93 protein-coding genes are annotated in these 90,171 nt (G+C 52.8%); 88 read left to right on the forward strand and 5 right to left on the reverse strand.

The window, feature by feature from the left end; genetic code table 11:
• Together PKO01S_RS13325 and PKO01S_RS13330 are read right to left on the reverse strand one after the other, a co-directional pair.
• Positions 1-400: arginase family protein (locus PKO01S_RS13325; RefSeq protein WP_174818571.1), on the reverse strand; the 400-nt coding region annotated here is incomplete at its 3' end.
• Between the two features lie 88 nt (positions 401-488).
• The gene (locus tag PKO01S_RS13330) at positions 489-1,421 is read right to left on the reverse strand and encodes a proline dehydrogenase family protein (protein ID WP_127531844.1); all 933 of its coding nucleotides are present in this window, start codon (positions 1,419-1,421) and stop codon (positions 489-491) included.
• A 165-nt stretch (positions 1,422-1,586) separates the two neighbouring features.
• Between PKO01S_RS13330 and pruA the strand changes: the two genes are divergently transcribed.
• From pruA to coaD, 3 genes are all read left to right on the forward strand, one after another.
• A complete protein-coding gene (gene pruA / locus PKO01S_RS13335) occupies positions 1,587-3,134 on the forward strand; it encodes an L-glutamate gamma-semialdehyde dehydrogenase (protein ID WP_127531845.1) in 1,548 nt (515 codons plus the stop codon).
• 194 nt (positions 3,135-3,328) lie between these two features.
• On the forward strand, positions 3,329-3,931 hold the full coding sequence (gene rsmD, locus PKO01S_RS13340) for a 16S rRNA (guanine(966)-N(2))-methyltransferase RsmD (RefSeq protein WP_127531846.1): 603 nt from the start codon (positions 3,329-3,331) through the stop codon (positions 3,929-3,931).
• On the forward strand, positions 3,924-4,430 hold the full coding sequence (gene coaD, locus PKO01S_RS13345) for a pantetheine-phosphate adenylyltransferase (protein ID WP_127531847.1): 507 nt from the start codon (positions 3,924-3,926) through the stop codon (positions 4,428-4,430). The genes rsmD and coaD overlap by 8 nt, the downstream gene beginning before the upstream one ends.
• Before the next feature lie 38 nt (positions 4,431-4,468).
• Here the strand turns inward: coaD and PKO01S_RS13350 are convergent, their stop codons facing one another.
• Complete coding sequence (locus PKO01S_RS13350; protein ID WP_127531848.1) at positions 4,469-5,749, reverse strand: nucleoside recognition domain-containing protein; 1,281 nt, start codon at positions 5,747-5,749, stop codon at positions 4,469-4,471.
• Between the two features lie 169 nt (positions 5,750-5,918).
• Entirely contained in the window at positions 5,919-7,172 is a 1,254-nt protein-coding gene (locus PKO01S_RS13355; protein ID WP_127531849.1) for a nucleotidyltransferase, read from the reverse strand.
• A 116-nt stretch (positions 7,173-7,288) separates the two neighbouring features.
• On the opposite strand from PKO01S_RS13355, the gene PKO01S_RS13360 reads away from it, so the two are divergent.
• From PKO01S_RS13360 to PKO01S_RS13480, 25 genes are all read left to right on the forward strand, one after another.
• Entirely contained in the window at positions 7,289-7,810 is a 522-nt protein-coding gene (locus PKO01S_RS13360; protein WP_127531850.1) for a YceD family protein, read from the forward strand.
• Between the two features lie 45 nt (positions 7,811-7,855).
• Positions 7,856-8,029 carry a 50S ribosomal protein L32 gene (gene rpmF, locus PKO01S_RS13365; protein WP_006036546.1) on the forward strand — a complete coding sequence of 58 codons (174 nt, stop codon included), beginning with the start codon at positions 7,856-7,858 and terminating at the stop codon, positions 8,027-8,029.
• Positions 8,030-8,368: 339 nt separating this feature from the next.
• The gene (fapR, locus tag PKO01S_RS13370) at positions 8,369-8,965 is read left to right on the forward strand and encodes a transcription factor FapR (RefSeq protein WP_174818573.1); all 597 of its coding nucleotides are present in this window, start codon (positions 8,369-8,371) and stop codon (positions 8,963-8,965) included.
• Complete coding sequence (gene plsX / locus PKO01S_RS13375) at positions 8,949-9,938, forward strand: phosphate acyltransferase PlsX (RefSeq protein ID WP_127531852.1); 990 nt, start codon at positions 8,949-8,951, stop codon at positions 9,936-9,938. The genes fapR and plsX overlap by 17 nt, the downstream gene beginning before the upstream one ends.
• Before the next feature lie 11 nt (positions 9,939-9,949).
• Complete coding sequence (locus tag PKO01S_RS13380) at positions 9,950-10,936, forward strand: beta-ketoacyl-ACP synthase III (protein ID WP_127531930.1); 987 nt, start codon at positions 9,950-9,952, stop codon at positions 10,934-10,936.
• Positions 10,937-11,032: 96 nt separating this feature from the next.
• Positions 11,033-11,971 carry an ACP S-malonyltransferase gene (gene fabD / locus PKO01S_RS13385; protein ID WP_281278854.1) on the forward strand — a complete coding sequence of 313 codons (939 nt, stop codon included), beginning with the start codon at positions 11,033-11,035 and terminating at the stop codon, positions 11,969-11,971.
• A 46-nt stretch (positions 11,972-12,017) separates the two neighbouring features.
• Entirely contained in the window at positions 12,018-12,767 is a 750-nt protein-coding gene (gene fabG, locus PKO01S_RS13390; protein WP_127531854.1) for a 3-oxoacyl-[acyl-carrier-protein] reductase, read from the forward strand.
• Positions 12,768-12,861: 94 nt separating this feature from the next.
• Positions 12,862-13,095 (forward strand): acyl carrier protein, encoded by a 234-nt coding sequence (gene acpP / locus PKO01S_RS13395; protein WP_127531855.1) that lies wholly within the window; start codon positions 12,862-12,864, stop codon positions 13,093-13,095.
• Positions 13,096-13,251: 156 nt separating this feature from the next.
• On the forward strand, positions 13,252-14,490 hold the full coding sequence (gene fabF / locus PKO01S_RS13400) for a beta-ketoacyl-ACP synthase II (RefSeq protein ID WP_127531856.1): 1,239 nt from the start codon (positions 13,252-13,254) through the stop codon (positions 14,488-14,490).
• Positions 14,480-15,178 (forward strand): ribonuclease III, encoded by a 699-nt coding sequence (rnc, locus tag PKO01S_RS13405; RefSeq protein ID WP_127531857.1) that lies wholly within the window; start codon positions 14,480-14,482, stop codon positions 15,176-15,178. The genes fabF and rnc overlap by 11 nt, the downstream gene beginning before the upstream one ends.
• 168 nt (positions 15,179-15,346) lie before the next feature.
• Complete coding sequence (smc, locus tag PKO01S_RS13410; protein WP_127531858.1) at positions 15,347-18,940, forward strand: chromosome segregation protein SMC; 3,594 nt, start codon at positions 15,347-15,349, stop codon at positions 18,938-18,940.
• 37 nt (positions 18,941-18,977) lie between these two features.
• Positions 18,978-19,979: a signal recognition particle-docking protein FtsY gene (gene ftsY / locus PKO01S_RS13415; RefSeq protein WP_218031479.1), complete on the forward strand. Its 1,002-nt coding sequence runs from the start codon at positions 18,978-18,980 to the stop codon at positions 19,977-19,979.
• Positions 19,980-20,107: 128 nt separating this feature from the next.
• Entirely contained in the window at positions 20,108-20,485 is a 378-nt protein-coding gene (gene ylxM / locus PKO01S_RS13420; protein ID WP_127531859.1) for a YlxM family DNA-binding protein, read from the forward strand.
• 19 nt (positions 20,486-20,504) lie between these two features.
• The gene (gene ffh, locus PKO01S_RS13425) at positions 20,505-21,884 is read left to right on the forward strand and encodes a signal recognition particle protein (protein ID WP_127531860.1); all 1,380 of its coding nucleotides are present in this window, start codon (positions 20,505-20,507) and stop codon (positions 21,882-21,884) included.
• 51 nt (positions 21,885-21,935) lie between these two features.
• Positions 21,936-22,208, forward strand: a complete 273-nt coding sequence (rpsP, locus tag PKO01S_RS13430) for a 30S ribosomal protein S16 (RefSeq protein WP_127531861.1) — start codon at positions 21,936-21,938, stop codon at positions 22,206-22,208.
• Positions 22,209-22,233: 25 nt separating this feature from the next.
• Positions 22,234-22,467 carry a KH domain-containing protein gene (locus tag PKO01S_RS13435; protein ID WP_127531862.1) on the forward strand — a complete coding sequence of 78 codons (234 nt, stop codon included), beginning with the start codon at positions 22,234-22,236 and terminating at the stop codon, positions 22,465-22,467.
• 177 nt (positions 22,468-22,644) lie between these two features.
• The gene (gene rimM, locus PKO01S_RS13440) at positions 22,645-23,175 is read left to right on the forward strand and encodes a ribosome maturation factor RimM (protein ID WP_127531863.1); all 531 of its coding nucleotides are present in this window, start codon (positions 22,645-22,647) and stop codon (positions 23,173-23,175) included.
• Positions 23,176-23,179: 4 nt separating this feature from the next.
• Entirely contained in the window at positions 23,180-23,941 is a 762-nt protein-coding gene (gene trmD / locus PKO01S_RS13445) for a tRNA (guanosine(37)-N1)-methyltransferase TrmD (protein ID WP_127531864.1), read from the forward strand.
• A 157-nt stretch (positions 23,942-24,098) separates the two neighbouring features.
• Positions 24,099-24,440 (forward strand): 50S ribosomal protein L19, encoded by a 342-nt coding sequence (gene rplS, locus PKO01S_RS13450; protein ID WP_127531865.1) that lies wholly within the window; start codon positions 24,099-24,101, stop codon positions 24,438-24,440.
• 114 nt (positions 24,441-24,554) lie between these two features.
• Positions 24,555-25,226 carry a signal peptidase I gene (lepB, locus tag PKO01S_RS13455; RefSeq protein WP_127531932.1) on the forward strand — a complete coding sequence of 224 codons (672 nt, stop codon included), beginning with the start codon at positions 24,555-24,557 and terminating at the stop codon, positions 25,224-25,226.
• An 84-nt stretch (positions 25,227-25,310) separates the two neighbouring features.
• Positions 25,311-26,183, forward strand: coding sequence for a ribosome biogenesis GTPase YlqF (gene ylqF, locus PKO01S_RS13460; protein ID WP_127531866.1), 873 nt, complete (start codon positions 25,311-25,313; stop codon positions 26,181-26,183).
• A gap of 20 nt (positions 26,184-26,203) precedes the next feature.
• Positions 26,204-26,821: a ribonuclease HII gene (locus PKO01S_RS13465; protein WP_127531867.1), complete on the forward strand. Its 618-nt coding sequence runs from the start codon at positions 26,204-26,206 to the stop codon at positions 26,819-26,821.
• 197 nt (positions 26,822-27,018) lie between these two features.
• Complete coding sequence (locus PKO01S_RS13470; protein WP_127531868.1) at positions 27,019-29,091, forward strand: hypothetical protein; 2,073 nt, start codon at positions 27,019-27,021, stop codon at positions 29,089-29,091.
• A complete protein-coding gene (locus PKO01S_RS13475; RefSeq protein ID WP_127531869.1) occupies positions 29,088-29,423 on the forward strand; it encodes an EscU/YscU/HrcU family type III secretion system export apparatus switch protein in 336 nt (111 codons plus the stop codon). Before PKO01S_RS13470 ends, PKO01S_RS13475 begins: the two co-directional genes overlap by 4 nt.
• On the forward strand, positions 29,416-29,865 hold the full coding sequence (locus PKO01S_RS13480; RefSeq protein WP_127531870.1) for a YraN family protein: 450 nt from the start codon (positions 29,416-29,418) through the stop codon (positions 29,863-29,865). The genes PKO01S_RS13475 and PKO01S_RS13480 overlap by 8 nt, the downstream gene beginning before the upstream one ends.
• A gap of 88 nt (positions 29,866-29,953) precedes the next feature.
• Here PKO01S_RS13480 and PKO01S_RS13485 read toward each other — a convergent pair whose 3' ends face one another.
• Entirely contained in the window at positions 29,954-31,510 is a 1,557-nt protein-coding gene (locus PKO01S_RS13485) for a YifB family Mg chelatase-like AAA ATPase (protein ID WP_127531871.1), read from the reverse strand.
• 347 nt (positions 31,511-31,857) lie between these two features.
• Between PKO01S_RS13485 and sucC the strand changes: the two genes are divergently transcribed.
• From sucC to PKO01S_RS13785, 60 genes are all read left to right on the forward strand, one after another.
• Positions 31,858-33,018 carry an ADP-forming succinate--CoA ligase subunit beta gene (sucC, locus tag PKO01S_RS13490; protein WP_127531872.1) on the forward strand — a complete coding sequence of 387 codons (1,161 nt, stop codon included), beginning with the start codon at positions 31,858-31,860 and terminating at the stop codon, positions 33,016-33,018.
• A gap of 49 nt (positions 33,019-33,067) precedes the next feature.
• Positions 33,068-34,000: a succinate--CoA ligase subunit alpha gene (gene sucD, locus PKO01S_RS13495; RefSeq protein WP_127531873.1), complete on the forward strand. Its 933-nt coding sequence runs from the start codon at positions 33,068-33,070 to the stop codon at positions 33,998-34,000.
• Positions 34,001-34,200: 200 nt separating this feature from the next.
• The gene (gene dprA / locus PKO01S_RS13500) at positions 34,201-35,310 is read left to right on the forward strand and encodes a DNA-processing protein DprA (protein WP_164779597.1); all 1,110 of its coding nucleotides are present in this window, start codon (positions 34,201-34,203) and stop codon (positions 35,308-35,310) included.
• 25 nt (positions 35,311-35,335) lie between these two features.
• Entirely contained in the window at positions 35,336-37,453 is a 2,118-nt protein-coding gene (gene topA / locus PKO01S_RS13505; RefSeq protein WP_127531875.1) for a type I DNA topoisomerase, read from the forward strand.
• An 86-nt stretch (positions 37,454-37,539) separates the two neighbouring features.
• Positions 37,540-38,859 (forward strand): FADH(2)-oxidizing methylenetetrahydrofolate--tRNA-(uracil(54)-C(5))-methyltransferase TrmFO, encoded by a 1,320-nt coding sequence (trmFO, locus tag PKO01S_RS13510; protein ID WP_127531876.1) that lies wholly within the window; start codon positions 37,540-37,542, stop codon positions 38,857-38,859.
• A gap of 99 nt (positions 38,860-38,958) precedes the next feature.
• The gene (hslV, locus tag PKO01S_RS13515; protein ID WP_127531877.1) at positions 38,959-39,501 is read left to right on the forward strand and encodes an ATP-dependent protease subunit HslV; all 543 of its coding nucleotides are present in this window, start codon (positions 38,959-38,961) and stop codon (positions 39,499-39,501) included.
• Positions 39,502-39,584: 83 nt separating this feature from the next.
• A complete protein-coding gene (gene hslU / locus PKO01S_RS13520) occupies positions 39,585-40,988 on the forward strand; it encodes an ATP-dependent protease ATPase subunit HslU (protein WP_127531878.1) in 1,404 nt (467 codons plus the stop codon).
• 26 nt (positions 40,989-41,014) lie between these two features.
• Positions 41,015-41,785 (forward strand): GTP-sensing pleiotropic transcriptional regulator CodY, encoded by a 771-nt coding sequence (codY, locus tag PKO01S_RS13525; RefSeq protein ID WP_127531879.1) that lies wholly within the window; start codon positions 41,015-41,017, stop codon positions 41,783-41,785.
• Between the two features lie 231 nt (positions 41,786-42,016).
• Entirely contained in the window at positions 42,017-42,430 is a 414-nt protein-coding gene (gene flgB / locus PKO01S_RS13530; protein WP_127531880.1) for a flagellar basal body rod protein FlgB, read from the forward strand.
• Between the two features lie 2 nt (positions 42,431-42,432).
• A complete protein-coding gene (gene flgC, locus PKO01S_RS13535) occupies positions 42,433-42,885 on the forward strand; it encodes a flagellar basal body rod protein FlgC (protein ID WP_127531881.1) in 453 nt (150 codons plus the stop codon).
• Positions 42,886-42,906: 21 nt separating this feature from the next.
• Entirely contained in the window at positions 42,907-43,212 is a 306-nt protein-coding gene (gene fliE, locus PKO01S_RS13540; protein ID WP_127531882.1) for a flagellar hook-basal body complex protein FliE, read from the forward strand.
• Between the two features lie 42 nt (positions 43,213-43,254).
• The gene (fliF, locus tag PKO01S_RS13545; protein ID WP_127531883.1) at positions 43,255-44,829 is read left to right on the forward strand and encodes a flagellar basal-body MS-ring/collar protein FliF; all 1,575 of its coding nucleotides are present in this window, start codon (positions 43,255-43,257) and stop codon (positions 44,827-44,829) included.
• Positions 44,830-44,840: 11 nt separating this feature from the next.
• Positions 44,841-45,854, forward strand: a complete 1,014-nt coding sequence (gene fliG / locus PKO01S_RS13550; protein ID WP_127531884.1) for a flagellar motor switch protein FliG — start codon at positions 44,841-44,843, stop codon at positions 45,852-45,854.
• Positions 45,847-46,686: a FliH/SctL family protein gene (locus PKO01S_RS13555; protein WP_127531885.1), complete on the forward strand. Its 840-nt coding sequence runs from the start codon at positions 45,847-45,849 to the stop codon at positions 46,684-46,686. The genes fliG and PKO01S_RS13555 overlap by 8 nt, the downstream gene beginning before the upstream one ends.
• Positions 46,667-47,992 (forward strand): flagellar protein export ATPase FliI, encoded by a 1,326-nt coding sequence (gene fliI / locus PKO01S_RS13560; RefSeq protein ID WP_127531886.1) that lies wholly within the window; start codon positions 46,667-46,669, stop codon positions 47,990-47,992. The genes PKO01S_RS13555 and fliI overlap by 20 nt, the downstream gene beginning before the upstream one ends.
• Before the next feature lie 7 nt (positions 47,993-47,999).
• Positions 48,000-48,446 (forward strand): flagellar export protein FliJ, encoded by a 447-nt coding sequence (gene fliJ, locus PKO01S_RS13565; RefSeq protein WP_127531887.1) that lies wholly within the window; start codon positions 48,000-48,002, stop codon positions 48,444-48,446.
• A 40-nt stretch (positions 48,447-48,486) separates the two neighbouring features.
• The gene (locus tag PKO01S_RS13570) at positions 48,487-49,404 is read left to right on the forward strand and encodes a MotE family protein (protein ID WP_246070570.1); all 918 of its coding nucleotides are present in this window, start codon (positions 48,487-48,489) and stop codon (positions 49,402-49,404) included.
• Positions 49,405-49,438: 34 nt separating this feature from the next.
• Complete coding sequence (locus tag PKO01S_RS13575; protein WP_127531889.1) at positions 49,439-50,821, forward strand: flagellar hook-length control protein FliK; 1,383 nt, start codon at positions 49,439-49,441, stop codon at positions 50,819-50,821.
• A 36-nt stretch (positions 50,822-50,857) separates the two neighbouring features.
• On the forward strand, positions 50,858-51,346 hold the full coding sequence (locus PKO01S_RS13580) for a flagellar hook capping FlgD N-terminal domain-containing protein (protein ID WP_127531890.1): 489 nt from the start codon (positions 50,858-50,860) through the stop codon (positions 51,344-51,346).
• The gene (locus tag PKO01S_RS13585) at positions 51,339-51,731 is read left to right on the forward strand and encodes a TIGR02530 family flagellar biosynthesis protein (protein WP_127531891.1); all 393 of its coding nucleotides are present in this window, start codon (positions 51,339-51,341) and stop codon (positions 51,729-51,731) included. Before PKO01S_RS13580 ends, PKO01S_RS13585 begins: the two co-directional genes overlap by 8 nt.
• Positions 51,732-51,832: 101 nt before the next feature.
• Positions 51,833-52,654 (forward strand): flagellar basal body rod protein FlgG, encoded by an 822-nt coding sequence (gene flgG, locus PKO01S_RS13590; protein ID WP_127531892.1) that lies wholly within the window; start codon positions 51,833-51,835, stop codon positions 52,652-52,654.
• A gap of 108 nt (positions 52,655-52,762) precedes the next feature.
• Positions 52,763-52,990, forward strand: coding sequence for a flagellar FlbD family protein (locus PKO01S_RS13595; RefSeq protein WP_127531893.1), 228 nt, complete (start codon positions 52,763-52,765; stop codon positions 52,988-52,990).
• Positions 52,987-53,454: a flagellar basal body-associated FliL family protein gene (locus PKO01S_RS13600; protein WP_127531894.1), complete on the forward strand. Its 468-nt coding sequence runs from the start codon at positions 52,987-52,989 to the stop codon at positions 53,452-53,454. Before PKO01S_RS13595 ends, PKO01S_RS13600 begins: the two co-directional genes overlap by 4 nt.
• 35 nt (positions 53,455-53,489) lie before the next feature.
• A complete protein-coding gene (fliM, locus tag PKO01S_RS13605) occupies positions 53,490-54,491 on the forward strand; it encodes a flagellar motor switch protein FliM (RefSeq protein ID WP_127531895.1) in 1,002 nt (333 codons plus the stop codon).
• A complete protein-coding gene (gene fliY / locus PKO01S_RS13610) occupies positions 54,481-55,752 on the forward strand; it encodes a flagellar motor switch phosphatase FliY (RefSeq protein WP_127531896.1) in 1,272 nt (423 codons plus the stop codon). The genes fliM and fliY overlap by 11 nt, the downstream gene beginning before the upstream one ends.
• A 23-nt stretch (positions 55,753-55,775) precedes the next feature.
• Complete coding sequence (locus PKO01S_RS13615; protein WP_127531897.1) at positions 55,776-56,138, forward strand: response regulator; 363 nt, start codon at positions 55,776-55,778, stop codon at positions 56,136-56,138.
• Between the two features lie 12 nt (positions 56,139-56,150).
• A complete protein-coding gene (locus PKO01S_RS13620; protein WP_127531898.1) occupies positions 56,151-56,771 on the forward strand; it encodes a FliO/MopB family protein in 621 nt (206 codons plus the stop codon).
• Entirely contained in the window at positions 56,764-57,528 is a 765-nt protein-coding gene (gene fliP, locus PKO01S_RS13625; protein ID WP_127531933.1) for a flagellar type III secretion system pore protein FliP, read from the forward strand. The genes PKO01S_RS13620 and fliP overlap by 8 nt, the downstream gene beginning before the upstream one ends.
• 20 nt (positions 57,529-57,548) lie before the next feature.
• On the forward strand, positions 57,549-57,818 hold the full coding sequence (fliQ, locus tag PKO01S_RS13630) for a flagellar biosynthesis protein FliQ (protein WP_127531899.1): 270 nt from the start codon (positions 57,549-57,551) through the stop codon (positions 57,816-57,818).
• 13 nt (positions 57,819-57,831) lie between these two features.
• On the forward strand, positions 57,832-58,623 hold the full coding sequence (fliR, locus tag PKO01S_RS13635) for a flagellar biosynthetic protein FliR (protein WP_127531900.1): 792 nt from the start codon (positions 57,832-57,834) through the stop codon (positions 58,621-58,623).
• Positions 58,624-58,670: 47 nt separating this feature from the next.
• Positions 58,671-59,780, forward strand: a complete 1,110-nt coding sequence (flhB, locus tag PKO01S_RS13640; protein WP_127531901.1) for a flagellar biosynthesis protein FlhB — start codon at positions 58,671-58,673, stop codon at positions 59,778-59,780.
• Between the two features lie 16 nt (positions 59,781-59,796).
• On the forward strand, positions 59,797-61,830 hold the full coding sequence (gene flhA / locus PKO01S_RS13645; protein WP_127531902.1) for a flagellar biosynthesis protein FlhA: 2,034 nt from the start codon (positions 59,797-59,799) through the stop codon (positions 61,828-61,830).
• The gene (gene flhF, locus PKO01S_RS13650; RefSeq protein WP_127531903.1) at positions 61,827-63,185 is read left to right on the forward strand and encodes a flagellar biosynthesis protein FlhF; all 1,359 of its coding nucleotides are present in this window, start codon (positions 61,827-61,829) and stop codon (positions 63,183-63,185) included. The genes flhA and flhF overlap by 4 nt, the downstream gene beginning before the upstream one ends.
• Positions 63,178-64,050 carry a MinD/ParA family protein gene (locus tag PKO01S_RS13655; RefSeq protein WP_127531904.1) on the forward strand — a complete coding sequence of 291 codons (873 nt, stop codon included), beginning with the start codon at positions 63,178-63,180 and terminating at the stop codon, positions 64,048-64,050. Before flhF ends, PKO01S_RS13655 begins: the two co-directional genes overlap by 8 nt.
• A 25-nt stretch (positions 64,051-64,075) precedes the next feature.
• The gene (locus PKO01S_RS13660) at positions 64,076-65,392 is read left to right on the forward strand and encodes a protein-glutamate methylesterase/protein-glutamine glutaminase (protein ID WP_127531905.1); all 1,317 of its coding nucleotides are present in this window, start codon (positions 64,076-64,078) and stop codon (positions 65,390-65,392) included.
• Positions 65,393-65,452: 60 nt separating this feature from the next.
• Positions 65,453-67,516, forward strand: a complete 2,064-nt coding sequence (locus PKO01S_RS13665; RefSeq protein WP_127531906.1) for a chemotaxis protein CheA — start codon at positions 65,453-65,455, stop codon at positions 67,514-67,516.
• 14 nt (positions 67,517-67,530) lie between these two features.
• Complete coding sequence (locus PKO01S_RS13670) at positions 67,531-67,992, forward strand: chemotaxis protein CheW (RefSeq protein ID WP_127531907.1); 462 nt, start codon at positions 67,531-67,533, stop codon at positions 67,990-67,992.
• A 3-nt stretch (positions 67,993-67,995) separates the two neighbouring features.
• On the forward strand, positions 67,996-68,616 hold the full coding sequence (locus PKO01S_RS13675) for a chemotaxis protein CheC (RefSeq protein WP_127531908.1): 621 nt from the start codon (positions 67,996-67,998) through the stop codon (positions 68,614-68,616).
• A complete protein-coding gene (locus PKO01S_RS13680; protein WP_127531909.1) occupies positions 68,613-69,107 on the forward strand; it encodes a chemotaxis protein CheD in 495 nt (164 codons plus the stop codon). Before PKO01S_RS13675 ends, PKO01S_RS13680 begins: the two co-directional genes overlap by 4 nt.
• 1 nt (position 69,108) lies before the next feature.
• Entirely contained in the window at positions 69,109-69,546 is a 438-nt protein-coding gene (locus PKO01S_RS13685) for a hypothetical protein (RefSeq protein WP_127531910.1), read from the forward strand.
• A gap of 4 nt (positions 69,547-69,550) precedes the next feature.
• Positions 69,551-70,339, forward strand: coding sequence for a FliA/WhiG family RNA polymerase sigma factor (locus tag PKO01S_RS13690; protein ID WP_127531911.1), 789 nt, complete (start codon positions 69,551-69,553; stop codon positions 70,337-70,339).
• Between the two features lie 17 nt (positions 70,340-70,356).
• Positions 70,357-71,763: a DUF342 domain-containing protein gene (locus PKO01S_RS13695; RefSeq protein ID WP_127531912.1), complete on the forward strand. Its 1,407-nt coding sequence runs from the start codon at positions 70,357-70,359 to the stop codon at positions 71,761-71,763.
• A 42-nt stretch (positions 71,764-71,805) separates the two neighbouring features.
• Positions 71,806-72,135: a hypothetical protein gene (locus PKO01S_RS13700; protein ID WP_127531913.1), complete on the forward strand. Its 330-nt coding sequence runs from the start codon at positions 71,806-71,808 to the stop codon at positions 72,133-72,135.
• Between the two features lie 53 nt (positions 72,136-72,188).
• Positions 72,189-72,737 (forward strand): DUF6115 domain-containing protein, encoded by a 549-nt coding sequence (locus PKO01S_RS13705; protein WP_127531914.1) that lies wholly within the window; start codon positions 72,189-72,191, stop codon positions 72,735-72,737.
• Positions 72,730-73,401: a hypothetical protein gene (locus PKO01S_RS13710; protein ID WP_127531915.1), complete on the forward strand. Its 672-nt coding sequence runs from the start codon at positions 72,730-72,732 to the stop codon at positions 73,399-73,401. Before PKO01S_RS13705 ends, PKO01S_RS13710 begins: the two co-directional genes overlap by 8 nt.
• Before the next feature lie 176 nt (positions 73,402-73,577).
• Positions 73,578-74,276 carry a 30S ribosomal protein S2 gene (gene rpsB / locus PKO01S_RS13715; protein ID WP_127531916.1) on the forward strand — a complete coding sequence of 233 codons (699 nt, stop codon included), beginning with the start codon at positions 73,578-73,580 and terminating at the stop codon, positions 74,274-74,276.
• Between the two features lie 106 nt (positions 74,277-74,382).
• Complete coding sequence (tsf, locus tag PKO01S_RS13720; protein ID WP_127531917.1) at positions 74,383-75,033, forward strand: translation elongation factor Ts; 651 nt, start codon at positions 74,383-74,385, stop codon at positions 75,031-75,033.
• 111 nt (positions 75,034-75,144) lie between these two features.
• A complete protein-coding gene (pyrH, locus tag PKO01S_RS13725; RefSeq protein WP_218031480.1) occupies positions 75,145-75,873 on the forward strand; it encodes a UMP kinase in 729 nt (242 codons plus the stop codon).
• Positions 75,873-76,427: a ribosome recycling factor gene (gene frr, locus PKO01S_RS13730; protein WP_127531919.1), complete on the forward strand. Its 555-nt coding sequence runs from the start codon at positions 75,873-75,875 to the stop codon at positions 76,425-76,427. The genes pyrH and frr overlap by 1 nt, the downstream gene beginning before the upstream one ends.
• Before the next feature lie 58 nt (positions 76,428-76,485).
• Positions 76,486-77,250, forward strand: coding sequence for an isoprenyl transferase (locus PKO01S_RS13735; protein WP_127531920.1), 765 nt, complete (start codon positions 76,486-76,488; stop codon positions 77,248-77,250).
• Positions 77,251-77,270: 20 nt separating this feature from the next.
• Positions 77,271-78,065, forward strand: a complete 795-nt coding sequence (locus tag PKO01S_RS13740; protein WP_127531921.1) for a phosphatidate cytidylyltransferase — start codon at positions 77,271-77,273, stop codon at positions 78,063-78,065.
• A gap of 69 nt (positions 78,066-78,134) precedes the next feature.
• On the forward strand, positions 78,135-79,277 hold the full coding sequence (locus PKO01S_RS13745) for a 1-deoxy-D-xylulose-5-phosphate reductoisomerase (protein WP_127531922.1): 1,143 nt from the start codon (positions 78,135-78,137) through the stop codon (positions 79,275-79,277).
• A 108-nt stretch (positions 79,278-79,385) separates the two neighbouring features.
• A complete protein-coding gene (rseP, locus tag PKO01S_RS13750; RefSeq protein ID WP_127531923.1) occupies positions 79,386-80,678 on the forward strand; it encodes an RIP metalloprotease RseP in 1,293 nt (430 codons plus the stop codon).
• Between the two features lie 8 nt (positions 80,679-80,686).
• Positions 80,687-82,135: a proline--tRNA ligase gene (gene proS, locus PKO01S_RS13755; protein WP_127531924.1), complete on the forward strand. Its 1,449-nt coding sequence runs from the start codon at positions 80,687-80,689 to the stop codon at positions 82,133-82,135.
• A 744-nt stretch (positions 82,136-82,879) separates the two neighbouring features.
• Positions 82,880-87,196 (forward strand): PolC-type DNA polymerase III, encoded by a 4,317-nt coding sequence (locus tag PKO01S_RS13760; protein WP_127531925.1) that lies wholly within the window; start codon positions 82,880-82,882, stop codon positions 87,194-87,196.
• Positions 87,197-87,368: 172 nt separating this feature from the next.
• A complete protein-coding gene (rimP, locus tag PKO01S_RS13765; RefSeq protein ID WP_127531926.1) occupies positions 87,369-87,830 on the forward strand; it encodes a ribosome maturation factor RimP in 462 nt (153 codons plus the stop codon).
• Between the two features lie 37 nt (positions 87,831-87,867).
• On the forward strand, positions 87,868-88,968 hold the full coding sequence (gene nusA / locus PKO01S_RS13770; RefSeq protein ID WP_127531927.1) for a transcription termination factor NusA: 1,101 nt from the start codon (positions 87,868-87,870) through the stop codon (positions 88,966-88,968).
• A gap of 44 nt (positions 88,969-89,012) precedes the next feature.
• Positions 89,013-89,324, forward strand: coding sequence for an RNase P modulator RnpM (gene rnpM / locus PKO01S_RS13775; protein ID WP_127531928.1), 312 nt, complete (start codon positions 89,013-89,015; stop codon positions 89,322-89,324).
• Positions 89,317-89,640, forward strand: a complete 324-nt coding sequence (locus PKO01S_RS13780) for a L7Ae/L30e/S12e/Gadd45 family ribosomal protein (protein ID WP_127531929.1) — start codon at positions 89,317-89,319, stop codon at positions 89,638-89,640. The genes rnpM and PKO01S_RS13780 overlap by 8 nt, the downstream gene beginning before the upstream one ends.
• On the forward strand, positions 89,633-90,171 hold a 539-nt coding region (locus PKO01S_RS13785), incomplete at its 3' end, for a translation initiation factor IF-2 N-terminal domain-containing protein (RefSeq protein ID WP_174818572.1). The genes PKO01S_RS13780 and PKO01S_RS13785, both read left to right, overlap by 8 nt.

Below are 90,171 nucleotides of genomic sequence, written 5' to 3' on the forward strand. Positions count from 1 at the left end.
CGCCGTGGGCGTCGATCCACAATACGCCGAGCCGCTTGCGGCGCTGCGCGGCGCCGGCGATGGAGCCGATCGCGACGCTGTGGTCGCCGCCGAGCAGCAGCGGGAACTGGCCTGCCACGGCAGCCTCGGCTGTTTTGCGCGCGATCGCTTCGGAAACGGACAATACTTTGCCCCAATGGCGGAGGTTGGACGAGCTGCGGGTGTCCGACTGCACATCGGGCAAATAGGCTGCCGGCTCGACCGAATAGTGGAAGCCAAGCTGCTGAAGCTTTCGTTCCATTCCGGCTAACAGAATCGCTTGCGGGCCCTGCGCCGCACCGCGGCGGCTTGCTCCCCAATCGAACGGCGCAGGGATGACCGCAATGTGCGGCTTGCGGCTTAAGTTTGTAAGAAGGTTCATCCGAGCGGCACCTCCACAGTAGAAGTGTTGTTATCCGTACCGGCCGACTTCACCCTCTAAGCTTCGATCTTCTTAATTTCTCTACTTCTTAATTTCTCTTCAGCATGCTGCGAACGACGAACCCGACATTCGCTGGCCGCTCGGCCAGTCTCCTGACGAAATACGGATACCACATTGTCCCGTACGGCACATAGCTTCTTACGGTATAACCTTGTTCTGCGAGCCTAAGCTGAAGCGGTGTCCGGATGCCGTATAGCATTTGGAATTCAAAAGCGGAATTCGGAATGCTTCGCCTTGCAACAAACGTGCGGACCCAGTCAATAATCGTTTCGTCGTGCGTAGCGACGGCCGTATAGACGCCGCTGTCGAGCCGGGAGCGGATGAGCCGTTTGAAATTCGAATCGACGTCCCCGCGTTTCGGATACGCGATGCGGGCAGGCTCTTTGTAGGCGCCTTTCACAAGGCGGACGTTCATATTGCAGGAGGTAAGGGAGCGCAAGTCGTGATCGCTTCGTCTTAGATACGCCTGAATTACGGGGCCGGCATTCGTTAAACCGTCTGCATGAAGCTTTTTGACGATGCGGAGCGTCCGCTCCGTATAGAGGCTGTCTTCCATGTCCAATCTTACGAACATCGATCGGTCAGCGGCGGCCGCTGCAATGTGCCGAATGCGCTCGTAGGCGCGCTGATCGCTAAGCGCAAGACCCATCTGGGTCGGCTTCAGCGATACGTTCCCTCGGACGCCTTTAACGGCCATTGCATCGATTAGCGCAATGTATTCATTTCGGTAACCGTCCGCTTCCTGATCAGTTCTTACCCCTTCGCCGAGGTGGTCCATCGTGACAAGCAGCTTTCGTTCGTTCAATTCCAACGCTTTCGCAAGCGCTTCGTCGCGAGTCTGTCCGGCTACGAAACGGGAAGCGCCAAGCTTCATGCCGTACTTGCGCGATAAAGCGGCCGCAGCCGGATTGCCGGCCAATCCGAGGATGACCGAACGAAACAGACGTATGCCCATATCCATCCTCGTTCTCTCCTTTCCTGCCGCGTCGCCGGATGGGATGGCAAGCATCCTTTTCCGTAAGCAAGCTGTCATGTTTTAGAATCTGTTTGCTTATATATAGACAGGAACAGGTGCCGTCATACCTTAGGGACAGGCGGATATTCGGGAAATAGGAGGGGCTTTGCGATGATGGGGGCATTCAGCAACGAGCCGATGACGGATTTCAGCCTTGCGGACAACCGCCGCGTGTTCGAGGCTGCGCTGACGGATATCAAGCGGCTGTATGGCAACTCGTATCCGCTGCAGATTGGAGGAAGAACGGTTCAATCCGAGTCCATGAGGCCGTCTGTCAATCCAGCTCGTCACGGCGAGACAGTCGGCCTCGTCGCGCAGGCGGACCGCAAACGTGCAACCGAAGCAGTCGATATAGCGGCGGCCGCTTTCGAACGGTGGAAGAGAGTTGCGCCGGCCGCCCGTGCGCGCACGTTGTATAAAGCGGCAGCGCTTCTGCGCCGCCGCAAGCACGAGTTCTCGGCATGGCTTGTCGCGGAGGCAGGAAAAACGTGGGTGGAGGCCGATGTCGACACGGCGGAAGCGATCGATTTTCTCGAATATTACGGTCGTGAGGCGGAGAGGCTGTGCGCGCCTCAGCCGCTTGTCCGCCTAGCGGGTGAAGATAATGAATGGAGCTATGTGCCGCTAGGCGTCGGAATCATCATCCCGCCTTGGAATTTCCCGCTCGCCATTATGGCTGGTATGACCGCATCGGCCGTCGTTGCGGGCAACACCGTCGTGCTGAAGCCGGCATCGGCAACGCCTGTCATCGCAGCGCGGTTCGTTCAATTGATGCATGAAGCGGGACTGCCCGAAGATGTTATCCAGTTCGTGCCGGGCTCCGGGGGCGAGATCGGCGACGTGTTGATTGACCATCCGCTGACGCGGTTCGTCAGCTTCACCGGGTCGATGGAAGTCGGGCTGCGAATTGTCGAAAGGGCGGCTAGGCTGCAGCCGGGGCAGCGTTGGATTAAGAGGGTCATTGCGGAGCTCGGCGGCAAGGACGCTATTGTCGTCGACCGGGACGCTGATCTTACGGCGGCATCGCAGGGGATCGTTCAATCGGCGTTCGGCTATGCCGGACAGAAATGCTCCGCATGCTCGAGGGCGATCATCCATGCCGATGTGTATGACGAGGTGACGGAACGCGTAGCGGCGCTTACGAGACGGCTGTCGATCGGCGATCCCGTGCTGCAAGGGACGGACGTCGGGCCTGTCATCGACCGGGCAGCGTACAATAAGATCAGACAGTATGTAGCGGCCGGGAAAAAAGAAGGACGGCTGCTCGCAGGAGGCGGCATGGATGACGGGGCCGGATATTTCGTAGAGCCGACCATCTTCGCAGACGTCGACAGCCAAGCGACGCTCGCTCAAGATGAGATATTCGGTCCAGTGCTTGCCTGCATTCGGGCGGACGACTTCGGACATGCGCTCGCCATAGCGAACGATACGCCATACGGCTTGACTGGCTCCGTCTATTCGAACCGGAGGGAAAGGCTCGAGCTTGCGCGTGAATTGTTCCATGTCGGCAATCTGTACTTCAACCGCAAATGTACAGGGGCGCTCGTCGGTGTCCATCCGTTCGGCGGCTTCAATTTGTCGGGGACCGATTCGAAGGCGGGCGGTCCGGATTATTTGATTCAATTCATGCAAGGCAAGGTTGTATCGGAAAAAATGTAAAGGCCATTACTTAACAGCCGACCGGCTAGATGCCGTTCGGCTGTTGCTATGTACGTCAGAGCTTTATAACAAGCGGAAAAGTGTGGTACGATAACGAATGGTGCATTAGAAGCATTTATTATTTGGCAGTAGTCTAATCGTTCCATTATATGGACTTATATGCGATTGGGTTTTATTTTAAGGGGGCAGCGGGAGTGAGAGTAATTGCGGGATCGGCCAAAGGGCGACCGCTCAAAGCGGTGCCTGGCATGAATACCCGGCCGACGACCGATAAAGTGAAAGAAGCGATCTTCAGCATGATCGGACCGTATTTCGACGGGGGACTCGTGCTTGATTTATTTGCGGGAACCGGAGGGCTTGGCATCGAAGCGCTTAGCCGCGGTGCGGATAAGGCGATTTTCGTCGATAAGGAGAAGCAGAGCGTAGATGTCGTCCGGCACAATACGGCGGCTGCAGGCGTAAGCGGCCGATCGGAAATATACCGCAACGATGCGGAACGTGCCGTTAAGGCGCTTGCCAAACGGGAAGAAAGCTTTCGTCTAGTGTTTCTCGATCCGCCTTACCGGATGACCAATATGGATGAATTGCTGGGTGAGCTTGCGGCAAACGGATTGCTCGAGCAAGAAGCGACAATCGTCGTCGAACACGACGCCGCGCATGTCTACCCGGAGCAATTCGGCGGATTCGAGCAGCGAAGAAGTGTCAAATACGGCGATACTGCCGTTACGATCTATACGTTCCGGCAACTGACGACAGAGCCGGCAAGCGGTGAAGATGGAGGAGAAAAGCATGACTAATCATGAAGGCGTCAACAATCGTATCGCCGTGTATCCGGGCAGTTTCGATCCCGTGACTTATGGGCATCTGGACATCATTCAGCGCGCATCCAAGCAGTTCGATACGCTGATCGTAGCGGTACTGAACAACACGAGCAAAAATCCGATGTTCACGATCGAAGAGCGGAAAGCGCTTCTGGAAGAAGTGACCCGCGATATTCCGAACGTCAAAGTTGACAGCTTTCGCGATCTTCTCGTCCGGTTCATGAAATCGAAGCAAGCCGGTACGATCGTACGCGGCATCCGTTCGGTATCCGATTTCGAATATGAGCTGCAGATGGCTTCGACGAATCATTTGCTCGCTGACGATATTGAAACGGTGTTCATGATGACAAATCCCAAATATTCGTATTTGAGCTCTAGTATCGTGAAAGAAATCGCACGGTTCAACGGTGATGTATCCGAATTGGTGCCGCCTTACGTTAGAGAGCGTCTTATCGAGAAGGGCAGCGTCAAGTAGCAACTGCTCATTTGTCGTTTCTTATTCTCTCGGCCGTCTTACCTTTTGCTTACGATAGTGCGTATCGTCAGAGACAGAGCGGCTAACGCGGCGATAAGCAGCAGGAAGGCGCATAAGGCGGCAGGGACGAATGGCCACAGCGACGGTATATCCGAAGCTCGATAGAATGATGGCAACGTTACACGGTCCGTCATCATGGCAGGCAGTACGCCAACTTCTCCGGCAGCGGCCAGCATTGAAGAGACCGGCCGCCAGATCAGTACCGCGGCTGCCGCTGCAAGCAAGGCATGAACCGCACGGTTCATAATGAACGGGAGCAGCTTCAGATCGGTGCCGGCGATAGCCGCACTTGCTTGTGCGATTGCGCCTAAGCCGCTCCAGGCAAGGGCTGCCGCTGCTGCGGCGGCAGGCCAAGCAGCGGATGAGGAATGGATCGGCGATGTGGATGCGGCATAGGCGCCCAGATGGCTTTCGAGCAGCGCTGGCAGCAGCCAATTCGGCAAGTGAAGCAGGCCGTCAATCGTATCCCAGAGCGGTTCGACCATCCGGACAAGTACGGCGCTTATGATAATAATGCCGCCAGCTACAAGCAGCTTCTGTACGGCGGCAATCGTCGAATCTCCCAGCGCCTGGCCGAAAGACCGTCCGTCGGCTTCGTATTTGCTTCGTCTTGCTGACTCTGCCCGGACGAATAGATTTTTGTGGTTAGGGTTTGATCCGGTCTGTTCAGTCTTCGCAATAAAGCTGGTCGGATGTGACAATCGTTCGGATGGTTCGGAGGAATTCCTGTGAGTGTGTTGTGCGGACTGCCGGTTCAACCGTTCGATCAGCGAGGAGAAGAATGCGGCTAGCAAGCCGCTGATCCATACCGCTATAGCAATGGAGATGCCGGCAGAGGGCTGCTTCATGAAGCCGGCTCCGACGACGATCAGCATAAAGAGCGGGTTCGGCATATGGGCTAAGGCGAGCAGCCGTTGACCTTGCGGACGGGTAAGTTTGCCGGAGCGGTGAAGCTCTGCGGCTGCTTCGGAGCCGGCGGCGTAACCGCCTGTCCAACCGGCTGCAACCGCTATTCCGGCATCGCCGGGAAGACGGAACAGCCGCTCCATTGCGGGCTCCAGCAATCGGCCTGCAAGTGCGGTTACACCGAATATCGTCATGAGCTCGGACAGCACAATGAACGGCATCAGCCCAGGGAATATGATCGTCCACCATAACGTCAGCCCTTGCAGCGAGGCTTGAAAGGTTGCGTCAGGCTGGCGGATGACAGCGGCAACGAGCAGAATGGAGACGCAAGCAAGCGCAATAGTACGCGCCATCGGCACAGCCCCTTTCCAGAATGCGTACATTGTCCGGTAAGGACGGGCATTCCTTACATTGTACGCATGGGACGGAAGAGGTAGACCATAGCATCGGTTGCTTTAGACAAACCTAAGAAGCCGTCTGCAATCCAGAACGGTGCAGGCGGCAACAGAGTGAAGCAGGCCGTTATGATGGTTGGTCGAATCCGATCTGGAGCGGCTTCTCATAATAATCCCTGAACAGCTGGCGGGAATCGGCTTGGGGTTGACGGGCGAGCGTGTAGACGGATGTAGCCCGAATATCCAGCGCCAGCATAGGCAGCGGTTGCGTTGCTCCGGCGGCGCTCATTAGCACGGGCCATCTGGAGCTGGCGCGCATTCGCTTCAGGAGCGATTGACCCGCAGGTGTAAAGCCTAGCACACGGATATAGCCTGGGCCTTCTGCCAGATTGGCCGGAGAGAGCTCTTCCTTCGAATGCCCGAGTAAGGAGGCAAGCAAAGCGCGCTGCAGCTTTGTGCGAGTGTACCGTTTGGTCTTCAATGCTTCTATTAATAGGTCGAAACGGAACGCGTCCAAGCCGCGAATCGTTTTGAGCAGCCGATGCTCAAGGCCTTCCGTCATTTCGTGTATGCCGGCGAGCTGCTCGGTTGACTTGGTCAGAATCGAGTGGAACAGCAATTTATCGAACGAGCGCCAATCGACTGCGGGTCTGCCTGCGGCAAGCTCCCGTTCCATTAGTTGTAAAGTCGAATGGGGAACGTAGGCTTGCGCTGCGTTCAGATCGCCCGCTTCGAACAGCAGCTTGCGAATGGCCGTTGCGCTGGCGATAGCCTCATCGGTAGGAGACGTATCGTTGTAGCCGGATTTCTCCCGCCGGATCGTGTAGGGCTCCATAGCGCTTCCAATCCGCTCGAGCGACAGAGTATAATGCAGCCCAAGCGAGTTATTCGGCTGCGCGACGGCGAGGGATGGGGCGCCGGTCTGCTCCATATAAGCGGCAAGGGCAGCTTCATATGCCGCTGGAAAAGGCACGCCTTCGGCAAGCTTGCTGCTAAGCATTTGCTTGAATGCCGTTGGCTCCTCGCAAAGCGCTCTTGCGGCGGCGCGGAACGGGGCGATATCGCCAGATTCACTGCCGAAGCATATAGCATCGACGATGCCGCACGCATCGAGTGTTGCGATTGCGCCGCGGGCGAACCATTCGGCCGACTGGGTCGAATAGGCGACCGGGAGTTCGAGCACCAGATCGCAGCCGCCGCGCAGAGCCATCTCGGCCCGTGTCCATTTGTCGAGCAGAGCAGGCTCCCCGCGCTGAAGGAAGTGGCCGCTCATGACGGCGACGACGGCGTCTGCTCCCGTTATTTTGCGCGACTGCTGTACATGATATAAATGTCCGTTATGAAAAGGGTTATACTCAACGACGATGCCAACCGTGCGCATTGCGATCCTCCGATAAGGTTCGTATTGATTTCTTCATCATCATAACATGCGCTGAAAATGTTGACAAAACCATCATTCAATCGATATAATAATCTTTGTTTGTTTGGGGTGATCTCATGCAATTTCGTATTCAAGAAGCATTGATCAAAGGAACGCTGCCTCCAATCCGCGAGACATTCGAAGTTGCACCGCTGCTGAAAGGGCGCAAAGACGTGTTATCGGCTAGTCCGGTACATGCCGAGCTGAACATTCACGCAGCCGAAGGCATCGTTCATGTCGACGGAAGATTGACTTCCGAGCTAGAGATGGCTTGCTCCCGCTGTTTGAACCCGGCTGCCGTTAAGGTGGACGTGCCGTTTCATGAGCAGTTCAAACCAGTCGATGCGTTATCGCCGGAAGATGAGGAATTGGACGAAGATACGATTGAGGTCGTAGGCGATACGCTCGACTTGAAGCCATACATCGAAGATATGTGGCTGCTTGAGCTTCCGTTCGTACCAATGTGCAGCAGCGACTGCAAAGGACTTTGCTCCGAATGCGGACAGAACTTGAATGATCGAGAATGCGGCTGTCAGCGCGGGGCTATTGATCCACGCCTGGCTGCACTTAAAGATTTGTTCAAAGACGACAATCAATAACTAGCTGTTCATACGGCTTGTAATTCTGTGAAGGAGGTGGGAAAGATGGCAGTACCACAACGTAGAACTTCCAAAACTCGCCGCGACAAACGTCGCACGCACTTCAAACTGGCGGTGCCAGGTATGGTGAAATGCGAGCAATGCGGAGAGTTGAAGCTTGCTCACCACGTATGCAAAGTGTGCGGGTATTACAAAACGAAAGAGATCATTTCGCAATAAGCCGGTTTCCCACTCGTAGTGCTTCATCTCACGATGAAGTGCTATTTTTTTCAAAGGCGGAACAGGCTCCGTGCACCATGCTGCGGATGCAATGACGGCGCATGCAAAGGCCGGCGGTCGATTATCGACCGATTCGGACGTTGCTTAGCGCCGTCATTTTTTATATAATTAATTAGTACCAGGTTATAATAGCTGCTTTTATTTTTAAACCGAATGCGCTGGATGAATGAGAATCGGATGGCGCAATCGGCGTTAAGGAACAATAGAATTAATCAGGAATTACTAATTGTTGATTAGATTATTGACTACGATGTGAAGGTGGTGCCGGCCATCGAACGATTGCCGAAACGTCAGCGGCACCAACAGCTGTCGAAGCTGATCGATGAAAATCCGTTCATAACGGACCGCGAATTGACTCGGCTGCTTAAGGTCAGCATTCAGACGATCCGGCTTGACCGGCTCGAGCTCGGAATTCCGGAGCTTAGAGAACGGCTCAAGCTGATGGCTGAAAGGTCGTATGACTCGGTACGGTCGCTGCCGCTGCACGAAGTAATAGGGGATATCGTCGATTTGCAACTGGACCGCAGCGGCATATCGATGTTCGAGATCGCCAACGAGCATGTGTTTTCCCGCACCGGGATTGCACGAGGACACCATGTATTCGCACAAGCGAACTCGCTTGCAGTCGCTGTCATTGATGACGAGATTGCGTTGACCGCGGCTGCCGATATCCGGTTTATCCGCTCTGTCAAGCTGGGCGAGAAATGTATCGCGAAAGCTTATGTCCGGTCGGTTTCCGGCGAGAAGAGCAAGGCGAAAGTGGAAGTGTTCACTTACGTTGGGGAAGAGATGGTTTTCCAAGGGAATTTTATCATCTACCGGTCCGCTGGAGATCAGGTCGATGAAGGAGGAATAGAACGTGCGGATCGCCATTGACGCAATGGGCGGCGACCATGCCCCCAGCCTCATTGTACAAGGAGCGCTGGAAGCGGCAGCGGAATGGAAAGATATTCATTTGGTTCTTGTAGGGGATTCGGCTCAAATCAATCCGCTTCTGCAAGACCAATCGTTGGCCAATGTTTCAGTCGAGCATGCGGACGAGGTCATAGGTCCCGACGAAGAACCGGTCAAAGCGGTTCGCCGCAAGAAGGGATCATCGATGGTCATTGCGGGGCAGCTCGTTCGTGAAGGCCGCGCGAACGCGATGATTTCGGCAGGCAATACCGGCGCGTTGATGACGACAGGGCTGCTCGTCGTCGGTCGGATGGCTGGCATTGAACGGCCGGCGCTCTCTCAACTTTTTCCTACGATGGACGATGTCGGTGTGCTGGCGCTTGATCTTGGTGCGAACATGGACTCCAAGCCGGAACATTTGCTTCAGTATGCGACGATCGGCAGCATTTACCGCAATAAGGTGGACGGCATAAGCTCGCCAAGAGTCGGACTGCTTAATGTAGGAACGGAAGAGCGCAAAGGCAACGAGCTGACGAAAGCGGCTTTCGATCTGCTGGAAGCTTCCTCGCTGAATTTTATCGGGAACGTCGAAGCCCGCGATGTCCTTCACCGGAATTGCGACGTGCTTGTATGCGACGGCTTCGCCGGGAATATTATGCTTAAAGCGATTGAAGGTACTGCCGGTACGATTATGAAGACGCTCAAGACGGAATTCAACCGTAACTGGCTGACCAAAGCGGCTGGTGCGGTGATGATGAAAGGTCTTCGTCAATTCAGCCGCAAAATGGATTACAAAGAACATGGCGGCGCATTGCTGCTAGGAGTCAATGGTCTAGTTGTCAAAGGACACGGCTCATCAGACGCGAAAGCTATCAAGAATGCGATACGTCAGACGCGCAATGCACTTATTAGCGATGTTACGACGTATATGGCGAACGAAATAAGCGGGAAGTGAGTGAACCTTTGGTGAACACGAAGTCGGTCGGTATTATTGGTATTGGCAAGTACGTGCCGGAGCGCGTACTGACGAACGCTGAGCTTGAGCAAATGGTCGAGACGAATGACGAATGGATCGTCACGCGTACCGGTATTCGCGAGCGCCGTATCGCGGCGCCTGAGCAAGCGACATCGGATCTGGCGTTCAATGCGGCGCAAGCAGCGCTGCAATCGGCAGGCTTGACGGCGGAAGACATCGATCTTATCATCGTTGCGACCATTACGCCGGATATGTTCTTCCCTTCGACGGCATGCTTGCTGCAGGATAAGCTTGGCGCATCCAAGGCGGCTGCGTTCGATCTGTCGGCAGCATGCTCGGGGTTCATATACGGTCTGGCAACGGCGTCCAGCATGATTGCGACAGGCATGTATAAGCATGCGCTCGTTGTAGGCGCGGAGTGTCTGTCCCGCATTACGGACTACACGGACCGTAATACATGCATATTGTTCGGCGACGGAGCAGGAGCTGTCGTACTCGGTCAGGTTCCTGAAGGCCGCGGGTTCAAGTCGTTCGAGCTCGGTGCTGACGGAAGCGGCGGCGAGTTGCTCAAAGTATGCGGCGGCGGTTCACGGATGCCATCTTCGACGGATACGGTCGCAGACAAGAAGCATTTCATTCACATGGCAGGCAATGACGTGTTCAAATTCGCGGTCCGCATTATGGGCGGCGCAGCGGAAGAAGCTCTCCGCAAAGCAGGCCTGGAGAAGAGTGACATCGATCTGCTTGTACCGCATCAAGCGAATATCCGCATCATTAACTCGGCGATCAACCGTCTTGAACTGCCGGAAGACAAGTGCATGGTCAACCTCGATAAGTACGGCAATATGTCGGCGGCTTCGATTCCAGTCGCGCTCGCGGAAGCGGTTGAAAGCGGACGTGTTCAAGAAGGCGACACTCTTGTTCTGGTCGGTTTTGGCGGGGGCCTGACGTGGGGTGCATCCGTATTGAATTGGTAGCTTAGTCCCGCAGGGACCGCTGCCAAGCTGGCGAAGGTATATAATCGATCGCCCGTCATTGAGGAAGTCGGTATGAAAAAGGAGGCACTCTTACCATTGGCTAATAAAATTGCTTTCGTATTCCCTGGCCAAGGCGCTCAAGCGGTTGGCATGGGGCAAGACGTTTTCGATCAATATGAAGTCTCGCGTAACGTATTTAATCAAGCTGATGAAGCTCTTGGATTCAAGTTGAGCGACATTATTTTCAACGGACCGAACGATAACTTGAAGCAGACGGCGAACACACAGCCGGCACTGCTGACGGTGAGCGTCGCTTTGCTGGAAGCGCTCAAAGGGCGCGGCCTTGCGCCGGATTATGTCGCGGGCCACAGCCTCGGCGAGTACAGCGCGCTGGTTGCAGCCGGAGCACTGTCGTTCCAAGATGCGGTGCGTACGGTACGTGCCCGCGGCGAATTTATGGAGCAAGCTGTTCCGGGCGGAACAGGCGCCATGGCTGCTGTGCTCGGCGCTGAGCGCGATGCGCTCGCTAACTTGTGCGCAGCCCTCTCTGCCGACGCTGGCGCAGTTGAGCTTGCCAACATCAACTGCCCGGGTCAAATCGTCGTATCGGGTACGGCTAGCGGCGTTCAAGCGGTTGTGGAACGCGGCAAGGATGCAGGTGCGAAACGGGTTATTCCGCTTGAAGTAAGCGGACCGTTCCATTCCTCGCTGATGAAGCCTGCCGCGGAGCGGCTTGCAGGCGTGCTTGAGCAAGCGGCAATCGCCGATGCTGCGGTGCCAGTTCTTGCGAACGTCACGGCTGAGCCGGTAACAGCGGCATCCGATATCCGCCGTTTGTTAGTCGAGCAAGTGTATTCGCCGGTTCTATGGGAAGACAGCGTGCGCAAGCTGATCGAATTAGGCGTGGATACATTCGTCGAGATCGGATCGGGCAATGTACTCGCCGGTCTGATTAAGAAAATCGACCGCAGCGTAAATGTCATCTCGATTAACAGCGTGCAATCGCTCGAAGCGGCGCTTACGCCTGCGGGGTAGTGGAACGTAAGGCAGGAAGTATTCCGATTGTGGAGGGAGCAGCACTATGTTTGCAAGCTTGGAAGGTAAAGCTGCGCTCGTAACGGGCGCATCCCGCGGTCTTGGCCGCTCAATCGCAATTGCGCTTGCTGAAGCTGGCGCAGACATTGCCGTTAACTATTCGGGCAGCGAAGCTGCAGCGGTTGAGACGGCGAATGCGATCGAGGCGCTCGGCCGCCGTGCGATTATCGTGCAGGGCAACGTCGGCAAAGCCGACCAGTTCGACGCGATGGTCAAAACGACGATCGAGCAGTTGGGCAAAGTCGACATTCTCGTGAATAACGCTGGCATTACAAGAGATAATTTAATCATGCGCATGAAAGAAGAAGAGTTCGACCAAGTCATTGAGACGAATTTGAAGGGCGTGTTCAACGGCATCAAAGCCGTTACCCGTCCTATGATGAAGCAGCGTTTTGGCCGCATCATCAACATTTCGTCCGTCGTCGGCGTGCTTGGCAATGCTGGACAAGCCAATTACGTTGCCGCGAAAGCCGGCGTTATCGGCTTGACCAAATCGTCTGCGCGTGAGCTGGCTTCCCGCGGCATCACGGTGAACTGCATTGCGCCTGGCTTTATCGAGACCGATATGACGGACAAATTGTCCGATGAAGCGAAGGAACACCATATCGGCCAAATTCCGCTTGCGCGACTCGGACAGCCGTCCGACATTGCCAATGCGGTTCGGTTCCTCGCTTCGGATGCAGCAAGCTACATGACCGGCCAAACGATCCATGTCGATGGCGGCATGTATATGTAAGGTGTTATTATAGGTTCAATTGGTGTAAAATGAAACGGTTACGCTGGCATTTTGCCTGCGATTCTCGTATAATACCATGGAGGAGGTGAACCGGATGTCCGAAGTATTGGATCGCGTCAAACGCATCGTCGTTGACCGCCTCGGCGCAGATGAATCCGAAGTTACGCTGGAAGCTAGCTTCAAAGATGACCTGGGCGCTGACTCGCTCGACGTAGTTGAGCTGGTTATGGAGCTTGAAGACGAGTTTGACTTGGAAATCTCTGATGAAGATGCAGAGAAAATCACAACTGTGGGAGAAGTAGTAAATTACATACAATCTCATACGTAAGATTCGTAAGTCCCGTTATTGCAACGGGACTTCTCTCCATCATTGGACGTTTTTCGGTTGTACAAGCAAGGCATACGAGACTTATCTCGTTACATATACATGACACAGATGGGGTTATATATACCATCCATATTGCTGTCCGTAGAGGTGAACAGAATGAAACAAAGAGTTGTCGTCACAGGCATGGGGGTCATTACCTCGCTCGGCTCCGATTTGGATCAGTTTTGGGGCAATTTGATGGAAGGAAAGTCCGGCGTTTCTCTAGTAGAAGCGTTTGACGTATCGGAATATCCAACACGAATTGCAGCAGAGATCAAAGGGTTCAATCCGGAAGATTACGCGGATAAGAAAGAAGCACGCAAGATGGACCGTTTCGTACAGTTCGCGGTTGCAGCTTCGAAGAAAGCAGTTAAAGACGCAGCGCTCGAGATCGGCGATGCGGTTGATCCAGAACGCGTAGGCGTTATGGTCGGTTCCGGCATTGGCGGACTTGGAACGTGGGAAGATCAGCACAACATTTTGCTGGAGAAAGGCCCTAAACGGGTAAGCCCATTCTTTATTCCGATGATGATCGCGAATATGGCGTCCGGACAAGTGTCGATGGCGACCGGGGCAAAAGGTCCGAACAGCACTGCGGTTACTGCTTGTGCGACCGGCACCCACTCCATTGGCGACTCGTACAAGATGATCCAGCGCGGCGACGCTGACGTTATGATTTGCGGCGGAGCAGAAGCGACGATCAGACCAACGGGGATGGCTGGATTTTGCGCCATGCGCGCGATGAGCGTGCGGAACGATGAGCCAGAGAAAGCGAGCCGTCCATTCGACGTCGATCGCGACGGATTTGTAATGGGCGAGGGAGCAGGTGTGCTTGTACTCGAATCGCTCGAGCATGCACAGAAGCGCGGCGCTCGCATCTATGCCGAGGTAATCGGTTATGGAATGAGCGGCGACGCTCACCATATGACAGAGCCTGATCCGGATGGAGCAGCACGTTGTATGGTACGAGCGTTGAAGGATGCAGGCTTGGCGCCTGAAGAGATCGATTATATTAATGCTCACGGCACATCGACGCCAGTAGGCGACCGTTCGGAGACGCTGGCGGTGAAGAAAGCGTTCGGCGATCATGCTTATAAAGTTGCGATCAGCTCGACGAAATCGATGACCGGGCACTTGCTCGGCGCGGCAGGCGGCGTAGAAGCTGTCATTCTCGGACTGACGATTCAGAATGGCGTCATTGCTCCGACGATCAACCTGGACAATCAAGACCCGGAACTCGATCTTGATTTTGTACCGAACAAGCCTCGTCAGGCGAACGTTCGGACGGCATTGTCGAATTCGTTCGGATTCGGCGGCCACAACGCGACGATCGTGATGAGAGCGTATGAGGCATGATGCGTTAGATCAATTGCAGCAAAGACTCCTCATTCGATTCAAGCAGCCGCGGCTGCTGAAGCAAGCTTTTACACATACGTCGTATGTGAATGAGCATCGCGGCAAACCGATCGAAGATAATGAGCGTCTGGAATTTCTGGGCGATGCGGTGCTGCAACTGCTCGTCTCGGAGCATCTCTTCATAACGTATCCGAACCGGCCGGAGGGCGAACTGACGCGCATGCGCGCGTCGATCGTCTGCGAGCCGTCGCTCGCGCGGTTTGCCGACATGCTCGGCTTAGGCGCAGGCGTTCTGCTCGGACGCGGGGAAGAGCAGCTTGGGGGGCGTCAACGTCCCGCACTGCTTGCCGACTTATTCGAATCGTTCATCGGCGCTTTCTATTTGGATCAAGGTCTTGACCGGGTCCGGTCGTTCCTGAACGAGCGCGTATTCCCTCATATCGAGGAGAACGAATCGCTTCTCGTGAAGGACTTTAAGTCGAAGCTGCAGGAGAAAGCTCAGCACGGCTCACTCGGTGCAGTTGAGTACCGGATAGCCGAAGAGCGCGGGCCGGCGCATGACCGTGAATTCGTTGTCGAAGTAAGGATCGGCGACCGCCCGTATGGCGTCGGCATCGGCAGGACGAAGAAGGAAGCCGAGCAGCGTTCAGCTGAGGCGGCATGCCGGCTGCTTGAAGGGAAGCAATAAAGCTATCGAAAGGCGCTGCGCAGCGGACGAGTAAGGCTGCAGCAGCGCTTTGTCGTGTTATGCGGCCGATAGCAGTATCGTTTATTTGCCCGTTATGCGGTTTCAAAGTACAATCCTGACCTTTCTTTCTCAGTATGGTACAATACTCGTTGAGGTGAACCCGTAATCATGTTCTTGAAACGGATCGAGTTGTCTGGTTTTAAATCGTTTGCCGATAAAACGGAAATGGACTTCGTGCGCGGCATAACGGCTGTCGTAGGACCGAACGGCAGCGGCAAAAGTAATATTTCGGACGGCATCCGCTGGGTGCTTGGCGAACAGAGCGCCAAGAGTCTTCGCGGCGGCAAGATGGAAGATATCATATTCGCGGGAAGCGATGCGCGTAAAGCGGTCAACATCGGCGAAGTATCGCTAACGCTTGACAATAGCGATAATGCGCTTGCGCTTGAATACGACGAAGTAACGGTTACTAGGCGCGTTCATCGCAGCGGCGATAGCGATTATATGATTAACAAACAGCCTTGCCGGCTGAAAGATATTACCGAACTCTTCATGGATACCGGTATCGGCAAAGAAGCATATTCGATTATCGGACAAGGACGGATTGAAGAAATATTGAGTACGCGCTCGGAAGACCGTCGCGGCATCTTCGAAGAAGCTTCCGGCATCGTGAAGTTCAAAGCGCGCAAGCGCGAGGCACAGCGGAAGCTGGAGGAGACGGAGCAAAATTTGCTGCGGATTCATGACCTGGTTTCGGAGCTTGAGGATCAGGTAGAGCCGCTGCGCGTGCAATCCGAGAAAGCGATCAAGTATAAAGCGTTGCGTGAGCAATTGCAAACGCAAGAAATATCGATGTATGTGCATCAAATCGAGACGGTTCACACGACGTGGAACGAATCAACAGCGAAGTTGGAGCAATTGGAGCGCGAGCGTCTGACTTACGCATCCGTCGTCAGCAAGCACGATGCTCTGCTGGAGAAGGATCGTCAACGGCTGCGCGAAATCGAGCAGGAGCTCGACCAGCTTCACGAATCGATGCTTCAGCTAAGCGAAGATTACGAGAAGTGCGAAGGCTATGGCGAAGTATTGAAGGAACGCAAACGCAATCAGGATCAGAACAAACGGCAGCTCGATGAGTCGGTCGTTACGCTTGATGAACGGATTGCGTCGCTTGTGAAAGAAGAGGCGGACTTCCGGGCGAAGGTTGCAATACTCGAAGAGGAAATGGGGAATCTTCGCGTTCAGCTTGCCGAAGAAGAAGCCCAGCTTGCCGGTACGGCCGGAGAAGCAGGACAGGAAGCCGAGGAATCACTGAAGACGGAATTGCTCGATGTGCTGAGCGCCATGGCACAGGCCCGTAATGAAATTCGCTACACCGAGCAGCAGCAGGAGCAAGTGAAGCGCCGGATGGACCGAATCGGTGACGAGGAAGCCAAATGGCGGCAGCAGCAAGAAGAACTCACGGCTCGAAGGAATGAATTATCGGAGCGTCTGGCTGCAGCTCTAGCTTCTCTCTCGGAAGTGAAAGAGAAGTACACAGAGGAAAGCGAGCAATCCCGCGCACTGTATAAAGTGTACGAGGATACACAGCAGATGGTGCGCAAATGGGAGCAACGTCTAGATGCGCTCATTTCCCGCCGCGATACGATGAAGGAAATGCAGGATGCGCTTGATGGCTTCATGCAGGGCGTCAAAGAAGTATTGAAGGCGGCCCGGAAGACGCAGGGGGGCTTGAACGGCGTTCATGGCGCGGTTGCAGAGCTTATTCGTGTGCCGGAGCGGATCGAGACGGCCGTTGAGACGGCGCTAGGCGGAGCGCTCCAGCATGTCGTCATGGAGAACGAGTCGACGGCGCGTGCTGCTATCGGATTCTTGAAGCAGCGCCAGCTAGGCCGCGCGACGTTCCTGCCGCTCGATGTTATTCGGGGGCGGAACGTATCGGAATCTGACCGCCGCCAAGTAGCGGAAGTTGAAGGATTCGTCGGTGTCGCTGCTGATCTTGTCGGTTGTGATCAACGATACGAGTCTATTGTGGCAAGCTTACTCGGCAACGTCCTGATTGCGGAGACGCTCGAGCAAGCCAACCGGATCGCTTCACGGTGCCAATACCGGTACCGGGTCGTGACGCTCGAAGGTGACGTTGTGAATGCCGGCGGCTCGATGACCGGCGGCAGTCTGCAGAAGAAAGGCGCCAGCCTGCTTGGCAGGCAGCGCCAGATCGAGCAGATGGACGAAGAAATTACGGACAACCAGCGTCAAGCGGACAAGCTGCGCGATAAGCTCGCCGATCTGCGCAAGGAACAGTCGATTCGCAGCCAGAACGTCGAGGAGCTCCGCGAGCAGAGCGAGAAGCTGCGAATTGAAGAGCAGCAGTTGAAAGCAGAGCTCCTGCAGGCAGATAAACAGCTGATGCAACTGACGGAGCAGCTGCAAGTGTATAACGCGGACCGTACGGGACAGCTGTCGGAGCAGCGCGATTTGGAAGCGGCGGCAGCCGCTGCCCGCGTGAGGCTGGAGGAATTGTCTGTCCGGGAAACGAAGCTGCAAGCCGACATACAAGCGGCTGAAGTTCGTCGCAAAGCGTCGGAATCGGCGCGCGAAGAGCTGCAGGGCCAATTGACTGATCTCAAGATATTGGCCGCGAAGACGGAGCAAGAGAAGTTCTCGATGGAGGATCAAGCTGCACGAATCCGGGCGGACATCAACCGCGCGAAGTCGGAATTGTCCGCATTGCGCGGCGTTCAAGGCCAGCTCAAGGAAGACGAGGAACGCCAGGCGGTGGAATCGGTTCAGCAGATCGAACAGTTGAACGATCTGAAGCTGCGCAAAGACAGCTGCGCCGAACGGACGGATATGAAGCGTTCGGAACGGGCTGAGATGATCAAAGGACTCGAAGACGGCGAGAGCGAGACGAAGGAGCAGCGTGCATTGCTGCGTGAAACCGAAGATAAGATGCGTCAGACCGAGATCGCCGTCAACCGCCTCGACGTTGAACTCGACAACTTGCTGCGCAAGTTGAGTGAGGAATACGAGCTAAGCTTCGAGCTGGCGAAGGAACGGTATCCAGTGCCGGAAGACATCACGGCGACACAGAACGCGGTTCGCGATCTGAAGCGGCAGATCCATTCGCTGGGCGAAGTGAATCTCGGCGCGATCGACGAATATTTGCGTGTGAAAGAACGTTTCGAGTTTCTCGATACGCAGCGTGTCGATCTGATCGATGCGAAGACGACAATCTATCAAGTTATCCGCGAAATGGATGAAGAGATGTCCAAGAAGTTCCGGGAGACGTTCGAAGCGATCCGCGGCCACTTCGTCGTCGTGTTCGCGAAACTGTTCGGCGGCGGACGCGCGGACCTGGTGATGGCAGAGCCCGACCGCATCCTCGAGACGGGCATCGATATTGTGGCTCAGCCACCAGGCAAGAAGTTGCAGAACTTGCAGCTGCTCTCCGGCGGCGAACGCGCTTTGACGGCAATCGCGCTTCTGTTTGCGATTCTGCAAGTCAAGCCGGTTCCGTTCTGCGTGCTTGACGAGGTCGAGGCGGCGCTGGACGAAGCGAACGTGGCGCGTTTTGCACAATATTTGCGCGAGTTCTCGGACTTGACCCAGTTCATCGTCGTGACGCACCGCAAGGGCACGATGGAAGAAGCGGATGTCCTGTACGGCGTTACGATGGAAGAAGGCGGCGTATCCAAGCTCGTATCGGTGCGGCTGGAGGATGACGAATCGTTCATCGACGATGGCACCGCCAGCGCATAACCATATTGATTCGCGAAGAGGAAAGGAACGGCATGATATGAGCTTTTTTAAACGGCTGAAAGAATCGATCGCTTCCAAGACGGAAGCGGTCACGAATATTTTTAAAGAAGGCTTGGCGAAGACACGGGATGCAATCGTAGAGAAGGTCGAAGAGCTGATTACCCGCCGCAAGAAGATCGACGAGGAGTTTTTCGAGGAGCTTGAAGAGATCTTAATCGGTGCCGACGTCGGCGTGAATACGGTTATGGAGCTGATCGACAAGCTGCGGGCAGAAGTGAAGGCGCGCAAAATCGAGGAGGCATCAGAGCTGCAGCCGATTCTGTCGGAACAGCTCGTTAACATCCTGAAGGGCAATGACGATCCGAAGCTTCGGATGGCGGCTAACGGTATGACGGTCATTCTGTTCGTCGGCGTCAACGGCGTCGGCAAGACGACAACGATCGGCAAGTTGGCGCATAAGTTCAAATCCGAAGGCAAGAGCGTGCTGATGGCAGCAGGCGATACGTTCCGTGCCGGCGCGATCGAGCAGCTCGAAGTGTGGGGACAGCGCGTAGGCGTTGACGTCATCAAGCAAAACGCAGGGGCTGATCCGGCTGCGGTTATGTATGATGCGGTGCAAGCGGCCAAACAGCGCGGCGTTGATGTTCTGCTCTGCGACACGGCGGGCCGACTGCAGAACAAATCGAATTTGATGGACGAGCTGAACAAGATATTCCGGGTTATTCAGCGCGAAGTGCCGGACGCTCCTCACGAAGTACTGCTCGTTCTGGATGCGGCAACGGGTCAGAATGCGCTTAGCCAAGCGAAGCTGTTCGGCGAGAAGAGCGGCGTGACCGGCCTCGTCTTGACGAAGCTCGACGGTACGGCTAAGGGCGGCATCGTCATCGCGATCCGCAACGAGCTGAACCTGCCGGTGAAGCTTGTCGGTCTCGGGGAGAGAATGGGCGATTTGCAGGAGTTCGACTCCGAGCAATTCGTTCACGCGTTATTCGCCGGTTTGATCCAAGCGAAGGAGCCGGACGAAGGGGAACAGCAATAAGTATTGCAGTTACTTTATCTTTTTGAATGCTGACAAGGATAAATACTTGACACATGATTGAACGTCCTGTAACATAAGGGAAGCTAAGAAGGTGTCAAGTATTTCGACTTGACGGGAGGGACGTGCCCGTGACGAACACCCAACCGGATGCGCTTCAGAAGACGAACCGCATCAATCTGCTGTTCGATTTTTACGAACTGCTGTTAACGGATAAGCAACGGACGTTTCTTACGCAGTATTTCATAGAAGATTTCACGCTTGGCGAGATTGCAGCCGATTTCGGCATCAGCCGCCAAGCGGTATACGAACATATAAAACGCGCAGAGACAGTGCTGGAAGGATACGAGTCGAAGCTCGGACTGTTGTCCAGACACGAAGCGCTGCGCGGTGCAATGGATCAGTTGGAAGCATGCGTTACGGCAATGCCGGATGACGGCTCCTACAAGAGTGCTCTGCGGAGTATTGCGGAGTCTCTCCGCGAAGCCGAGCAGGCGAGGAACAAATAGCGAAAGCGGGTGAATCATCATGGCGTTTGAAGGTTTGACGAGCAGGCTGCAGAACGTGTTCGGCAAATTGCGGGGCAAGGGCAAGCTGTCGGAGGATGACGTTAACGATGCGATGCGCGAAGTGCGTCTGGCCCTGCTGGAAGCGGACGTAAACTTCAAGGTCGTCAAAGATTTTGTCGCCAAGGTGAAGGAGCAGGCCGTCGGCGCGGAAGTGCAGAAGAGCTTCACGCCGGGCATGGTTGTTGTCGATATCGTGCACAAGGAGCTCATCGAACTGATGGGCGGGACAGCGACGAAGCTGGCGAAGGCTAGCAAGCCGCCGACCGTCATTCTGATGGCGGGCTTGCAAGGTGCCGGTAAGACAACATCGACAGCCAAGCTGGCGAAGATGATTATGAAGGGCAATTTGAAGCCGCTCTTGGTTGCCTGCGATATTTACCGCCCGGCTGCCATCAAGCAGCTGCAAGTGCTCGGCGAGCAAGTGAACGCGCCGGTATTCACGCTCGGCAACGATGTGTCGCCGGTCGAGATTGCGCGTCAAGGCTTGCAGTACGCGAAGGCAAACAGCATCGACTACGTAATCGTCGATACAGCGGGCCGTCTGCAGATCGACGAAGCGCTGATGGAAGAGCTGAAGCAAATCCATCAAGTCGTTGAACCTGATGAAGTGCTGCTCGTCGTCGATGCAATGACCGGTCAAGAAGCGGTCAACGTCGCGAAGAGCTTCCATGACCAGCTGGAACTTACAGGCGTCGTGCTGACGAAGCTCGACGGCGATACGCGCGGCGGTGCTGCGCTGTCGGTTAAAGCCGTAACCGGCTGCCCGATCAAGTTCGTCGCAATGGGCGAGAAGATCGAACCGCTGGAGCCGTTCCATCCGGAACGGATGGCATCGCGTATTCTCGGCATGGGCGATATGTTGTCGCTGATCGAGAAGGCGCAGTCTTCGATCGACGCCGATAAAGCGGCGGAGATGGAACGCAAGATGCGCAACGCCGAGTTCACGTTCGAAGATTTTCTCGAGCAGATGGAGCAGGTCCGCAAGCTCGGACCGCTGGATCAATTGCTCGATATGCTTCCAGGCATGAACAAGGTCAAGGGTATGAAGGACATGAAGGTTGACGATAAGCAGATTGGACGCGTTGAAGCGATCGTTCGCTCGATGACGACGGAAGAGAAGCGTAATCCGGACCTTCTGAACTATAGCCGACGCAGACGGATTGCAGCAGGCAGCGGCACGCAAATTGCGGACGTGAACCGGCTCATTAAGCAATTCGATGAGATGCGCAAGCTGATGAAGCAATTTTCCGGCATGATGGGCAAAGGCCCGAAAGGTCTGAAAGGGCTCAAAGGCTTGAAAGGCATGATGGGCAAAGGCATGAAGTTCCCGCCGGGCTGACCGCCCGGCCGGAAGGAATAGAAGTTGATTCTTGTAAGGAGGTGAATGTCAATGGCAGTTCGTATTCGTCTGAAACGTATGGGTGCTCACAAAGCTCCATTCTATCGCGTAGTCGTATCTGATTCCCGTTCCCCGCGTGACGGCCGCTTCATCGAAGAAATCGGCACGTACAATCCGGTTGCTCAACCGGCACAAGTGAACATCGATGAAGAGAAAGCGCTGAAATGGCTGCAAACCGGTGCTCAAGCATCTGATACGGTTCGCAACCTGCTTTCCCAAGCAGGCGTCATGAAGAAGTTCCATGAGCTCAAGCAACAGAAATAACTGTTGAATAGCGGAGGGCCTTGAGATGAAAGAATTAGTTCTTGTCATAGCGAAGGCTTTAGTGGATCATCCGAGCGACGTTCGCGTCAGCGAGAAGGAAGATGCGCGAGGCAATCTTGTATACGGCTTGTCCGTGCATCCTTCCGATGTCGGCAAAGTAATCGGCAAGCAAGGGCGGATCGCGAAGGCGCTTCGAACAGTCGTTTCGTCTGCCGCAGTGAAGTCCGGCCGCCGGGTTACGATCGACATCGACTCTTAATACATCAAACGTTGAAGGGTTAGGATGAATGTCCTAACCCTTTTTCGATACATAATAATGAATATATGCTGCTGCAAAAAGTCGCCTATTGAACACGAGCTTGCCTTCTGGTGCTGAATAGTCGACTTTTTGGATCAGGCAATTGCCTGAGATGGTCGGGAAAGGCGGAATAAAGCAATGGCAGATAAGTGGTATACGGTCGGCAAGCTGGTCAATACGCACGGGATTCGCGGCGAAGTCAAGGTGTGGCCGCATACCGATTTTCCAGACGTACGCTTCGCGAAGGGAAGCATGCTGACGCTGTTCGACGAGGAGAAGGGCGGGCGGCTCGAGGTTGAAGTTGTGAGCGCCAGACTTCAGAAGAACGTATATATTGTGAAGCTCAAAGGCTTCGATAATATTAACGACATCGAGAAGTATAAGGGCTGGACGCTCAAAGTGTCGGAGGATGATCTCGTCGATCTCGCCGAGGACGAATATTATTACCATGAAATTATCGGGTGTACAGTCGTGACGGATGAAGGGGAGGAACTCGGTACCGTGACCGAAATTTTGTCCCCAGGGGCCAATGACGTATGGGTCGTGAAAGGCAAAGGCGGCAACGGACGGCCGAAAGAAATATTGCTGCCAGTCATTGACGACGTGCTGCGGAACGTGGACGTTGCGGGCAAGACGATAACGGTACATCTGCTGGAAGGGCTGATCTAACGCCGTGCGGATTGACGTATTAACGCTGTTCCCGGAAATGTTCGACGGCGTATTCGGCGCCAGCATTCTCGGCAAGGCGCGTGATAAGGGGATCGTCTCTCTGTCGGCCGTTAATTTTCGCGATTTCGCGAACAACAAGCACAGTACAGTGGACGACTACCCGTATGGCGGCGGAGGAGGTATGGTGCTGAAGCCGGAGCCGATGTTCGCCGCCGTCGAGCATCTCGTACCGAAGGACGGGCCTCAGCCTCGTATCGTATTGATGTGCCCGCAGGGCGAGACGTTCACACAACGCAAGGCGGAGCAGCTGTCGGCAGAGGAGCATCTGATCTTCGTATGCGGCCATTATGAAGGCTATGACGAGCGGATTCGGGAGCATCTTGTGACGGACGAGCTGTCGATCGGCGATTATGTACTGACAGGCGGAGAGCTGCCGGCAATGGTTGTCATCGACAGTATCGTACGGCTGTTGCCTGGCGTCTTAGGCAACGAGACATCCGCTGTAACCGATTCTTTCAGCACGGGGTTGCTGGAGTATCCGCACTATACGCGTCCAGCCGTATTCCGCGATTGGGAAGTTCCGGAGGTGCTGTTGTCTGGCCACCATGGACGGATCGAGGCTTGGCGACGCGAGCAAGCGCTGCTGCGGACGCTGAGCAGACGTCCGGATCTTCTGGAGAAGGCCGATCTGACGGAGAAGGAACGCGCATGGCTGAACGGTATTGCGGAACGCGAGGAGCGGTTGATGGAGCGTTCTGACGAATAATCGTAAAAAATGCGGTATTTCCGTTGTGTTTTTGTCCGTAGTATGATATAATTTCACATGTTGTGTGAAAGTCGGACGGTCCGCTATTAGCCATGACCTGGCTTCAATGGAAGTCAGTGAGCTCATAAGAACGTCTGTTGTGGAAGGAGTGAATAAGATGAACATTGTACAAGCGATTACGCAAGAACAACTGCGCAAAGACATTCCTAGCTTCCGTCCTGGCGATACGCTGAAAGTTTACGTTAAAGTCATCGAGGGATCGCGCGAGCGTATCCAGTTGTTCGAAGGCGTCGTAATCAAGCGTCGCGGTGGCGGCATCAGCGAAACGTTCACGGTTCGTAAAATTTCTTACGGCGTTGGCGTGGAAAGAACATTCCCGGTGAACTCGCCTAAAATCGATAAACTCGAAGTGGCTCGCCGCGGTAAAGTTCGTCGTGCGAAGCTTTACTACCTGCGCAACCTGCGCGGTAAAGCAGCGAGAATTAAAGAAATCCGTTAATCGGATGGTTAAGAGGGGCTTGCCACAAACAAGCTCCTCTTCGCGTTTTCAGAAGAAAGCAGCATAGTGAGCACGTATGTTATGGACAAGCTAATGGGAGCGGGTGATGGTGTGATGCAGAATCGAGTGGACGGCCAAGAGCCGGAACAGGATACGTTCTCGAATCCGGAATCAGATGTTGTGACGACGAAGCCGGGTAAGAAGAGCAGTGTCGGAAACGAATTGAAAGAATGGGTTAAAGCAATTGCAATCGCCGTCATTCTAGTGCTAATCATTCGCTGGCTGCTGTTTATGCCATTCATCGTGGACGGGCCATCCATGGAGCCGAATTTCTTGACTGGCGAGCGTGTTATTGTGAATAAGGTGCTGTACAAATTCCGTGAACCTCACCGCGGGGAAGTCGTTGTCTTCCACGTGCCGGAAGAAGGCCGCAACTTTATTAAACGTGTAATTGGTGTGCCAGGCGACAAGATCCGTTATGAAGGCGACGATCTGTATGTAAACGATCAGAAAGTCGATGAGACTTACTTGAAGGAAGCGATCGAGAAGGCGCATGAGGAAGGCCATCTGTATAATGACGGCAGCAGCGGTTCCTCGCCGAACTTCCCGAATGATCAGTTCACGGAAGCGGTCGTACCGGAAGGACATATTTTCGTAATGGGCGATCACCGGAACAACAGTAAGGACAGCCGGATGATCGGATTCGTCGATATGGACGAAGTTATCGGCCGCAGTGACGTTATTTTCTGGCCGCTCAACAAAATCAAGGTTATCGGACATAAATAGATTTAAATAAGAGTGGCATGCCTCGTCAATGTCTGCACAGCTGGACGTTCGACGGGGCATGTTGGTTATGAGGTGAAAGCAAGCATGAGCATTCAATGGTTCCCCGGACATATGACGAGAGCCCGCAGGCAGATTCAAGATAAGCTGAAGTTGATCGACTTAGCTGTCGAGTTGCTGGACGCGCGCATTCCAATATCGAGCCGCAATCCGATGATTGACGATATATTGATGAACAAACCGCGCCTGATCGTATTGGGCAAGAGCGACTTGGCTGACCCGAAGGAAACGGAAGCGTGGATCGAACGCTTTAAATATGAAGGACACGAATGTATTTCGGTTGATGCTTCGACTGGTACGCGTGTAGGCGAAATTCCTGGACTGGCGAGAAAGCTTCTCCATGAGAAAATTGCCCGCCAAATTGCGAAAGGGATGAACCCGCGTGCGGTGCGGGCGCTAATCGTAGGCATACCGAATGTCGGGAAATCGACGTTGATCAACCGGCTGGCTGGCCGCAATATCGCAATTACAGGCGATAAGCCGGGTGTGACGAAAGGTCAGCAATGGATCAAATGCGGTACCGAAATGGAATTGCTTGATACGCCGGGTATTCTATGGCCGAAGTTCGAGGATCAACTCGTCGGATACCGGCTTGCAATGACAGGTGCGATCAAGGAGCAAATTCTCGACATTGAAGATATAGCCTTTTTCGCAACGAGAGAGTTAATTAACCGTTATTGGGATACGCTGGTGGAGCGTTACGGGATCGAAGAAGACCGTCCGGCAGATGTTGAAGAATCGAGCGAGATCGTTCGGATTATGGAAGCGATCGGACGTAAGCGCGGCTGTCTCATAAGCGGAGGACGAGTCGATCTGGAGAAGACGTCCGGCATTATTTTGCGCGAGCTTCGAGCTGGCAAGTTGGGCCGGCTGACGCTGGAATCGGCGTCGACGTATTAAACCGTATGGGAGATGCGGGAATGCTGGAGTATGAGAAGCTGTTGTGGGAAAGCGGCTGCGACGGGATAGCCGGCATCGATGAGGTTGGACGGGGCTGTTTGTTCGGCGATGTCGTAGCGGCTGCTGTTATTTTGCCTAAAGGTCTTGTTATTGAAGGCATTAACGACTCGAAGAAGCTGTCTGAGAAAAAGCGGGAAGAGCTCTACAGCGTTATTACGGAGCAAGCGTTATATTGGTCGGTATGCCGGATCGATTCAGCCGAGATCGACCGGATTAATATTAAGCAGGCTTCCCGGCTGGCGATGAAACGGGCCGTTCTGACCCTTGGAGCAGAGCCCGGCCATCTGCTCGTCGACGCAGAGAAGATCGACCTTGATATCCCTCAGCAGGCTATTATTAAAGGCGACGCGACCAGCCAATCGATTGCAGCCGCTTCGATTGTTGCCAAGGTAACACGTGACCGTCTCTGTGTGGGCGAATGGGAAGCGATGTACCCCGGCTATGGCATTGCGATACATAAAGGCTACGCCACGAAGCTTCACCGGGAAAAAATTGTCGAGCTCGGTCCGACGCCGATGCACCGCCGGTCCTTTCTTGGCAACATTATGGCGCAGATTGAGCAGCAGATACTGTTCTAACCGGTGCATGCAATAGTTATAAAGCCCTTATTGTACGCTGCGGTTGACGCAGGTGCGGTGAGGGCTTTTTAAGTTATCCGAATATTGGCGGCATTGTGCACCGAACGGATTATTTTGTCTCGAGGCATGTAGGGTTAAGGGAGCGATGCCGATATAGGATATATAACAGGGTGGACGTATAAAGGGGAATCGGCATTTTGAATATAAGCCAGATGATGAGAAGCTTGCTGGGGGACGTGCAGAGCGGTGACAGCAAGAAACTGGAGCTTAAACCCGGGCAGGTTGTGCGGGGCGTTGTAACGCAACTGCAGGGCGATCAGGAGGCAGTCGTGCAGATTAACGGCGTGCAAGTGCGCGCGAAGCTTGAAACGCCGATTGCGCCAGGACAGTCGACGATGCTGAGAGTTCAGCCTGAATCGACGCCGGAGCAGATTGTTCTAAAACCAGTAGATTTGAGTACGGCTCAAATGCCGGACGATACAGTTCGTCAGTTCGCGAAAGCTGCAGGACTCCCGGATACTGAATGGGCGATGAGCTTAATCAAGCAGTTGAAGCAGGATGGCATTCCGATGACGCGGGAGGTCGCCCAGGCACTCAAGCAGGCGTTCCAGGCGATGCCCAAAGGTGCCGATCCGCAGGAGTGGATGCAGGCTGCGGCAGCAGCTCTTAAACGGGGAATGCCGATGACGGAGCAGACGGTATCCGCGATGAGGCAAGTGATGTTCGGCAAGCCGCTGCATGAGTTGATCGACACCCTTAATAAGCAGCTCGGAGAGATGACGATTGGCAAAGATTCGACAGCGGTCGGTACGGCAGGGCAGACGGACGGAGATGAGAAGTCTGCAGCTTCGCTTAAGCTGCCGGAGAATGCGCTGTCGGCGGCGCTCCGTGTGAAAGGGTTGTTAACGCAAACGGTAGGGATGTCGCATAAGGCTGCAGAGGATGCGCTTCGTCTTGCTTCTGATCAAGCGGCAGGTGATGCTGAGGGCAACGTAGCTGCGGAGACGGCGGGGCAGAGACAGGCTGGTGGAGCAACCCAGACGAAAGGATCGGCTGCGGGAGCTGCATCTGTGTTGAATAACGATAGAGCTCTGACGGAGGAAGGACTAGACAACGTATCTGTCGCGAGAGGGAACTTGACACCGGGCAGTGCGACTGGTTCTGTTGGAACTGCTGCTGGATCTGTGAACAAAGCAAATGGCGGCGAACCCGCTGCCGGTTCGGCGGCTTCTGGTTTACCGGATGCAGCAGGCAGCGAGTCGGAATTGCCGGATTGGATTGGCCGGATGCTCAGTACGCTTGGCGTCAGTCACGAGAACAAATTATTGCAGGCGGCAACACGACCTGCGGCGGCACAGCCTGCCGACGCGGCTGCAACAGAGGCCGCGGCTTCAGGCGATGAAGAGCCGGACACATTTAACACAGCTAGGCCTGCAGACGTAAGCGCGAACGGAAGGGCGGCTGAGACGCTGCGTCAGTCGCCAGCCGCAGCGGACGTCCGGGCAGCGGGCCTAGCAGCCTCTACGGCGAGCGCGGCGCAAGCAGGCGACGGAATCGCGGATGAGGGGCAAGCGGCTTCCGCATTGAGACTCGGCGGTCAGCCGGCGGCAGGCTCGATTCCTAACATGCCATTGCCGGCTGACGGCAGAGTGAATGGGGCAATGCCTCCACTTAATACGCATGCGGCGGATGGGATGGAATCGCTCAAAAGCGCGCTGTTGTCGCTTGCCGCAATGGATGACATGCCGGCTTCCGTTCGGGAAACGGCACAGCAGCTCATTCATCAAATAACGGGTCAGCAGCTTATGCTTGCACCGGAGCGCAGCGGTACGATGTTAACTCATGTGACGATGTTTATTCCGCTCTACGATCAAGACGGCGGTCAGACCGCTTCCGTGCATGTGCAGACGCGCAGGGGCTCGAAGAATGAGCTTGATGCCTCCAATTGCCGGTTGTTGTTCGATTTGAAGTTGAAAGCGATCGGTGAAACGCTCGTTGACGTTCATGTCGTAGATAATATCGTGAATTTGAATGTTTGGAACGACCATCCTGCTATGCAGCGATTGGCTGAGGACGAGCGGGGAGCGGTGGCTGAAGCGTTGAGTCGGGCAGGTTATCAGTTGCTGACGTTCAAAGTAAAGCCGATGCCGGATGCGGCGGCGGAGAATGCATCGTTCGCGGCTAGCCATGGGGGCGAGAAAATAGAATTGCCGCCGGTTGTACCGCCATACGGCGGCGTTCCATACAAAGGGGTCGATTACCGCATATGACAAAACGATACACGCCGGAACCGACAACGAGCGCAAAAGCGAGTTCGGAACAAGTGACGATATCGGCACGCAAAGCGGTAGCGCTCAAATATGAGCCGGGCGAGCGGTCGGCGCCTGTCGTCGTTGCGAAAGGCAAAGGCCATCTTGCCGATGCCATATTGGCGAAGGCGTCGGAGAATGGTGTTCCGATTCAAGAAGACGCCTCTTTGGTCGAAGTGTTGTCGAAGCTGGAAGTGGAACAAGAAATTCCGCCGGAGCTGTACGCGCTTGTGGCTGAGATTTTAAGTTTCGTCTACCGCTCGGACAAGAAGGCAGGGGTATGGAATGACTAATCGGCCGCAAGGCAATATAGGGAGTCCCCCTGCAAATGGATTCAACAATGAACATAGCCATAAAAGCAGCAAGCGCAGAAGCCGGGTCGAAACAGGACGTTTGGGCGAGGAAGCTGCTGCGGCTTATCTCCAGTCAGAAGGCTATGTAATTAGATCGCGCAATTGGCGTTGCAAAGCGGGCGAACTCGATATCGTAGCTGAGTTTGGCGGCGTGACCGTGATCGTGGAAGTTCGTACACGGACAGCTGGTTCGACTGCGGCATTCGGTACGGCAGTAGAATCGATTGATGCACGCAAAGTATATAAAGTGCGGACTATGGCAGCGCTCTACCTGCAGTCGCATGGTCTGCAGCACACGGCCGTTCGCTGTGACGCTGTTATTGTGCTGCTCGGGCAAGATGGCGGGGCTGTCGAGATTTCACATATGCAGAACGTATTATAAGAGATAGTGCAGAAGACGCTGCGGATTTCGGTCCGCGGCGTCTTCTTGTATTGTATATCTAGGTTATTAGTCCTGCGGGTCCTAAAGACTACCCGCCGATCGATTCGCCCGATCTGCGGTACTGAATTGCCTCCGACATATGCGCCTCTCGAATATCGGGATAGCCTTCGACGTCAGCGATCGTGCGAGCGAGCCGGAGCAGACGGTCATGAGCACGGAAGCTGATGCCGAGGGTGTCGAAGGCATGGCGAAGCAGCCTGGCTGCTTCGGGCGACAATCTGGCAGCGCGGTGAAGTGCGGCGCCTGACAGCTCGCCGTTCCACCGTACGCCTGTATCATGCGCCCGATGCTGCTGGCGCTCGACGGCCGCCAGGACGCCGGCTAACATATCGGCGCTCGTCATGCCTGGCTTCGCCGATTTGAACGATTGAGGCCGCGGCACTTCGAGCAGCAAGTCGATTCGGTCGATGAGCGGACCGGATATTTTGCTGCGGTAACGGAGTACTGCCGCATCGGAGCAAATACAGCGGCGGTCAATCGTTTCGTTGCCGTAATAGCCGCATGGACACGGGTTCATGGACGCGGCCAGCATGAAGCGGGCAGGGAACCGAACGACCGCTTTGGTCCGGGCGATCGTTACTTCGCGGTCCTCGAGCGGCTGCCGAAGCACTTCAAGAGAAGGACGTGTAAACTCGGGCAGTTCATCCAGGAACAGCACGCCGCGGTGAGCAAGCGTTGCTTCTCCTGGCCGCGGAATGGTACCTCCGCCAATGAGGCCGCCGGCCGATATCGTATGATGGGGCGCGCGAAAAGGCCGTGTGCGAATAAGCGAGGAAGGACTATGGCCGAGCTTGCCGGCGACGCTGTATATTTTGGTCACCTCGAGCGCTTCTTCATCGGACAGCGGCGGAAGGATCGTAGGAAGACGTTTCGCAAGCATAGTCTTGCCTGTCCCGGGAGGTCCGCTGAGCATGACATTATGTCCGCCTGCGGCTGCGACAAGAAGTGCCCGCTTCGCCCCGTGAAGTCCGAGCACATCGGCATAATCAAGCGTAGTCTCGCTCCCGGATGTGATGGTCTCGCCGCGGTGTTCCATGGTGCTTCTGCTTGGTGTAAATAGAAATGACCGCCAGCGTTCACCGTCTCCCCATGCTGCCATTTCATTCAGATGGCTGATTGCATAGACTTCGACACCGCTTATGAGCGAAGCTTCTGCTGCATTGCCGCTTGGCAGCACGACACGATTGAAACCGCGGCGTACTGCTTGCTCGACCATGGGCAGTACGCCGGGGACGGCGCGAAGCTCGCCGCTCAGCGCAAGCTCGCCGATGAGCAGCGTTCCATCGAACGCATTCAGCGGCAATTGGGCGCTCGCCGCAAGTATGGCGCCGGCAATGGACAAATCGAAGGCAGAACCTTCCTTGCGAAGATCCGCAGGAGCAAGATTGACTGTAATTCGACTCATCGGGAACTGGAAGCCGCAGTTGCGAATGGCGGAACGGACGCGCTCGGCCGATTCGCGAATCGCGCTGTCGGGTAAGCCGACAAGGCTAATCTGGGGAAGACCATTGGAAATATCTGCTTCAACCGCTACAAGTACGCCTTCGATACCGATGACGCTTGCTCCTAATAATTGGGCATACATAACAAAAAACACCTCCGCCTAATTCGGACGAAGGTGCTTCCTTACTTTTCCGGTTCTATAAATAATTATATAAATCTATGATAACGAGGCATCGTCGGTATGTCAATCCGAACGAAAGCTATAGGCTTGATCGACAATTAATTGTTCGTAAACAGCAATGTTAATTGGTACGTAAAATGAATGATGATTCTATTATTTCATCTCAAAACTAGATGAATTCCATATCAAAAGAGCAGTTTATAATTTTATTAAATGTGAGGTAAGAATGTACGTTTAGTGATAAGATATAGTTGTTTGTTTACATTAAACATTGCTTGATTCAGTTTGCGGATTGGAGGATTTCGTTAATGAATATCCATGAGTACCAAGGCAAAGAAGTCCTGAAGCAATACGGGGTTTCGGTGCCAGAAGGTAAAGTAGCTTTCACCGTTGACGAAGCAGTCGAGGCAGCTAAGGCGCTCGGAACTTCCGTCGTCGTCGTTAAAGCACAAATCCACGCAGGTGGACGCGGTAAAGCGGGCGGCGTTAAAGTCGCGAAAAATTTGGATGAAGTGAAAGCTTATGCGAGTGAAATTCTCGGCAAAACGCTTATCACGCACCAAACGGGTCCAGAAGGTAAAGAAGTGAAGCGCCTGCTTATCGAGCAAGGCTGCGACATTAAGAAAGAGTATTATGTAGGTGCTGTTGTCGACCGTGCTACGGGCCGCGTCGTTCTGATGGCTTCCGAAGAAGGCGGTACGGAGATCGAAGAGGTTGCCGCTCACTCGCCTGAGAAAATTTTCAAAGAAATCGTTGACCCTGCAATCGGCCTTCAGCCTTTCCAAGCGAAGCGTCTTGCATTCAACATCAACATCCCGAAAGAGCTCGTGAACAAAGCGGCAAGCTTCATGATCGCGCTGTACACGGCTTTCGTGGACAAAGACTGCTCCATTGCGGAGATCAACCCGCTCGTCGTGACTGGCGACGGCAATGTTATGGCGCTCGACGCCAAGCTGAACTTCGATTCCAACGCGCTGTACCGCCATGCGGACATCGTTGCGCTGCGCGACCTGGATGAAGAAGATGAGAAGGAAATTCAAGCGTCCAAGTTCGACCTGAGCTACATTGCACTCGATGGCAACATCGGCTGCATGGTTAACGGCGCAGGCCTTGCAATGGCGACGATGGACATTATCAAATATTACGGCGGCGACCCGGCTAACTTCCTCGACGTAGGGGGCGGTGCGACGAAAGAGAAAGTAACGGAAGCGTTCAAAATCATTCTGTCCGACGACAAAGTAAAAGGCATCTTCGTTAACATCTTCGGCGGCATTATGAAATGTGACGTAATCGCCGATGGCGTTATTGCGGCTGCGAGAGAGCTCGGTCTCGACCGTCCGCTCGTCGTCCGTCTCGAAGGCACGAACGTAGAGCTCGGCAAAAAAATGCTGAACGAATCCGGTCTGAACATTGTAGCAGCCGATTCGATGGCAGACGGCGCTCAGAAGATCGTCGCGCTCGTGAAATAGGACAACCAACCGGCAAATTCCGAATTTCTTTAGGGGATGTGAAATTTCGATGAGCATTTTGATCAATAAAGATACAAAAGTCATCACGCAGGGCATCACGGGTAAAACCGCGCTGTTCCACGCGAAAGGCGCGCTCGATTACGGCACGCAAATGGTCGGCGGCACTTCGCCGGGCAAAGGCGGTACCACGGTCGATATCACGTTGGAGAACGGTACGACGGCATCGCTGCCAGTATTCAATACCGTAACTGAAGCGGTAGCGGCTACAGGCGCGACGGCATCGGTTATTTATGTTCCGCCAGCATTCGCTGCTGACGCGATTCTCGAAGCGGTTGACGCTCAGCTTGACCTTGTTATCTGCATCACGGAAGGTATTCCGGTGCTTGACATGGTGAAAGTACAGCGTTACATGGAAGGCAAGAAAACGCGTCTGATCGGTCCGAACTGCCCAGGCCTCATTACGCCTGACGAATGCAAAATCGGTATCATGCCAGGCTACATTCATACGAAAGGGCATGTCGGCGTCGTTTCGCGTTCCGGTACCCTCACTTATGAAGCGGTTCACCAGCTGACGACGCGCGGCATCGGCCAATCGTCCGCAGTCGGCATTGGCGGCGACCCTGTTAAAGGTACGGAATTCATCGACGTGCTCAGCATGTTCAATGAAGATCCGGACACGTATGCTGTTATCATGATCGGCGAGATCGGCGGTACGGCTGAGGAAGAAGCAGCTGAGTGGATCAAAGCGAACATGAAAAAGCCGGTTGTCGGCTTCATCGGCGGCGCTACGGCTCCTGCTGGCAAGCGTATGGGACATGCTGGCGCAATCATCTCTGGCGGCAAAGGTACGGCTGCTGAGAAAATTTCGACGTTGGAAGCTTGCGGCATTAAAGTCGCGCCTACACCGTCCGAAATGGGTTCGACGCTCGTATCGGTGCTCGAGGAGCAAGGTCTGCTCGAGAAATGCATCACTCGCAAATAAGCGAATCAAAATATCGTAAATAACCGTCATGCACAAGTGCAAACGTACGGTTTTACCGATAAGGCAAGCAGCCTTTCGGCCCTTTATAGGGGCGAAAGGCTGCTTTTTTGCATTTAAATGGAGATGGCGGCTTGCATTCTCGTTCCGCCTAGAGCAAAATAGGTAAAGGAATGCAGGCCTCCGTCAAGGAGGCTATTGGAATGTTCAATGTTGACAAGAGAAAGCTCATTATCACGCTTCATGACATACCGGGCGTCGGCTGGAAGTCGATCAAGAAAGCGGTCGATTCGGAGCTGTGGGACCGAATGTCGCTGGGTACTCCCGATCCATGGTTGTCAGCTGGCTTTCGCCCCGAACAGGCGAATGAAGCTGCCAAACGTTTCTCATCCGCCGGATCGGGGTATGATTCTATCATATCGAAGTACGACAAATGCGATGCGTCCGTACTGATGATTGATGATGAGCATTATCCGCAGGCGCTTCGCAATATCCATGAGCCACCGTGGGCACTGTATGCGATAGGCCGCGTTGAACTGCTCCAGCGGCATGCGGTTTCAATTGTAGGCACACGCACGCCTACCGCTTACGGGCGCCATATGGCGAAGGAGCTGGCTTCCGGCTTTGCGGCGAACGGATTGACGGTCGTTAGCGGCCTTGCAAGGGGCGTAGACGGCATAGCGCACGATGCATCGGTCCATCATGAGGGCAGCACGATTGCGGTGCTTGGTACCCCGATAGACCGTGTGTATCCGCCGCAGCATGCGTCCTTGTATCGGCAAATTGCTGCACAAGGGCTTCTGCTGTCGGAGGCGCCGCTCGGGATGGCGCTTCATCCCGGGTTGTTCCCGCTACGCAACCGGATCATTGCGGGACTATCGGCAGGCACCGTCGTCATTGAAGCGGCTGCCAAGAGCGGCTCGCTCATTACGGCGGAGCAGGCGTTCGCGTTCAACCGCGAGTTGTTCGCCGTACCGGGGCCAGTTACGTCTCCGCGGAGCAGCGGAACAAACCGGCTGCTCGTGGAGCGGAAAGCGGCTGCGATTACGTCAGTCGAGGATTGGTTCGAGCAGCTGCCTTATACGCGCTCCGCAGTCGATAATAATAGTAGGGCGGCATCGTCTGTACCAGCAGAGCCGCTCACCGGCGACGCCCGTATCGTGTACGATTTGCTGCTTGACCGGCCATGCACAGCGGATGAACTGCATGAGCTTACAGGTCTCGCTCTTGGACATTTGCACGCCGTTCTGATAAATTTATGTATAACTCGTAAGGTTCAACTTCAGCACGGCTCTACATATTCCGTTATTTAAACATGCTGGGAGAGGAGGACGCTTAATGGCGGATTCGCTCGTCATTGTCGAGTCGCCTGCCAAGGCGAAGACGATCGGCAAATATCTGGGCAGCAAATATATCGTAAAAGCGTCCATGGGGCATATTCGAGATTTGCCTAAAAGCCAAACAGGCGTTGAGGTCGAAAACGGCTTCAACCCGAAATATATCACGATCCGCGGGAAAGGCAGCGTCCTGAAGGAATTGAAGGACGCGAGCAAAAAAGTGAAAAACGTCTATCTCGCAGCCGACCCCGATCGCGAGGGTGAAGCGATAGCGTGGCACTTGGCGCATTATCTCGAACTGGATGAGGCAAACAGCTGCCGCGTCGTATTCAACGAGATTACGAAGCAGGCAGTTAAAGACGCGTTTAAGACGCCAAGACCGATCAATATGGATCTGGTGAACGCACAGCAGGCGCGCCGGATTCTTGACCGTCTAGTCGGTTACAAGATTAGTCCGCTGCTGTGGAAGAAGGTTAAGAAGGGGCTGTCGGCCGGCCGGGTGCAATCGGTTACGGTAAAGCTCGTCATTGACCGTGAGAATGAAATATTGGCATTCGTGCCGGAAGAATATTGGACGATTACGGCGAAGCTTCATAAAGGTGATGCCGTATTCGAAGCGAAGTTCCATTCCATCGCTGGAGAGAAGCGGGAGCTTGGCAGTGAGGCTGACGTTCAAAGCATACTTGGAGCTATGAACGGCGCTCCGTTCACTGTAAGCGACGTAAGGGAGAAGGAACGGCTCCGCAATCCGGCTCCGCCGTTTATTACGAGCTCGCTTCAGCAGGAAGCGGCACGCAAGCTTGGCTTCCGCGCATCGAAGACGATGTCCGTTGCTCAGCAGCTGTATGAGGGCGTCGATCTGGGCAAGGAAGGTACGGTTGGTCTCATTACGTATATGCGTACCGACTCCACGCGTATTTCGCCGATTGCCCAAGAAGAGGCAAAAGAGTTTATCGAATCGAAGTACGGGCCGTCTTATTTTCCGGATGAGCCGCGTATTTATTTGAAGAAGAACAGCAACGCGCAGGATGCGCACGAAGCCATTCGTCCGACCTCCGTACTGCGCGAGCCTGATCAAATGAAAGAGTTCCTAACGCGTGATCAGATGCGGCTTTACAAGCTGGTCTGGGAACGTTTCGTTGCGAGCCAGATGTCTTCGGCCGTGCTTGATACGATGACCGTTGATTTGAAGGCAGGCGAGACTGTATTATACCGGGCGGTAGGCTCGAAGGTGAAATTCCCGGGCTTCATGAAAGTGTACGTCGAAGGTAATGACGACGGCAATACGAATGATGACGAGAAGTTCTTGCCGGCGCTATCCATCGGAGACACGATTACGGCCGAAAACATCGATCCGAAGCAGCACTTTACGCAGCCTCCTCCGCGGTACACGGAAGCACGGCTGGTGAAGACGCTCGAGGAACTCGGCATCGGCAGACCGAGTACGTATGCGCCAACGCTTGAAACCGTTCAGAAGCGCGGTTATGTGGCAATCGAGGAGAAGAAGTTTATTCCGACGGAGCTTGGCGAACTTGTGAGCCAGCTCATGGAGGAGTTCTTCCCGGAAATATTGGACGCGGAGTTCACGGCTCAGATGGAAGAGGAGCTCGACCATGTCGAGGACGGTAAGGAGAACTGGGTCAAAGTACTGTCTGACTTCTACGAATCGTTCGAGAAGCGGCTGAAGATTGCGGAAGAAGAGATGAAGGAAATCGAGCTGCAAGATGAAGTGTCCGACGAGCTGTGCGAGAAGTGCGGCCGTCCGCTCGTCTACAAGATGGGCCGCTTCGGGAAGTTCCTTGCCTGCTCCGGGTTCCCGGAATGCCGCAACACGAAGCCGATCGTCAAAGAAATCGGCGTCACGTGCCCGAAATGTGCCAAAGGCAGCATAATCGAGCGCCGAAGCAAGAAGGGCCGTGTATTCTACGGGTGCAACCTGTATCCCGAATGCGACTTCGTCTCTTGGGATAAACCGGCCGGCAAGCCGTGCCCTTCCTGCGGCGGTATGATGGTCGAGAAGAGAAGCAAGGCCGGCATCAAGCTGCAATGCACGCAATGTGACCATAGCGAGCAGGCGGCTGACGATGCGGATCAAGAACACGAACAAGAACAGGTTTAATGCCTGTACGCATGCATGCATTAATGACGTGCTGTCCGTCCGCTATGGGCGGCAGCCGTTTTCATTGAGAAAGGTAGGTTTGTCCATTGTCTTCCACACCGAAAGTAACGGTCGTCGGCGCCGGTCTGGCCGGCAGCGAGGCCGCTTGGCAAATTGCTTCACAAGGAGTACCTGTTACGTTATACGAAATGCGTCCGGTTACCAAAACACCGGCTCATCATACGGATAAATTCGCCGAACTCGTATGCAGCAACAGCTTGCGGGCGAACGGATTAACGAATGCGGTTGGCGTATTGAAAGAAGAAATGCGAATGCTGGGCTCACTCATTCTCGGAAGTGCGGACCGCAATGCTGTACCGGCAGGCGGAGCGCTAGCGGTTGACCGCGACGGATTCTCCGGCGAAGTGACTCGATCGCTTCGGGAACATCCGCTAATCGAAGTTCGCAACGAGGAATTGACTGCGATACCGGAAGATGGCATTGTCGTCATTGCGACGGGGCCGCTTACCGCTCCGTCACTGTCTCAAAGCATTCAGGCGCTGCTTGGTGAAGAATATTTCTATTTCTATGACGCAGCAGCTCCGATCATCGAGAAAGACTCGATTGACATGAGCAAAGTATACTTGGCTTCCCGTTATGATAAAGGCGAAGCAGCATACTTGAATTGTCCGATGACAGAGGAAGAGTTCAACACGTTCTATGAGGCGCTCATATCGGCAGAAAAGGCAGAATTGAAAGAATTCGAGAAGGAAGTTTATTTCGAAGGGTGCATGCCCATTGAAGTTATTGCTTCCCGCGGAAGACAGACGGTGCTGTTCGGGCCGATGAAGCCGGTTGGTCTCATTAACCCGCATACCGGCAAGCTGCCTCATGCTGTCATTCAGCTGCGCCAGGATAATGCAGCAGGCACACTGTACAACATGGTTGGGTTCCAGACGCATTTGAAGTGGGGAGAGCAGAAGCGGGTTTTCTCGTTAATCCCTGGTCTAGAGAATGCTGAATTCGTCCGGTATGGTGTCATGCACCGGAATACGTTTATCAATTCGCCGCGTTTGATGAATCCGACCTACCAGTTCAAAGGACGCGACACGCTGTTCTTTGCCGGTCAGATGACGGGTGTCGAAGGTTATGTCGAATCGGCAGCGTCCGGCCTGCTGGCGGGCATTAATGCAGGCAGATTGGCACGCGGGCTCGAGCCGCTCGTTCTGCCGGCAGACACAACTCTGGGCAGTATGGCGAACTATATTACGACGGCTGATTTCAAACATTTCCAACCGATGAATGCGAATTTCGGGTTATTTCCGCCGCTTGAGAAGCGGATGAAGAGCAAGAAGGATAAGAACGACGCAATTGCTAATCGTGCGCTAGCTTCTCTAGAGCAGTTTAAAACCGAACATTTGTCATAAGCGTCAAGGAAGTATGCTAGCCATACACAGATGATCAGAAAGCCAAAGCAATCCTATGCTGTATATTCGGCAGTATTTCGACCTTAAGGAGGTTCCCTCATGGAAATGCAGTTTCATGCGACGACGATATGCGCAGTGCGTCATAACGGACAGGGCGCGATAGCGGGCGATGGTCAAGTGACATTCGGCAACAGCATGGTTATGAAAGGTACCGCTAAAAAGGTGCGCAGGCTGTACCGAGGACAGGTCGTGGCCGGTTTTGCTGGTTCGGTTGCCGATGCGATTACGCTATTCGAGAAGTTCGAAGGCAAGCTGGAGGAGCATCACGGCAATTTGCAACGCGCTGCAGTAGAGCTTGCGAAGGAATGGCGGTCCGACCGCGTGCTTCGCCGCTTGGAGGCGATGCTGCTCGTGATGGACGCTACGGGTCTGCTGCTCATATCGGGCAACGGCGAAATAATCGAACCAGACGACGGTGTGCTGGCGATCGGCTCTGGCGGCAGCTTCGCTCTGTCGGCTGCAAGAGCGCTGAAGCAGCACGCAACGCATTTGGAAGCGAAAGAAATGGCGAGAGCCGCATTGGAAATTGCAGCGGACATTTGCGTCTTTACGAACCGCAGCATCATCGTGGAAGAAGTGTAACGTCTTATCGTTAGGATCGGGCTCAGCTTCGGCTGAGGGCGGAAGAGTGGTTGAACAATATTAGCCGGCGGAGGGATGCCAATATGGGTAACGAGTCGATGACACCGCGACAGATCGTCGCAGAGCTGGATAAGTATATTGTTGGTCAGAAGCAGGCGAAGCGTTCCGTCGCAATCGCGCTGCGCAACCGTTACCGGAGAAGCAGACTGGCCGAAGACATTCGCGATGAGATCGTTCCAAAAAATATTCTTATGATCGGACCGACAGGTGTCGGCAAAACGGAAATTGCCCGCCGCCTGGCGAAGCTTGTGCAAGCGCCGTTCGTCAAAGTCGAAGCGACGAAATTTACGGAAGTGGGCTATGTTGGCCGTGATGTGGAGTCGATGGTAAGGGATTTGGTCGAAACAGCGATCCGCATCGTAAAGGCTGAACGTACCGAAAGCGTTCGTGACCGTGCGGAAGTGCTGGCGAATGAGCGGATCGTCTCTTTGCTCGTTCCTACGGCCAGTAAGAACAAGTCGCAAAAAAATCCGTTCGAAATGCTGTTCGGCGGCGGACAGCAGACGAAAGAGCCGGAGCCGGAGCCCGAACAAGATACGACAGTCGCGGAGAAGCGCAAGGCGGTCAAGGAGAAGCTCGCTGCCGGGTTGCTCGAGAATGAGATAATCGAGATTGAAGTCGAAGACACGACGCCTAATATGCTCGATATGTTGTCCCCTCAGAACGGGGAAGGGCCGGGCGGAATGAATATGCAGGAGCTCTTCGGCCAATTTATGCCGAAGCGGACGAAGAAGCGCAAGCTGAAAATTAAAGATGCGCGTAAGGCGCTGATTCAAGAGGAAGCGACGAAGCTGATCGATATGGATGATGTTATTTCCGAATCGGTCGCTCGTGCGGAGCAGTCGGGCATTATTTTTATCGATGAAATAGACAAAATCGCTAGTCCGTCAAGAGGCGCAGGTCCCGATGTTTCGCGGGAGGGCGTACAACGTGACATTCTACCTATTGTCGAAGGTTCGACGGTTGTGACGAAGTATGGTCCGGTCAAAACCGATTACGTGCTGTTCGTCGCGGCGGGGGCGTTTCACGTTGCGAAGCCGTCCGATCTGATACCAGAACTGCAAGGGCGGTTCCCGATCCGGGTCGAGCTGACGAGCTTAAGCCTTGACGATTTCGTTAATATATTGAAAGAGCCGAAGAATGCGCTGATCAAGCAGTATTCCGCCTTGCTGCAAACAGAAGGGATCGAGATCGAGTTCTCGGATGATGCAATTCGCGAGCTTGCCTCGATTGCGGCGGATGTGAATAAGAACACGGAAAACATCGGCGCCAGAAGGCTGCATACGATATTGGAGAAACTGCTCGAGGATCTATCATTCGAGGCGCCTGAGCTTAATTTGGAGCGCATCACGATCACCCCTGAGTACGTGAAGGAGAAGCTGGGCAGCATTGCGCAGAACCGCGATCTGAGCCAGTACATTTTGTAGCGGCGTCGGTTTGGGAGGACAGAGGCATGACTTTATTGTCAAAGACAAGAACGCTGAACCGGCTGCTTCAACGAGCAGCCGGCAAGGCGCTCAACTTCCGGGAGATGGCGGAAGTGCTAAGCACGACGATGCAAGGCAACGTATTCGTCGTTAGCCGGAAAGGCAAAATATTAGGCTGTGCAGCGATCGGTGCCTACGAGCACGATCATATGCGTACACTGTCTATCGGGGAGATTCGGTTCTCGGCGGAGAGCAACGAACGGTTTCTTCAGCTGCAGGAGACGGTAACGAACGCGGAGCCCGATCCGGGTGTGACGGAAGTGTTCCCGCTGCTGTCCGGCCAGCGAACGATGACGGTCGTGCCGATTATTGGCGGAGGAGACCGTCTAGGCACACTGGTGCTTACGCGCGATGCCCAGATGTTCGGCGATGAGGATCTCATTCTAGCGGAATATGGTTCGACGATAGTCGGCATGGAAATTTTACGCGAACGGGCGGAAGAAGTAGAACTCGAAGCAAGGAGCCGCGCAGTTGTAGCGGTTGCAGTCGGGTCGCTATCGTTCAGTGAAATGGAAGCGGTTGAACATATTTTTGAAGAGCTGGATGGGAAAGAAGGACTGCTTGTTGCTTCCAAGATAGCAGACCGAGTAGGTATTACTCGTTCGGTAATTGTCAATGCGCTGCGTAAATTGGAAAGCGCTGGAGTGATTGAGACACGTTCTCTCGGAATGAAAGGTACTTACATTAAAATTCTGAATCCGCAGCTGCTTGTGGAACTTAACAAATTAAAGGCGTAAAACGGATAAAATCACATAGATTTCGGGATGAAAGCCCTGTCTTTTTCAAAAAAAGATAGGGCTTTTTTCTTATTGTATATATTTAGGAAATTGATGAATATAATCATGTCGGCAAAACTCGACAGCGGCTTCTCATTTTTTTAACAAAATGATGTCGAATCAAGAAGGAATAAGTCAGCATGGAGTTGAATTAGGATTAGGAGATCATGAACGGAAGGTGGGGTGCAAATCGTGAAATTGCTAAACGGTGCCGATTTTCAACGATTAGAAACAGGAGTACAGTCGGCTGAGATGAGACAGAGAGTAATATCGAACAACGTGGCGAATGTCGACACACCGTATTATAAACGGTCGGAAGTTTTGTTCGAGGACCTGCTGTCTGAGGCGATGGGAAGCAACGGAGAGACGATCTCGGGAATTAGAACGAATGCGAGACATATTCCGATTGGGCAATCAACAGCAAGTATACCTGCCCCTAAAGTTGTATCGGATGAGACCAGTTCGATGAACAACAACGGCAACAACGTCGATATTGATCGAGAAATGTCGCTGCTCGCCAAAAACCAACTTGTGTATAACCTTTATATTCAACAAATTAACCATGATGTCAAAATGATGCGAACGGCAATCGAAGGGAGGGCGTAACAATGAAGCTTAGCAGCGGTTTTGATGCGAATGCATCGGCACTGACAGCGCAGCGGCTGAGGATGGATGTCATATCCTCCAACATCGCGAATGCGGAAACGACTCGCGCCAAGTATGTGAACGGTGAATTCGTTCCTTATTCCCGCAAGATGGTCGTGATGGAACCGACAAGCCCGAATTTCTCGGATGTTCTCGCCGGCACGATGAGCGGCAGCCAAGAGGCAAGCCCTGGCGTGAAGGTAACGAAGATTGTGGAAGATAGAACGCCATTCAAACTTGTGTATAACCCGAGTCACCCAGATGCGGATGCAGATGGATATGTGAAAATGCCGAACGTAGACATCGCGAAAGAGATGATCGACATGATCTCAGCCTCCCGGGCTTACGAAGCTAACATAACGGCTCTGAATGCATCGAAAGGCATGTTCGCAAAGGCGCTTGAAATTGGCAAGTAAACGCAATGGGGGGTATGAAGCTTGATTCAGCAAATCACGTCGATTCCGGTTCAACCGGCTCAGATCAATAACATAAAGCCTGCAGGCGAGTATTCGCCATCCGAAGTTACGAAGTCGTTCGGCGACTTTCTCCAGCAAGCGATTGAAGGCGTATCGGCGCAGGAACAGACGGCGCAAGCGACAACGGCACAGTTCATGGTTGGGCAAGCCGACGTATCGCAAGTGATGATCGCGTCAGAGCAGGCTCAATTAAGCCTTCAGCTCACCACTCAGATCCGCAATCGCGTAGTTGAAGCTTACCAAGAAATTATGCGGATGCAGCTGTAGTCAAACAGATTGAACGAGTAGAGCAATGGGTGAGGTGGCACTGTGAATGAGACAATCGCCCGGTATCGCGAACGGCTCTCGCAATGGTGGAGTCAGACGGGCAAGAGACAAAAGATTTGGCTTGGCGCAACGTTAGGTTTAGTAATATTGTCAATCGTGCTTCTCACGTACATATTCTCCAGAACGGAATACGAGGTTGCCTTTAATAATTTGGACGCCACGGACTCCGCGGCAGTCATGAATTACTTGGACAGCAGCGGCATCGGATATAAGCTGTCGAGCGACGGCCACAGCATTATGGTTCCAAGCGCAGTTGCATCCAGAGTCAAAATCGATGTCGGTTCGCAAGGACTCGTACGAAACGGGTCGATCGGCTTTGAATCCTTCAATAGTTCGTCCTCGGGATGGGGAACAACGGAGAACGAGTTTAATGTGAAGTACCGCAACGCGCTCAATGGTGAAGTGCAGCAATTGCTTAACAACATGCAGGGCGTCGAGTGGTCGAAAGTGCTCGTAACGCTTCCGGAAGAAAGCGTATTCCCGGATCCGGATAACGAGCATGCCATTGCTTCGATTACGATGAAATTCGTGAACGGCTACCGTCCAACGCAAAAAGAAATCGACGGCTACTTCAAGCTCGTCAAGACGGCGGTGCCGAAGCTCGCAATCGAGGACATTACGATCGCAAGTCCCGAAGGCCAATTGCTATCATCCGAACAGAATGGTGGAGTTCAAGGAAATGCCGATTTGGCGGATCTACAGTTCCAGACTCAACGCAAATATGAGGGCGAACTGAAGAAGAACATTCAGCAATACTTGAGCATGATGATCGGTGAAGGCAACGTGGTCGTATACATAGCAAGTAATTTGAACTTTGACAAACAGACGTCCGAACAGAACTTGATCAAGCCGCTTGATAATAACAATAACAACGGCGGATTGGTCAGCTCGCAAGAAGCATCGAAGACGTCGACTAACTCAGATGCAACCGCAGGCGGTGTACCGGGTACCGGTGAGACCGATGTACCGGGTTACCAGACGGCTAGCGGTAGCGGTAACTCTTCTTCGGAAGAGACGAACAGCATTCGCAATTATGAATTCAACCGGATCAAGAACATTATCGAATCCAGTCCGTTCATGATCAAAGACTTGAACATCAGCATTGGTGTTAACAAGTCGGCATTGCAAGGTGACGCACAGACTCAAATTACGAACTACGTGAAACAAATTATCCGTACGCAGCTTGCACAATCCGGTCTGGATGTAACGAGCGATGCGGTCGTCAGCCAACGGGTTACAGTCATGGCGAACGATTTCGTTAACGGAGTTTCACCGTCGCAAGCATCCAAATCGAGCACAGCTTGGCTCATCGGCATTGGCGCCGCAGCTGCTGCACTCGCGGCCGGTATCGGCATCGGCGTAGCACGCAGACGTAAACGGAATGCGGAATTGATGGCTGCTGCTGCTTCCGTGGATCCGGTTCGGGTTGAATTCCCGACTCTCGACCTGGAAAATGTGACGAACGACCATCAAGTACGCAAAAATCTTGAAACGTTGGCCAAACGCAAGCCTGAAGAGTTTGTTAACCTTCTTCGGACTTGGCTCGTGGACGAATAGAGGGGATCGGCATGGCGAAATCATACGGCGGATTAACCGGCAGGCAAAAAGCAGCCATTCTGCTCATTACGCTCGGTCCGGAAGTGTCAGCAGAAATTTTTAAACAGTTAAGAGAAGAAGAGATCGAACAGCTGACGCTCGAAATCGCTAACGTTCGGAAAGTCGACAGCTCGGAGCGCGAAATTATTCTGACCGAATTCCACCAAATCTGCTTGGCGCAGGAGTATATTCAGCAAGGCGGTATCGCATACGCCAAAGATATTTTGGAAAAAGCGCTCGGCGAGCAAAAAGCAGTCGAAGTTATTAACCGGCTGACGGCAACGCTGCAAGTTAGACCGTTCGACTTTGCCCGCAAAGCAGAGCCAACGCAAATTCTCAACTTTATTCAGAACGAGAATCCGCAGACGATCGCGCTTGTGCTCTCTTATCTTCAACCGGAGCAAGCCTCTCACATCCTATCGTCGCTTCCGCAAGAGAAGCAGGCAGAGGTTGCGAGAAGAATTGCTCTGATGGACAGCACCTCGCCAGAAGTACTGTCTCAAGTGGAACGGGTGCTCGAACAGAAGCTGTCCGCGACCGTCACGCAGGATTACTCGACGGCAGGCGGCATCGAATCGATCGTTCATATCTTGAACGGGGTCGACCGCGGTACGGAGCGTACGATTCTCGATGCGCTCGAAATTCAAGATCCGGAACTTGCAGAAGAAATCAAGAAACGGATGTTTGTCTTCGAGGATATCGTCAACATCGACAACCGTTCGATTCAACGCATTATCCGCGACCTCGAAACGTCGGACCTTCAGCTCGCGCTCAAAGTGGCAAGCGAAGAGGTGCGCGAAGCTATTTTCCGCAACATGTCCAAGCGGATGTCCGAGACGTTCAAGGAAGAAATGGAGTATATGGGACCTGTCCGGCTGCGTGATGTCGAAGAAGCGCAAACGCGCATCGTAGCGACGATCCGCAGGCTTGAAGAAGCAGGCGAGATCATCATCGCCCGCGGCGGAGGAGATGATATCATTGTCTAATTTGATAAAGTCCTCTCATGTTATTTCATTAGAAGACTTGCACAAATTGGAATGGTTCAACCGCTATGTTCCTCCTAAACCGGAGCTAGACGAGCAATTGCCGGAAGAGTATGTACCGGATTCCGGGACGATCTCAATAAGGGACGAAATTATTAAAGACGCTCAACAATTCGCAGAACAACATATTCAAGACGCCGTTATGCAGCACAATGCGATGCTTGCTGATGCGGAGCAGCAAATTGTGCAATGGTGGCAGTCGCGCCGCGAGGAAGACGAGACGATTATTCGCCGCTCGCAGGATGATGGGTTCAGCATGGGTTACGATGAAGGCCGGGCGCAGGCAATCGGCGAGCTTCAACAAGAATGGCAGCAGAAGATCGAAGAAGCGCAAGCGCTGCTTAGCGCAGCCTATAAAATGCGCGACCAGATCATTCAGGAAGCGGAGCCTTTCCTTGTCGATCTAAGTACCGCAATCGCGGAGAAACTGATTGGCCGCCAGTTGTCGATTAGTCCTGAAATTGCAGTCGATATGACAGCGAAGTCGCTTGCTCGGAGACGTGAGCAAGGTGTCATCACCTTATGCGTAGCACCGGAGCATCTCGCCTTCATGCAAGCGGCCCGCGAAGAACTCGCTCTCTCGATCGATTCGCAAGCGGAGTTGCACATTCTGCCGGATGCAACCGTTCGGGATTTCGGGTGCGTCATACGTTCCAACTTCGGCAGCATCGATGCACGCATCGATACGCAGTTGACGGAAATTAAACGTGAGCTTATGCAGCTTGCACTGGACAGCGACGAGTGGAGGAACGCTCATGATTCTTCCGAAGCTTAACGCAGACAAGTATATCGAGCATTTGAAGCCGATTGATCCTGTACGGATTAACGGCAAGGTAACCCGGGTTATCGGATTGACGGTCGAATCTGAAGGTCCGGATGCGAGCATTGGCGATGTATGCCATATCTATCCGACCAAAGGAGCGAAACCGCTCAAAGCGGAGGTCGTCGGGTTCCGCGATAACAAAGTGATACTTATGCCGCTCGGTGAATTGCATTCGATCGGTCCAGGCTGTGATGTTGTCGGTACGGGCAAACCGCTGACTGTACAGGTCGGTTCGGAGCTGCTCGGCAAAGTGCTGGATGGATTAGGCCAGCCGCTTGACGGGTCTTTCATGCCAAGCCGAATGCCTCACAGTTCGACCCATAATGCACCTGGCAATCCGCTCGCAAGGCCGAGGGTGAAAGATCCGCTAAGCATTGGCGTTCGTGCCATCGACGGTTTGTTGACGGTTGGCACTGGCCAGCGCGTAGGCATATTCGCCGGTTCAGGCGTCGGTAAGAGTACGCTGCTTGGCATGATCGCACGGAACACCTCTGCTGACGTGAACGTCATTGCGCTAATCGGCGAACGCGGACGCGAGGTTCTCGAGTTTATTGAGAAAGATCTCGGACCTGAAGGTCTCGCAAGATCCGTTGTCATTGTAGCGACATCCGATCAGCCCGCGCTAATCCGGATGAAAGGCGCTTTGATTGCGACGACGATTGCAGAATATTTTCGGGACCGCGGCTTGAATGTCATGCTGATGATGGATTCGGTTACCCGTTATGCAATGGCTCTTCGCGAAGTCGGTCTTGCGATTGGCGAACCTCCTGCGACTAGAGGATACACGCCATCCGTATTCGCGGCACTGCCGAAGCTGCTCGAGCGTGCAGGTACCGGGCAGAATGGCTCAATCACGGCATTCTATACGGTACTCGTCGACGGCGACGATATGAACGAACCGATTGCGGACGCCGTTCGCGGCATTTTGGACGGACATATCGTGCTCAGCCGGGAGCTTGCGCATCAAGGGCATTTTCCAGCGATCGATGTGCTTGCTTCGATCAGCCGGGTTATGAAAGAAATTGTGACAGAAGAGCAGCAGGATGCAGCGAACGCTTTGAAAAGTTTGCTAGCTACTTATAGAAGTTCGGAAGATCTTATCAATATCGGGGCGTATCAGCTAGGTTCCAATGAAAAAATTGATAGATCGATCGAAGCAATCGATGAAATTAACGCTTTTACAAGGCAGAAGACGAACGAGAAAGTCGGACTAGAAGAAGCGCAGCAGCTGCTCATTCAACAATTTCTCGGGAGATGACCGATAAGTGGCAAAGTTCCGGTACGCGTATGACAAGATTGTAGGACTTAAGGAAAGCGAGAAGCGTCAAGCCGAATGGCTGCTGTCCGACGCGCTTGGCAAGCTTCAGATGGAGCAGATGTCGCTCGATCAGCTGGAGCAAGAGCGCAAGCAGTGGGAAGAGAAGCTTGCTGAGATTGCATCATCAGCGGTGCCGCTAGGCGAGTTGATGGCTGTACAGCAATACATCGACCATTTGGACTGCTGCATCATGAGCAAACTGGCGGAAGTCCGTCAGGCTAAAGGGGTCGTAGAGGTTAGCCGCAACCATCTGTCCGTTAAGATGAAGGACGAGAAAGTATGGATGCAGGCGAAGGAACGCGCATTAAGCCGATTCCGGCAAGCTGTGATGATGCAGGAGCAAAACGAGTTGGACGAAATGGCAACCGTTCGTTTCATGGTCGCAGCCCCTTAACCGACGCTGTTACAATTCGTGAACCGGGACTGCGGGAGGGATGAAATTGGCGGGTATGGATGTTGAAAACGAGCGTTACAGCGGGTTTGAACGGTTTATGTTCTTCTTAACGCCGATTCTGTTTACGATCATATTGCTCGGCATCTTTATGGCATTGTTCAATGAGGACATGCGCCACAAGATGCTGGATCTAGGCAATAAGGTGCCTTACTTGGAAAGTGTGCTGCCGGATTCTCCGAAGCCGGATGAATCTACAGCCTCTAATGAAGTAAGTGCCGAGAAGTCGAGAGTCAAAATCGATGAGCTGCGCAAGCAGCTGAACGATAAAACAGCCGAAGTGTCGGCGGCTCAAGATAAAACGGCTCAAGCAGAAGAGCAAATCAAAACGCTGCAAGGTGAAATCGACCAGCTGAAAAAGGCGAATGAAACCAAACTGCTGGATGACGAACAATATGCAGCGAAAGTAAGCGAAGTTGCCGCGATGTACACGCAGATGACGCCAAGCAAGGCGGCACCAATTCTGCAAAGCATGTCGACGGAGGAAGCTGTTCTCGTACTGGATTCCATGCCGGCAGAGAACCGTTCCCGAATACTGGAGAAAATGAATCCGCAAAAAGCGGCCGATGCCTCCTTGATGCTTAAGGATGTCGTTACCGCCAAGGATCGTCAGATCGCGGCGCTGCAAGCGCAGCTGGAACGCCAATCGGCAGCAGCCAATGCACCAGCACAATCGCAGACCCTGCTCGACAGTCAGCAGCTCAAGCAGACGTTCGGCAGCATGGCGCCGAAAAGCGCAGCCGAGCTGTTGATCAAAATGTCTGATCTTAGTCCAAGCAAAGTTCTTCGCATTCTGAACGCAGTCGACGACAGCACGCGTGCTTCGATCGTAGCGGAAATGTCAGCGCTGAACGAAGGGATTACAGCTCAGCTAGTATCGAAGCTAATGTCCGGAAAGTAAACCTTCATTATATATGAAAGGAGGTGAAACATAAATGGATATGGCTATTTCAGCAGCACCGGTATCTTCGCAGCCTAAAGCAACTACGACTGCTTCGGAAACGAATGCAACGGCTTCTGCTTCCGGCAGCGGTGATTTCAAGCAAACGCTGACATCCAGCATGAAAGAGCAAGGCGGTGCGTCTGCAACTGCTTCCAAGGCAGAGGCTAGCGGCGCAAGCAAGCCAGCAGCCGAAACCGTTGCGTCAGGAGAAGCCTCCGGAGCGGAGCTTCTAACTGCCGACCAAGTCATTGAGGCGATTGGCCAGCTTCTGCAAGCACTGCAAAGCGAGGATTTGAGCGGCAATGCCGATCAAACCGACGCGGCGGATCAGCTGAAGGATATGCTGGACCAATTGAATGCAATGCTGGCATTGCTAGGCGGGCAGATGGTGGAGCCGCTTCCGCTCACACCAGGCCGTGAGGCTGTAGATATGAGTGCAGACGTACAGCAGGCGCTTGTCCAACTGCAGGAAACGATTGGACGCGGTCAACTTGGTGCGGCTCAACTAGGCAATTCGCAACAATGGCTTGGCTCGCAACTGAAGGGTCTGAAACAAGCGTTCGGCCAGCTGCAAGCGAGCATGCAGGCAGCATCGAATGCTGCACAGCAAGCGGACTCCGTACAAGCAGCTCCAGCTGCTAACGGCTCAACGAAGCCAGTAGTTAACGTTCAGCAAGCCGAACCTGTACAAGCGAAAGCAACGGTCTTGTTAGACCAGTTGAATCGTCAATCGGTAAGTCCGCAGTTGCTGCAACTGATTGCAGCACAAGGAAGTTCCGAAGAGGACACGGATGGATCTGACACTACGGCTACAGCATCTGAAGATTTTGCTAACGTATTGAATATGCAGACGAGTCAGCTAACGGACGCAGCACGGTCGGCTTCGGCAGTTCGTCAAGTCAATGTTGCAGCGCCGGTACCGGCTCAGCAGTTCGCTGAGACGATGGCAAACCTGATGGTCGGCAAATTCGAAGTGAAGACGGCAGCAGGTTTGTCGGAGGCAAGACTGACGCTGACGCCAGAACACCTCGGACAAGTTGATGTTCGCATCTCGGTACATAACGGACAGCTAACGGCTTTGTTCGTCGCTGAATCGAGCAGCGCGAAGGACTTGCTCGACAATCAACTCGCTCAGCTTCGTACGAATCTTCAATCGCAGGGCTTGAACGTAGAGAAGCTGGAAGTAACGCAGCAGTCGGTAGAGAGTCAAATGTCGCATCAACACCGTGAAGGCTCCGGCAGACAGCAATCGGAAGACGGCGTCAGAATTGGCGATCAAGCCGAATCGGATGAAGCCGCTTTCGAGGCCGAGCTTGCTCAGCAAAGCGTCATTCGTGATCTTGGTTACGGACGAAGCATTAACTTCAAAGCATAACTCGCATGAAGCGATGTCGGATTGGGGGTGACATGATTGGCAGGGGAAGCGATTAACAACAATGCCGTGTGGCCGAACTACAGCACATCCAATGTGCAAAAAGCGGCTGCCACGACAAAAGATACGACGCTCGGCAAGGACCAGTTTCTGAAAATATTAGTCACTCAGCTTCGCAATCAAGACCCGAGCCAGCCGCTGCAAGACCGCGATTTTATCGCACAGATGGCTCAATTCTCATCCGTAGAGCAATTGATGAACATGTCGGAGCAGATGACGATGCTTCGCCAGAACCTAGGTACCGCATCGAGTCTGATCGGGATGACGGTTGAATGGAACGGATTGTCTGACGCAGGAGTCGGGACGACCTATTCCGGCGTAGTCGAAGCGATCAGTATCAAAGACGGTGAGCAATACGCGAAGGTCGGCGACAAATCGGTGAAAGTCGATGAATTGACGACAATTACTTATGTACCTTCATCTGCAAAGCAGACTCCGAAAGAGGAAGCAGGCGGAGAAAATGTCTAACGGAATGAAGATCGGAACGCTGTATCCGCTGCCGGGAAGACCCGGAAGCGTCACTACAAAGCCGAATGGAAGTTCGTTAACAAGACCGGAAGATAAGCCGTTCAACCAGATTCTCCAGCAGCAGCAGCAGGCAGTGAAGTTCAGTTCGCATGCTGAGCAGCGGATTCGGCAGCGCGGCATCCAGCTTCAGCCGGAAACGATCGCAAAGCTGAACCAAGCGGTAAGTCAGGCGGCATCCAAAGGAGCAGTCGATTCGTTGATCGTCCTGCGTGATGTAGCGTTGATCGTCAATGTGCCGAATCGGACGGTCGTCACGGCGCTCGATCATTCGCAAATGGCGGATACCGTATTTACTCAAATCGATAGCGCTGTTATTCTTCATTAATTCATTGGGCCGGACCTGATCTTAAGGAAGCCCGACTGCCGCGGATCGACTGAAGCGGCGGCATTACAACCATTATCCCAAGCGGGAGGCGGAATGATTAGATGCTAAGATCGATGTACTCCGGTGTATCCGGTATGCGCGGTTTTCAAACGAAGCTTGATGTAATCGGCAACAACATTGCGAACGTAAATACGATTGGTTTCAAAGCGGGCCGAGTCATGTTCAAAGATATTTTGAGCCAGAGCGTTGCAGGCGTTACGGCGCCGGAAGAAGGCACTCAAGGCGGTACGAATGCGAAGCAGGTAGGTCTCGGCGTATCGATCGCTGCGATTGACACGCTCCATACGGCGGGCAGTGCGATGACGACGAACGTGCCGACTGACGTCCGGATCGACGGCGACGGATTTTTCGCGGTTAGAGCAAGCGAAGACCAGGAAACGCCTTACCTGACGCGTGCGGGCAACTTCTACCTTGACGCCGCTCGTCAACTCGTAACGTCCGACGGTTACTTTGTTCTTGCGGAGGGCGGCGAGCCGATCACTCTCGATGAAGGCGTTACGTCGTTCTCGATCTCACAAGACGGCACGATCATCTCGATTGGAGCAGACGGCACGACAGAGCCAACTGACTTCAAAATCGGCGTCGTGAAAGTGACAAACCCAAGCGGCCTTGAGAAAGTCGGCGGCAACATGTACCGGGTGACCCCGAATGCGATTCTTGGCGGCGAAGTTGAAGTCGTAGCGGCTAACAGTGCTGAATTCGGCACAGGAGCGATCATCGCCGGCCAGCTCGAAATGTCCAACGTCGACCTGACGAATGAATTTACGGAAATGATCGTAGCACAGCGCGGATTCCAAGCGAACTCCCGTATTATTACGACTTCCGATGAAGTGCTGCAAGAAGTCGTGAATCTGAAACGATAAGCTTGGCCGCGGAGGAGGCGCTAGCCGCTTTCTCCGCGGATCTAGCCAATGCTTACGAAGCCTGCTCTCCGCATGTGCCGGAGCGCTGCGCAGCATAGGAGGAAGCGTATGATTGGCTTAACTCGGTTGAATGGAACGAGACTTGTTATTAATGCATTATTGATCGAGACGATTGAAGAGACGCCTGACACGCTTATTACGCTAACAACTGGCAAGAAATTACTTGTACTCGAAAAGTCTTCGGAAGTGATTTCGCTCGTTCAGCGCTATCTTCAAACGATTGGCGTCATTGCGGCGACCACTAAGAGCGAGCAAACGGAGGAAACCTCGACATGAAAAAAATGTTACCGTGGTTAATCTCGATCCTTTTAGCGATAACGCTAATCGCGATCGTCGCCATCATACTGTTGAACTCGATGTTCGACGACTCCAGCGACAAAAAGACGGTTACGGAGCCGGTGAAAGTAGAGGAACTGTCCGCTGATGAGCGAGTGGAAGTCACTTCTGAATTGAAAGATATTAAACGCAACTTGCTGGACAATGACTACATTTTGATTGCGAACTTCGCATTCCAACTGGACAGCAAGAAATCGAAAGAAGCATTCGAAAAAATTAAGGACATTCAAATCCGTCCGATCGTAAACCGCGTCATCGCGGATATGACGGTCGACCAGTTAAACGGCTCGAAAGGTCAAGACTTGTTGTCCTCGAAGCTGCTCAACTTGATCAACCAAGAGCTTCCTGAGAAGCAAAAACTGGTGAAGGTCGATATAACCAATTTCCTCTTGAGCCAAATCTAATCGATTGACCGGTATACCTTTAGGGGGGTGAGAATGTGGTTGATGTGTTATCGCAGAATGAGATCGACGCACTGCTTGCAGCTTTGTCATCAGGCGAAATGGACGCCGAGGAGCTGAAGAAGGAGGATACGCAGAAGAAAGTTCGCGTATATGACTTTAAGCGTGCGCTTCGGTTCTCTAAGGATCACATCCGCAGCTTGACGCGTATTCATGAAAACTTCGCGCGGTATTTGACAACCTATTTCTCCGCGCAGCTTCGAACATTCGTTCAGATAAGCGTTGTGGACGTCGAACAGCTACCATACGATGAGTTCATCCGCTCGATTCCGAAGATGACGATTCTGAACATCTTCGAGGCGGAACCGCTCGAAGGACGGATGGTACTGGAAGTCCATCCGAACGTCGCTTATGCGATGTTGGACCGGCTGCTTGGCGGACAAGGCACTGCGCCTTCCAAGATGAACGCGCTGACCGAAATCGAAATGACGGTGATGGAGCGGATATTCAGCCGCGCATTCGACAGCTTGCAAGAAGCATGGAAAACGGTGCTCGATATATCGCCAAGGCTTGAGGCGCTCGAGACGAATCCGCAGTTCATGCAAATCGTGTCGCCGAACGAAACGATTGCCTTGATCTCGCTTAGCACCAAAATCGGGGATACGACGGGGATGATCAATTTATGTATTCCGCATGTCGTCATTGAACCGATCATGCCTAAGCTCTCTGTACACCACTGGTTCGTATCGCAGAAGAAATCGCGTTCCCCTGAAGAGGTGGACATGCTGGAGCAGCGGGTCAATCGGGCGAAGCTGCCAATTGCCGTCGAATTAGGCGAATCGACTATCAACATTCATGAGTTTCTTAACTTGGCAGCGGGCGACGTAATTACGCTCAATAAACCAGTAGGCGAAGGACTGCACATCAAGGTCGGCAATAAACTCAAGTTTGTCGGAAGTCCGGGCTCGATTAAAGACCGGGTAGCCATACAGGTTGACGAGATTGTCAGCGAAGGGGTAGAGGAAGAACATGACGAGTAAAGATTACTTGAGTCAAGAAGAAATCGACGCTTTGCTGCGGCAATCGTCCAACGATCCGGAGCCTGAACTGTCCGGCAGCGCCACGACAGATATTACGAATTACTTGAACAATATCGAGCAGGATGCACTTGGCGAGATCGGCAACATCACATTCGGCAGTGCGGCAACCGCTCTGTCCACCTTGCTAGGCAAGAAAGTCGATATTACGACACCGCAAGTGACGCTTGTTAAGCGCTCGGAACTGAAAGAAGTGTTCCCGAAGCCGCATGTAGCCGTATCGGTTGAATACGTAGACGGCTTCCAAGGCATTAACTCACTCGTCATTAAGACGCACGATGCACAGGTCATTGCTGATCTCATGCTCGGCGGCGAAGGCATTGTGCCGCAAGCTGAATTGAATGAGATTCATATCAGCGCGGTGCAAGAAGCGATGAACCAAATGATGGGCTCGTCGGCGACTTCGATGTCGACGATCTTCAACCGTTTCGTTAATATTTCACCTCCGGGAATCGACATCTTGGACGTTGAAGGCGGCAATGGCGTTGAAACGCTGCCGCAAGATGATGAATTTATTAACGTTTCGTTTAGACTGATGATCGGCGATCTGATCGATTCGACGATCATGCAGCTGCTGCCAATTTCGTTCGCGAAGCAAATGGTTGCAACTCTGATGGGCGGCATGGAAGAAGCGCCTGCGGCAGAGCCTGCTGCGATTGCAGCTCCTGCACCAGTTGCTGCTGCTGCGGCGTCAGCACCTGCACCTGCGCCTGCTGCTGCACCGCCTGGATATGCGGAACAGCCGCCTATGTATGCGGCGCAGCCTCCAATGTACGCAGAGCAGCAGCCAATGTACGCGCAGCAGCCGATGTATGCGCAGCAACAGCCGATGTATGCACCGCCGCAAGGACCGAATACATATGGACAAATGCCGAATCGCAATGTGAACGTTCAGCCTGTTCAATTCGCAAATTTCCAAGGCGCACCTTACGTTCAGTCAGACGACACAAATCTCAATTTGCTTCTCGACATACCGCTCAAAGTAACGGTAGAATTGGGTAGAACCCAAAAGCAGATCAAAGAAATTCTTGAATTGTCGCAAGGATCCATCATTGAACTGGACAAGCTTGCCGGCGAGCCGGTCGACATCCTGGTGAACAACAAGCTGATCGCGAAGGGCGAGGTCGTCGTCATTGACGAAAACTTCGGTGTCCGTGTAACGGATATCGTAAGTCAATGGGACCGTATGCAAAAAATTCAATAACATCCTAGGGGGAAATTTGAACGATGGCAAACCGAATTTTGATCGTAGATGATGCAGCATTCATGCGTATGATGATCCGTGATATTTTGACGAAAAACGGATATGAGGTTGTCGGTGAAGCGCCGGACGGCTCGGTTGCTGTCGAGAAGTTTAAAGAACTGAAACCGGACTTGACGACAATGGATATTACGATGCCGGAGATGGATGGTATCGTTGCATTGAAAGAGATCAAGAAGATTGATCCGAACGCGAAAGTCATCATGTGCTCTGCAATGGGCCAACAAGCGATGGTTATCGATGCGATCCAAGCCGGCGCGAAAGACTTTATCGTGAAGCCGTTCCAAGCGGACCGTGTAATCGAAGCGATCAAGAAGACGCTCGGTTAGGCCGTTCACATCATGAAGAATAACCAGATTCGAATCGCGGCGCTCGCGACAGCCATAATGCCTTTCTCGGCACTTAAGGCTGCCGCGGCGTCCGAAGGACTGGAGACACCGGATACGGCACCTACTTACGGCAGTATGACCGGGAGTCTCGTGACCGTACTGATTGCTCTTGCTGTCATTATTGGACTTATTATTTTCGCGATCAAGTTTCTAGCCCGCCGCAATCGAGGATGGGGCGCCAACCGAGCGCTTCGTGCGCTAGGCGGCGTCCCGCTCGGTCAGCATAAGTCGATTCAAGTTGTCGAATTAGCCGGTAAAGTGTATGTTGTCGGCATCGGCGAAGACGTTCGACTGCTGGACCGGATCGATGATCCGGAAGAAGCGGCTAGAATTATTAATCAAATGGAACAAACGAGCGGCGCGGGCTGGAATCCGGCGGCGTTCTCGGATCTGATGAACCGATTCCGCAATCGAGGCGATCAAACAACCTCCGAGACGAAGGGATCGAACGAAGGGCCAGATTTCGAGCTTATGCTGCGCCAGAAGCTGGATGAGCAGTCGCAGCGCAAGCAGCAGGTCGAAACGCTGCTTCGCTCCTCAAATCAAAGCGATCGGTTGATGGATGATGAATAAAAAATGGATAGTTGCAGCCGTTATTGTGCAACTCGTTTTGTGGGGCTTGTTCCAATCCCATGCTTATGCGGAACCGCTGCCGAACATTAACATTCAAGTCGGTAACGGCGCAGATTCAGGGACACCAGGCACTAGCGCAATTTCGATCTTGCTGCTGCTGACCGTACTCAGTATCGCCCCGGCGATTCTCGTGCTGATGACAAGCTTTACCCGAATCGTCATCGTACTCGGATTTCTGCGGACGTCACTCGGTACACAGCAAATGCCGCCTAACCAGGTGTTGATCGGACTAGCTATGTTTCTTACCTTCTTCGTCATGTCGCCCACGCTTGCTCAAGTGAACGATGTCGCCCTTCAGCCTTATTTGAAAGGCGAGATTACGCAGACACAGGCATTCGAGAAAGCGGCAGATCCGATGAAAAAATTTATGTTCGCGCAAACCCGGGAAAAAGACTTGCTGCTCTTCATCAAATATACGAAAACCGAGAAGCCGACAAGCTACAAGGACATCCCGATTACGGTTCTCGTACCGGCATATGCGATCAGCGAGCTTAAGACGGCGTTTCAGATGGGCTTCATGATTTTTATCCCATTTTTAATAATCGATATGGTCGTTTCCAGTACGCTAATGGCGATGGGGATGATGATGCTGCCACCGGTCATGATCTCGCTGCCGTTCAAGATTCTGCTGTTCATCCTCGTCGATGGATGGTACTTGGTCGTCAAGTCGCTGCTAATGAGCTTTAATATGACCTAGCGGAAAGGAACGAGCATGCGATGAGTGCGGAATTTATTATCGGATTGGCCGGAGAGGCCGTATTCGTTATTTTGAAAACGAGCGCGCCGATGCTCGTCATCGGACTCGCCGTCGGTTTGATCGTCAGTATCTTTCAAGCAACGACGCACATTCAGGAGCAGACGCTCGCATTCGTTCCGAAGATCGTAGCTGTATTCGTTTCGCTCATCTTCTTCGGACCATGGATACTGAATACGCTGGTCGACTTCACGTTTAACATTTTGAACAACTTGTACAAATACATCGGATAGGCTGGTTGAAAGGATGGAGCTGATCGAACAGGGGTTCCCTATTTTTTTGCTAATCTTTTGTCGAATGACAGCATTTTTCGTCGTAGCGCCGATATTCTCGATGCGAGGCGTACCGACGCCGTTCAAGATCGGCCTGGGATTCTTCCTCTCGCTAATCGTATTTCTGACTTACGGAGTGAAGGAAACCGCCGTATTGGACGCGACGTACATTCTGCTTGTTCTTCGCGAAGTATTAGTCGGTCTGCTTCTAGGCTTTGTCGTCTATCTGTTCTTCTCGGTCGTTCAGACGGCCGGCGCGTTGATGGATATTTCGATGGGTTTCGCTATGTCGAACGTCGTGGATCCCATTACTGGGGCATCGTCGCCGATCATGGGCAACTTGAAGTACATGATTCTCATCCTGGTGTTTCTGTCCATGAACGGTCATCATTTTATGCTGACCTCTCTGATGGACAGCTATCAATGGCTGCCGCTCGATAACGATCTGTTCGCAAGAATATACGATGGCAAAGTGTCTGATTTCATCGCCGTAACGTTCTCTGAAACATTCATGCTGGCATTCCAGATCGCGTCGCCGATTCTAGTCGCGATGTTCCTAACGGATGTCGCGCTTGGCTTTCTTGCGAAGACGGCACCGCAGTATAACGTATTCATTATCGGGATGCCGCTCAAGATCATTCTCGGATTAATTATGGTCGTACTCATTCTTCCTACGATGTCCGGGGTGTTCGAGCATTTGTTCACCGTAATGTTCGACCGAATGCATAGTCTGCTTGCCATGCTGAAGAGACCGGATGCCGGCTGATGAACGTCAGACCGAAGGCACCAGCGCCCAATGTAGGAGGTGACCGCATGACAGCGAGCAGACCGCAGTACCGATTGAAGCTTGATCTTCAATTGTTCAACCAGGAGAAGACAGAGAAAGCAACGCCGAAGAAGAAGCGCGAGGCTCGCGAGAAGGGGCAGGTCGCCAAGTCCAATGAGCTGCCGGGCGCCTTCATTTTATTGTTCGTGTTTATGAGCTTCGCCATGATTGGACCCTTTTACAAAAGCAGGCTTATATCGTTGTTCGGAGACTTGTTCGAGGATTGGATGACGATGGAAGTGACGACCGGCAACGTCATGTCGTTGTTTACAAAGCTGATGTACGAAATGCTGATCATGCTGTCGCCGGTGTTCGCCATAGCGGTAGTCGTAGCCCTCTTAGCCGGTTATATGCAGGTTGGTTTCTTGTTAACGGGCAAGTCGCTGGCTCCCAAGTTCAGCAAGCTTAACCCGTTAACGAATGCGAAAGAAATACTGTCCATGAAGACGCTCGTTGAATTTCTCAAAAATATGCTGAAGCTTGTCGTCATCGGCCTCATCGTATTTATGACTTTGAAGAGCGATTGGGAACGCATTCTTCAATTGGATACGCTGCCCGTTACCTATTTGCTCGGCTTCGCAGGCGGCATCGCTCTAAAGCTTGGCATTGAAGTCGGTGCCGTGCTCGTTGTCCTAGCGGTCGCGGATTACTTCTATCAGAAGTATGAGTATGACAAGAGCTTGAAGATGTCTAAGCAAGATATTAAGGACGAATTCAAAACAACCGAAGGTAACCCGCTAATTAAAGGGCGGATCCGCGAGCGTCAACGGAAAATGGCGATTCAGCGGATGATGCAGGAAGTGCCGAAGGCGGATGTCGTTATCACGAACCCGACACACTTCGCCATCGCCCTGAAGTACGACGCTGCTAAGATGGAAGCCCCGGTCGTATTAGCCAAAGGCATGGATTACGTGGCACTGCGAATTCGGGAGAAGGCCAAGGAGCACGGCGTCATTACGATGGAAAACAAGCCGCTCGCCAGAGCGCTGTACGACCGATCGGAAATCGGCGATTCGATTCCTTCGGATCTGTTTCAAGCGGTGGCGGAAGTACTGGCATATGTATATAAGTTGAAAGGTCGAGTGAAATCATCTTGAAACGGGGGAACAGTTCATGAAACCAAGGGACCTGGTCATATTGATCGGCATCATCGGCATCGTGCTCATGATGGTTATTCCCGTCCCAACGCTCCTAATGGACGTGCTTCTCATCATTAATATTTCGATAGCGTTAATGATTTTGCTCATCTCGATGAATACGAAGGATGCGCTGCAGTTTTCGATCTTTCCGTCCGTACTCTTAATAACAACTTTGTTCAGACTTGCGCTTAACGTATCGACGACAAGAAACATACTCGCGAAACACGAAGCGGGTGAAGTTGTGGAAACGTTCGGCAACTGGGTGGCAGGCGGGGAAATTGCAATCGGTTTTATCGTCTTCCTCATCTTGGTCGTTGTTCAATTCATCGTCATCACGAAAGGCTCGGAACGGGTTGCAGAAGTAGCGGCAAGATTTACGCTCGACGCGATGCCCGGTAAACAGATGAGTATCGATGCCGACTTGAATGCCGGTCTTATTAATGAACAGCAAGCGAAGGAACGCCGGTCCAAAATCGAAAGAGAAGCCGATTTCTACGGTGCAATGGACGGTGCGAGCAAATTCGTCAAAGGTGACGCGATTGCCGCAATCGTCATTCTCTTCATTAACTTAATCGGCGGTTTCATCGTCGGTATGGCGATTCACGGCATGGGCTTTTCGGATGCCTTGCATACGTACTCGATTCTGACGATCGGCGACGGTCTCGTTAGCCAAATCCCGGCACTGCTCATTTCGACGGCATCCGGTATGATCGTTACGCGGGCTTCGTCCGAAGGCAATCTGGCAGACGATCTGTCTACGCAAATGCTGAAATATCCGAAGCTGCTCTATATCGTTGCAGGAACAATCACGTTGCTCGGCTTCTTTACTCCTATCGGCTGGTTCCGTACGCTTCCGATCGCTGCGATTCTCGCTTATGGCGGTTGGCGATTGCAGAAGAATATGAACAAGCAGCAACAGCAGGAGGAGCTACTGGTCGAAGAGCAGCAAATCGAGGAAGTACGAAGTCCGGAAAGCGTTATCAGTCTGCTGCAGGTCGATCCGATCGAATTCGAATTCGGTTATGGTCTTATCCCGCTCGCGGATGCGCAGCAGGGCGGCGACTTGCTTGACCGGATCATTATGATCAGGCGGCAATGCGCTCTGGAGCTCGGACTCGTCGTTCCGGTTATCCGTATTCGCGACAACATTCAGCTGAAGCCGAATGAATACGTGATCAAAATAAAAGGAAATACGGTAGCCCGAGGCGACTTGCTCCTCAACCATTACTTGGCGATGAGCCCAGGCTTCGATGATGATGCGGTAATCGGCATCGAAACGACAGAGCCGGCGTTCGGTTTGCCGGCGTTGTGGATTGACGAAGCGATGAAAGAACGGGCTGAATTGTCCGGTTATACCGTCGTCGATCCGCCATCGGTCGTCGCAACGCACTTGACCGAGATCGTTAAGCGCCATGCGCACGAGCTGATCGGCCGACAAGAGACGAAAGCGCTGGTCGAGAATGTGAAGGAAAACTACCCGGCGCTCGTCGACGAGCTCATTCCGAATTTGCTCACAGTCGGCGACGTTCAGAAGGTGCTTGCGAAACTGCTGAAAGAGAAAATTTCGATCCGCGATCTGGTCACGATCTTCGAAACGCTTGCGGATCAAGGGGCATATACGAAAGACACCGATGTGCTTACCGAATACGTCAGACAGTCTCTCTCTCGTCAAATTACGCTTCAATTCTCTCCGGATGGCGAGATGCTTCGCGTCATTACAGTTGGACCTTCATTGGAGAAGAAGATAGCCGAATCGGTGCAGCAATCGGATCAGGGCAGCTACTTGTCGATCGATCCTGTCGCTACACAGCAAATCTATCAGAAGCTTTCAGAGCAAGTAACGAAGCAGATTCAATCCGGCAATCAACCGGTTGTGCTCGCATCCCCAACGATTCGGATGTACTTGCGCAAGCTGGTCGAGCGGACGATGCAGGATATTCCGGTATTGTCTTACAGTGAGCTGGAGCCGAATATTGAAGTTCAAAGCGTCGGGGTGGTGAATCTGTGAGAGTAAAGCGTTATTTGGTTAACGAGGTGTCCGAGGCGCTGCCTCTCATCCGCAGCGAGCTGGGCAAAGATGCCGTTATTCTAAGCACGAAAGATATTAAGACCGGAGGATTCATGGGCATGTTTCGCAAGCGGATGACCGAGGTTGTCGCTGCGATAGAATCCGAAGGTTCCAAGCCTAACAAATCCAAGGCTGCTGCCGCTCCATTCCAGGCAGCAGCCGTCCCCGCACGTACGGCCAATTCGGCAGCAGCCGCTTATGCCGGCAATACAGGCAATGCAACTGCCGCAGCGACGGCAGTACTAGACCGGCCCGATCCGCAGATTACCGCGGAGCGGGCAGCGGCGCTTCTGCAGGCAGCAGCGGGACACACTTCCTCGGTTACAGCGGATTCCGCAGCCGGCTCGATCATGTCGGCTCTTGCAGCTGGACCGCAAGCCGCTAATTCGATGACGAAGCCGAGCAAGTCATCGAAGGTGACGGAGGACGCTTTAGTAAGCGAGATCCGGGATATGAAGGAATGGATAATGAAGCTGTCCCGGCAGAAAGAGCTCGATTCTCAGCCAGAAGCTATCAAGCAGCTTCGCACGCGGCTGGATGAGCAAGAGGTTGCATCCGAATGGTCCGACAAACTTATCGATCAGTTAATGGAGCAGATCGATGAAGGAGCGGACCTATCGGATACCCGCCAGCTTTGGGAACGTGCATCGGCTATTCTATTAGACTGGTTGAAGCCATACGAGCATCCAGGTATCCAGCCGTCCGATCGGGCGGTCTACTTCGTCGGCCCGACGGGAGTCGGCAAGACGACGACGATTGCGAAGCTGGCTGCTGAACAAACGTTGAAGAAGGGCAAGAAGGTTGGCTTCATAACGTCGGATACGTACCGGATAGCAGCGGTCGATCAGCTTCGAACGTACGCCAACATTTTGAACGTTCCGATGGAAGTTGTTTTCTCGCCGAATGAAGTACCCCGAGCGTTCGAACGACTAGAGGACCGGGATGTTATCTTCATGGATACAGCGGGCCGCAATTATCGAAGCGAGCTTCATGTATCCGAAGTAAACAGTATGATGAGTGCGCATTCCGGCAACGTATTTCTTGTCATGAGCCTGACAGGACGGACGAAAGATATGGCGATTGTAGCCGAGCGCTTCATCCCATACGGTGTGCGGCAAGCTGTTTTCACGAAGCTGGATGAAACGTTCGTTTACGGATCGCTGCTGAACATTGTATTGGAATACGGCTTGCAGCCTGCTTATATCGCTAGCGGACAAACGGTTCCGGACGATATTGATTTGTTCCAAGCCGAAGCCTACGTCGGATTGCTCTTAGGAGATCCTGCGGATGTATGACCAAGCTGAGGCGCTGCGTAACCTGATACGCAACAATGAGAGGCTTCGAACAGGACGAGGAACGCGTATCTTAACGGTCACGAGCGGCAAGGGGGGCGTCGGCAAGTCGAACTTCAGCTTGAACTTCGCTCTCGCCTTGCAGAAGCTTGGCAAGACAGTGCTCGTGTTCGATGCGGACATTGGCATGGCAAATCTGGATGTATTAATGGGACATAACGCAACGTATTCGATCTATCATTTGTTAAAGCAGGATAAGACGATTTGGGACATCATTCAACTCGGTCCGCAAGGCTTGCATTTTGTAGCCGGCGGATCGGGAATGAATGAGTTGCTGCAGTTGTCCGATGCTCAATTGAACAAGTTTATCGACCAGCTCGATAATCTGCAGGGCAAATACGATTACTTGCTGTTCGATACAGGTGCGGGTTTGTCGAAGGAAGCGGCGAGTCTTATTGCAGCCGCCCACGAGACTATCGTCGTGACGACACCTGAACCTACTGCAATTACTGATGCTTATGCACTAATGAAAATGGTTCGTTCCTTCGGACACGAGCCGACATTCCGCCTTGTTGTCAACCGGGCGATGGATGCGAGGGAAGGGCAGCAGACCGCGGATAAAATCGCGATGGCGGCACGCAAGTTTATGGGGATTGAAGTTCCGCTGCTCGGCATAATTGCTGACGATCCGAATGTGAGCCGGGCAGTACGTCAGCAGACGCCGTTTACGATTGCGTACCCGGCAAGCGATGCAACGAAAGGAATTCAATCGATAGCAAGAGCTTACCTCGATATGCCCGCGCTTCGTGAAGCGACTAGCGGCGGTATCAAAGGATTTCTACATAAGATGGTTAGGCTGATGAAATAATCCTTTGGATAACGGGAGGGGTTCTATGACGCGGTATCGCGTGCTTGTAGTGGATGATTCCGCCTTCATGCGGGCGATCGTGTCCGACCTTGTGACGAAAGACGAGCAGTTCGAAGTCGTCGCTACAGCTTCTAACGGCAAAGAGGCTATCGATGCGGTCGATACATTCAAGCCTGATGCTGTAACAATGGATTTGGAAATGCCCGTCATGAACGGACTCGAAGCTTTGAAACAAATTATGGCGGTAAGACCTCTTCCGGTCATTATGCTATCGGGCATAAGCGATGAGAATACGCGGGATACGATCAAAGCGCTGCAAAGCGGTGCTTTCGATTTCATCCGTAAGCCGGCGATCGACGGTTCCGTCGATATCGAACAAGTCGGCGGTCAACTGCTCGATAAACTGCGAATTGCCGTACTGGTCGGCCGAAGCCGGCTAAAGCCCGAGGCAAGAAAGCCCACGAGCTTGGAAGCTGCAATGCCGCCTGCTGACCGGAAGCGTCCGGGAGGCAAACCTGCAGCGAAAGCCGAGTTGACTGAAGCGGCTGACCGCGCGGGAACAAGCAAGCGGGCAGCTAAGTCCGCACAGGAGAATGGTTCATCGGGATCTTCACCACAAGTGGAGAAAACGGCGAAAGCGGCAACTAAGCCAGCGAAACCGGCAGCTTCCAAGGAGAAGCAGGAGCAGAGCGTCAAAGCAGCTGTGATTCCGTCTGAGCCGGCAGAAACGGGTGTGTCGAACAACAAGCCGAAAGGCTCCACTGTGTTCGACAGCGTCGTCTTGATCGGCACGTCTACCGGCGGGCCTAAAGCGCTGCACGAAGTAATCTGCTCGCTGCCTTCAAAGCTTGCCGCGCCGGTATTGGTTGTGCAGCATATGCCGCCCAACTTCACTCGCTCGCTGGCTCAGCGGCTTGATGCATTCAGTGCGGTTCGCGTCACGGAGGCTGTGCAGGGAGAACGAGTCGAGACCGGCACCGTATACATTGCGCCGGGCGGCTATCACATGGAGCTGGCGAAGGACAGAAGCGGCTACTACGTGAATCTCACCTTGGAAGAAGCGCGAAGCGGCCATCGGCCTTCGGTCGATGTATTGTTCGAATCCGCCGTCCGTTATTCCGAATTGAACCGCCATGCGGTTATTATGACGGGAATGGGCAGTGACGGAGCCAAAGGGATGAAAGCACTTCGCGACAGCGGCGCACGAACGACGATTGCTGAATCAGAGCAAACTTGCGTCGTATACGGCATGCCGAGATCGGCTGTCGAGATTGGCGCAGTTACCGATGTGCTGCCGCTTTCGCGTATTGCTGGCTTTCTGGCAAGCGCGCTTGGCAAGTAGCTCCTTAGGTTATACAAGCTTGATCACGTTTGGCGAAGTTATCAACGGAGGTGCCGGAGCATGGACATGAACGCATATTTGTCAATGTTTATCGATGAATCGAATGACCACCTGCAAGCGCTCAACGAAAATTTACTTAAGCTGGAGAACGATCCTGGGGATATCAGTATCGTTCAAGTCATTTTCCGTTCTGCACATACGCTCAAAGGGATGTCCGCGACGATGGGATTCGAAGATCTCGCATCGCTGACGCACGAGATGGAGAATGTGCTGGATCTGGTTCGCAACAGTAAGCTTGCGATGGACAGCTTCATTTTCGACACGTTGTTCAAAGGTTTGGATGCGCTCGAAGCGATGGTGCAGGACATCGTCGGCGGAGGCACTGGCAAAGCGGATGTCAGCAGTATTGTTGTTTCTCTGCAGTCGATCGTCAAAGGGGATTATCTGAAGGCTGCACAGCCGTCAGCAGACGCTCCTGCGCAGAACAGCGGTTCCAGTGGAACATCAGGCGGCGCGCTGCTCGATATTTTCCAGCAATCTGTCTTAAAGCAATCGATCGAGTCCGGTAACCAAGCTTATTACATAAAAGTAACGCTGCGCGAAGACTGCGTGTTGAAAGCAGCTCGTGCATATATGGTGTTCGACGTACTGGAAAGCAACGGTGAAGTAATCAAATCCGAACCGTCTGTACAAGATTTGGAGCAGGAAAAGTTCGACCGTTCGTTCATCGTCTTCCTTATCTCTGGCACAGACGCTGAAGAGTTGAAGAGTCGGATTGAATCGGTCTCGGAAGTGGATTCGGCAGACGTTGTACTGCTCGATGCTGAATCGCTGCAAATGTATGGTCCAGTGCCGGACAATCAGCAAAAGCCAGCAGCTTCGCAGGCTGCGCCAGCTGTGCAAGCACGCGAAGCGGCTGTGCGGGAGACGTCAGCTGCCAAGTCGCAGACGGCTGCGACCGGGGCGGCTGTGGCGAACCGGACGATCCGCGTCGACATCGACCGGCTCGATTCGCTCATGAACCTGTTCTCGGAGCTGCTCATTGACCGGGTTCGGCTCGAGCAGTTGTCCAGCGAAATCAAACGAAGCGATTTGATCGAGACCGTTGAGCATATGGCACGCGTCAGTACTGATTTGCAAGACATCGTCTTGAAGCTTCGGATGGTGCCGGTTGAATCGGTATTTAACCGGTTCCCGCGGATGGTTCGGGATATTGCCAAGCAATTGGACAAAAAAATCGACCTCGTCGTGACGGGGGCCGAGACGGAGCTGGACCGGACCGTTATCGATGAAATCGGCGATCCGCTCGTCCATCTGCTTCGCAACTCGCTCGACCATGGCGTTGAGATGCCGGCCGATCGTCTCGCAGCGGGCAAGCCGGAGACGGGGACGGTTCACCTCCGTGCTTTCCACAGCGGCAACCATGTGTTTATCGAGGTTGAAGATGACGGGAACGGCATCGACGCTGCCAAAGTAAGACGGATTGCGGTGAAGAACGGCGTACTGTCGGAAGAAGAAGCAAACAAGCTGTCGGAAGAACAAGCTCAGATGTTAATCTTTGCTGCAGGGTTCAGTACGGCGGACAAAATTTCCGATTTGTCGGGCCGCGGTGTCGGACTTGATGTCGTCAAATCGAAAATTACTTCGCTTGGCGGCCATGTCACGATCCGCTCGCAGCTCGGCAAAGGAACGATCTTCTCGATTCAGCTGCCGCTTACGCTGTCGATTATATCGGCCATGCTCATACAGATGGGTTCCGAGAAATATGCGATTCCGCTCTCGTCGATCGTCGAGACAGGCATTATTCAGCGTGACAGCATCGCAACGGTACATGGTAATCAGATGATCGAGTTTCGGGGAACGGTCATTCCGGTCGTATCGCTCAGCCGGGTGCTGGATGTTCCGGACTACCGTGAAGATGCGGAGACGGAGACTGAAATCGTCGTCATCCGCAAGAATGACAAGCTTGCTGCACTTATGATTGATTCATTCATTGGTCAAAGCGAAATCGTCCTCAAACCGCTCGGCAAATATTTGCCGGCTATCAAGGCATTATCGGGCGCCACGATACTCGGCGATGGCCAAGTTGCACTCATTATCGATCCGAATGCTTTCATTAAATAAGGGAGGGATTACGTATGGGAGAAGAATTGAAAGTTATCGTATTCGCGCTAGGTGAGGAACAGTACGGAATCGAAGTTGATAAAGTACGCACAATCGAACGGATGCAACCGATTACGAGAGTTCCGAAGGCACCTGGCTTCATCAAAGGAGTAATCAACCTCCGCGGCGTCGTGATTCCTGTCCTTGATCTGAGAGGACGCTTCGGATTGGAAGAGACGGTAGCAACGGATAACTCGCGTATCATTATCGTCGCAGCGAACGAGCTGGAAGTTGGCTTTATTGTCGATTCGGCTAACGATGTTATTGACATCGATTCCGATACGATCGACAGCCCGCCGGAAGTCGTAGGGGGCATTAAAGCGAAATATTTGCAAGGCATTGCAAAGATCGGCGAGAAGCAGCTGCTCGTAATGCTGAACTTGTCTGAAGTGCTCAACCGCAAAGAAATCATTCAACTCGAACAGCTTGAGGTATAGACCGTGAGTGAATTGTACGGTATTGGGGATTTTAAGCTGGACGTTCTGAAAGAAATCGGCAATATCGGGGCGGGCAACGCGGCGACAGCGTTGTCCCGTCTGCTGGACAAACCGGTCGATATGGCGGTTCCGCAAGTATCGCTGCTCCCGTTCGAGCAGATCGCTGAAATCGTCGGAGGTTCAGAGCAGATCGTCATCGCTGTGTTTCTGAGAGTGGAAGGCGATGCACCGGGCAACATGTTCTTTATTATCGAAGAGCCGTCGGCTAAGCGGATGATGCACCGGCTTCTCTCGCTCGATATTCGGGAACAGGAAGGCTATTCCGAGATGGAGCTGTCTGCGCTTTGCGAGATCGGCAACATTTTGGGCGGATCGTACTTGTCGTCGCTGGCCGATTTCACCGGTCTGTCGCTGATGCCGACTGTACCGTCTGTAGCAGTTGATATGGCGGGTGCTATATTGTCTTACGGCTTGTTGCAATTCGGTGAAATGGGCGATTCGGCGCTGCTGATCGAAACATCATTCTTAGAAGGCAGGGATTTGCTGGAGGGGCATTTCTTCCTTATTCCGGATCCCGATTCCTTTAACAAAATTTTCCGAGCGCTAGGGGTTACGACCGAATGACGCAGCAGGTTACAGTAAAGGTCGGCATGGCAGACTTGAACATTGCAACGGATGGCGCTTTGATTCGAACGACGGGTCTAGGCTCATGTGTAGGCGTTACGTTGTATGATTCGGTTGCTGGAATTGCAGGCATGGCTCACGTGATGCTGCCATCCTCAGAAATTGCCAAAGAGTCATCCTTCAATACTGCTAAATATGCCGATTCCGCCGTACCGGCTCTTATCGCCCGGATGGAAGAAGCGGGAGCTTCGGTTAAGCGAATGGTTGCCAAAATGGCTGGAGGAGCGCAAATGTTCGCATTCGCTACGCAAAGCGATACGATGCGGATAGGACCGCGCAACGTAGAGTCGTGCAAGCTAGCATTAAGTCTGGTTTCCATCCCGATATGCTCAGAAGATACGGGTGCGAATTATGGACGAACGATAGAATTGGACAGCCGCACTGGCATTCTTATGATTCGAAGTGTTCAGTTTGGAATAAAGGAGATTTAACATGATTGGAACGTGGCGCTGGAATTTTGGTTTCGGAGCGGCAGGAGGCTTGCTGACTCTGCTGTTCTCGATGAACGGGAACACGTTTGCGGTTAGCTGCATGAGAGCTGGGTACGCGTTTGCCGCATTTTTCTTGGCCGCCTTTTTGTTCAGGGCGATCTTGAAGCTTGCTTTGACGCCGCAGCCTTCCATTCCGGTGAGCCGTACCGCCGCTCCTGCTGGACAGTCGGGACAAGGCCAGAACTTTGAGGCGGTGACACCGGACGAAACCGAAGCGCTGCATGATTTGCTGAAATCCGATCCGAAAGGCTCTGCTGTACCGCAAGCCGATAAAGAATCGAACGGGTTTCAACCGCTGAATCCGCCGAAGCTTGTCTCTACTCAAAACAAAGAACCGGAAGAATTAGCCAAAGCAATACGTCACATGACGGGAGGCTGAGACGATGATTGAGCCGAAAACGCCTCATTTGTCTAACATCGAGAAATGGCGCAAATGGAAGTCGGAAAAAGACATCGATGCGAAGAAGCAACTCATTGAACAATATTTGCCGCTGGTTGATTATGTGACAAGCCGAATGGCAATCGGTCTGCCGAAGACGGTATCGAAGGATGATCTGTACAGCAACGGTGTAATGGGTCTGATCGATGCGATCGAGAAGTTCGATTACGAGCGTGGTTTGCAATTCGAAACGTATGCGTCTTGGCGTATTCGGGGCGCGATCATCGACGGCCTTCGTCAAGGAGACTGGGTACCAAGATCGGTTCGGGACAAGGCGAAACGAATCGAGGAAGCGTACCAGCTTCTGGAGCAGCAATATTTGCGCTCGGTTACCGATGCGGAAATAAGCAGCTACTTGAACGTAACAGAGAAAGAATACAATGTCATGCTGCAAGAAATTGCAGTGACGACGATCTGTTCGCTGGAAGATCCGATCCGTGAGGAAGAGTCTGAGACAAGACTGTCACTGCTGATTGACGAGAAGGCGAAAAATCCGGAGTATAAAGTGCATGAGTTTTATTTGAAAGAGTCGCTGGTGAAAGGGATTGAACGGCTGACGGAGAAGGAGCGTACAGTCGTATCGTTATTCTATTACGAAGAATTGTCGCTAAGCGAAATCGCGGAAGTGATGTCTTTATCGCCATCCCGGATATCACAACTTCATTCCAAAGCTATTTTACGGCTTCGCGGAGCCTTAGCTAAACATAAAGATCAATTACTCCAAAATATTTAAATTAAGGAGGAGCCGTCGTGGCTGAGGCATACAATTTGGAAACGTTCATACGAATCCAGATCGCACCGGACAAACTGACTGCATATTTGCAGTTCAACCGTGCCGATGAAACATTCGAATGTTCGCCTGAAGCACTGGAACGATTCGTGAAGAGCAACGGAGTCGTTTATGGGTTGCAATATGATATTATTCATAAGATTGCAAAAGATCCGAAAGCCTACTTCTATAACCAGACATTGATCGCTTCCGGAGATCCGCCTCAGCAAGGAGAAGACGGTTACATTCTGTTCGCATTCAATATGGGAGACGAGCAGGAGCATCGCCCGGTCGAAGCTTCGGATGGTACGGTTGACTTGAAAGAAGTGAACCGGATCAACAACGTGAAGCGCGGCCAGTTGGTCGCGGAGAAAGTAGCAGCGACAGAGGGCCGTGAGGGCAAGAGCGTCATGGGGGTTGTACTTGCTGGCCGCAACGGGAAGGAAGGCCGATTCAAGATCGGCAAGAACGTTGTCCTGAATGCGGAGCAGACAGCATTGTATGCTGCTATTGACGGCCAGTTGACAAAAACGGAGAGCGATAAAATTAACGTATTCCCGGTCTACGAAGTGAACGGAGACGTTGATTACCGGACCGGCAACATCGATTTTATCGGAACCGTCGTCATTCGCGGCAATGTTCTGACCGGATTTCGCGTCAAAGCTTCCGGCGATATTCGCGTCATCGGCGGAGTAGAAGGAGCGGAAATCGAGACAGACGGTTCCATTGAAATTACCGGCGGCGTCATGGCGGGCGATAAAGGCTACCTGAAAGCCGGTAAAAACATTAAGCTGTCGTTCGTTCAAGACGGTAAGTTGTTCGCAGGCGAGACGATTACGGTAACCCAGGCCATCATGCATTCGCAGCTCAAAGCGGGTAAGAATGTCGTATGTACGGGAACCAAAGGATTAATCGTCGGCGGTACGGTTCAAGCCGGTGAGCGTGTAGTGGCTCGAACGATTGGCAATACAATGTCGACTGCGACAACGGTCGAAGTCGGCGTCCGTCCGGAACTGCGCGGCGAATTGCAGGATCTGAGGACGTCGCTTCGCCAACTGATCGATGCACTCGATAAGACGGAGAAAGCGCTTGGTCTGCTTGATCAGCTTGCCCTTATCGGGCAACTGAGTGAAGATAAAATGGCGCTTCGTATCAAGCTGAACGCTACGAAAAGAAAAACGAGCGATCAGATTGACGAGAACCGAGAGCGTATTTTTGAAATCGAAAAGGCGCTCGAAGAAACGGACGTCGCGCGTGTAGACGTTGCGAACACTTGCTATGCCGGTACGAAGATTGTTATCGGCCGCTATACCAGATTCGTAAAAGATCCGACCAATCGAATTTCGTTCCGCTTGCAGGAAGGCGAAGTTGCAATGGTTTCGTATTAAGAAGCCGTAGTACGATCGTACGAAGGAAAGGGGAGTGCGAGAATGACCTATCGTTCCATTGACCTTCAGACATCAGTTGCGCGAATACCTGACAAGACGATTACGCACAGTCAAAGTATACATAAACCGACCGCCGACCAGTTGTTCGTTGCGGATCAAGCGGCCAGGGAGCAAACCCGGGCCCGCACCCGCAATGAGAAGATGGAGAAATCGGCGGAATCGTCCATTCGGGATGGAGGCAGCAACAAACGGAAGGATCAGGGTACCCAGAAGCGCCGGCATGCAGCCGATTCGGCTAACGTTACGCAGACGGACCACGGTCCGGCCGGCAGCCATCCGTATAAAGGCAAACAAATTGATCTATCGATGTAATTAGCAGCATGCTGCAGCCATGGATGCTGCGGCAAGAAGCAGGTGAGACTAAGATGAATATGGCACCATGGGGTTACGTCGTATTGTTAGGAGCATTTATCGTCGTTGTCGGCTTTACGAGGTCTCGTTCGAAGCAGGACGAGCAACAACCGGCTAAAACGACGATGAACATGGAAATCGCTTTAGAGCAGTTTATGGAAAATATGGAGTCGGACAACCGTGAGCTCGTCGATCTGGTGAAGCAATCCCAAGAGGACAATGCCCGGCAGCTTGAACTGCGTGAGAAACGCATTATTGATCTCGAACATCGGTGCGCTGAGCTTGAGACAAAGCTTCAACAGTCAATCGTTCAGCCGGCTCTCCATACTGCTCCTGTTGTGCCGTTGTCATCGTCTGCAGCCGATTTCCAAGTACCACATACAGAAGAAGAGGCTCAGCCTGAGCTCAACCGTCCATCGATTCGCGACAGGTATGCTGAGCTGTTCGAGTTGTACGATCAAGGCAAGTCGATTGAGGCGGTTGCACGCAAGCTCGAAATGAATAAAGGCGAGGTTCAGCTGATTATTCAGTTGGCGAAGCAGGAGGAGGGCGCACGTGTTTAAAGAGCGTCGTTTTCTTGTTGGCTTTGGTGCCGGCATCATTGTTGGCGGCTTGCTGCTTCAGTTAATGATGACTGCGCAGCAGGAGCCTTCGGAATTGATAAATTCGGACGAGCAGCTATATACCAAGCAGGAAGTTGACCAGTTGATTGAGAAAGCGAAGAAAGAAGCGCTTACTGGTGAAGATGCTGCATCGGCTACCGATCAGGCTGCGGAAGATACGGCGGCCGCTAATCCTTCTAAGCCGGTTCAACCATCGGATCCAGACGCACCGTCCGATCCTGCTGGTTCGGCTGATAAGGGGAAGAATGCGGAAGCGCCGCAGACGCCTAAGCAGCCGGACGCAGTACAGGCGGAGCAACCCAGTCAGCCTACTGCTGACAAGCCCGATGTTCCCGCTGCGCCGGACAAAGCGGCTGATACCGCTCCTGTTGTCATTCGCATCGAGCCAGGCATGAATCTAACTAAGACGGCTAAGCTGCTTGCAGACAACGGCATTATTACGAGCCAAAGCAAGTTTATCGCGAAGATGAAGAGCGATAAGAAGCTTGTAAGGGCTGGTTTTTTTGCGTTTACCGGAAAGCCGACGTTGGAGCAGACGGTAGATACACTAACGGGTCAACCGCTTACCGAAGCCGAAGCGAATCGAATAAAGTCGAAATCTTAATAAAAAACACGTCATGCTTGCTTGCATGGCGTTTTTTTTTATGATATAGTAATTGACGGTGTTAAAACACACGCCTGTTAATTCCATCAACGGTGCTTACCGGGACGGTAAGTTTTGATGGAAGATGCGACGGGCGGAGGAACATTCCAAAACCAATTATAGGAGGTGTAGTTGATATGGCGGTAATCTCCATGAAACAGCTTCTCGAAGCTGGCGTTCACTTCGGTCACCAAACTCGTCGTTGGAACCCGAAAATGGATCGTTATATCTTCACCGAAAGAAACGGCATTTACATCATCGACCTTCAAAAGACGGTCAAAAAAGTTGACGAAGCGTACAACTTCATCAAGTCTGTTGCTGCAGAAGGCGGCACGGTACTGTTCGTCGGCACGAAGAAACAAGCACAAGACTCCGTTAAAGAAGAAGCAGCACGTTGCGGCAACTTCTACATCAACCAACGCTGGCTCGGCGGCACGCTTACGAACTTCCAAACGATTCAAAAGCGTATCGACCGTCTGAAACAGCTGGAGAAATGGGAAGAGGACGGCACGTTCAACGTTCTTCCTAAGAAAGAAGTTATCATTCTCCGCAAAGAAAAAGATCGCCTCGAGAAATTCCTCGGCGGCATCAAAGGCATGAAAGGCTTGCCAAGCGCGCTGTTCATTATCGACCCGCGCAAAGAGCGTATCGCAGTAGCGGAAGCTCGCAAGCTCGGTATCCCAATCGTAGGTATCGTTGATACGAACTGCGATCCGGACGAAATCGACTATGTCATCCCAGGTAATGATGACGCTATTCGTGCAGTTAAGCTCCTCACTTCGAAGATGGCTGACGCTATCGTTGAAGCGAACCAAGGCGAACAAACGACGGCGTAACTCATACTCGGTATACAACAAGAAAGGGTGGTCAGAAGGTGTCATGCCTCCTCACCGCCCTTTTTTCGAACATGAACGATAGAACGATTATTCAGGAGGTAATAGTATGGCAGTAAGTGCGAGTGCAGTAAAAGAATTGCGTGAAAAAACAGGCGCAGGTATGCTTGATTGCAAAAAAGCTTTGGACGAAGCAAACGGCGATATCGAAAAAGCGACAGCGCTTCTTCGTGAAAAAGGCTTGGCGGCAGCAGCTAACAAAGCTGGCCGTGCAGCTACGGAAGGCGTAGTTGAATCGTACATTCACGCAGGCGGCCGTATCGGCGTTCTCGTTGAAATCAACTGCGAAACGGACTTCGTTGCAAAAACGGATCAGTTCAAAGAGTTCGCACGGGACATCGCAATGCAAATCGCTGCAGCTAACCCTAAATACGTTCGCCGCGAAGAAGTATTGACGGAAGATCTCGATAAAGAACGCGAAATTCTTAAAAACCAAGCACTTAACGAAGGCAAACCTGCCAATATCGTTGAGAAAATGGTTGAAGGCCGCATGAACAAATACTACGAGGAGTTCTGCCTCCTCGAGCAATCGTTCATTAAAGATCCAGACAAAAAGATCCAAACGCTGCTTAACGAGAAAATCAGCACGATCGGTGAGAACATCTCGATCCGCCGTTTCACTCGTTATGAACTCGGTGAAGGCTTGGAGAAAAAAGTTGACAACTTCGTAGAAGAAGTTATGTCGCAAGCGAAACTGTAATCGTACTTACAGCGGCGGGGCGGGGTTTGTGCCCCGCCCTCTTGTATGCCCGGCGATCAAGGCACATATCCTTATCGATTGATGAGGAGCAAGATGGAGGTAATGAATAAGATGGAACAACCGGTTTTTAAACGCGTAGTACTGAAGGTGAGCGGAGAGGCGCTCGCTGGACAGGGCGGATATGGCATTGAAGCATCCGTTATTTCTTCTATCGCCGAGCAAGTGAAAGAAGTTGTAGAATTGAACGTCGAAGTTGCAATTGTCGTCGGCGGAGGCAATATCTGGCGCGGTATCGCTGGTACGGCCAAAGGCATCGATCGTGCAACGGCGGACTACATGGGCATGCTGGCAACGGTAATGAACTCGCTCGCACTGCAAGACGCTCTGGAGCAAATCGGTGTACCAACCCGCGTGCAAACGTCGATCGCGATGCAGCAGATCGCCGAGCCTTACATTCGCAGACGGGCAATCCGTCATCTGGAGAAAGGCCGCGTCGTCATTTTCGCAGCAGGCACGGGCAATCCGTTCTTCTCGACTGATACGACGGCAGCTCTTCGCGCAGCCGAGATTGAAGCAGAAGTTATTCTCATGGCGAAGAACAAAGTTAACGGCGTATATTCGGCAGATCCGTTCAAGGACGCGACGGCTGAGAAATACGACACGCTTACGTACATGGAAGTGCTTAACAAAAACCTGGGCGTAATGGATTCAACAGCTTCCTCGCTGTGCATGGACAATAATATTCCGCTTATCGTATTCTCGATCACGGAATCCGGCAATATTAAACGTGTCATTCTTGGCGAACGAATCGGTACGATTGTGAAAGGAAGTGTCAACTAGTGCCTCAAGCAATTAAGAAAGATGCAGAGGAACGGATGGACAAGGCAATCGGCGCTTTGAAACGCGATCTGGCTACGCTTCGTGCGGGCCGAGCAACGCCTGCGCTGCTTGACCGTATTCAAGTTGAATATTACGGCGCAATGACGCCGGTTAACCAATTGGCTAACATCAATACGCCTGACTCGCGCACGCTGTTGCTGCAGCCATGGGATAAATCGTCTGTATCGGCAATCGAGAAAGCGATCATGAAATCGGATCTCGGACTGACGCCTTCGAATGACGGCAGCACGATCCGTCTGTCGATTCCGCCGCTTACGGAAGAACGCCGCTCGGAGCTTGTGAAGTTGACGAAGAAATTCGGCGAAGAAGCGAAGGTTGCAATCCGCAACATTCGTCGTGACGCGAACGACGACATTAAGAAATTGGAGAAAACGACGATTTCCGAAGATGAATCGCGCCGTCACCAAGACGACATTCAAAAAGCAACGGATCGTTTCGTAGCGGAAGTTGAGAAAGTTCTCTCCGCAAAAGAGAAAGAGATTATGGAAGTCTAAATAGATGCTGCTGCCCCTCCGACAGGTGGGGTTTGTTGTATCATAGGAGGAGTCCCGGATGATCGATCGATTGTGGAGCAAGTTCGTCAAACCGTCATCCGATTCGGATCATACTTTGACGGCTGACAATGTGCCGGAACATGTAGCAATCATCATGGACGGCAACGGACGTTGGGCCAAAAGCCGCGGGCTGCCCCGCATCGTTGGCCATCATACAGGCATGAAGACGGTCAAACAAATTACGATGGCTGCCGATCGGCTTGGTATCAAGTATTTGACGCTGTATGCATTCTCGACGGAAAATTGGAAGCGTCCGAAAGCAGAAGTTGAGTTTCTGATGAAGCTTCCTCAGGAGTTCCTGGCTATTGAGCTGGATGAGTTGATTGCAAACAATGTACAGGTACGTGTCATGGGACACCGTGAAGCGCTGCCTGAATATACGATTGCACCGCTGGAAGAGGCGATTGCCAAGACCGCGAGCAATACGGGACTAATCCTTAACTTTGCTCTTAATTACGGCAGCCGCAAGGAAATGACCGATGCTGTCAAGCTGATCGCAGAAGCTGTACGGGATGGACAATTGACACCAGAGCATATTGACGAATCGATCATCGAAGAACGACTTTTCACGAGTGGAATGCCAGACCCTGACTTGCTTATCCGCACAAGCGGTGAGATTAGACTTAGCAATTTCATGCTTTGGCAGTTGGCATACAGCGAAATGTGGTTTACAGACGTCTACTGGCCTGATTTTTCGGAAAGCCATTTTCACGAAGCGATTGCGGAATATCAACGCCGCGCGCGCAGGTACGGCGGCTTGTAACAGATAATGGAGTGAACAAGGTGAAACAGCGGATCGTAACTGGCGTTATTGCCGGTGCTGTGTTTGCGTGCGCGATAGTGGCCGGAGACTGGATTTATGCCGCGCTTATCGTTCTGCTTGCTTTGATTGGATATCGAGAATATGTCACGATGAACGGTGTTGGTTTGTTTCACCCTGCGTCTCTGTTAGGGTTCGCGGGAATGCTGCTTATCGTTCTGCCTTGGGATCTGTTTGGCGTGGAGCAGCCTAATTTGACAACCGTCAGTTGGGTGCTTATGTTTGCGCTGCTTTCCGTTACCGTATTGACGAAAAATAAGCTGACAATTGACGGCGCATCACTGCTGCTGCTTGGCTCGTTATACGTTGGGTACGGCTTCGATGCAATGCTGACAGTCCGTTCGAGCGAAACGCACGGACTGTATTTGTCGTTCTTGGCGTTTGGCTGTATTTGGGCGTCTGACGTCGGGGCGTACTTCGTTGGACGAGCTATCGGCAAACATAAGCTGTGGCCGTCCATAAGTCCGAACAAAACAATCGAAGGTTCGATCGGCGGCATTGTGTTATCGCTTATCATCGGCCTTATCTTTGCTTGGTGTGCTCCGGCGTGGATCAACGTCGGTACAGCAATCGGAATTGCAGCTATCAGTGCAGTTGCCGGACAGCTCGGTGATTTGATTCAATCCGCATACAAACGGGTACGAGGTATCAAAGACTCGGGAACGCTGCTGCCTGGACATGGCGGCGTGCTGGACCGATGCGACAGCTGGATCATCGTATTTCCATTGCTCGTCTTAACGGGCATTCTTCCTGGATGATCGAGCAGCAAGCTGCCATGCTTGCACGCATTGGAGAGCAATATCCGATAGTCCCAGGAGGATAAATACATGACTACAGTTATAACGATACTTGGATCGACTGGTTCGATCGGTACACAGACGCTTGATGTTATCGCGAACGACCGGGAGCGGTATGAAGTCGAAGCGCTTTCTGCCGGAGGCAATACAGCTTTACTGATCGAACAAGCAAAATTGTTTCGGCCGAAGAAAGTGTGCCTAGCGACCAAAGAAGCAGCAGATGAAGTTAGACTTCACTTGCCGCCGGGTACGGAAGTGTTGTACGGCGAGCAAGGATTAATCGAAACGGCTGCGGCTGGCCGCTCTAATATGGTTGTAACAGCTATTCTAGGCAGCCGTGGATTAGGCGCAACATTGGCAGCCATTCGGGAAGGAAAGGCGATTGGACTTGCCAACAAGGAAACGCTCGTTACGGCAGGCCATCTTGTCATGTCCCTTGCCGAGCAGAAAGGTGTACAGATCCTTCCGATCGACAGTGAGCATTCCGCGATCTTCCAATGTTTGAATGGCGAGAATCGCAAGTCGGTTAAGCGAATTACGCTGACAGCTTCGGGAGGTTCATTCCGCGACCGTACGAGGGATGAGCTTTCCGGTGTAACGGTCGAGCAAGCGCTGAAACATCCGAACTGGTCGATGGGCGCGAAGATTACGATTGACTCCGCGACGATGGCGAACAAAGGGCTGGAAGTTATCGAAGCCCGTTGGTTGTACGATATCGATTATGACGATATTGGCGTTGTTATTCATCCGGAGAGCATCATCCATTCTTATGTGGAGTTCGAAGACCACAGCGTAATGGCGCAGCTCGGCATGCCGGACATGCGTGTTCCGATACAATACGCACTTACATATCCCGAGCGGCGTCCGACGCCGACGGACCGGCTTGATCTTACGAAAGTCGGATCGCTTCATTTCCGTGAGATGGATGAGAAACGTTTTCCGATGATGCGGCTTGCTTACACTGCTGGACGCATCGGCGGGACGGCAACCACTGTGTTAAATGCGGCAAATGAAATTGCAGTTGCCCGTTTCTTGAACAGAGAAATCGGATTCCTCGACATTGAACGGATTGTAGAATCAACGCTGGAGCAGCATGAAACGATTAAACTGCCGGATGAGCAGGCGATTGCGGAAGCAGACGCTTGGGCGAGAAAGCAGTCGTCTACAGCCTAGACCTGGCTGGTTGGGTTCTCTTGTATCGGATGGTAGAATAATGATAAATTAAGAACAAGCCATGCCGATACCGCTGTTGTTAGGACCAGGAACAGGAGGCTCCAAGCTATGCATATGATTCAGGTCGTCTTTATGACCGTTCTCGTGTTTTTCGTTATCGTGACGATTCATGAATGGGGTCACTTTTATTTTGCCAAGCGTGCGGGTATTCTCGTCCGTGAGTTCGCGATCGGATTCGGTCCGAAGCTGATCTCGTACAAGCGCGGAGAGACCCGATACACGCTCCGCTTGCTTCCGGCAGGCGGCTTCGTCCGAATGGCAGGCGAAGATCCCGAAATTGTTGACGTCGCCGAAGGGCAGACAGTTGCGGTGAAGATTGCCGGCGATTCGGTTACGAGACTTTATCTCGACCGGCTGGACGAGAGAAGCGGCGTCATCCGCGGAGAAGTCGTCTCAATCGATCTCGAACGGAAGTTGTCCGTAACGCTCGATGTTGACGGCGAACTCGAGACGTATCGCGTCCATCCGCAGGCTCTGATGATTTCCAAAGGCAGAGAGACGCAAATTGCCCCGGTCGACCGTCAATTCGGCAGTAAGACGATCGGACAGCGCGCGCTCGCGATTTTTGCAGGACCGTTCATGAATTTCGTGCTCGCGTTCGTGTTAGTCGGCATTTATGTTCAGCTTTCTGGTGTGACGGTTGACAATCCGGATAAAATTCTTATCGGAACGATCGAGCATAAACTGCCGGCTTATGACGCTGGCCTGAAGGTCGGCGATGAGATTCGCTCTATCAACGGGCAGGCGATCGGCATTGATACCGAGAAAGTTAGGACGATTATTACGGCATCTTCCGGCAAGCCTACCAGTTGGGAAATCATTCGTGATGGTGAGGCCCGTACATTAACGGTTACGCCAGAGATGATCAAGCTTGACGGGGAGAAGGAAGCGAGCTATAGGGTCGGCATTTCCTATGCTTATCCGACAAGGCCGGCTAAGTTCGGCGAGACCATCAAACTTTCCGGCGAATATATGAAATCAATGACGGTTGCAATTTTCGACGGATTCAAGAAGCTGATATTCGGCGAGTTCAAGCTCGACGATCTTGGCGGGCCTGTACGCACTGCGGAAGTGACCGGTCAGATTGCAGCTCAAGGCATTACGAAGTTGACGAGCTGGGCGGCGCTGCTGAGTTTGTATCTTGGTATTTTCAACTTGCTGCCGATACCGGCGCTGGATGGAAGCCGTTTGATTTTCCTCGGAGTGGAAGCTGTAAGAGGAAGACCTCTTGATCCGAACCGGGAAAGCCTTGTCCATTTTATTGGCTTTGCAATGATCATGCTGCTGATGCTGGTCGTTACGTACAATGATATATTGCGATTGTTTAGAGGGGAGCATTAAGAGCGTTTATGGCGAAGGAGAAAGGTTTTGTAACGGAAATTACGCCGCAGAGCGAAGATTTTTCCCGTTGGTATATCGATGTCATTAAGAAAGCAGAACTGATGGATTACTCCCCGGTTCGCGGATGCATCGTATTCCGTCCGGAAGGTTATGAGCTGTGGGAAAATATTCAACGCGATCTTGACCGCCGTTTCAAAGAAACGGGTCACCGCAACGCATACTTCCCAATGTTCATACCGGAGAGCTTTTTCCAGAAGGAAAAGGAGCACGTCGAAGGTTTCAATCCGGAATTGCCATGGGTAACCGAAGCGGCAGGCGAGAAGCTCGAGGAGCGTCTTGCCGTGCGTCCGACGTCGGAGACGATGTTCGGCCATATGTACGCCAAATGGATTCAATCGTACCGCGACTTGCCTTTGCTCATCAATCAATGGGCGAACGTCGTCCGTTGGGAGAAGCGTACGCTTCCTTTCCTCCGCACGAGCGAGTTTCTGTGGCAAGAAGGCCATACGGCGCATGAAACGGAGCAGGAAGCTCGCGAAGAAACGATGCGCATGCTGAACGTTTACCGAGACTTTGTACAAGACTTCCTAGCGATTCCGGTCATTATGGGCCAAAAGACGCCTTCCGAGAAATTCGCGGGCGCAGTCGACACGTACTCGATCGAAGCGATGATGAAGGACGGCCGTGCTGTACAAGCGGGCACATCCCACTATCTCGGCACGAACTTCGCTGTAGCGTTCGACATCAAGTTCCTTGACCGCGAGAACCAACTGCAGTTCTGCCACACGACGTCTTGGGGCGTCAGCACGCGTCTCATCGGTGCGCTCATCATGGTGCACGGCGATGACCGCGGCTTAGCATTGCCGCCGAAGGTTGCTCCGACGCAAGCGATCATGATTCCAATCGGTCCTCCGAAGACTCGTGATGTCGTTATGCCTCGCGTTGATGAGCTGTTCGCACAGCTTAAGCAAGCTGGCGTTCGCGTACGTGTCGACGACCGTTCCGACGTCAGCCCGGGCTGGAAGTTCAACGAATACGAGATGCGCGGCGTGCCGCTTCGCATCGAGATCGGTCCTCGCGATTGCGAGAACGGACAAGCGGTTCTCGTCTCCCGTATTACAGGTGAGAAACGCGTCGTTCAGCAGGCGAACCTGGTGGAAGAAGTCGAGCGTATGCTCGAAGAAATTCATAACGACATGTTCGAGCGGGCGAAACAGTTCCGTGAGGACAACTTCAAATCGCTCGACACACTTGATGAGATGAAGGCATTCCTCGAGAACAAGCGCGGCTTCGTCGAAGCGGGCTGGTGCGGTTCCGCGGCATGCGAGAAGACGGTCAAGGAAGAAACGGGCGCTACGAGCCGCAACATTCCTTTCGAGCCGGCTTCCCACAAGTCGACGTGCCTCGTCTGCGGCGAGAAAGCCGAGCATACGGTCGCTTTCGCAAGAGCTTACTAATATATCTAACCAAACGCGGATCATCTGCAGCAGCAGAGGATTCGCGTTTGTTGTTTTCAATTAAATATATGGAATGATTCATCAGGGCGACGTAGTGACACATAATGACTGATGATAGGTGAATTTTCAGAACATACTTTCATTTATTCCTGCGTCCCCAAAAGGGGAGTAATCGAGTATAATTAGGTTTGATGGTCAAGTTTCGACAGGAAAGGTCGAAGTGTAGTGGGGTAATTGTAAGATAGGTACAACCGTTCGACAAAATAATTACGCGCAAGCCGAAAAAGGATTTACTAATGCGTAGTTCGGCGAAGCCAGCGCGTAGTTGCGTGAAGTCACGAAGTTCGGCGTAAGCCAGAACGGAGTTGCGTGAAGTGACGCGAAGTTCGGCGTAAGCCAGAACGGAGTTACGGGTCGAGCGCCGAAGGTAGAGCGTGTCCTGAAGGGACGGAAAGCGGCTTGATTCATCAGAAGGATGGTCGAGCAGCGACATAGTAGAGCTATAAATGAACATAACTAGGCATCCCAAACATAGAGCGTGTCCCGACAGGGACGAAAGCGGCTCCAAGTACCTATTCCAGCTAAGGAGCGTCCTCCGGGAGTCCAGAGGGCGGAGCTCTCTGGGGCCCTCCCTCTGGCAGAGGGAGGGTTTGGGAGGGTGTCGAAAAGATTTGTAATTTAATTAATAAAGATTATCTAATTGGGGGTGTTGGGGGAAGCCCCCAACATAGAGAGGAGAATTCCATGGACACCAACAAGCGTCAGCGTTTCGAGCTGCTTATGCGTCAGGCGCAGGTGCCGGACGATCTTGTGCAATCGTATTTTCAGGACGGACAAATCGAGCGCGTCGTGGTTAGCGAAAGCAACAGGCATTGGATACTTCATATTCATAAATCGACGATAGTACCGAGTACACCGTTCTCGTTGTTTTGCCGAACGATTGCGGAAAGACTTTCACATATTGCTGCCATTACACTGGTCATGCACTACGATGCTCATATTCCGACGGCAGAAATATCCGAGCAATATTGGCCGCTGTTCGTCGAATATGCACAACGGGAGATGGTGTCGGTCAATGGCTGGTTAGCCCGTGCAGCAATTGAGACATCTGACGATCAATTGACCATTATGATGATGGATGCTACGGGGCTGGAGCTGGCGAAGAAGAAGGGAATCGATGAGGCGGTAGCCCGATTTTACGACGAGCGGTTTGCCCGGGCGGTCCGCGTTCGCTTAAGCGCCAGCAAAGGGCAGGAAAGCCGGCAAGAGGCATACGAGCAATGGACGAAGAAGGTTGAGCGGGAGGAGCGCGAAGCAATCCAGCAAATTATGGAAAGCTCGGTGCCGGAAACGTTCGATGATGCAGCGGATGAGGGCGAGGTGCCGCTCGCGGTCGGTTACGATATTCGCGATGAAGCGGTGCCGATCATGAACATTCGCGAAGAAGAGAAGAAGATTGCGGTTCAGGGCACCGTATTCGGACTCGAACAGAAGGAGCTGCGCAACGGCAGTACGCTGTTCACGTTCAACGTAACCGACTTCTCTGACTCGATCGCGATGAAGATGTTCGCCAAGACGAAGGAAGACGTGAAGATTCTTAGTCAGCTCGCGAACGGCAAATGGATCAAAGCACGCGGCAGAGTCGAGTACGACAGGTTCATGATGGAGCCTGAGCTCGTCATGATGCCGAACGATCTGCATGAGGTGAAAGCGCCGGCGGACCGCAAGGACGAAGCAGCCGAGAAGCGGGTCGAGTTCCACCTTCATACGTCGATGAGTACGATGGATGCGGTTGTGTCGATCAGCGACTATGTGAAAACAGCAGCGAAGTGGGGCCACAAAGCAATCGCGGTAACGGATCACAGCAACGTGCACTGCTTCCCCGAGGCAGCGAAGGCGGCCAAGAAACACGATATGAAAGTGATGTTCGGAGTCGAAGCGAACGTCGTTAATGACGCTGTGCCGATGGTTCTCCATCCACGAGAAGAACTGCTCAGCGATGCCGAATACATCGTATTCGATATCGAGACTACCGGTTTGTCCATTATCAATTGTAAAATAATCGAACTTGCCGGAGTCAAAATGCGCGGTGGCCAAGAGATCGACCGTTTCTCGACTTTTATTAACCCGCATGAGAAGATCCCTTACCACATCCAACAGTTGACGAACATTAACGATGAGATGGTGGCGGACGCTCCTGAGCTTGAGCCGAAGCTGCGCGAGTTTATCGATTTTATTGGCGATTCAGTCCTTGTCGCGCATAACGCGAGGTTCGATATCGGCTTTATCCAAGCGAACTGTAAAGCGATCGGATTGCCGGAAGTCAAAAATCCCGTTCTGGATACGCTTGAACTTGCCCGTTTCCTGTATCCTTCGATGAAGAACCATCGTCTGAACACGCTCGCTGACAAATATAAGATCAGTCTGGAGAATCATCACCGCGCAATCGACGACTCGATCGCACTCGGCGGTGTCCTGTTCGGTCTGATCAAAGAGTGCAACGAACGCAACATTACCGGCCTTCATCAATTGAACGATTATGTCGGCATGGATTTATCCAACAGCCGTCCGTTCCACTGCGGCGTTTATGCTCTTAATGCCGTGGGCAAGAAGAACTTGTTCAAGCTGATCTCGCTGTCGCATACGAAATATTTTAAGAAAGTAGCCTGCATGCCGAAGAGCAAACTGACGGAAATGCGGGAAGGGCTGCTTATTATCTCGGGATGCGAGAAAGGCGAGTTTTTCGAAACGGTATTGAACAAGACGGAAGAAGAGGCGGAGGACGTTGCGCAGTTCTATGATGTGCTCGAAATTCAGCCGATCGACTTCTACATGCATTTGGTGGAGAAAGGTCTCGTTGGCAGCCGCGCAGAAATCGAAGAGGCTCACCGCCGCATTATCCGAATTGGAGCAAAGTTGAACAAACCGGTAATCGCGACGGGCAACGTCCATTATATGAATCCTCGGGACAAGGTGTTCCGGGATATTACCATTCAAGGCATTACCGGCTTCAGCCCGCTCAAAGGCATGCGTAAGCCTGACGCTCATTTCCGCACGACGGACGAGATGCTGCGTGAATTTGCTTTCCTGGGAGAAGAGAAAGCGTACGAGGTCGTTATTCGCAACACGAACGAGCTGGCGGACCGTTTCGAGAAGTACGATATGTTCCCGAAACAGCTATTCACACCGATCATCGAAGGTGCAGAAGAGGAAATCCGTTCAACCTGCTACAACACAGCGAAGTCGTTGTATGGCGAAGATTTGCCGGAAGTTATTATCGCACGGTTGGAGAAGGAGCTTGTGCCGATTATTAACTATGGTTTCTCGGCCAACTACTTGATTTCCGCCCGTCTTGTGAAGAAGTCGAACGATGATGGCTATCTCGTTGGATCCCGGGGATCGGTCGGTTCGTCCATCGTTGCGACGTTCCTCGGCATTTCCGAGGTTAATCCGCTGCCGCCTCACTATCTGTGCCCGTCGCCGGAATGCAAACATAACGAATGGTTCCTAGACGGAAGCATTCGAAGCGGATTCGACCTTCCGAACAAAGCATGTCCGAATTGCGGAACGAACATGAAGGGCGAAGGACAGGACATCCCGTTCGAGACGTTCCTCGGCTTCAAGGGCGACAAGGTACCCGATATCGACTTGAACTTCTCGGGCAATTATCAGCCGGTAGCGCACAACTATACGAAGGTTATGTTCGGCGAGAAGTGCGTATTCCGTGCCGGCACGATCGGAACGGTCGCTGAGAAGACGGCTTACGGATTCGCGAAAAAATATGAAGAAGAGCAGGGCAAAAAGTGGCGGGGAGCCGAGCTCAACCGCCTAGCCTCCGGCTGTACCGGGGTAAAGCGAAGTACCGGCCAGCATCCCGGCGGCATCGTCGTTGTTCCGGATTATATCGAGGTAGAGGATGTAACGCCGGTGCAATATCCTGCAGATGACGTGAATGCCGAATGGAAGACGACGCATTTTGACTACCATGCCTTCGAAGACAACTTGCTCAAGCTCGATATTCTCGGACACGACGATCCGACGATGATGCGGATGCTGCAGGACTTGACGGGCGTCGATCCGACTTCGATTCCAATGAACGATCCGAAAGTGATGAGCATGTTCAGCTCGACCGATGCACTCGGAGTAATGCCGCAGCAGATTCGCTCGGCTGTCGCAACCTTCGGTGTGCCGGAGATGGGGACGAAATTCGTTCGTCAGATGCTTGAGGAGACGAAGCCGTCCACCTTCGCCGACTTGCTCCAAATATCGGGACTGTCGCACGGAACTGGCGTATGGCTCGGAAATGCGCAGGAACTAATCAAGAATAATACGTGTACGATCAAGACGGTAATCGGCTGCCGTGACGAGATCATGTTGTTTCTTATATATAAGGCGGGCATGGATGCGGCGCTCGCGTTCAAGATTACGGAGAGCGTGCGTAAGGGCAGAGGATTGACGCCGGAATGGATCGAAGAGATGAAACGGTGCAAAGTACCGCAATGGTACATTGACTCGTGCCTCAAGATCGAGTACATGTTCCCGAAGGCGCATGCCGCCGCATACGTTATCTCGGCTGTACGCACTGCCTTCTTCAAGCTGTATTATCCGATCGAGTTCTACGCTACTTATTTCACCGTCCGTGCGGAGGACTTCGATCTGGACTTGCTTTGCCAGGGCTACGACGCGATTCTGCGCAAGCTTGTCGAGATCGAGGAGAAAGGTTTCAATGCGACCCCGAAGGAGAAGAACAGCATCTCGCTGCTGGAGATGTCGCTTGAGATGACGGCGCGCGGATTTACTTTTAAGCCAATTGACTTGTACCGTTCCGACGCGACGAATTTCATCGTAGACGGTACGTCGCTTATTCCTCCGTTTGCTGCAATTGCAGGCATCGGCGAGAACGCAGCGAAGAACATTGCTGCTTCCCGTGATGACGGCGAGTATCTGTCGGTTGAAGACTTTCAGATGAAATCGAAGGCAACCAAGACAATAATCGAGGTGCTGGGAGGCATGGGATGCTTCCGCGGACTGCCGGAGACGAACCAGCTGTCGTTGTTCTAAGCTAGCAGCGGCGCCGCTTTTCGCAAGATGGCGGTTGTCACCTGACATATGGTTATGTTATAATTTTTCTGGTAAAGATGTGGATAGGCTGACTAACGAAGAGTGGGGAAACCCACTCTTTACGTTTTGTCTCGCCATTTTTCCATTGTAACATTCGGGAGGTCCATTACATTTGAGCAATTCAAAAATCAAAGACATCGTTGAAGAAATGGTGAAGCCTTTCATCGACGAGAATGGATTCGAGCTTGTCGACGTGGAATACGTGAAGGAAGGCAGCAACTGGTTTCTGCGCGTATTCGTCGATAAAGAGGGCGGCATTGACATTGATGAGTGCGGCCGTGTCAGCGAATATTTAAGCGAGCGACTCGATGAGAATGATCCGATATCGGATGCTTATTTTCTTGAAGTCTCTTCGCCTGGTGCGGAACGTCCGCTTAAGAAGCCGGAAGATGTACGCAAGGCAGTCGGTAAACATGTCTATGTGACGACCTATGAGCCGATTCACGGAAGGAAAGAATTCGAAGGTTTGCTGCAGTCGTTCGACGGCGAACTGGTTTCGATACGCGAAGGCCAGAAGAACTTCGAAATTCCTTATGCCAAGCTTGCTTCGGCTAGGCTCGCAATCGTATTCTAGCACGTTTGTTATCGTATGAAAGGGGGAGCTCACTCCAATGAGCATGGAGTTTATTGAAGCTTTGGGCGAAATTGAGCGCGAGAAAGGGATTAGTAAAGATATCCTGATCGATGCGATTGAAGCAGCGCTCATTTCCAGCTATAAGCGCAATTTCAACACGGCGCAGAACGTGCGCGTCGACGTGAATCGTTTTACGGGCGTAATCAAAGTGTATGCGCGTAAAACGGTTGTCGACGAGGTGCTCGATTCGCGCATGGAAATTTCGCTCGAAGCGGCACGCGAAATTAACCCGCATTACCAGCTTAACGATATCGCGGATATCGAGGTTACACCGCGCGATTTCGGCCGCATTGCGGCGCAGACGGCCAAGCAGGTCGTAACGCAGCGGATACGCGAAGCAGAGCGTGGACTTATTTATAACGCGTTCATCGACAAAGAAGAAGATATCGTGAACGGGATCGTACAGCGTCAAGATACACGCAATTTGTTCGTAGATCTCGGCAAGGTCGAAGCGGTGCTGCCGCTGACCGAACTGATGCCGACGGACAAATTCAAGCATGGCGATCGTGTGAAATCGTATATTACGAAAGTCGAGAACACGACGAAAGGCCCGCAAATTATTATGTCCCGGACACATCCTGGACTGCTTAAGCGGCTGTTCGAACTGGAAGTGCCAGAAATTTATGACGGCGTTGTCGAAATTCGTTCTGTTGCCCGCGAAGCGGGTTTCCGTTCGAAAATCGCAGTTCATTCCCGCAATAACGAAGTCGATCCGGTCGGTTCGTGCGTAGGTCCAAAGGGCATGCGCGTACAGACGATCGTCAACGAGCTGAAAGGCGAGAAAATCGATATCGTCCGCTGGTCGGAAAATATTGACGAATATGTTGCGAACGCGCTCAGCCCTTCGAAAGTGCTGGAAGTCATGGTGTTCGAGCAAGAGAAAATGGCTCGCGTCATCGTACCTGACTATCAGCTGTCGCTCGCAATCGGCATCAAAGGCCAGAATGCGCGTCTAGCGGCTAAGCTGACGGGATGGAAGATCGATATTAAGAGTGAGACACAGGCGGAACAAGAATTCGGTCGTCCGAAATCGCCGGAAGGCGATACGATGCATCAGGATTCTGTTTCCATCGATTAATCGCTCGATGTGATAAATCTGCTTCGGAGAGGGGAGGTTGCACGTTGAAACCGAGAAAAGTGCCGCTGCGCAAATGCATCGCTTGCCAAGAGATGAAGCCGAAGAAAGAGCTGATTCGGGTCGTACGGACGCCGGAAGGCAGCGTATTGATCGATCTAACGGGTAAAAAAGCAGGCAGAGGCGCCTACTTGTGCGGACAAGTCAATTGTTTCCGGCTTTCGAAAAAAACGAGAGCGTTCGATCGGGCGTTGAAAGCGCAGGTAGAACCGGCAATCTACGACCAACTGGAGCAGGATTTTATCGCGGTAGAGCCTGAGTTCATCGCCGGCAAAGAGCGTGCGGAAGACGATGAGTAAGGCGCTTTCGCAGCTCGGAATGGCGATGAGAGCGGGTAAGCTCGTTACCGGCGACGAAACGGTATTGAAGTCGATAAGGCAAGGCAAAGCACATCTAGTCATCGTTGCGGGGGATGCTTCGGACAATACGAGAAAAAAGTTCCGCGATAAGTGCGGCTTTTATAACGTAAAGCTTGTCGAAGCATTCGATCGAGTGGAGCTGGGCAAGGCGATAGGCAAGGAGGCCCGCGTGTTGATTGCAGTAGTCGACGCGGGATTCGCCCGAATGATTGCATCTCAGTTAAGCTCATATTCGGAGGTGGAGAATATTGACTAAACAACCGGACAGCAAAGATAACAATAAAGATAAGCTTCGCGTATACGAATATGCCAAATCGCTCAACATGAGCAGTAAAGAAATCATCACGATCTTGAAAAGGCTTAATTTGCCTGTCAATAATCATATGAGCGTTATGGAGAACAATATGGTCTCCAAGGTCGAAGGTTTTTTTAGCGACATTAAGCAGAGCGCAGCAGTCAAACGCGCTTCCGAGACGGCATCCGTCTCAGCGGCAGCGACGCAGCGCCCGCAAGATAACCGTAAGCCGGCTGTTTCAGCCGAGAAACCGGCAGCGCAGCAGCCATCCGATTCAAACAAAAATCATTTACAGGATAGACAGGGGACAATGAATTCTATTAAAACGACAATGAACACCTCCAACCAACAACAAGGCGAACAGCAGGAGCAGCGCAGCGAACAACAAGAACAACGCAGCGCGCAGCAAGCTCCGCGTCAATCTAATCAAGGCGGCCAAGGCGGCGGCGGATACCGCGGCCAAGGCGGCGGACAGGGCGGTCAAGGCGGCGG

The sequence above is a fragment of the Paenibacillus kobensis NBRC 15729 genome (assembly GCF_004000825.1).
Lineage (GTDB): Bacteria > Bacillota > Bacilli > Paenibacillales > Paenibacillaceae > Paenibacillus_T > Paenibacillus_T kobensis.

Excerpts from the sequence above, each read along its gene's own strand:
- fliI (WP_127531886.1), top strand. The coding sequence starts at position 46,667 with ATGATTCTTCCGAAGCTTAACGCAGACAAGTATATCGAGCATTTGAAG.
- PKO01S_RS13435 (WP_127531862.1), top strand. The coding sequence starts at position 22,234 with ATGAAAGAATTAGTTCTTGTCATAGCGAAGGCTTTAGTGGATCATCCG.
- fabG (WP_127531854.1), top strand. The coding sequence starts at position 12,018 with ATGTTTGCAAGCTTGGAAGGTAAAGCTGCGCTCGTAACGGGCGCATCC.
- dprA (WP_164779597.1), top strand. The coding sequence starts at position 34,201 with ATGTTCAATGTTGACAAGAGAAAGCTCATTATCACGCTTCATGACATA.
- PKO01S_RS13680 (WP_127531909.1), top strand. The coding sequence starts at position 68,613 with ATGACGCAGCAGGTTACAGTAAAGGTCGGCATGGCAGACTTGAACATT.
- rpsP (WP_127531861.1), top strand. The coding sequence starts at position 21,936 with ATGGCAGTTCGTATTCGTCTGAAACGTATGGGTGCTCACAAAGCTCCA.
- ftsY (WP_218031479.1), top strand. The coding sequence starts at position 18,978 with ATGAGCTTTTTTAAACGGCTGAAAGAATCGATCGCTTCCAAGACGGAA.
- PKO01S_RS13575 (WP_127531889.1), top strand. The coding sequence starts at position 49,439 with ATGGATATGGCTATTTCAGCAGCACCGGTATCTTCGCAGCCTAAAGCA.
- fabF (WP_127531856.1), top strand. The coding sequence starts at position 13,252 with ATGAAACAAAGAGTTGTCGTCACAGGCATGGGGGTCATTACCTCGCTC.
- fliG (WP_127531884.1), top strand. The coding sequence starts at position 44,841 with ATGGCGAAATCATACGGCGGATTAACCGGCAGGCAAAAAGCAGCCATT.
- PKO01S_RS13690 (WP_127531911.1), top strand. The coding sequence starts at position 69,551 with ATGATTGAGCCGAAAACGCCTCATTTGTCTAACATCGAGAAATGGCGC.
- PKO01S_RS13360 (WP_127531850.1), top strand. The coding sequence starts at position 7,289 with ATGCAATTTCGTATTCAAGAAGCATTGATCAAAGGAACGCTGCCTCCA.
- PKO01S_RS13655 (WP_127531904.1), top strand. The coding sequence starts at position 63,178 with ATGTATGACCAAGCTGAGGCGCTGCGTAACCTGATACGCAACAATGAG.
- rplS (WP_127531865.1), top strand. The coding sequence starts at position 24,099 with ATGAACATTGTACAAGCGATTACGCAAGAACAACTGCGCAAAGACATT.
- PKO01S_RS13570 (WP_246070570.1), top strand. The coding sequence starts at position 48,487 with ATGAAATTGGCGGGTATGGATGTTGAAAACGAGCGTTACAGCGGGTTT.
- PKO01S_RS13670 (WP_127531907.1), top strand. The coding sequence starts at position 67,531 with ATGGGAGAAGAATTGAAAGTTATCGTATTCGCGCTAGGTGAGGAACAG.
- PKO01S_RS13705 (WP_127531914.1), top strand. The coding sequence starts at position 72,189 with ATGAATATGGCACCATGGGGTTACGTCGTATTGTTAGGAGCATTTATC.
- ffh (WP_127531860.1), top strand. The coding sequence starts at position 20,505 with ATGGCGTTTGAAGGTTTGACGAGCAGGCTGCAGAACGTGTTCGGCAAA.
- rnc (WP_127531857.1), top strand. The coding sequence starts at position 14,480 with ATGAGGCATGATGCGTTAGATCAATTGCAGCAAAGACTCCTCATTCGA.
- flhB (WP_127531901.1), top strand. The coding sequence starts at position 58,671 with ATGACAGCGAGCAGACCGCAGTACCGATTGAAGCTTGATCTTCAATTG.
- PKO01S_RS13615 (WP_127531897.1), top strand. The coding sequence starts at position 55,776 with ATGGCAAACCGAATTTTGATCGTAGATGATGCAGCATTCATGCGTATG.
- PKO01S_RS13735 (WP_127531920.1), top strand. The coding sequence starts at position 76,486 with ATGATCGATCGATTGTGGAGCAAGTTCGTCAAACCGTCATCCGATTCG.
- flgG (WP_127531892.1), top strand. The coding sequence starts at position 51,833 with ATGCTAAGATCGATGTACTCCGGTGTATCCGGTATGCGCGGTTTTCAA.
- hslU (WP_127531878.1), top strand. The coding sequence starts at position 39,585 with ATGGGTAACGAGTCGATGACACCGCGACAGATCGTCGCAGAGCTGGAT.
- PKO01S_RS13760 (WP_127531925.1), top strand. The coding sequence starts at position 82,880 with ATGGACACCAACAAGCGTCAGCGTTTCGAGCTGCTTATGCGTCAGGCG.
- PKO01S_RS13620 (WP_127531898.1), top strand. The coding sequence starts at position 56,151 with ATGAAGAATAACCAGATTCGAATCGCGGCGCTCGCGACAGCCATAATG.
- PKO01S_RS13350 (WP_127531848.1), bottom strand. The coding sequence starts at position 5,749 with ATGGCGCGTACTATTGCGCTTGCTTGCGTCTCCATTCTGCTCGTTGCC.
- ylqF (WP_127531866.1), top strand. The coding sequence starts at position 25,311 with ATGAGCATTCAATGGTTCCCCGGACATATGACGAGAGCCCGCAGGCAG.
- acpP (WP_127531855.1), top strand. The coding sequence starts at position 12,862 with ATGTCCGAAGTATTGGATCGCGTCAAACGCATCGTCGTTGACCGCCTC.
- PKO01S_RS13480 (WP_127531870.1), top strand. The coding sequence starts at position 29,416 with ATGACTAATCGGCCGCAAGGCAATATAGGGAGTCCCCCTGCAAATGGA.
- PKO01S_RS13780 (WP_127531929.1), top strand. The coding sequence starts at position 89,317 with ATGAGTAAGGCGCTTTCGCAGCTCGGAATGGCGATGAGAGCGGGTAAG.
- rpsB (WP_127531916.1), top strand. The coding sequence starts at position 73,578 with ATGGCGGTAATCTCCATGAAACAGCTTCTCGAAGCTGGCGTTCACTTC.
- topA (WP_127531875.1), top strand. The coding sequence starts at position 35,336 with ATGGCGGATTCGCTCGTCATTGTCGAGTCGCCTGCCAAGGCGAAGACG.
- coaD (WP_127531847.1), top strand. The coding sequence starts at position 3,924 with ATGACTAATCATGAAGGCGTCAACAATCGTATCGCCGTGTATCCGGGC.
- fliY (WP_127531896.1), top strand. The coding sequence starts at position 54,481 with ATGACGAGTAAAGATTACTTGAGTCAAGAAGAAATCGACGCTTTGCTG.
- pyrH (WP_218031480.1), top strand. The coding sequence starts at position 75,145 with ATGGAACAACCGGTTTTTAAACGCGTAGTACTGAAGGTGAGCGGAGAG.
- PKO01S_RS13585 (WP_127531891.1), top strand. The coding sequence starts at position 51,339 with ATGTCTAACGGAATGAAGATCGGAACGCTGTATCCGCTGCCGGGAAGA.
- pruA (WP_127531845.1), top strand. The coding sequence starts at position 1,587 with ATGATGGGGGCATTCAGCAACGAGCCGATGACGGATTTCAGCCTTGCG.
- flgC (WP_127531881.1), top strand. The coding sequence starts at position 42,433 with ATGAAGCTTAGCAGCGGTTTTGATGCGAATGCATCGGCACTGACAGCG.
- PKO01S_RS13330 (WP_127531844.1), bottom strand. The coding sequence starts at position 1,421 with ATGGATATGGGCATACGTCTGTTTCGTTCGGTCATCCTCGGATTGGCC.
- hslV (WP_127531877.1), top strand. The coding sequence starts at position 38,959 with ATGGAAATGCAGTTTCATGCGACGACGATATGCGCAGTGCGTCATAAC.
- sucC (WP_127531872.1), top strand. The coding sequence starts at position 31,858 with ATGAATATCCATGAGTACCAAGGCAAAGAAGTCCTGAAGCAATACGGG.
- flhA (WP_127531902.1), top strand. The coding sequence starts at position 59,797 with ATGAAACCAAGGGACCTGGTCATATTGATCGGCATCATCGGCATCGTG.
- PKO01S_RS13595 (WP_127531893.1), top strand. The coding sequence starts at position 52,763 with ATGATTGGCTTAACTCGGTTGAATGGAACGAGACTTGTTATTAATGCA.
- PKO01S_RS13600 (WP_127531894.1), top strand. The coding sequence starts at position 52,987 with ATGAAAAAAATGTTACCGTGGTTAATCTCGATCCTTTTAGCGATAACG.
- fliQ (WP_127531899.1), top strand. The coding sequence starts at position 57,549 with ATGAGTGCGGAATTTATTATCGGATTGGCCGGAGAGGCCGTATTCGTT.
- sucD (WP_127531873.1), top strand. The coding sequence starts at position 33,068 with ATGAGCATTTTGATCAATAAAGATACAAAAGTCATCACGCAGGGCATC.
- rpmF (WP_006036546.1), top strand. The coding sequence starts at position 7,856 with ATGGCAGTACCACAACGTAGAACTTCCAAAACTCGCCGCGACAAACGT.
- lepB (WP_127531932.1), top strand. The coding sequence starts at position 24,555 with ATGCAGAATCGAGTGGACGGCCAAGAGCCGGAACAGGATACGTTCTCG.
- smc (WP_127531858.1), top strand. The coding sequence starts at position 15,347 with ATGTTCTTGAAACGGATCGAGTTGTCTGGTTTTAAATCGTTTGCCGAT.
- PKO01S_RS13660 (WP_127531905.1), top strand. The coding sequence starts at position 64,076 with ATGACGCGGTATCGCGTGCTTGTAGTGGATGATTCCGCCTTCATGCGG.
- proS (WP_127531924.1), top strand. The coding sequence starts at position 80,687 with ATGGCGAAGGAGAAAGGTTTTGTAACGGAAATTACGCCGCAGAGCGAA.
- tsf (WP_127531917.1), top strand. The coding sequence starts at position 74,383 with ATGGCAGTAAGTGCGAGTGCAGTAAAAGAATTGCGTGAAAAAACAGGC.
- PKO01S_RS13475 (WP_127531869.1), top strand. The coding sequence starts at position 29,088 with ATGACAAAACGATACACGCCGGAACCGACAACGAGCGCAAAAGCGAGT.
- fliR (WP_127531900.1), top strand. The coding sequence starts at position 57,832 with ATGGAGCTGATCGAACAGGGGTTCCCTATTTTTTTGCTAATCTTTTGT.
- fliP (WP_127531933.1), top strand. The coding sequence starts at position 56,764 with ATGAATAAAAAATGGATAGTTGCAGCCGTTATTGTGCAACTCGTTTTG.
- PKO01S_RS13465 (WP_127531867.1), top strand. The coding sequence starts at position 26,204 with ATGCTGGAGTATGAGAAGCTGTTGTGGGAAAGCGGCTGCGACGGGATA.
- rseP (WP_127531923.1), top strand. The coding sequence starts at position 79,386 with ATGCATATGATTCAGGTCGTCTTTATGACCGTTCTCGTGTTTTTCGTT.
- PKO01S_RS13685 (WP_127531910.1), top strand. The coding sequence starts at position 69,109 with ATGATTGGAACGTGGCGCTGGAATTTTGGTTTCGGAGCGGCAGGAGGC.
- PKO01S_RS13355 (WP_127531849.1), bottom strand. The coding sequence starts at position 7,172 with ATGCGCACGGTTGGCATCGTCGTTGAGTATAACCCTTTTCATAACGGA.
- PKO01S_RS13745 (WP_127531922.1), top strand. The coding sequence starts at position 78,135 with ATGACTACAGTTATAACGATACTTGGATCGACTGGTTCGATCGGTACA.
- rimM (WP_127531863.1), top strand. The coding sequence starts at position 22,645 with ATGGCAGATAAGTGGTATACGGTCGGCAAGCTGGTCAATACGCACGGG.
- nusA (WP_127531927.1), top strand. The coding sequence starts at position 87,868 with ATGAGCATGGAGTTTATTGAAGCTTTGGGCGAAATTGAGCGCGAGAAA.
- PKO01S_RS13485 (WP_127531871.1), bottom strand. The coding sequence starts at position 31,510 with ATGTATGCCCAATTATTAGGAGCAAGCGTCATCGGTATCGAAGGCGTA.
- codY (WP_127531879.1), top strand. The coding sequence starts at position 41,015 with ATGACTTTATTGTCAAAGACAAGAACGCTGAACCGGCTGCTTCAACGA.
- PKO01S_RS13700 (WP_127531913.1), top strand. The coding sequence starts at position 71,806 with ATGACCTATCGTTCCATTGACCTTCAGACATCAGTTGCGCGAATACCT.
- PKO01S_RS13665 (WP_127531906.1), top strand. The coding sequence starts at position 65,453 with ATGGACATGAACGCATATTTGTCAATGTTTATCGATGAATCGAATGAC.